The organism is Alteromonas sp. NFXS44, from assembly GCF_040148705.1.
GTDB lineage: Bacteria > Pseudomonadota > Gammaproteobacteria > Enterobacterales > Alteromonadaceae > Alteromonas.
On sequence record NZ_JAGDEA010000008.1, the window covers coordinates 288,358 to 403,700 of the forward strand.

Genomic DNA, 115,343 nt, shown 5'->3' on the forward strand with positions numbered 1-115,343 from the left:
AAATAATGTGGCAACTGTCGCAAAAAGCAGCCCGCCAATGACGGCTCTGCCCAGCGGCGCATTCTGTTCACCGCCCTCCCCCAGTCCCAGCGCCATGGGCAGCATGCCCACAATCATAGCAAGGGCCGTCATTAGTACAGGGCGAAGTCTTGCAAACCCAGCTTCCAGAGCTGCCTGCGTGGCATCTTTCACTTCTGCCAGACGCTCGCGGGCAAAACTGACGACCAGCACACTATTCGCAGTGGCCACACCCATACACATAATCGCGCCGGTCAGTGCCGGTACACTGAAGGTAGTGCCCGTGGTAAATAACATCCATACAATGCCGGCGATAGCAGCAGGCAATGCCATGATGATAATGAAAGGGTCCCGCCAGGACTGAAAATTGATCACAATAATGAAGTAGACCAGTCCGATAGCACCGAGTAATCCGGTAAGTAAGCCCTGATAGGCGCTTTGCATGGTACTTACCTGCCCTTTCATCTCAACCGTTGCACCACGGGGCTTCTCAGCGTCATACCGGTTAATGATTTGCTGAATATCTTCAGCTACAGCACCTAGATCCCGGCCCTGTGTGGTAGCAAAAATTTGCACCATGGGCTCGATATTGTACTCCGTAAACACGCCGTTCAACTGCGTGCGGCTGAACGTCGCCATGCCTCCAAGAACTGACGGCTCACTGGCATTACCGTTAACCGGAATATTGTTCAGCTCAGCCAGTGAATCAACTTTATATTGAGGTGTTTGCATAACAATGGGGTAAGACACACCATTGGCAGGATTTAACCAGAATGTAGGAGAGATCTGTGCTGAGCCGGCGAGGTTCACCACCAGACTATTACTGATATCCCGCTGTGTTATGCCGGACAGCGCGGCCTGCTCACGGTTGATATCTATCTTAATGGCCGGTGCCATCCTCGACTGATGAATACGGGCATCAACAACACCGGGCACTGCTCGAATATCTTTCAGCATATCGTTTGCAAAGTCGAAACTGGCATTCAGATCCCTGCCCCGTATCTGAATATCAATGGGTGACGGAGCACCAAAATTGAGGATCTGGCTGACAATGTCCGCAGGTAAAAATGAAAACGTCATATCAGGAAAGCGTTCCGGCAACACTTCCCTGAGTGTTTTGATGTACTGCGCGGTGGGCGCATGCTCCTGTGTCAGCGAAATATTGATATCGCCGTCTGAAGAACCAATCATGCCGGTATTGGCGTAAATGGTATTCATACTGGAAATATAGGTACCCACGTTATCAACCATGGCCGCCAGCTCTTCAGGCGGAATCACCTCTCGGATCACCTCCTGGATTTCAGCAAATCTGGCAGCGGTTTCTTCTACCCGCATACCAACCGGACCTCTTGCGTGCAGGGCTATTTGCCCGCTGTCCACATCAGGAAAGAAATTACGGCCGGTAAAAGGCAACAACGCAAACGACAGCATGACGACGAGCATGAACAAGGTAATGAACCGTTTTCTGCTTACGAGTGCGCGGTGCAGTGCAGACTGATAGCGGTGCCTGAACCGGTGAAAACCCCGCTCGAAACCTTGTTGAAACCTGGCAAAAAATGAAGACGACGAATTTGCATCATCGTGTGGCTTTAACATGTACTTTGCCAGTGTAGGCACCAGCGTGCGCGACAGCAGGAAAGAAAACAGCATGGACAACATCACCGCTTCTGCCATCGGCACAAACAGATACCGTGGTACACCTTCCAGGAAATACATAGGCACAAAAACCACGCAGATACACAACAGCGAAACAAACGCCGGCACAGCTATCTGCCCTGCACCGTCTAAAATCGCTTTTTCTACCGGCTTGCCCTGTTCCAGGTGGTAATTAATGCTTTCAATGGTCACCGTAGCCTCATCAACCAGGATCCCCACGGCAAGTGCCAATCCTCCTAAAGTCATGATATTCAGGGTGTGACCCAGTAAGGACATCACCAGAATCGCACCGAGAATCGACAGCGGAATGGACAACGTCACAATCAGTGTTGAGCGCCAGCTACCGAGGAAAAGCAAAATCATCAAACTGGTTAACAGCGCCGCAATCACGCCCTCCACGACTACGCCATGCACAGCATTCAGCACGAACATTGACTGATCGCCGATTTGCTTTACTTCTAACGCTTCAGGCAACGCATCTTTGACTTCTTCAATACGCTGCTTAATGCCATTGATCACATCCAGCGTTGAGGTATTACCGGATTTAAATATGCTCATTAACACCGAGCGTCCGCCATCCACATGCACGATATTCGTTTGTACCGCACTGCCGTCATAAACATGGGCAACATCGCGGATGTAAACAATGGTGTCATTAACGGTACGAATGGGTAAATCACCAATCTCTTCAATGGTGGCAGGCGCATTATTGATTTGAATGGCGTATTCATATTCGCCAATTTTTTGCGTGCCGGCAGGAATGATCACGTTCTGATCTGCCAGAGCATTGGCCACATCCTGACCTGAAAGCCCCCTGGCACGGAGTGCGTCGGGGTCGAGATCAATCTGAATTTGCCGTGACTTACCACCAAAGGGCCAGGGAATTGATGCGCCCTGAACGGTAACCAGCCGTGAGCGGAGTTGATTCATACCCAGATCGGCCAGTTGCTGTTCTGTGAGTCCTTTGCCCGACAACGCCAGCTGGAGCACTGGTACAGTAGAGGCATTGTAGTTCATGATCAGGGGCGGCGCGGTGCCCTGTGGCATCTGGCGCAGCAGCGTTTGCGCCACGCCTGTCACCTGAGCGTTGGCCATATTGATATCTACAGTATCGTGGAAGAATATTTTAACAATGCCGAATCCCGTATAAGACGTAGCTTCAATATGCTCCACATCATTCACAATACTGTTCAGCGCCCGCTCAAAAGGCGTAGTAATACGGCCGGCCATTTCATCAGGCGGCAAGCCCCGCCACTGCCAGGCAACCGCAATCACCGGAATATCCACATTCGGGAAAATATCCGTCGGCGTTCGCATGGCCGACAACGGCCCCAAAATAAGAATAAGCAACGCCAGCACCACGAAGGTGTAGGGTTTACTTAAGGCAATTCTAACCAGTGCAAGCATCATATCCAGCCACTCAATGTGAATAAAGACACTTTATCAGTGAGAACAATTCATGATTAGTAGGGTAAATCTGCATGTACTTATGAAGGTAATTAATGAATAGACAGCTTTACGGAAACTCTACCGAGGTGCGGTTGGTATGTTCCCTGATTCATATAGCATTAACCTGTTGTTCGCGATCAAGCATTCATTTATATTCATACTGAATATAAATGAATGCATAACGGAAATTCTGATGGCAAATACAAGTTTAACGTTGGGAAAACATTGGGAATTATTCATTAAGGAAGAAGTAAACAGTGGCAGATATGCGTCAGCCAGTGAGGTTGTCAGAGATGCTTTGCGTACATTGGAAGCGAAAAAAAATTATCAGCAGACCGTTCGGGAGCATCTCATTGAAGCTGAAAAAAGCGGTTTCAGTGAATTGGATCGCGATAGTCTCCTCAAAGAGATAAAACAAACATTACGACGGAATGACAAATTATAAGATTTCAAATAAAGCAGAAAAGGATATCCGGGGGATATATTTATACGGATTTCAGCGATTTGGTGAAGCCAGAGCCGATGCTTACTACAAAGCCTTGTTTGAACGCATAGAGCAAATTGCAACACATCCCTACCGGTATCCGAAGGCGACGGATATAAGGCAAGGCTATCGCAAGTCGGTTATTGCTATTGAAACCATCTATTACCGCATTGCCGGAAAAGATACAGTTGAAATTATGGCTGTGCTGAGGCGACAAAATATCCGGGATAATCTGGATGGACAGTAGAATTTGAATTTAAAGTTGGTGCCTGGATATTTGGTGCGTCTACCCTGATTCGAACAGGGGACCTCTACCATGTCAAGGTAGCGCTCTAACCAACTGAGCTATAGACGCATTTGAGGACGTTCCGCGATTGCTTGGAACGGCGCGTATAATAGCGATGCAGTCTGGCTGGCGCAAGTAGTTTTTTAAAGAAAAGCGCGGTCGCCGGTATTATGAGCGGTTGTTGTTCAATCTCTACGCACTTCTACTCTGCCCTGCAATCTTGTGCTAGTGTTTCCCTTTGATTCTTTTCATTTTTCAGCAACGTTACACACCTATGAATTCAGATATTATTGACAGCCTGCTTGCGGACTGGGCGAAACAAAAGCCGGATATGGCGGGAACGGGAATGGCAGCCAGTGCGCGCATCATTCACCTTGGCAACCGTTTTGAACAGAACGTAAACCAGTTTCTGAAAACACATGGCATCAATTATACCGACTTCGACATTCTCGCCACATTACGACGCAAAGGCAGCCCTTTTCAGTTATCACCCGGAGAACTGCAAAAATCCGTTATTTTAACCTCAGGCGCAATGACAGCCTGTCTGAAGCGGCTGGAAAATAAAGGGCTGGTGAAACGCACGGTGTCAGACGGCGATCGCAGAGGCGTAAAAGTCACGCTAACAACAAAAGGTAATACACTGATTGAAGAGTCTATTACCGGCCGGTTTGCGCTGGCAGATAAATCGGTCTGTGCGCTGGATGAATCAGAACTATCCACGTTAATTACCCTGCTCAGAAAAATATCCCTCAGTTCCGGTTAAGGTCTTCCCGCAGCACACTGTGCTGAATCGCTGATACAAATTGCGCACTTTTATCTTCACGCAAAGATAAATAGCTCGAATCACTTTTAATTTGTGCTTATGATAGAAAAAAAAGACAGAGGTTAAAGTGAATGAATATCGTAACTGAAAACGCACCATCTCCCGGCGGGCATTATGTACAGGCTTTCAGGTCCGGCAATATGCTGTTTATTTCCGGACAGCTCTCCTTTCCCCCGGCAGGTCCTGCGGCCATCGCACAGGATTTTAAAAGTCAGGCCATTCAGGCTTTTTGGAATGTTGAAGCCATTTTAAAAGAAGCTGCATTACCTCTCTCCTCACTGGTTCAACTGAGAGCATACATAACAGGCGTGGAAAACTGGCCTGTATTCGACGAAGTCTGTGAAGCCGTGCTGGGAGCGCATAAGTGTGCCCGTGCTGTTGTGCCTGTGCCGGAACTGCATTATGGCTGCCAGCTGGAAATAGAAGCGGTGGCGAGTTATGAAAATGCAACAGCGGAGGCTGCGCAATGACAGATAAGCGAACACTCAACACCATAGACACGCCGTCTCTGATCCTCGATATCAAAAAAGTTAACGCCAACATTAAAAGGCTGAAAGACCACCTGTCCCCTTTCAATGTTTCGTTCCGGCCACACCTGAAGACATCCAAGTGCATCGAAGTCGCGCGGATGATGATGTCAACGCCTTCAGGGCCGGCAACCGTCTCCACATTGAAAGAAGCGGAGCAATTTTCTGCCGGTGGTGTGACTGATATTTTGTACGCAGTGGGTATTGCGCCGGGTAAATATCAGCGTCTGGCTACCCTTGTAAAAAATGGCACGGGAATAACAGTGGTACTGGATTCAGTTGAACAGGCAAGAGATCTTGCAGCGTATTGTACCGCCAGTGAGTGTGAGTTTGGTGTACTGATTGAAATAGACTGCGACGGTCACCGTTCAGGCGTAAAACCTCTTGATTCAGCCACGTTAACCGCTATCGCCCGGGAACTGGCAGGAACGCCGGCAAAGCTTAAAGGGGTGATGACACATGCCGGTGCCAGTTACAGTGAGTCAACATCACAGGCGCTGATTGAATGTGCTGAACAGGAAAGAATAGCGGTAGCCGGGGCTGCTGATATCCTCAATGAGGCCGGTTATCCCTGCGAAATCGTCAGTGCCGGCTCCACACCGACCGCCCATTTTGCCCGTGATCTGAGCGGTGTCACAGAAATCCGCGCCGGCGTATTTGCGTTTTTTGATCTGGTCATGGCGGGGATCGGCGTATGCCAGCCTGAAGATATTGCTCTGTCTGTGCTGACAACAGTTATAGGCCACCAGAAAGAAAAGAATTGGATTCTGGTAGACGCTGGCTGGATGGCAATGTCACGGGATAAAGGCACATCAAAACAAAAAATGGATCAGGGATACGGCGTAGTATGCGATATCCACGGCCATATTTATGAAGACTTACTGATGGTCGATGCCAACCAGGAACACGGTATACTGTCCCTTCGCAGCAGCAAAGGCACCCTGCCGGATTTACCGGTAGGCACCAGACTGAGAATCTTACCCAATCACGCCTGCGCCACAGCAGCGCAACACCCTCACTATGAAGTCACAGAAGGTGAAAATTTAGCGGTAATTCATCAGTGGCAACGTTTTTATGGCTGGTAATAAGGAGCAGTAATATGACCACAATGACACAAGGCCCGGCTTTGGCGCCATCTAACCGGATCATGTCTATTGATGTGATGCGCGGGCTCATCATTATTTTCATGATGCTGGATCATGTACGGGAACGCTTTTTCCTTCACGTGCCGGTATCCGATCCTATGGATATTCACACCACGCCACCTGAGTTGTATTTTTCCAGATATCTGGCCCACCTTTGTGCGCCGGTGTTTGTTTTCCTTACCGGTTTGTCTGCATGGCTTTATGCCCATCCTGCGAACAAACCTTACCGCTCACCGTCAAAATTTTTGGTAACAAGGGGGCTATTTCTGATTTTTCTTGAGCTGACCGTTGTGTATCTCGTGTGGGCCAGTTCCTTTACCACCATATTTCTGCAGGTCATCTGGGCCATCGGGTTATGTATGCTTGCATTATCAGTACTCAGCAGAATGAATTACTGGCTGATTGGTGTGTTGGGTTTCACTATTGTCATCGGGCATAACCTGCTTTCACCGGTCTCGTTTACCCCCGATGAGTGGGGTTACAGCATCTGGACATTACTCCATGACAGGGGTTACTTAATTGCTGACGGTCCTGTGCCGGTAAAAGTGTCTTACCCCGTCCTTCCCTGGATCGGTGTCATTCTGGTGGGTTACTTTGCAGGACCAATTTATCAGCACTCCCGTTCACTGGCCGAGCGAAAAAAATGGCTACTTACGGCAGGACTGACCTGCTACGCAACCCTGCTGGTGCTGCGCGGCTTCAATCTCTATGGTGAAGCCGCAGACTGGCATACACAAACGTCTGCACTGTTGACCATCATGGACTTTTTTAACTTTACTAAATACCCGCCATCGCTGAACTTTCTGCTGATGACTATTGGTACTGGATTGCTACTGCTTTGCCTGTTTGAAACGGTAGATAATCCGCTGACTAAAGCCCTGAATGTCTTTGGTTCAGTCCCCATGTTTGTATATTTACTGCATCTGTATGCTCTGCTTGCACTGTATGGCGTGCTGTATGTTTTCTACGGAGACAATCAGGGAAGCCGTTTTGGTTTTGATTCCATTGTGATGGTCTGGGCAGTCACCGCGTTATTACCCGTGGTACTGTACAAGCCGGTGAAATGGTTTGCCGGTTACAAACACAGAGAAAAGCGTAACAAACCCTGGCTGACCTATTTCTGATGAAATGACCTTCAGCAATCAATATCAAGCGACTGAGCCTTCAGTCGCTTTTCGTTTTCAGATACTTTCAAGTTGTTTTGCCATTTTCAGATAGCGGATCCCGGATTTATAAAACACATCCCCGCTTACCGCGAATCCCGACTTTTCATAAAAATAGCGTGCAGTTTCCCTCGCATCAAACCAGAACTCGGTCACTTCTTTTTGCTTAAGCAGTTGTGTCATTTTTTTAAGCATGGCAGTGCCAATTCCTCTGCCCTGATATTCCGGCAAGGTCGCAAATTTTCTTAATCTGGCTGAAGCGCCGTCAATGAACAAGCTGCCGGCACTTACCACAAGGCCATTGTCCAGACAGCCCAGATGCAGCCCGCTTTCATCGTCTGGCAAAATAAGAGCAGAAAGAGGCTTATCCGGCCATAACACCTGTTGCCGGACGGGCAAACAATCTTCAGCGTTTATTTGTTTAATGACTAATTTTCCCGCGAGCATTTTTGCATCTTCTCCCATGTTAGCGACATCTGTATTGATTACAGAGTGTGAAGCAAAATAAAGAGCAGTTTACACTGCAAACATCCCGGAATTGCATGCCGTAACCATGATATTGCAATAATTCCGGCACCTTTTGCTTATCACACGGCGCTACACTAAGACTGTCACAATCAGAACATAAAAAGGAAAACTCATGTTGAAACGCGCAGCACTACTTACCGTCCTCTCTTTATTTTTCGCCACCAGTGCGCTGGCACATACTTCGCTGAAAACATCGGAACCTGAAGCCGGAGCAATGCTGATGTCATCGCCGGAAACACTTACTCTCAACTGGGGATCAGCAGTTAACCCGATAAGCGTCAAAGTGAAAGATGCCAGCGGTCAGCCTGTGGATTTTTCTTTTTCTCCGTCATCAGAAGCCAGTGAATCGTTCAGCTGGTCATTGCCGTCCTTAAAGCCCGGCGAATACACTGTATCCTGGGTTGCGATGGGAAAAGACGCCCACAAAATTCAGGGTGATTTTGGTTTCATGGTTCACTGAATCCGGACTAACTGATGACGGATAACTGGTTTATCGCCATTGTACTGGCAAAAAGTCTGCAGTATATCAGCACCACACTGGTTGCCGGTGAACGCTTTCACCAGCTACATACTCTGTCAGACAGTTTTCTTCCGTGACAACCGGCCGCCTCCGGGCGGTTATTTACGGCCATTGGTACAGGTCTTCTCAGCAGTGTGTTGTTATTCCTGTTTACCACCGGAGAGATGGCAGACAACGGTGTTGCAGGCATGTTCGATGGCACGATACTGAACATCATATGGTCAGCAGCCCCCGGCGACGCCCTCCTGTTCAGACTTAGCGGATTTCTGCTGGCCCTCTTAACGTTACTCCCCCTATTTTCAGCCCCCGCGCTGAACCGGCTTTTATTTTGGCTCAGTACCGGATGTTTATCGCTTTCTTTCATTGCAACCGGTCATATAGCCGGTGCACCGGTGTGGGAAAAGCTGGCGTTAGTTTTTCATATCAGTATTGCCTGGTGGTGGTTTGGTGCACTTTGCCCCATGCTGTCATTGTGCAAACAACAGCGGCCCTCTTCATTGCGGGAGGGACTGGAAAACTTCGGCTGTCAGGCAGGATATTTGCTCCCTGTGTTACTGTTCGCGGGAATAACAATGGCAATAACCCGTTTCCCCGACCCGGCAACGCTGTATACCACAGCCTACGGACAGCTATTTCTACTCAAAGTGGGGATTGTGGCGGTTATTTTACTGATAGCGCTGCGACACAAATATATCAGTGTGCCCGCACTATCGGGCAGTCAACACATCCAGTCATTTAAAACATCGCTGACAGCAGAAATTGTTGTGGCAATCAGTATTTTTATCTCAACCGCTATCCTGACCTCTTCCGCCAGTCCCGCCTGACAGCAATTTTCATTACATCCCGGGAGAATTATGACGTCCGGATGTCATAAACCGTAACTAATCGCCGTAATCAGACAATTCATCGACACCAGGTTCCGCAAAACTGATTTATTCATGCAAAAGCATAAAATGCCGCAACCTGTTTAGTGTTGATATTTTTAGCTGTTTCAGACGCTTTTTTCGACGCATTTCCAGCGACTACCTTCCCGTATACTGATTGTGGAAGGTTAATCCGGGTGACAACCAGACTGCATAAGCAGCGTAAAAACATAACACCGGAATCCTTTTGCCGTTGAATATAAATACATGGAGAACAACGCGTGATGAAGAAACCCGGAATTTTTATGGTGTCTGTGCTGACAGCCTCTGTCAGCATGGCACTGACGGCAAGTGTTAATGCCCAGGAAAAAAATGCGTCAGCAGATGATGTAGAAAAAATTGAAGTTGTCACCCAGCGTCAGCCTTATCGTGGCGACGTCCCGTTGAAATCGCTACCCCAAAATGTGGATATCGTATCCGGCGAGCTGTTAGAAGATACCGGAATTAATGATCTGCAAAATGCACTGGACTTTACCAGTGGTATCGCCCGCCAGAACAGTTTTGGTGGTTTGTGGGACAGTTTTGCCATTCGCGGATTTGCCGGCGATGAAAACTTACCTTCAGGCTATATCGTCAATGGTTTCAGTGCAGGTCGTGGTTACAGCGGTCGCCGCGACACCTCTAATATTCAGTCAATTGAGATACTGAAAGGCCCGGGTTCAGCCCTCTATGGCCGCAGTGAGCCCGGCGGTACGATTAATATCATTACCAAAAAACCTCAGTTCGATGAAGAAGGGTATGTTCAGGCGACGGTGGGTTCTTACGACCTATACCGGATTGAAGGTGATTATACGAATGCCATCAACAAAGACGCCGCTTTCCGCGTAAACGGCTCCTATGAAGATGCCGGCAGCTTCCGTGATACCGTGGAAAGCAAGAAACTCGCCCTGACTCCTTCTGTAACCTATAATTTTGACAGCGATACCAGTGTTACCTACGAACTGGAACTGTTGGATCAGGAAGCGCCGTTTGACCGCGGAATTCCGGTTCTCAACTACGAGTTTGGTGCTGTACCCATAGAAAACTTTTATGGTGAACCAAACGACGGTCCCATGCAAATTGAGGCACTGGGCCATCAGTTAACCATTCAGAACCGCATTAACAGCGACTGGAATTTACTGGTTGGTCTGAATTACCGTGAGTCTACCTTCGAAGGCTATTCCACAGATATCGAGCTTTCTGCCGGTCGTCAATTGTTGTACACAGACGGTGAAACGGTTTCCCGTCAGCGACGATACCGTAATTATGAAGCGGACGATCTCTCCGGTCGTTTTGAGTTCAGCGGCACAGTAGAAGCCGCAGGCCTGACCCACCACATTCTCTTTGGTGCTGATGCCTACGACTACCAGTTAGATCAAATCCAGCAGCGCTGGAGAACGGCCTGGGGCGCAGGCGACACTACCTACTCTGTGGATTTACAAAATCCTGTTTATGGACAGGAATTGCCGGAAACATCTCCCATGTGGGACAACCGCGAAGAACAGAGCGCGTACGGGGTTTACTTTCAGGATCAGATTGACTTAACAGAAAGCTGGAAGCTGTTGGGCGGCATACGTTTTGACGATTTCGAGCAAGCCTTTTACACATACCTGACTGACACAGTTGCAGAGCAATCGCAAACGGCCCTCAGCCCACGTGTAGGTCTGGTGTATGAAATGTCACCTCTTTATACTTTTTATGCCAGTTACTCTGAAGGGTTCAGACCAAACTCAGGTGCAGACATTAACGGTATGGCTTTCGAGCCGGAAGAAAGTAAATCTTATGAAACGGGCATGAAGTTCAACAACGCTGATGAAAGTATCAGTGGTACAGTTGCCATCTTCCGTGCAGAAAAAACCAATGTACTCACAGCGGACCCTGTGAACTCAGGCTATTCAGCCGCACTTGGTGCAGCGGAAAGTCAGGGTGTTGAAATCGACATTAATGCTTTTATAGGCGCTGATACTACACTGACGCTTGCTTACGCATACGTGGACGCAGAAACGTCGAATGATATTATCAACTTTGACTGGGGTGTTGAAATTCCCGCAGGCAGTCAGTTAATTAATATCCCCAAAAATAAAGCTAACCTCACTGCCATGCACTTTTTAAATCTGGCCGGACACGACGCTAAAATCGGCGCCAGTGTAACCTATGTCAGTGACAGATTAGGTGAGACTATCGATCCGGATTATGTGCTGCCCGCCTATACCACGGTGAAGCTGTTCGGCAGCATAAACTTCTCCGAGCAGCTGTCGGTTAACGCCGATATTGATAACCTGTTCGATAAGGAATACTACGCCAGTTCCTATTCCGCACTGTGGACCCAGCCGGGACCTCCCCGTACGGCAAGGATCAGTGTGAAATACGCGTTTTAAGTAGCAGAATCTGCTGGTAAGCGTTGCTTTACGTTACTTAATACAGGTAACGTAAAGCCAGTTAAGTAGTAAACGGAGTATTTTATGGCGGGTACAAAGCTGGATCGTATCGACATCAACATTCTGGCCGAATTGCAGAAGAACGGCCGTATCACCAACACAGACCTGGCTGATGCTGTGGCATTGTCTCCGAGTCCCTGTCTGGCGAGGGTCAAGCGGCTTGAGAAAGCCGGTTACATCACCAGTTACAATGCAAAAATCGCCCTGCACAAGTTAGGCGAAACGGCGACGGTATTTACCGAAGTAACACTGGCAGATCACCACATGGAAGATTTTGCCAAGTTCGAACGGAATATCCGTACTATTGACGAGGTGATTGAATGCCATCTGATCAGTGGTGGCTACGATTATTTACTTAAGTTTGTGACCCGGGGTATTTCTCATTACCAGTCACTGATGGAAGAAATACTGGAAGCCGACTTCGGAATATCCAAATATTTTAGTTACATCGTGCTGAAATCCCCCATCGAAAAATTGCATTATCCTCTGTCTACTTTATTCAAACCGGAAAAATAACGTGCCGCTGACGCTACTCTATAAAGGACCCGCCGCCCGCGGAGAATGCTGGCAAGCAGCAATGGCTGAGGCGTTACCGGAAGTAAACTGGCTGACCTGGCCGGATGTGCCCGATGATAGTGCCGTGGACGGTATTGTCACCTGGACGCTGCCGGAAAATGCGTTATCGCGGTTTACAAATTTGAAAGCGATTTTCTCCGTTGGTGCCGGGGTAGATCAGTTCTCTCCGGCATCACTTTCTTCTGATATAAAGTTGGTAAGAATGGTCGACCCGGCCATCGCTCAGCAAATGAAAACCTATGTTGCCTCTGCCGTATTAATGCTGCACAGGCAACATATGGACTATGCACAGGCGCAACAACGTAAAACCTGGTCTCCCCTGCCTGTGGCCCTGCCTCATGAATGTACAGTGGGTATTCTGGGCATGGGGAATCTGGGCAATCAAGTCGCCGCCATGCTTTCCGGGCTGGGCTTTACGGTAAGAGGCTGGAGCAGAAGCGCTAAAAACTTACCCGGGATTACGACATTTCACGGTGAAGAAAGTCTTCCGGCATTTCTTTCCGGCTGTCATGTGCTGGTTTGCTTACTGCCACTCACAGAGCAGACACGGGGCATTCTGAATCAAGACACGTTGTCGGCACTACCGGCCGGAGCGTCATTGATCAACACCGGACGGGGTGGCCATCTGGTTGAAAAGGATTTGCTGACCTTTCTGGACAACGGGCATTTGAGTTACGCCGTGCTGGATGTCTTTGAAAAAGAGCCGCTACCGGAATCACACCCGTTCTGGGCGCATCCGAAAATTCATATTACGCCGCATATCGCTTCATCGACACGCAATGAAACCGCAGCTTTGCAGCTTGTTGCTAACATAAAACGCTGGCTCAATGATGAAGCTATGGAAGGGGAAGTGGATTGCAGACAGGGCTATTAGCCCTGCCTGCATGTGACAATTTGAAAGGAGCAGAGCCCCCTCTTCAAACTAAGCGGAATTTTCAGGATTCCACGGCAGATTTAATCACATCTTTGGTAAGGGGCTTAACCAGGTGTTTTTCAAAACCGGCGTTTTTGGAGTCTTCCAGATAGCGGTCTGATCCCCAGCCACTTTGCGAATAAAACTTAACCTGATACGCCTCCGGCTGAATCTTCAGCACCTTACATAATTCATAGCCGTCAATGCCGGGCATGCCGATATCTAAAAACACACAGTTGGGCCTGAAAGCCCTGAATGTTTCCAGCGCTTTAGTCGGGTCTGACACGCCTTTGGTTTTGTAGCCCATGGACTCGGCCAGCATGCAATAGGTATCAACAAGGTCTGCATTGTCGTCGACAAACATTACCCTGGTTTCTAATGTGACCTCATCTTCGTCAGAACCCACGGTGGTTTCATCATAGGCAATACGCGAAATTGGAAGACGGATAAAGAAAGTACTCCCCTTACCCGTGCCTTCACTCTCCACGCGGATATCACCATGGTGCAGAGCCACAAGCTTGCTCACCAGAGTCAGGCCGATCCCCAGCCCGCCTTTAGTATGGGTAGAATGGGCTTCAATTTGCGTGAACATATTAAACACATCTCCCAGCCGTTCTTGTGGGATCCCCATGCCATTATCGGCAATTTCCACCACAACCAGTGAACCTTCGCCACGCACCAGAATACGAATATGTCCGCCGTCTTCTGTATATTTAGCAGCATTATGGATGATATTAGAGAATATCTGACTGAGCCTTGCTTTATCGCCGTAAACAGTGACATGCTCTTTCGGGTATTCCACATCAATGTGATGATTTTTCGCAGTAAGGTGTTCGTCGACCATTTCCAGTGACTGGGAAATCACTTCATGAATAAGCAGTTTTTCGAACTCTAACTTTACTTTACCCTGGGTGATCCGCGACACATCCATGAGGTCGTTCACCAACTTGGACATATAGGCAGCCTGCCGGCTGATAATGGCCGTCACACGCTTTCTGGTCGCTTCATCATCCACAGATTCCAGAATACTGGCACCGGACGTTATCGGCCCTAACGGGTTGCGCAATTCATGGGCCAGCGTGGCAAGGAATTCGTTCCGGTAGCGGTCCTGCCTTTCAAGCTCCTGGATACTGATATGCATTTTTTCCTGCACATCCAGTGCATACACCAGGAACATGCGGTTCAGCCGGTTGGCTGTTTCAATATCGGCTTTGTCAAAAGCATGAGAATACCCGGTAATACGACGTTCATTCACCGCAAAAGACGTTCTGGGTTTTAACCGCTCCTCTTTAGGTGCATCTTCGTCTTTTTCATTTTCAACGCCAACCCAACGCTGAATACGCGGCGTTTCTTTCCGGAACCATGCCGTAAAGTAGCGTTTCTTTTCGAATAATGGAATGATCATGATCCCCGCGATGCCATGCTCACGGGCTTCCGGCCACTCTTCATAGAGATGGTCATTGGTATAGGGAAAGCCGCAGCTGTGACTCACCTTAGTAAAAATAGATTTTACCAGTTCAATAGGCAGAACGTTACCTAAAGAGATGGTTTCGTACTGAGAGAAATACAAAAAACCATCTGAATTTAACGCATCGAGAAACGCTTTCTCACCGCTTTTCACTACCCTGCCAATAGGATTTGACGGGCCGATTTTGTCCAGCATTAAATCAACGGCTTTATCCGTTTCTTCTTTTTTAAACCGGGCAATCTCTTCTTCTTTCGCCCGCAAATGCCAGCTGAACAACTGACTTAAGTTTTCACATTGCAAGCGCACATCCTGAGGAATATAGCAGGGTTCACGGTGATGGCAGGATATCAGTCCGTACAGCTCGCCTTCGGTTACCAGAGAGACGGAAAAAGATGCCCGCAGCCCCTGATTACGGATGTACTGCAAATGAACGGGGGAAAAGCGGCGCAGCAGAGAACGGGTTAAATCCAGTGGTTCACGGCCGGTTTCTTCACGCGACGGGATGAGTTCAGAGGCGGGTAATTCTGTATCCGGTGTCAGACGAACCCAATTAGTTTTATACAGCTCCCTCGCCTGTTTAGGGATATCAGTAGCCGGAAAATAGAGGTCCTGATAGGAAGACATATCGTCCGCTTTTGCTTCTGCGATAACCTTACCGGAAAAATCGTCATTGAACTTGTACAGCACCACCCGGTCCATATTCGTGAGGTAGCGGATAGTTGATACCATTTCCGCCGCCATTTCGTTCAGTGTGGACATTTCTTTAAAACGGGGAGCCACAGACATGGAATACAGTTTTATAAACTGCTCAGCACTGTACGTATCACGGAATTCGGTAGCCGGTTCCAGTTCAACCACATAGTGATCGCCACTGTTATAAACTACCGCAAGATATTCAGCTTCCGCCCCTTCACACAGCAACTTTTCTTTTAACCGTATCTTAATGGGCAGCCTGATGTTGCTTTTTGAGACACGCTCAAATGTATCCGTCAGGAATGATTTACTGTCAGTTTCAGGCGAGAGCAAAGCCAGAAAGGCTTTACCGGTAATGGAGTCAATGAACAGGTTATTTATATTCTCACTGACTATCGATACATCTAACGTCTTTTTTCCGAACGCGATGAGAAAGCCGTAACTCTGAATAGTTTCAGGGATATGAATGGGTTCATCTTCACAACGTTGAAATGAAAATGACGAATTTTGTGTTTGCATCGATACCCCTCTGCAAAGAGATTTTATTAGACAAAAGTCTAATATGGGGAGTCACGCTAACACACCGACACACAAATAGATAAGAAAAAGGGAAATGAAAGCCTGCTTTATAGCCAGGCAACATGTATATACGATGACTTCCGGTTTCAAACAAAAGGAATGCTCATGTAGATGTTTCAGGGGGTATGAAATTGCTACCCTGAAAGGGATAACCATTTTGCTATTCAGTCTATAAAACATCTAATACCGGGCCACGTTTAAATACTCCCCCACCGCGCTGTCCGCATGCTGTATGGTCTTTGTATGTATTTTCTCTTCATGGTCTGGTCATTTTTACAAGAAGGAACAAAAGATGCTTTTGAGAGATGATTTTAAAGTCCCGTAAATTAATAAAGGAAATGCAAAATGTCAGAAAATAGTTATCCCGGGCTACAGGATCCGCACCATAAGATTGACTCAGGAAATACCAGGGGAAATACAGAGCAATCCTCAGAACTCGCTTCCATCTATGTTTATCTTGCCTCCGGTGAATCCAGCTACGTCACAGCAGAAATAATGGGCGTAACCGGTGGACAACATTTACCATAATGATGAGTGATACGTTACTTTTATTCCTTAATCTGGCAGGGATCGGATTTTTTGCCATCTCAGGAACGCTTCTGGGCGAAAGAAAAAATGTAAACGGTTTTGGTATTACTGTTCTTGCCACGTTGACGGCAACAGGTGGCGGAACAATCCGCGACCTGTTACTCAACAAACCTGTGTTCTGGGTAGAGGATTCCATCCATCTGCTTGCCAATTTTGTAGCAATAATGGTGAGTATTCTGTTTATCCGCCGCTTTCCTTCACCGGATAACCGGTATTTTCTTATTGTCGATGCAGCAGGCCTCGCTCTGTTCAATATTATCGGTATTTTTAAGGCCACTCAGGCTGGTGCAGATTTAGTGGTGGCATTGACAATGGGTGTTATCACCTCGGTGTTCGGGGGGATTTTGCGGGACGTAATTTGCAGAGAATTGCCGGTTACGCTGAAGAACCAGCTGTATGCCACAACCTGCATAGCCGGCGGGCTGACTTATGTCGTTACAACGAATTTAGGTTGGAACACTTATATTTGTGTAGGAATGGCTTTCAGCACCACGTTTGTTATGCGTTTATCGGCAATATATGAAGGATGGCGACTGCAAATTTTTAGTCAAAAGTCTAATGGCTGATTTAAATAGCTACTGCTAGATTCAATATGGGCCATAGTTCAGGTATCTTTATGAGCAGCAAGATTGAAAGTCCCGCAAGTAAGGAAAAAATGTCAGTATTAGATGGCGTCTCATTTTTTTGTAAAAGTAAACTTGTTCACATTAAAGAGTTTACCGGAGATGTGATTGGCAATAATCTCGAAGCCACATTGACTGATTCCGGCCGTGTCCGTTTTGTATCTGCAGGCCATAATATACTGGCTGTATCGATGATATCTAATTTTGTCAGTCAGCGATTTTTACTCAAGTTTGATGAGAACAAGTGGGTAATAGAGTCTGAAGAGGCTGCATAAATCACATGCAGCCTTTTATCTGTACAATCAGATAACTTCGTATTGGATGGGTTTATATTTGAAATTGTTCGACTCGCCGGCAGAACAGGCTGTCAGCCCTACTATCATATCCATTTTAGCTTCGAAAACTGTGTAATCGCCCATCCCGGATTTTGGTGGCAACACACTTAATTTTCCGTTTTTAGCAATTTCAACATTCATAAATGTGTTAAAAGTCGTTCCGATAAGATGAGCAGGAATACCGTATTCCCTGAATGCGTTTACGAGGTTACCGTGACAGCCGGGTACCGGCTCTTCATCGGGGTAAAAGTGTTTAAAAGTATCCACGCTGCATGGAGTAAGCAAAAAATCGTGATCTTCAACAGTGTCCTCACAAATTTCAAACATCACATGACTTTCATTTGAATATAAAAGCGATGACTTCCCGAAATTGACGCTTTCATTATAGTCGAGGGAACGCCCTGAAGATAAGTACTCATTATGATTGTCGCTGTTAAAAGCGTACAAGTCTGCAACCTGCTCACCTTCGGGATCAATCACCTTCAATTTCTGTCCTTTCTTAAGCTCAAACGCTACACCACTTCGCGGTGGAATCGTGTTAATCATAGTTTGTCCTTCCTGAAATGAAACGGGCATTGCCAGTTGCCCTCTAAAAGTCTTCCGCTGTATTGCCGGGCTTCTGAATCTGTACCATGATTACTGAGCATTGGATTAGGTTTGCCATTAAACTCTGCATCTTTTTTCCGGATGTGATCCCTGAAAGCTTTGAACTTTCCTTCATCCCGAAGCCGTTCAAATTGCTGGTGCAGGTTGAGAACAATCGCCGGCGAATGAAACCGGCGACTTTTTCGCTTACTTGCCGGATTTAAACAAATGACAAAAAACGCTTTCCCTCCCAGGCTGTAACCAAAATCTGGTTTTTCCGGGTTATAGCTCACGGAGTCATCCCAACTGTGCAACGCGATATCGATATCATGCAGTTGCTGTAATTTATTCCACAACATTTTCTCGTACTCTCTCTCACTGCAGTCGTCGGGTGTGTCGAAGGCGAGCACGAGGGATGAAAACATATGTTGCCGTATATCAAACTGCTCGATGAACCGGTAGATTTGATCAAGTATGTCGGGGTTTTCCCGTTCATCGGTGAGAGACGAAAATAACCGGACGGTAATTTGCTTTTTGTTAAGAGCTGTTCTGGCTCCGGCACAAGGAAAACCCTGTTGTAAGATGAAATCTTTTACTGAGTGGCGGGCATCAACACTATCAATCAACATTGCTGTCTTCTCCTGCAACTCTTATCAGCCGGCTGAGTTTGAGATATATCAGCCAGGCTGCAACGGTAGAAATTACAAAAAAGTAAAAAACATGTCTCAAGTTCCATTGTTAACCCCTGTCCCAGATAGTTGCGAAGGGCCCTGCAAATATTTAGCCGCTGAGAGAAAATTAAAAATTATAATTTAGAATCAACCACTTAAAAAATTAATTTAAAATAATACAAAATGAAGTTGTAGAAAATTTTTTCGCGGAACATGAATTTTTTTCAGTTTATTGCGGTTATCAATACAACCCAATTTTATTACAACTGAATAATAAACTTTTAAACATATATGAACGTAGAGGACAGGTTGGCTTAAAGAGAAAGAAGGATATTTACATGAAAAATGCGGATGTTATTCCTGCGACTTATGCTTTTCCGGGCTCTGCCGCAGAGCAAATTTTACAAATAAAGCAGGAGAGGATCTGGATTGAGAGTTTTCGCACTTGTTCTGCATGTAATAGTGTAGGAGAAACACTGACATTATACCGGTTTCATGACGGTAGTCAGATCCTCCTCGATTCAGCTTTTCCCTTTCCCCGCCCTGTTTTATCTGAACAGGACGATTAAACCTGAGATGCGGAACCCTCAGTGGTCCCGCGTTTCCCTGCAATGATTACATTTCTTATCGCAAACTTTCCATTTCACATTTTATGGTCAGTACCGTTAATTGAAAAAAAACCGATAATTCAAGAGCTTTTCTAGTGGTACACATATTGCTAATTGCTCACACAAGCAATTCATAGACAGGACTACACCCATGTTAAAAATTACAGCGATATATACAGAACAAGCATTGCAGGGAGAAGTTGATCAATCCGGTCTGTACGACTCTTTGCGAGCATTCTTGAACGCATTTCCCGGAGGGACTGCTGTTATAGTGAAAAATGCTGAATCGGGCAAAATGCAGGACAAACTGGCAAATCAACATTGGTGTAAAGACAGATGTTTTATTGTGCCTTATGCGGGTAAATGCCCGGCCCTGGCATTCTGTCATGGCCTTGCTTATTTTTCTGAAGGCTATTTCACCATCCCCCAACTTTCTGCTTCTGACTTTACTTATTCAGTACACAAAATCGCTGATGCATCTGGCCATTCACCTGTCATCACTCTGACCACAAGCGGACAGTCAAATCATAAACTCAGCACCCGGGAGTTTCTTTCTGGTCCTCTGGCATTCAGTTCTGCATTGCTGGCCAGTTATCCTATTCGACAGGCAACTCCGGAAGGACTTGAAAAATGGCTCAGCACCATTATTGAAAATGAGCCCGTAGCGGATGCCAGCCAGATGTCAGAAGCTCAGTCATTAAAGGTTGCGTAGACTTAACCGATAGATGGAACACAGGTGATGCCGGGATGAGTAGCCACACTAAAAAATTAGGTATTGTCGGAGCAGGACCTGCAACAGTATATTTATTGCACTATTTGAGCTCCCTGAATGAACAGTATTCTATTACCATACTGGAGCACCAGCCTGATGCAGGGCGCGGCCTGCCCTATTGTCAGGCAAACTCACCCTACTCGCTACTTTCAAATTTGTTGCCGGATGAAATTCCTCCTACTGTTAAAAGCTTCCGGGAATGGTGTTCGGGTAATAGCATCGTTTTAAAAGATGAGCCGGTTCCCCGCTATCTTATCGGACAATTCCTGCATTGGAGTCTTACCCGTCTGATAAACCAAAGACCCGGTGTTACGCTTATCAGTTCATGCCGTGTCAAATCAGTGAATCTCAATAATTGCAGTACCTTCACGGTTTTCACAGATACTTTTGAGCAATTTGAGTTTGATGATTTAGTTCTCAATACTGGTCATGGAATTACACCCACGGGAGCTGACGTGCAGTTTGCTTACCCTCTCAATGAATTGAAAATAAAAGAAGGTGTCAAACACGTAAACTTAATTGGTAGTTCTATGACGGCCATTGATTGCGCATTATTTCTTGCTCAAAAGTATGGCTCTTTTCAGTGTGAATCTGATAAGTGGGTTTATATACCTTCGAAGCCAGTCGAAATAACAATGCATTCTACGTCAGGACTATTTCCCTTACCTTTTTTCCGTAGCCGGAATCTCCAGCCAGAAATAAAAAAACTGATCGAAGCCAGTGACTTGAGAGGAACTTCCGGACGTTCACTGGACCGGTTATACCGGACTGTTCTGATGCGGTTGCTGAGAAAATATGCTCCCCGCATTTATCACCAAAGCAATACAAGAAATTTCCGGGAGTTTATACAAAAATGGCAAAGTTCTGTATTTCATCAGCGTGCTGATACTTCTTTAAAACTTGGAATGTTCATGAACAGCAGATGTGAGGAATTCTCTGTAGTGCTGGCGATATTCGAAGTATTTTTTGACAGTTTATGTGACTTGAAAATCACTTTCACTCCGGAAGACCAGGCGTTTATTTCAAGCGTTTGTATTCCGTTTCTGGCAAAAAATAATGGCGCTTTACCTTCCATTTCAGCAAATAAAATTCTGGCGCTGATGGAATCCGGCACTCTCTCTATTGAACGGGTTCAAAAAACGTCGTCTGAGCCGGAGCTACCGGGAGTTGATGGCAACACAGTGACCATCGATTGCAGGGCTGCAGGCAAAACACTAAGGGATCCTTTGATACAAAACCTTGCTGGTAATGGCCTCGTCAGGTTATCCGGACAAACAAGCTTCCGAAGTATAAAACGGATAGAAACAGATAATGAATATCGCGCCTACATATCGTCAGGGACTCAGGCCACTATATTTGTAAGCTCTGCTCCACTACTTCGTGCAACATCAAATACATTGCCGGGAATGTCAGTAACGGCAAACATAGCAAAGTCTATCGCAGATTCCTTAGCGGGGACCCATCAAAAAGAGTGCGCATGATTAATCAAGCGAACTGACGCGCAGTCATACCCGCCGGTACAACACCAACAATCTTTAGAACGTGAAACACGTGCGTCAAAAAATGTTAACTCTGCTCGTCGTTGTAAACACACACATACACTTTTTTATAAGTTTCTATCGTCCGCCACGAACCACGGTAACCGTCTTCCATGAAGAATGTATCGCCGGCAATGTATCGCTTCGGTTCACAACCGTCTTCAGTGAGTTCGATTTCACCTTCAATCATGTAGCAAAACTCAAGCATGCCATTTTTTGCCGAACGGTTAACTCCGGGTTCGCCGGACATCACACCAATCTTCACTTTTCTAGAAGCTGACAAGTAAGGCGCCCACAATTGTAAAAGCGGATTACCTTCCAAAAGGATGTCAGGATTCACAAAACGCTCTTCAGGACTCTCTGCAGGGGACTGCTCAACGGTATTCAGTAAAGTCATAATGATTCCATATAAATTGTTGGCAGAAATTCTATCCCGGTTCTTCCCGCAGATTAGGCTCTTCACTTCCGGTGTGAAGGCATAAAATAGTTAAATCCGTAGTCAAATCTGCTTATTTCGCTGAAAACCATGAAGGGATTCACACGCCTTGACGCAACAGGTGAAACCGGCAATGTTATCTGGAGGTGAACTAATCCTTACCCGGCACTGTACCCATCATCTGAAGGCTGTCTTTAAAGGCACGAAGATGCACTGTCATTGCTAAGGATAAGATATGAAAGAAAAGGCGACCCGCTCCACCATACTCATTCCGGTATTCTTGCCGGCTGTTACTATTATCTTGTTGCTGGTCGCCGGCACCATCAGTAATCCGGAATTAGCCGGAGAAGCCTTTGACAGCACGTTAGCGTGGATCACCAAAACCTTTGGTTGGTTTTACATGCTCTCTGTCGCCCTGTTTCTCATGTTCATTGTGGCGGTGGCTGCCTCGGGTTGGGGAAACATTAAACTCGGGCCGGATCATGCCGAACCGCAATACAGTTTTCCTGAATGGTTTGCCATGCTGTTTTCAGCCGGTTATGGCGTTGCCCTTCTCTACTTCGGCGTTGCTGAGCCGGTGTTGCATTATGCCTCGCCACCGGCCGGTGCACCGGAAACCATTGATGCCGCTAAACAGGCGATGCAAATTGCTTTCTTTCACTGGGGATTTCATATCTGGGCCATTTACGGCCTTGTAGGCCTGGTGCTGGCTTATTTCGCATTTCGCCACGGGCTGCCCCTGTCTATCCGCTCTGCCCTGTACCCGCTAATCGGGGATAAGATTTATGGTCCCCTGGGACATGCCGTGGACATTTTCGCGATTCTGGGTACGCTATTCGGCATTGCCACCACCCTTGGCCTTTCAGTAACGCAAATTAATGCCGGGCTGAACTATCTGTCATCCGACATTCCCATCAATGCCACAGTACAGGTCATTACCATTGCAGTAATTACACTGGCAGCAACAGTATCGGTTGTTGCCGGAATGGACAAAGGTGTGAAGCGCTTATCAATACTGAACATGGTGCTGGCGGTCTCTCTCATGAGTTTTGTTTTTGTGCTCGGCGAGACGGTTCATATCCTCGAGTCTTATTTACAAAATACCGGCAGTTACCTGAACGGCATTGTGGCCCGGACATTTAATATTCAGGCGTACAGCCGCAGTGACTGGATTGGCAACTGGACCTTGTTTATTTTCGGCTGGACGATTGCCTGGGCGCCTTTTGTGGGCATGTTTATCGCCAAAATTAGCCGTGGCCGTACTATCCGTCAGTTTGTTGTCGGTGTAATGCTTGTACCTACCCTGTTTACCTTTTTGTGGTTTTCGGTATTCGGAGATACAGCACTCAATGCCATTATGAACGAGGGTGTCACCAGCCTTATTTCCGAAGTGCAGGCTAACCACGCCATCGCATTGTTCAAGCTGTATGATCAGTTACCTTTATCGTCATTACTATCGGCGCTCACTGTGGTGCTTATTATTACCTTTTTTGTCACCTCATCAGATTCAGGTTCGCTGGTTATTGATTCGCTGGCCTCCGGCGGCAACCCTCACAGCCCGGTGTGGCAACGTGTATTCTGGGCCTTCCTGGAAGGAACTGTAGCAGCAGTGTTGTTGTTAGCCGGCGGTCTGAGTGCTCTGCAAACCATGACCATTGCCAGTGCCCTGCCTTTTGCTGTAATTATGCTGCTGGCAGCAACCGGCCTGTGGCGGGCACTGGTTATCGAGGGCTACAGAAATAACAGTCTGCAAGCGCACACATTGAACAAAAATAACCGTAGCGGTTCCCAGTGGCAACGCCGCCTGGCGTCTATGGTGGATTATCCTGATAAACAAACCGTGCATAATTTTATTAAGGATACCGTCGTACTTGCCATGAATGATGTCCGTGATGAGCTTAAATCGAAGGAATGGCATGCCGGTGTAACCTTTGATGAGGAATTAAGCCGTGCATGGTTGACCGTTGAACGTCACGACCACATGGATTTTGTGTACGATATCCGTATGACGGAACATCTTGTACCGGGCTTCAGTTACGCTGAACTCAAACCTGAAGAAGATGAGTCGGAGAAATATTACCGTGCGGAGGTATTTTTGCGCCGTGGTGGCTTGTCTTACGATATTTACGGGTACGCAAAAGACAACATCGTTAAAGATATCCTCGACCAGTTTGAAAACTATCTACACTTTCTGGACAACAGCCCGGGTGAATTGCCCTGGAACATGGAAGATCATGACGATATGTTGAAAAAGCCTGAGCAGTAAAAAGGACGAGAACCTGCTGCTTTGAAAAACACCGGTCTGCGCTTTGCACACCGGTGTTTTTATTTACCTGTCAGCGTCAGGATTCAGCTTTATTTTCACGGATAAACCAGGGATAGAAAACAGGCAGAACCACCAGCGTTAACAATGTGCTGGTGATAAGACCACCAACAATCACTGAAGCCAGCGGTTTCTGAATTTCAGCGCCAATACCGTTTGACAGCAGCATGGGCACCAGACCCAGCGCCGATGTTGCTGCCGTCATAAGAACCGGTCGCAATCTGGAAGCTGCACCGGCCAGTACACTTTGGTTGAGATCTGTACCGCTCTGCCTGCGCTGATTGATACTCTCCACCATGACCACACCATTAAGCACTGCAACCCCGAACAATGTGATAAAGCCAACTGAACTCGGCACAGACAAATAATGTCCGCTGATAAACAATGAAAGCACGCCCCCCACAGCCGCCAGCGGCACGTTCAGCATAATAAGCAGCACCTGATCCACACGCTTAAACGCAAAGAACAGTAGCAGCGCAATGAGTACCAGTGACAACGGCACCACCACCGACAAACGCTGCATGGCCCGTTGCTGGTTTTCAAACTGACCACCAATCTGCACTGTGTATCCGGCGGGTAACATCACTTTGCTGTCGATCTGCTGGCTCATATCAGCAACCACGCTGCCCATGTCACGGCCCTCTACGTTGGCCTGAATAACCACCCGCCGCTGAACATCATCCCGGCGGATTTGAGGCGGGCCTGATTCAATTTCGATACTTGCCACATCTTTCAGGCGTACCCTCGCCCCCTGAGCGGATAACAGGCGTAATTCCTCCAGAGCGGGAATGTTGTCACGATAGGGGCCGGCAAACCGCACCATAATATCGTAGCGCTCGTTACCGTTAATGATCTGCCCTGCTTCCTGACCGCCTAGTCCCTGCTGTACAAGCCCCATCACATCAGCCACGTTAAGACCATACTGACTGAGCGCCCGCCTGTCGGGACGGATAACCAGCTGGGCTTCGCCGGATATTTGCTCTAATGCTACATCCCGTGTTCCGGCAACCTGCGCAACCACATCATTGATTTGTTGCCCGTACCTGGCCAGTTCAGCGAGATCCGGCCCGAACAACTTAATAGCAAGCTGCGCTTTTACGCCGGATAACAGTTCGTCCACACGGGTAGCAATGGGTTGAGAGAAGTTAAAGAGTAAGCCCGGATGAATTTCCAGCTTTTCTTCCATGTGTTTTTGTAAACCGGTACGGGTGTCCGCTGTTGTCCAGGTCGATTGCGGCGTCAAGCCGATATAGATTTCAATATTGTTTACCGGCTCCGGGTCACCACCAATTTCAGCCCTGCCTATTTTACTCACCGCATAAGTGACTTCCGGAAATTCCAGCAATAAGGCTTCCAGTTTCGGGGCAACGTCCAGTGCGGTTTGCAAACTGGCAGACGGCGCCAGCGTCACCCGCAGATTAATTGTCCCCTCTTCCAGCTCCGGTGCGAATTCGGTGCCCAGGCGTGGAATAATGAACGCAGTGATCACCAGCAAGCCCGCCATACCGGCAACGAGTAGTTTCCGTCGATGCATGGCTTTTTCAAGCAATGCTTTGTAGCGTAATTCCAGACTGTTCAGAACCCGGTTTTCCCGCACACGTACGGGTCTGAACGACAACACGTAAGTCGCCAGAACGGGTACAAAGATCAATGCCACAATGACCGCGCAAATCAGTGCCAGCATAATGGCTACGGCCATGGGCTGGAACAGCTTGGCTTCCACCCCTTCAAAGCTGAATAATGGGGTAAACACCACCAGAATGATCAAGGTCGCGAAGAATACAGGCCGGGCGACTTCCTTGGTGGCCATAACCACTGAATCCGCCATGGATTTTCCGGGCTGTTCACGCAGCCGTTGATAAAGGTTTTCAACTACCACCACCGAACCGTCTACCAGCATACCGATGGCCACGGCAATACCGCCCAGCGACATTAAGTTTGCTGAAATGCCCAGCAAACTCAGTACACTGAGTGCGAAAGCAATGGAAACCGGAATCGACAGCAACACCAGGAAAGTAGCGCGGGCGCTGAGCAAGAATAACGCCAGCACGACAACAATGAAGCAGAATGCCAGAATTAATGCCTGAACCACCGTGCTGACCGCCTGATGGATAAGATCAGCCTGATCGTAATAAGGCTCAAAGGTGACCCCTTCCGGCAAGGCCTTTTCGATGACGGGCAACCGCGCATTAATTGCATTGATTGTCGCGTTGGTGTTGGCTCCCATCCTTTTCAGCACAACGCCTGAAACCACTTCACCGCGATTGATTATCCGGCCGTTGCCCTCTTTGACTGACATGGTTACCGCACCCTGACGGATCTCGGCGCCCATTTCGACACTTGCCACATCACCAACGGTGACCAGCGCCTGCCCCTCGTTTTTCAGCGGGATCTGGCGCATGGCGGCCAGTGCGTCTTCGCCACTGCCCAGCCAGCCGGTCCCTCTGATAACAAGCTGTTCCGGGCCCCTGTCCAGATACCAGCCGCCGGCGTTATTGTTATTTTTCTCCAGTGCGTTAATCACGTCCTGTTGAGTAAGGTTGTAAGACAGCAGCCGGTTTGGATACACGTTTACCTGGTATTGCCTCACTTCACCGCCGAAAGACAACACATCAGTGATCCCGTCAACCGGCATCAGCAACAGTTTCAGCAAGTAGTCGTTCAAACTGCGCAGTGCTTTACTGTCATAACCGGAGCCCGGCTCTGCAACCAGCAAATACTGATAGACCTGTCCTAACCCGGACGTATTCGGACCGATAACCGGTTCCCCCACACCTTCCGGAATCATTTGTGCCGCCAGTTGCAGGCGTTCAAACACCAGTTGTCTGGCAAAATAAATATCGGTGCCTTCTTTAAATACCACCGTAATACCGGACAAACCGGTTTTAGAAATGGACCGTACCTCTTCCACATCGGGCAACGCATACATCACGGCCTCAACCGGATACGTAATGAGTTGCTCAACCTCTTCCGCAGCGAGGCCGGGCGCTTCAGTATTAATTGCCACCTGAACATTGGTGACGTCCGGAAACGCATCAAGGTTTAATTGCGGAACCATGGTGGCGGCAAATCCGCACAGTGCAATGAGCGCAAGTAAAAACAGTGTGCGCAGACGCACCACATTATCAATCATGTTACTAAACACGGCGCTCTCCTAGTGATTATGCGGGTCAAAACCGCCTTTAGCGATTTCAGATGCCACAAAGAATGCGCCGGATGACACATAGGTAACACCGGGCTCAACACCGGAAATTTGCTGAAACTCGCCGAATCTTTTACCTAATGTGACGGTTTGTGCCTGCAACGTGCCGTCCTCACCGGTAACAAATATTTGCCACTCACCGTCTGCATCACGCATCAGCGCAGACTCAGGTACAGCGAGAACGTTTTCAGCAAAGGGTGACTGAAAATAGATATCGGCAAACATGCCGGCATGAAATTGATGGCGCAGGTTATTCAGATCCATCCTTACCACCCGTGTGCGGCTTTGCGGATCGATGGTATGCGCTTCCTGAGTGATAGTAGCAATGGCCCGCAGTCCGCCGGCCATGACCACCGCTTCCGTGCCTACTTTCAACGGCAGATCGTTGTGCGCAGGCAGCCGCGCTTCAACCCATAATCTTGCTTCATCTGAAATCAGCATCAGTGGCTGGCCGGCTTCGATACGCTGGCCCTGATTAAATTCGTCCTGCATCACCACACCGTCAGACAACGCTGAGAGCGTATATTCACCCAGCGGATAGTCGTCCTGTCCGGCAATGGCATCAATGATATCGTTACGCAGGCCAAATGCTTTCAAACGGCGGCTTGCCGCATTGAACTGCGTCCGCGCACTGACAAAGCGCTTCTCTCCCACCGCCTGCTGACCAAGCTGCTTTACCCGGAACCATTCGGTCGCCGCCTGTTGCAGTGCACTCTGGGCGGTTACCATCTCTTCACTGAACAGGCCCACCAGAGGCTGACCCGCTTTCACGTGCTCACCTAACGCAGCGTACCGCGTGGTAACCACTGAGCTTACCCGTGGCGACACGATGTAACTTTGATAACCGTTGGCTTTAATTTCTCCCGGCGCATAGGCAGAAGCACTTAACGTCTGCAGGTTTAACGTATCTAAACGGATCCCTGCCATTTGCCGTTGAGCCTCAGACAAAACAACTGCTGCTGACTCGCCATGCTCATCATGATGGTCTTCATCGTGCCCGTCTTCGTCATGACCATCTTCTTCATGAGCAGCGTGCCCATCTTCTTCATCATGCTTTTCAGCCTGATGCTCCCGCGCTTCTTCGTGAGAATGTTCTTCAGCGTGGCTGTGCTCCTGCGCCGTCGCGGTGAAAGAGAAAAGTATGACTGACAGAGAAAATACCGTGCGACGCAGCGATAAGCCCGTACAGCGGAATAAGTGACTTAATGTAATCATTATCGTGTTCCTTCTGCGCCCGGTTTATGTGCCGGCATTGCGGTAAGTAAAGAGGGTAATTTTGCAGTGACCTGCAACCAGGTGAGATGACTTTCTTTAAAAGCGGTTTCCAGCACCAGCGCGGCCCGTTTTCCCTGACGTAACTGCGTGATCTGATTCTGATAAGCCGCCATGCTTAAATCTCCCTGCGCATAACGGGATTGCAACACGCTGAATTGCTGATCAAGCTGACCCGCTGACAGCTGCTGCCAGCGCTGAAAACGCTGACGGTGCTGAAGTGCATTCCGGTACGCCAGAGACACGGCACTTTTTTGCGCCTGCAAGGTGTTTTTAAACATCAGCTCAGCCGACAGCGCCTGCTCATTCGCGGCGGCATTCGCATCACTGAAATCATTACGCCACTGCAGGGGCACAGACACATTCAGTGAAACCAGTCCTTCACCGGCTTGTTTGCCGGCGCCAAGACCAATAACCGGAACGGGCTTATTTCCCTGACGTTCGTTCGCGGCCAGTTGCTTCGCCACCAGCCAGCTGAACCGGGCAACCTGTGATTGCGGCAGAGCCATAATGTCACTTCCCGGCAGCAACGCCGGCTCATCTTGCCAGACAGCATCAGGAATGGCGGGAAAACCCATGTCCCTCACACCCAGTTGTTCCAGTGTTTGCTCTGCCTGCAACACCGCAAAGCTGGCTTCACCTTCCCACACCAGGCTGTCAGCCAGAATCGCCTTCGCAATGGCAACATCGGTTTGTGCAATCTCACCCGCAGCCAGTTGCCGCTCAGACAAAGACAACATGGCATAATCACGGCTCACCTGCTCCGATGCCAGCGCCAGCGCTTTGCGCGCCAGATAGCCGTTAAGCTGTGCATCAACCAGCCGGGCAAGCAACTGATTTGTCAAAGCGGAAAGCTCAGCCTCTGCGAGTAAAAACTGCGCCTCTGCTACATCAGTACGGGTTTGTTTTACATCCCACCAGTCAATCTGCGAGGACAGTCCGATTTGATAGTTGGTTTCTTCCCCTTCCCGCCCCACACTGGTTTGCAGTTCAGGGTTAAAAAGAGGCCGGGATGCGGCTTTACGCCCGTACCGGTTCGCTGACACCGCACGCTGTTGCGCCTGTAACTGCGGGTTTTCGTTGATGGTGCCCAGGGTCATACTGGCCCAGTCTGCAGATCCAGTGGCAGACGCGGACGGATAAACAATCATGAATGCACAGGCTGCGATAGCACGCGCAGCCGTAGTGACACGTTTTTGCATAGTTTTTCTCTTAATTCTGTGATTAACGGTGTCTGTTGACATCAACAGAGCTGTAAACAGGCGCTGTGATTGCGCCGGAATTAAGCAGAAATAGGAGGCCTTAACAGGTTGGAAAGGTAGCCGTCACCGGCTGAAGAAGGGTTGCCACGGGCCCGGTGTTTCATTGTATCTACATGCAATGATGATAACACCACGGGCAGGAAAACATGATGACCACCATGACAGTGGCAACAATGATGGCAGTCATACGCACCACCATCTTCATTAATATCAAAGGATTGAGAAAAACTCACATCATTGCCGGCATCGACGTCGTGACCATGCTCGAAAGTCAGGTGTTCAGTACCGGACTGATGGGCTTCGTGATTATCAAACGCCGACGCCATGCTCTGACAACAAAATGCCATAAGCAGAACGACTATCAACGATCTTAACCGGGTTGAAACCACACTGAGCCTTCTCATCAAATTTTTAGCCAAACGCCTGTGAGGCTAAAGCAAACACTTTACGGGAGCCGTCACCCTGTGACTTTTCACCTTTTTGCATTACGCACACATAATCGACTTGCTGAAGTCCTGCATCAATGAGCCAGGTTTTCACTGCTTCTGCACAGCCGGTTAAGTCGAAACGTACAAAGCCTTCTACGTTCTCAAGTAATGTGAGAATAAGGGCTTTTGCCACGTCTTCAGATGCCGCTACCACGGGTCCGATTGTCTGGCCACGACCACTGGTACGTAAAAAAGCAAAGCCTGTCAGAGCGTCACCATCTCTCGCTACCACACCCTGTGCCAGCGAGAAGAAACTTCCGAGCAGTTTACTGCGATCGCACTGATAAGCAAGGGCATCGAAAGAAAAAACATCTTGAATATCATTCTGTTGCATGGATGATATAACATCCGGCACATCGGGTTTCAGGGGTAACCCCGTTAATGTCCCCTGTACCTGAGTAACGTTATCTGTGACTGAAAATCCACACTGTTCGTACAGGCGCTTACCCGCTTCGGTTGCCACCAGCATTAATGTTCTGTCACCGGCCTTTGACATCACAGTGTTCATCAGCCGGCGGCCGAGACCTTGTCCCTGCATATGGTCCGGCACAACCACAAGACCCACGGTGGCGCAGTTGTCGTAATCCCACCACAGAATACATCCAACGATGTCATCATTCTCACCGGTTATTACACTGCCGTTACCGGTTTCATAATGCAATTGCCAGTCGATATCGCGGTGCGGCCACTTAACGGCCTGCGTAAATGATAAGCAAACCGGTAAATCCGTTGCCTGCATAGCTCTGACTGTGAATGGGGTTCCCGTCATAGTTACATCCTCTGCCTGATGGGGACAAACGCAAAAACTAAGTACCTGCGTTTTCAATCAACTTTCGTAAATGATAATACTTCTCAACAAGCATGTTATGTTGAAAACACTGCCTGTCACCGCAGATATTGCTCCGCCAGCGCGCAATGCAAAGAAACGCCGGTTGCCAGCACATCATCATTGAAGTCGAATTCAGGATGATGCAACGGAACATGCTTGTCAGCTTTACCCTGCCCTAACCAGATATATGCGCCTTCACAGGCTTGCAGCATGAAAGAAAAGTCTTCAGAAGTAAATGCAGCTTCCGGCGCTGCAAGGGCCTTACCTGTTGCACTGGCCGCCACCAGCGCATCTTCTGCTGCCTGCTGATGATTAATGGTTGCCGGGTAGTAGCGGTCATACTCAAGTTTAATGTCAGTACCGCTGGCCTTCGCTGTACCTTCTATGATTTGCAGCATCGCCTGTTCAATGGCGTTTTGTACCTCTGGATCAAACGTGCGTACGGTACCGGTAATACTGACTTTAGCCGGTAACACATTATGAGAATGCCCGCCCTCTATGCGGGTCACCGATACTACAGCCGTTGCTGTTGCAGGAATACGCCTGGCAACGATGGTGTTGAGCTGACTGACTAACTCACTGGCCGTAAGAATGGCATCAGGTGTCTGGTGAGGTAATGCGGCGTGGCCGCCTTTGCCTGATACCGTGATCTCAAATTTGTCTGCCGCCGCCATAATCGGGCCGGGGCGGGTAGCAATGGTGCCTGCGGGTAAATCCGGCCAGTTATGCAAAGCGTACACCCTGTCGCAGGGGAAACGTTCAAACAGCCCGTCTTTAATCATGGCTCTGGCACCGGCCTTGCCTTCTTCCGCAGGCTGAAAAATAAACCGGACAGTGCCGTCAAAATTGCCGGCGCGGCTGAGCTGCTGTGCCGCCCCGAGCAACATGGCGGTGTGTCCGTCATGGCCGCAACCGTGGAATACACCGTCGTGGCAACTCGCATAAGGTAAACCGGTATTTTCCTGAATTGGCAGTGCATCCATATCGGCGCGCAAACCCAACGTTTTCTTTCCGTCGCCTTTTGTCAGAGTCGCCACAATACCTGTTCCGCCGATATCTGTCGTCACGTCTAAACCCAGCGCGCGTAAAGCCTCAGCCACTTTTTCAGCGGTGCGGTACTCTTTATAAGCCAGTTCAGGATGCTGATGAATATCCCGTCTGAAAGTGACTAACGACGGTATCAAATCATCGATGGAATTGCTGGTGCCCATGGGTTACTCCACTGCGGTATACTTTGCTGTTTCACACAGTTTACCGTATCTCTTACAGCGCATTCGATGTGTTTAGTGAGTCTGCAGCAACATTTTTTGCTGTGACATAGTTATCTGCGGCAACCTATGCTTTTGTAAAACAGGTAGACTTTTCATCATCAGTATTCAGCCGGATTTCTTATGCAAGTGGCAACCTCCTCTCTTATTCAGGATTTACCTGTTTCACAAAGCTACATCAACGGAGCCTGGGTCGACACACAAGGCACAGCCTGTGTTGATGTTATCAACCCGTCTGATGAATCAGTGTTAACGTCTGTCCGGATGGGTAGTCAGCAGGATGTCGACAGCGCCGTCGCCGCAGCGCGGGCCGCCTTTGAGAGCTGGTCTGAAACAACCGCTGAACAACGCCTTGCTCTGCTGGACGGGCTGTTAGCACAATTTGATATGATGGCAGAATCTTTTGCCAGATTGATTTCTGCGGAAATGGGTGCCCCGCTCACCTATGCGCGGACTGCTCAGGTGCCTCTGGCCAAAGCCCATATTCAGACAGCGAGGGATAATTTACAGCGCTACCCGTTCACACAGTTACGCGGCACCACAGCCATCGTCAAAGAGCCCATTGGGGTAGCTGCACTTATCACGCCCTGGAACTGGCCGTTGTATCAAATTACTGCCAAAGTCGCCCCGGCGCTGGCTGCCGGTTGTACCGTGGTGTTAAAGCCCAGTGAACTGTCTCCTTTAAGCGCCCTTGCTTTTGCACAGGCGGTTCATGAAGCAGGGTTTCCGGCCGGGGTGTTTAATTTAGTGAATGGTGATGGTGCTGTGGTGGGTACAGCCCTGTCTGAACATAATGATGTGGACATGATTTCTATCACCGGCTCAACCCGTGCTGGCATTCTGGTGGCGCAAGCCGCGGCGAAAACAGTAAAACGTGTCGCACAGGAACTGGGCGGTAAGTCACCGAACCTGCTGTTACCCGATGCGGATTTTAATACTGCAGTAACAGCTGGTATTGCAGCTGGCATGCGAAACTGCGGACAGTCCTGCAGCGCACCAACCCGCATGCTGGTTCCCCGTGAACGCCTTGAGGAAGTAGAAGCATTAGCGGTTACTGCGGTGAACGGGTTTATTCTGGATGTGGCAGACAATGAGCATGCGACCCACGGCCCCCTTGCCAATAAAGCGCAGTTTGACCGGGTGCAGACAATGATTCAAAAAGGGTTAGACGAAGGAGCACGTTGCATTGTTGGCGGCACCGGAAAACCTGACCATTTGCCAACAGGCTATTTTGCCAGACCGACAGTATTCAGTGATGTCACCACCAACATGGCCGTTGCGCAGGAAGAAATTTTTGGTCCGGTGATTTGCTTAATCCCCTACGATTCACTGGAAGAAGCCGTTTTAATCGCAAACGACACCGTTTACGGGCTGGGCGCACATGTACAGTCACAGGATCTGACACTGGCCCGTAAGGTCGCAAGAAAAATCCGCAGCGGTCAGGTACATATCAACTATCCGGCCTGGGACCCGCAAGCACCTTTTGGTGGATACAAACAATCCGGTACAGGCCGTGAATACGGCATGGAAGGGTTAGAAGAATATCTGGAAACCAAAGCCATCGTCGGCTACGCACAACCCGAATAAAGTTATCACGTTAACCTGATAAAATTGGAAAAAGCATGTCTCCACAGTTAAAGCACATTGCCAGCGATGACACCTTACCTTCACACGCCGATGTGGTGATCATCGGTGGCGGTATTATTGGTTCGTCAGCCGCCTATTTTCTGGCTAAACAAGGCTACCGCGTTGCGCTGGTAGAAAAGGGACGGGTTGGCGCAGAACAATCCAGCCGTAACTGGGGCTGGTGCCGCCAGCAAAACCGTGATGCCCGGGAGTTGCCCACATCAGGTCTTTCCATGCGCCTGTGGGACGAAATGTCCCGTGATATTGGTGAAGACCTTGGTTTCAGGCGTTGCGGTTTGATGTATGCCACTGACGATCCTCAGCAACTGGCTGAATGGGATGCCTGGCGTGAAACGGCAAAGCAGTTTGATGTGAACACCCGTATGCTGAGTGCAGCAGAAGCCAATGAAAAAATGCCGGCCAATGGCAGAAGCTGGCTGGGCGGCGTGCATTCTGTTGACGACGGCAAAGGTGAGCCTGCCCTTGCTGCCCCCATGATAGCGGAAGGTGCACGGGCACTCGGTGCCACCATTCATCAGCATTGTGCAGCGCGTGGTTTAGATATCACCAGCGGTAAAGTGAGCGGTGTCATCACCGAAAAAGGTACCATTCAAACTCAGCGGGTACTGTGTGCTGCCGGTGCATGGGCTTCCATGTTCTGTCGTCATCACGGCATTATCTTTCCCCAGGCCAGTGTGAGACAAACCGCGTTCCGTTCCAAACCCATTAAGAACATCGGTGAAGCTATTTACACGTCCGGCGTGGCGTTAACCCGTCGCCTGGACGGCACGTACACCGTCGCGCTCAGCGGCACGGCACTGCTTGAATTTACTCCTCAGGGCATACGTTTTGCCAAACCCTTTATGCCCATGTTTATTAAGCGTTTAAAAGCGGTTCAGGCCGGGATCGGCAGTTCGTTTTTCTCCGGCCCTGAAGCAATTAACCGTTGGAAAAACTCGCAGATGTCTCCCATGGAAAAACACCGGATTCTGGACCCGGCACCCGTTAAAAGTAATCTGGAAAAGACCTTACATGCGGTCAGAACCATTTTTCCTGAACTGGCAGATATGGAAATCGGCGAAAGTTGGGGTGGTTATGTAGACTGCACACCGGATGCCATTCCGGTGATGTCTGAAGTAGATGGCCTGGAAGGTTTTTATCTCGCAGCAGGCTGTTCAGGGCATGGTTTCGGCCTCGGGCCCGGACTGGCGAAAGTTGCCGCCGATTTGGTAGTGAACAATACCCCTGAGGTAGATGCTACCGCATATCGTTTATCACGGTTAACTGACGGCTCCAAAATTGAAGTAGGTGCGATTTAGCCGCCCGTAGACGGGCATGACTTACCGGACTTATCAGAGAATGGTGCAGCTTTTGCACCGTTTACCGGCAAAAGCAGTAAACAAACCTGTTCTGCAATTGCCGGAAGTCCTCCGTTATGACGATACCTGCATTTTTTAAGACCCAGGAAGCAATGACCCTGGGCGCACTGTTGTGTGTCATTGCACTACTTTTCATCGCCAAACGCATTATCCTGGTGCGGCTAACCCGAAAAGCCCGCTCTCAGGACAGCTCCATGGCAGGCATTTACCGCATTCTTGTGCTGTCTCTGGATGCGCCTCTTACCCTGTTTATCTTCCTTGTTATTATTGTACTCGGCCGGTTTCTGCTCATTTGGCCTGGTATCATAGACAAAGACATTGCAGCCATTGTGGATCACGTGGTGAAGGCCGGTCTGATCCTCACGTTGTTTCTGTTTTTTGAGCGCTTTTTTACCTATTCGTTACGGCGGTATCAGAATCAGTCCACGCTGGTTAAAAATACCAGCGGCATTGCCGGCGGCGCCATCCGCGCCATACTCGCGTCACTGGCCCTGCTGATAATTTTAAGCACTATGGGCGTGTCTATTACTCCGGTCATTGCGTCACTGGGGATCACTTCTCTGGCAGTGGCTCTGGCCCTTCAGCCTACCCTGGAAAACTTCTTCTCCGGCTTGCAACTGGTCGTGGATAAACCCATCCGCATCGGTGACTTTATTGAGCTGGATTCAGGTGAACAGGGCTTTGTGGAAAAAATTGGCTGGCGTTCCACCTGGGTGCGCATGCTGCCAAATAACATTGTGATCATGCCAAACAGCAAACTGTCGAATTCAAAACTGATTAACTATTACTATCCCGAGCGGGAATTGTCAGTGCCCGTGGAAGTGGGCGTACACTATAATTCTGACCTGGATAAGGTGGAAGATATTTGTCTGGAGGTAGCGAAGTACACGTTAAAACACCACGAATACGGCGTAGAAACCTACGAGCCGTTTGTACTATTTCACACCTTTGATAATTCCAGTATTAACCTGACAGTGATGCTCAGAACAAAGGAATACTTTAACCGCTTCTTTATCAAAAGTGCATTCATCAAGATGCTGAAAAAGCGCTTTGATGAAGAAGGCATTGTAATCCCCTTTCCTATTACAGCCCTTAATGTGGATCAGGAGAATGCGGCAGCAATACTGGCTGCAGCGAAATCTCCGGAGGCAACAATACCACCGGAGAAATCATCATAAATCAACCGCAGCTTGGATTGGGGTTGGTACAAACAGGCCGGGGTTGCTGTTTCTGACGCATTTGCATATAGCTCAGTGCCCACATTACCAGGCCGCCCAGGAACAATAAGGCAGAAGCATAGCCAGTTTCATTGAAGGTAGCGCCCGTAGCCAGCAGAGTACCGCCGATCATGGGGCCGATGGCGTTGGCCGTGTTAAATGCGCACTGTACCAGTGCACCAATCATGGCATGACCGGTTGGGGATACATCCAGCAACATGGACTGAATAACCGCCGCCAGGCCCACACTGGCACCGAGGCAAAATACGGTCACATATAACCAGTAAATGTTTGACGCCGCGAAAACATACATCACAGCAATCCCCACGCTGCAAAGCAGTGCGATGCCAGTGGTAGCAATGGGCGATTTGTCTGCAAGCCGTCCGCACACCCAGTTGCCGATAGTCGTACCGATACCGAACATCATCATGGCAATAGAAATGGTCACTTCAGGGGCTTCAGTTACATTAATAATCGTGTCTGCCAGATACGTGTAAATGCAGAATACGCCGCCGAAACCCACGAAGATAATGCCGGAAATTGACCATACTAATTTGTTCTTCAGCACGCCGAATTCTTCGCGTAACCGGGTTGGAGTTTTCACCGGACTGCCTGGCACAATAAAATAAATCAATACTGCAGTAATAAGGGCCAGTACAGCAACAATGCCCATACAAACCCGCCAGCTCATGGCCTGCCCCACCAGAGTAGCCATGGGTACACCCACAATCGTTGCAATGGTAAGGCCCATAAACACTTTAGACATGAAGCTGGCACGCTTGCCTTTTGGTGCCATGTCTGAGGCTACCAGTAATGCTGTACCAAAATACGCACCATGAGGTAAACCACTGAGTACGCGGTAGAACACCATTTCCGGTAAGGACGTTGCAATAGCACTAAGGCCGTTTGCCACAAACATCATCATCACGAATAAAATCAGCGATGTACGCCGGTTAGTTTTGTTTGTCAGCAACATGAAAAGCGGTGCACCGATCACCACGCCGATGGCGTAACCACTTATCACATTACCGGCCATCGACGGCGTTACGTCAAAAGAAGCTGCAATCAGCGGCAACATTGACATAGACGCAAATTCAGTCAGGCCGAGGGTAAACGTTCCCAGCGCCATAATAAGAATTGGCCAGAAATGAGACGTCTGCGATGTCCCGTTATTAAATGACATAGATACCTTCTATCTGGATAGTGTGTAAATAAAGCCGGCAAAGCCACTGCCTGTCATCGCTTTACATCGCTGATGATTTAGCAAGTCTTCCTACCGGATATAGAATGTGAAATACAGGTGTAAGGTGTATCTGCGATAATTCGGTTAAAACAGAATGTAGCCGGACTTCGCAGTATGATGTTTTAATGTTGATATTGTTCAGTGTTCAGGCCGATCCATCGGAACGACGTTATTATACCGCATGGTGATGGCTGTTGAACAACGTTGTTTGTCATACTATTTTGTTGATTCATCACTGCAACATGCGCTTTTTTCAATATAAATATAGATTACTAACAGCAACTTAAAAACTTTTACGAATAATTGATTTTCCTCTGTGCGGCGTTGTTCATAATGGTTATTATTACCTGCACATAGCGGATAAAAAATTGACATTTTTCCGTCTCTGGCTCGCTCAGGATGAACAGCACGGACGGAACTGCTTGCCGGCATCGCTTCTTTATAAAGCCGGTTTGATTAAAAAAAGAAAAAATAAATACCATGTACAGTAAATTACGCGCTCTGATGACAGCGCTCACGTTATTCGTGCTCTCCGTAATGCCGGCCTCTGCGGCAAACACAGTCGATGATGTCATCAATAAAGTACGGGCGCCGGCTTATGATTGCCCGGACTCTGCCCTGTTTGATGAACTGGAAACCACACTGAGTGATGAGTCTATAACCGCTGAGCAGCGTTTTTCCCTGCTCAGCGCGAAGGGCCAGTTTCTGATCTGCAGAGGCGATTACGAAAGTGCACTGACCATGCTCAAATCCCTGATCGCGCAGGAAGATGTGGATGACACCTCGTACGCTTACGTTTCAGCCATCAACCAAATTGGCTTTATCTACGATGCGCAGGAAAGTCCTGAACGTTGTCAGTATTACCGTCAGGCCAGATCACTGTCTTCACCGGAACGCCACAGCGATATTTTCACCTTCGCTTCATTATCAATCATTACCTATTGCTCAGAATCGTCTACAACCGGAGAGCGTCTTGGTAAGATGTTTACGGTACTGGAGCAGAATGCCGCATCAGGAAACCCCGGCGTACTGGCCCATATCCACAACGCCATCGGGCTGCTCTACGGCAGCCTGGGGCAACATGCTCTGGCGGCAGAGCAATACATCAAAGCTCATGAAATGGGCCTGAAGGTTTATGAAGGCAGCAATAAACTCAGTATTCTCATCAGTGCCATTGTGTCGCTGATAAGCAGCGGGCAAACCGAAGAAGCGTACCGGCGGATCATGGAATACGGCGCACTGAACCGTGAAATTAACACTCCGCTGACTAACTACCACTACCATTACGCCCTGTCGTATTACTATCGTAAAACCCGGGATTTTGACCAGCTTGCAGCCACGTTGCCGGATTTCAAAACGGCGATTTCAGCCGTTTCCAGTTCATTCGGCCTGCTGATGTACAATTGGCACGAAACGGAAGTCTGTTTGTACCATCATGATTTAACCTGTGTGCAGAATTACATAGACAGCTTTAACAAAGGTGATAATTACATTCCGCCCAGATTCAGAACCAATCTGGATTATCTGAGCTTCAACCTTGCCATGTATCTGGCACTGGGCGACATAGAAAAAGCCCGTATTGCCAATGAAGTGTTTGCCGCTGAAGCTGAAAATAAACGCATTCAACAGCAAAACTCAGCAAATATTCTGAGCGCGGCAAATTTGTACAACCGGATTTACGACCTGGAGGGCGAAATTATTGAAGCGAAACAGGAGCGCAAACAAATTCTCGCCATAGTGACCGGTATTTTCCTTATCACTGCTGCGCTGGCAGCCTATGTGCTGCGTAAGAAGTTCCTTGCTTCTAAAGCCATCGACCCGGTCACCCAGTTGTTAAATGCCGATACCGCCATCAGCCGCATAAACAGACTGAATGCCCCCGGTAAAAACCGCGCCATTGCCATCGCTATTTTTGATATCAGTAACCTCCGGGAAATCATCCGGCTGCTGGGCTCTACCAAAGCGGACAGTGTGCTGAGAAAACTCGCACAAACATTACAGCTCACCACCCGGGGGAATGACATTCTTGGACGCTTCGGTACGGAGCAATTCATCATGTGCCTTCACAATATTGAAGAACGCAGCGCCCGTTCTTATTTTGAGCGGGTACAGACCGCGCTGGACAATACGCTGGACAGTGGCACAAAGACCGGCAACGTTGCCGTTGAGTCAAGTATGAGCGTGTTTGTCTCGCACGAAAAGATTACCGATTTAAGTGATATTCTGGATGAAATGGTCATGTCTATTGATATGGAGAACCGGTAACCTTCCCCGCCTGTAGTCTGAAGTTTGCGGGGTACAGCAGTGAAATAAGGTTAGTTTGCAGCGTTTTCCCTGTTAACCGTGACATACTGGTTAGAATAATAAAGGGAACATAACATGAAAAAACTGGCACTACTCACCTTCACGGCAGCACTGACTGCCTGCTCGGGTCCGGCTGAACAGACCGGATCAAGCAGTCAGACAACAACTCAGAAAACAACGACCACTCATTTTGATATGTACCTTGGCGGTACAGACGTGGGTGATATGGATATCACCCGTACCGGCAATAAAATAGACATTGATTACGGCTTCTCAAACAACGGCCGCGGGGCCAGCAGCACTGAAACCATAATTTTGTCTGACAACGACATTCCTCTTTCCTGGTCTGTTGAAGGTAAAACTGTGTTCGGGAACGCCACGCAGGAGAATTTCTCAGTCTCAGGTAACACCGCCACGTGGCAATCTAAAGCCGAATCCGGTGAGGCCGGATTTGACGGTGAACCTGTGTACATTGCACAGAACGGCAGCCCGTTCAGTGAGTATCTTTATGCCCTGCCGTTGCTGAATAACAATCTGACACAGTATCCCGCCCTTCCCTCCGGAAATATTACGCTCAGCAAAAAGCAGGATCTCACGCTCTCCGCCACCGGCGGTGAAATGAAAGCCACACTCTATGCCATTGGCGGGATTTCCATGAACCCGTCTTATTTCATCATTGATGAAAACAAAGCGTTAGTGGGGCTGGTCAGCCCGCGCACAGCGATAGTTAAACCGGAGATTGCCGGGGATGAAGCACGCCTGCGGGAATTAACCGCACAGCTTAATGCACAGCGCTATAAAGATATCGCCAGCCGTTATCTGCACGACTACGAAAAGCCGGTACGCATCAATAATGTCCGTATTTTTGAGCCACAAAGTCTTTCTCTCAGCGAACCGAAGTCTGTAGTGATCACCGGTAACACAATCACGGCAATCGAAGCAGTCAGTGCTGCACCGTCAGACGACGAAGTGACCATTGAAGGTAACGGCGGCACGCTGGTAGCCGGACTTTACGAAATGCACGGTCACATGAGTGATAACGATGCGCTGTTAAACGTGCTTGCCGGTGTTACTTCCGTGCGAGACATGGGCAACGAAGTCGATATTCTGCAGGGTATTACAGACAATATCGCCAATGGCATACTGGTAGGCCCGCGCATTGCTAAAAGCGGCTTTATTGAAGGTAAAAGTCCCTTCAGTAACTCCACCGGTGAACTGGCCGCCAGCGAAGACGAAGCCGTAGAACTGGTCCGCAAATATGCCGGAATGGATGATTATATTCAGATAAAAATCTACAGTTCGGTGAACCCGGAATGGGTGCCGGCCATGGCAAAAGAAGCACATGAAAACGGCCTTCGGGTTGCCGGACACATTCCGGCTTTCGCCAAAGCAGATGAAATGATTGCTGCCGGTTATAACGAGATCACCCATATTAACCAGTTAATGCTGGGCTGGGTGCTCGACAGAAAAGAAGATACCCGCACGTTATTCCGCATTACCGGCATGAAACGCTTTACAGATTTGGATCTGAACAGCGATCAGGTTAATCACACACTTACGCTGATGAAGGAAAATAACATCGCGCTGGATCCCACAACGGTGATCCACGAACATGCCATGACCTCCCGCAACGGTACGGTAAGCCCCGGTGTGGTGGACTACATTGATCACATGCCTCTCAGCAGTCAGCGTGCCGCAAAGGTCGCTATGCTGAATGTGGCGGATGAAGCTGAAGATAAAGCTTACAAAGACGCCTACGCGAAGATTGTAACCACTCTGAAGAAAATGCACGAAAACGGCATTCTTCTGGTGCCCGGTACGGATATGGGCGGCGCTTTCCGTCTGCACCGTGAGCTGGAGTTGTTTCAACAATTTGGTATGACACCGGCAGAAGCTTTGAAACGAGGCTCCCGGGACATGGCCGTATACATGGGTCATGATGACAAACTGGGCAGCATTGAAACGGGCAAGCTGGCTGACTTCTTCCTTATTCCAGGCAACCCGGTGAAAGATTTAAAAGCCATCAAAACCATCGCCATGGTCGTCGCTGACGGGCGTATTCTGTTCCCTGATGAAGTGTATCCTGAGTTTGGCATTACGCCGTTCACCACCCTGCCGGAAGTAAAAGGCGAATAACCCCGCTATCTTAACAAATAAAACAACGCAGCCCCGTTAACGGGGCTGCTTAATCAGTTAACTGCTGCCGGCAATATTCAGGCGCCCTGAGGCATAAATGCCGGTGAACTCACCCTCTGTGCTTCCGGCTCCGGCGTAATATTAAACACAATAAACATTAAAAATGTGCAGTACATGCTTGCAGCGAGCAGCAAAAATGCGCTCCAGTCCTGTTTCAGCACAATCGCCAGCGGAACAAACAAAGCCACAGGCAGAAAGGCTGCCAGGGTTTTCCAGCGTAACATCAGCGACAACCAGATATGCTCTCCCTGTTTGCGGGACAGTGAGAAACTGTGACAAAAATGAGCCAGGATGTAGGGCATCAATTGGGCCACACACACCAGCGCACCGCCAAGAACAATCCCCGTCAACGTCATCCCGTCATAGGCCACCGCTGCATTTCCGGAGGCTGCCGGCATTAACCCTGACAGTAAATCAGCGGCAAAAAATGCCAGCCAGCTTAAAGCAGTTATCCCCAGAATAGCCGGCAATATCAGCCGCTGATGAAAGTTCAGTTCGGCGGCAAGTCGTCTGAGCGAACCATACCGGTACTGAATACTGACCACACATACCACAAGTGACACCAGCAACGCACACGCGCCCATACGTAACGGAAAGAAAGAGAACGGCACCACAGTAACAAGCAGAGCCAGCAGCAACATCACACCACAGATCACAGGTGACCGGGCAATGAAACGGCACATTTCCTTGTAGCCCCGAAGATAGTCCTGTACAGAAAGATTGGTATTGATTTGCATAAGAACACCTTTTGAAGATAAGCGTCTATTTTATGCGCAGCACTGAAGAATTGAAGTGTATGAACATTAAACCAGGTATCAGATTGTATGACAGGGTATGTTTTTTAATACGATGTGAAATATAACAGACATCCATTCTGCGTAAATAGGACAAAACTGCCGTCTCCGTAAAACTCAGCAGTTCACAATGGTGCGGATGGCTATTGGCATATTCTGAATCACAAAGGCAACACCAAATTGGTTAGACAAAAAGACCACAAAAAATTAACATCAAACTCCACCCAACCAACCAATTGGTAACAACTTGAACCAAAAACCTCACTTACCACATAAAATATCAACACGCCTCCTCCCGTTTCCTTGCAAAACCTTCTTTGCTGCGATGTTTCTTACAGCATGTGGGGGGAGTAACGACATAACAGCTACCAATCAAACTACCGAACCGGTTAATCAACCTACACCTGACAGTAACGCTTGTAACAAAAATACTCATCCGGTAATAGCTGTCAGCGCAAGCGACAACTTACCTGATTACCCGCCAGAACTCGCCAGTGATGGCGATACATCAGTGCAATCCCGTTGGGGATTTGCCGGAGACGACGGTCAGTTAGTACTTGATCTCGGCAGTGAAAAAACTGTTGGAGCGCTGGCAATTAAATGGTTTGAAAGTACCAAATACAGTAATCGTTTCCAGATTGACGCGGCCACCGCTACCAATACCTGGTTTCAGGTAAGTGACGCTTTATCATCAAGTACCCGACAAGGTGGCTACGAACTGTACCCGCTAAGCGTAAGTCAGGCCCGCTATGTACGGGTTTCAATTGACGGTGATAACAGCACCGCCGGTATAGTGGAAGTGAAAGTTTATGAATGTCAGACACAAACGGGTCAGTTCAATCAAACTCTTCCTTCTGAAAACGGCATAGAATTGGATGACTGGTATTTGAGTATCCCTGTGGACGAGGATGAAAATGGACGTTCAGACAGTATCTCAGAAACAGAACTGGCTAATGGCTACGCCCATTCTGATTTCTTTTACGCCGGTAAAGATGGCGGGATCGTTATGCGCTCACCGTCCTACGGATACAAGACATCTCAAAACACCCAATATGTACGCGTTGAACTCAGAGAAATGCTCAGGCGGGGCAATACCGCAATATCCACACAGGGAGTAAACAAAAACAACTGGGTCTTCGGTAGTACTACTGCACAGGCACAACAGCAGGCTGGCGGTGTCAACGGTGATCTTCATGTCTCCCTTGCGGTAAATGAAGTGACGACGAGCGGAGAAAAGTATCAAGTAGGACGCGTCATCATAGGTCAGATCCACGCTAATGATGATGAACCAATCCGACTTTACTACCGCAAATTACCTGCTAACAAAAATGGGGCTGTGTACTTTGTTCACGAGAGCCGGGAGACAGATAGTGACGGTAATAAAGTTGAGACTTTTGTAGAAATGATTGGAAGCCGTGCCAATGACGCACCGGACCCGTCCGACGGCATCGCACTGGACGAGCGCTTCGACTACCATATTTCGGTAGATGATAATTTACTTACGGTAACCATTAGCCGCCTTGATCACGAAGACATTGTTGCCCACTACGATATGGTTAACAGTGGATATGATGACAGCAGTCAGTACCAGTATTTTAAGGTCGGAGTCTATAATGTAAATAACTCAAGCGCTCCGGAGGAAGCGGTTCAAGCCACATTTTACACAATTCGTAACAGCCATACCGGGTACCTGTTCAGCGAATAGTAAGCTTAATAAAGCCTGCCTCAATGAGTGGCAGGCCCGATATTAAAATGTTTAGTGAATATAGTGAAGATGATAGAAAGTAGCCTGCACGTAATCTCCTTTCTCACCGCCATTATTCTGGTTATACACACCCGCCTTAAAATACATATACTGATCACCACCAAAGTAACCACTCGCGGTCATATCATAAGATTTAGTTATATTTACTTTACCTGCTCTTATTAAAGTGACATGCAATACATTGTTTTCGACAGTGATTTTATAACTGAACGGTTCATTCAACGCAATGCCTTCTTCAGGATCCGGCAATGTGTGCGAACGGGACCCAATCATATTTACCCAGACATCGTCCCCGCCATTAATTTCATGTGCGAAATAAACTGACCCTCTTTCATTGCCGGGTAATTTGCGATAGTAAAGTCGAACGGGTTCATCATTCGTGGCATGAATTTGCCCTATAATGACCCGCCCTATTTTCTTTTCATCGCCGGTGACAGATACCCTGTTTACTGCCAATGTGGCTTCTAAACTCCCTTCTACAGCGCCCGCTTCACGTCGTAATGAGCTATGTGCACCACTGAAAACCCAGTTGTTTTCTGTCACGCCCTGAGTTTTGATTCTGGTATTTCCCCGTCTGAGCATTTGTCTTAGCTCTGTTCTGGCATATTTAGTGTTCTTCGATGTTTTCGCACCCACATTGGGACAGGCGAAAACCATACCGCCATCACTGGAAGTGTAAAATAAAGGGTTCACTTCAAACTGTTCACTCAGCGACTGCTCATAGACCAGGTCTGCTTTTCCATCTTTGTTTACGTCTGTAGGCAACGTCAGACTCCATCCCAATAAATCAAAGTTCTCCCCGGGTGCTTTATCAGGACTTAAAGACCCAAAGTTACCCAATAGTACCCCGTCGGCCAGGCCCTGTTGAGACGATACCGGGCCGGGGAGAGTCTGCTCCCCTCCTTTACTATTGAGCGCGTATAAAATTGTCGCTATAAGAACAAAACGAATTGCGTAAGGTATCATTGCCTTCATTGGTCATCCAATTTGGTAAACTAAATTATCAAAATGTTTTAACCTATAATAAAGATTGGATCAACAACCCATTTACAAACAATCCACTTCAATTCTGTTTCATATTGTTATTTCCAGACAGCCCTGATCCTTACAGTTAAAAGCAATAACACATTGAGTCATGGTTAAAAATTGTGAATGATACAATACCAGACCGCACCAACGACCAATTCCTTTTAGTAGATCCATAAATAGAATACTACAGAAACTTGTGTTCATTACTGTCTCCACTGCACCCTCCATTCACCACCACCTAAAAAACATTGGTAACAACAACTGGTAAATTTGATACCAACAATTGGTTGCCAATTTGGTTTTACTTATTTATATTGAATACAACAACAAAATAACAACTAAATAACACCAGTGTCTTATTTACTCGCACTATGTAACATCGGAGAACTCAACATGTCGGTGATATCAGGGAAACACAGGGATTATAACTACCAAATAAAACCTTTCAGGCTTTCGCCCGTTGCAAAATTGGTAAAAGCAGCTGCCATCGCCTCGGTAGCCAGTTCAATTGCATTTACTGCATCCGCACAAGAAGGAGAAACAGACACAAGTGCAGATGAAAATGTAGAAGTCATTGACGTTGTCGGTACACGAAGAACAATTCAGGATCAGATTGCCATCAAGCGTGAATCTACTACAGTGCTGGATGGCCTGTCGGCTGAAGACATCGGCGACCTGCCAGCACTGTCAATTGGCGAAGCACTGGAATCTATTACCGGCGCTTCCTCGCACCGTGAAAATGGAGGTGCGACTGAAATCACTATACGTGGATTGGGCCCGTTTCTTAGTGCAACCCATATCAATGGGCGCGAGGCAACAAACGGAAGTGGTGACCGTTCAGTTAATTTCTCTCAGTTTCCCTCCGAGTTAATGAAAAAAGTAGGCATCTATAAAACCCAGGATGCATCAATGATAGAGGGTGGCGTGGCAGGAGTTATCACATTAGAGACGTTAAAACCGTTAGAGTTTGGTAAGCAACGTTTTCAAACCGAATTTAAGCTGAACGCTAATCCGGATGAGTTTAATGTCGATAACTCAATGCATAGTAATTTAGGTTATCGGGGTACCGTAAGTTATGTTGATCAATTTAAGTTCGATAGTGGTCAGGAACTTGGATTATCAATTGGTATTCAGCGTCAGGATATTAGTCAACCGGAAGCAGAATACCGGAGCTCGAGTCCGACCGGCGCTTCCCTGTGGGCCTGTTTGAATGATCCGACTAATAACAATGAAGGTTTCTTTCGCAGCTCCGCCGGAGATTGCGAAGATCAAGTAGCCGGCAGTAGTAACCAGGGTTATCAAACTGCCATAGACCCCGAAACCGGAAATGCTCAGGACGCCGGTACTCCCTATGCATGGACGGGTTCCAGCCGAAGCTTCCGTCAGAATGAAACATCAGACGAACGGGACGCGATATTCCTCGGGTTGCAATTCAGACCCGCAGATGACTGGGACATCAACATTGATGTCCAAATTTCAGATCGTGTTCAATCTGAGGCACGTCATGACTTACTTTTCTTACAGAAGCGCGTGACCCCGGGTGTAACGGGGGAAAACTTAATTACGAATTCAGTGGGCGGTATTCTGCATTGGGAAGGCGAAGAGCGTTTCGAATCAGCAGGCGAGCAATTCTCCCGTGAAGAGAATTATCGTGGCTACGGCCTGAACATAGAACACTCCCCCACCGACGAACTGTTAATAAGCGCGGACTTCAGCTACTCACAAACCAAGAGGGAAGAACTTCAAATATCCAACCGTGGCCGCACCAGTGGTCGTCCTTTTTTCTCCTGGGATATGGGGGAATATATTCCCAATCTGACCGTGACTGATTTTGATGTAACGGACATTTCGAATTTCACAGATAGTTTGCGTACCCGGTTAGACCGCGAAAATGTGCGGGAAAACGAAATAATGGGTGCAAGAGTCGATTTTGAGTACTTTTTAGCCGGAGACATATTTAGCAGTATTCAGGGTGGCATCAGAATGTCAGAACTTACATTCGTCCAGTTCGGCGGAAGTAACGGCAATGGTTCCCGGGTTGAATATAATTTGGATGAAAGTGTTACGTCTGCCCTTGATGTACTTGAGGGATGTCAAATAAGTTTCCCGGAAACTGACTTTTTATCAAACGTCTCGGATGGCGATCTTATTACTCATGTGGACAGTTCAGGAAATGTGGTTGCCAGTGGCACAGGGTCTTCATGGGCAACCTACGACAATGTTTGCTTCTCTGAAGCAGTAGCAATATCAGAAGGCGGTGAGTTCGCTTACCCGGAAGTGATATATGAGAATTCAGGCACGATAGATGTCACAGAAAAAACAACTGCAGCGTACCTGATGGCAAGTTATGACACTGAAATATATAGTAAATTCATTCGTGGCAATTTCGGTGTTCGCGTAGTAGATACAGAAGTAACCTCCATTGGCTTCAGGCAAGCCGTTGATATTATTGCTGATGAAAACGGCATACTCCAGTTGTTCAGAAGCCCGGACAACATCGAACGCGTTATAGGTGGTGGTGATTACACGGAAGTCTTACCTAGTTTTAACCTGGTAGTAGATTACACCGACGACATTTTGTTAAGAGCCGGAATTTATCGTGGGATGTCCCGCGCAAACCCGTCTGACATGGCTTACAGCCGCGACTTTATCGAAGATCCCGGGGCAGATCCGACGACTATCAGTGATCTTCTGGTAGGTGTTAACGGGTCAGGAAACCCCGATCTGCAGCCGCTAATGTCCTGGAACTATGATCTGGCCATTGAGTGGTATCCAAATGAAGATTCTATCTTCGCATTCGGTTTATACCACAAACAGTTCAATGGTGGTTTTCAGCAACAAACGCAACTGGAAAACTTTACTGTAAATGGTGAAGAAGTCGCACTACCGATTACAAATTCAGTCACAACTGAAGAGTCCAGCAGCCTTACAGGTATCGAAGTTTCTGTTGCATACCGCTGGGACACTGGTGTTGGCGTCAAATTTGGTTACAACTACGCTGACACTGATTTTGAGTTTGAAGACAGCAATTACGGTACTACCTTCGAGTCTGATTTAGACGGCGTCACTACACAGTTGACAGAAGGCATTGTACCTCCGGGGTCTGTCCCCGGATTCTCTGAACACGTGTTTAGCGGTCAGGTCTATTACCAGATTGGTGACTTCGATACTGCACTTATCTACAAATACCGTAGTGAATATTTCCAACCTTACACAAGTGATGGCACAAGGCTCCGCTTTGTCGATGATGTGGGTGTCTGGGAAGCCCGCGCTTCATACAAGATCAACAAACACGTTCGTGTAAAAGTCGAAGCCATTAACTTGTTTAGTGAGCCTCGTTCAGATGATTTCTATGTCATTGGCAACACCGGCCAGGTAAGTGATTACGGTCCGCGCATATTTGCCGGTATCAGCTACAAATACTAGGAATTTGTGATTGCGAATGTGTGCAATCCGGAAAAACAAAACAAAAAATTTAAATCATACAGTCATGTCAAAATCACAACGGCTTGTTTTGACATGACCTCTCAAGTGTGCCTGTTTTACGTAGGTACCATCGTATCTGAAAAGAAACACAACACTTGGGAACTGGCACTTTCAGGAGTAGAAAGCATGGTTAAAAAGTTACTTATTCCGGTCATGGCTGCTACAGCGTTAGCAGGATGTGGAGGCGATGATGAGGCGGAGTTGGACAAGAATAATCGTGGTAGTATTACACTATCAGGCGATGAGTTTATTGCAGGCGTAACACTCACTGCTACCGCAAATGATCCTGATGGCATTATCGCGGATACCCTAAAATACGCATGGTCTACCGGCGCAACAGGTACGACCTACACTATCACGGAAGCAGATGAGGGTTCGGTAATTACTGTATCTGCCAATTACACCGATGAAGCAGGTTTTACTGAAGGCGTCGGAGCATCAACTCCGGTTATACTTCCCACACTTGAAGTTACCGCAAACATTGTCAAAGGCCCTGTGAGTAGCGCAAGTTGTGAAATTTTTGCCATCGACGACAGTGGCGCTGCAATAACACCCGCGCAGGCGTCTGCAACTTCCGGTGAAACCGGAAACGTTACTTTTACCGACGTGCATTTTGAAGGCAACGGTCTGGTATCCTGTACTGGCGGAAACTACCTTGACGAAGCTACTGGCAATACGCTGGACGCACCAGCAATGCGTTCAGTAATCAATGTTGTTGAAGGCAATGAAGACACTCCTGCTCCCACCTACGTGGTGTCCCCGTTAACTGAAATAGCAGTGCAAGGCGCAGCTTCAAACTTAAATACCTACGCGGATGTCGCTGCAGCCTATCACCTACGTTTTGGTATTCGTTTTGACGCAACCGAGGTGTCGCCAACTGCTGTAGGTGTAACACCGTTAGGAGCAGACGGTGCTGAAAATGCCGACAGATATGGGTCCGTACTGGCGCTCTTATCTTCTCTTGATGCCAATGATGCCGGCAATGATATGGCAGCGCTGCTGGCTGAACTCGCTTCCGATTTGGCCGACGGGGCATTCACTCAGGACAACCTGGATGCTCTCGAATCGGCACAAGTTAGCTTACAAACATCATCTGCAGTTGCCGGGGATGTTGATGAATCAATGCTAAACATCGTAGGCGCAGCTATTGGCTACAACAATACGCCGGTTACAGCCATTATTGGTGGAACTTTGTCGGGGACTGTGGAAAATACGGCATCAGATCCCCTCACTGGCTTTGTTACTGTAGACGATCCTAACTTCTTAGAAGATGCCATAATACCTCAAACTGATGTAGCGCTTGATTATGGTTCATTCGGCATCACTGAAAATGGTGCATGGTCTTATACCGTTGACCTTGAGAATGAAACCGTGGCGAATCTGGAAGTGGGCAATTCAGTGCGTGATTACGTCAACATCGAATCGGTTGATGGCACCACTACCGAAATTGCAATTCGCGTTGCTGCATTGACGCAAGTTGTAAAAATCTCAGATACAGGTGGTGATACCGGTGAAATCAGATTCAGCGTTGATAACCTCCGTCAGGGCAAGCTAAAGGCATCTTTCTCGAAAGAAGAGGCCCTCGGTAGCGATGGCAACATCAAAGATGCCTATATCACTCTTTACGGTAGCTCAGGCAGTTCAAGTGAGTCGCTTATCGACTTACGTGTTCAGGGCAATCAAACTGATAGTGACGGCCTCCCCATTGAGCCCCGCTTCCTTGTTCGTAATACCGACAGCGATGCTTACCCGGGTTCAGTCGTCACCGCGCCATTTGTTGAAGAGCAGTTTTATGATGTAGAAATCACCTGGAACATGGACAGTGACGAACAGTTGACCGTGAGCATCAACGGAGAAGTCATCGGTGGCGGTTCGTTTTCAACAGCTGCTGTAGTTGATTCTGACTTTACAGATTTGGATCAGTGGTTTGCCGACGGCGTACAAACCGTACAATTCAGATTTGGTGACAACGACAGAACGATTCCATTTGGCTCGTTTTATGTAGACAACATTACCGTATATTCAGATGAAGCCGGCACAACAGCTGTATTTGAAGATAACTTCGAAAGTTACGCAACCGGTGAAACCCTGGACGGCGATTCCAGCTTATATAGCCTGGCAATATATTCTGAAGTCGTGGTATTTGATGTGGGTGATGGTGAAGCTGAACCAACCCCGGCAGTGTTCTTTAATTTGAACGGCGCCATAACAAGTGATGCCATTGAACCGTCAACGGGCATGGTCAGTGTGCTTGATCCGGATGATGGCGAAGCATTTGTTACTCCCGCATCCACCGTAAGTACTTACGGTATGTTCACCATCATGGAAGACGGTTCCTGGACCTACACCCTTGACACTGCCAATCCCACCATCGCAGCACTGGTGAGTGGCGAGCGGGTCTCAGATACCATTACTATATCCTCTGTAGACGGAACTACTGCAGAGGTGTTAATTACCATATCAGGAGTCGGCGGTGAAACTGGTGGCGCCAATCAAGTTGCCGTAATCAGAGATACGAGCGACAGTGACACTGGTGAATTGCGATATGCCCTTGGGGATAATGGACCGCTTGCTGCGGGCAGAGTGACGGCTTCTGTTATGCGTAAGGATGACGATTTCGGTGATGGCGATGCATTTATCACTTTGTTCAACTCAGCAACAAATAACGATGGCGCAATTGTAGATCTTCGTATCAAAGACGATGGTTTCAGTCTCCGGAGTCCCGGCGACGTCGATACCTCATCTGCAACAGTGAGACTTGATGAGTTCATGGATGTTGTTATTACGTGGGAATACCCGCAAGGTAACCTTGACGTAAATCCACTGGTGACCGTCGAAGTTGATGGTGTCAGTTTTGCTGCTGAAGGCTTTACACCGGATAACAGTTCCACGGGCGGTGTGACCCATGTAGCATTCAGATTTGGCGATAATAGCGGTGTAAGAGCAGACACTGGCACGTTTACCATTGATGACCTGGTTATTTACTCAGACACCGATGGCACTACTGAAGTCTTTTCAGATGATTTTGAATCTTTTGCAGATGGCGATTCACTGGATACTGACAACCCGGCTTCTCTCTATAATTCAAGCACTTCAGAAGCAACAGTAGAAACCATTGGAAATGCCGGTGGATTGGGTACAGACGGCAAAAAGTTCGCAGAAATCCGGGACACAGATGCCTCTGACACAGGTGAACTGAGATATGCATTGGGTGATGATGGCCCGCTGGCCCAGGGTCGGTTTGAAGTGGATATCAAACGTCTTGACGATGATTTGGGTGACGGTGATGCATTTATCACCCTGTTTAACTCAGCAACAAACAACGACGGCGCCATTTTAGATCTGCGTATCAAAGACGATGGCTTTGGCGTGCGCAGCCCGGGTGATGTCGACACATCTGCCGCTACAGTTGTCCCCGACCAGTTTATGAACGTGGTTGTGACCTGGGAATACCCTGAAAGCAATCTGGAAGTGACCCCTCTGGTAACCGTTGAGGTTGATGGTGTAAGAATGACCACTGACGGATTCACACCAGATAACAACTCTGTTGGTGGTGTTACACACATCGCAGTACGCTTCGGAGATAACAGCGGTACAAGACCCGACACCGGGGTGGTATCCGTGGATAACTTCACGATCTACTCAGATACCGCGGGCTCTGCGCAAATCTTTAAGGATGATTTCGAGTCATATCTTGAAGGTGACTCGTTAGATACTGACAATGCAGCATCACTCTACAACTCATCTACATCCGAAGCTGTGATTGGCGTAGAATAGGCTACATTGAACATCTGAGCCGCTGATGCGAAGCGGCACATATAGTTCCCAAACCCCTCTATTGCAGAGGGGTTTGTTGTTTATGACTACATAACCCCCATTTTTACCCCGACAATATTGATCAAATTCCAAACACCCGCTATTTTTACCCTGATAAAAATAAAGGGTACAAATATGTGGGTGACATCTACATCGCAATCCATAACAAAACTCTCATCGCGCAGGGTGAATTGCCGGCGGTTATTCGTGAAACAGTGAAACAGTTTCCTGACGCTGAGCCTTACTTATTTAAGTTAGATGACGGTAAACGCACTGATATCGACTGGCGCGGCGATGCTGAAGACGTAATCAGCCGTTTGCCTGTTTCATTAATGCCGCAGGTTAAAAAGCGGGGGCGCCCTAAGCTTGGCGTGAAATCAAAAGAAGTGACGCTGTTACCTGAACACTGGGAGTGGCTGTCCTTGCAGCGCGGGGGCGCATCGACAACTTTACGCAAGCTTATAGACGCAGTCATGGCTCAGATGACACCTGAGCAGGCACGTCGCATTAAGCAGGATCAGCTCTACAATATGATGCGGGTATTTGAAGATGAGGCTGGTTTTGAAGCGGCTTCAAGAGCACTGTACCGGTTGGATGAAACAGCTTTCACGCAGGCAATAGCAAACTGGCCTCAGGCGCTGCAGGCAATATACAAGGACAAGTTCATAAGCTTGACCTCTACAGGAAAAGACACAAATGACGGAACAAACTAATCAAAACCCGTATGTCACCCCGCCCCTTACGCGGGTATTTTTAAAAACTGCACTGCCCATCATTCTGATGATGGTCGTAAGCGGCTCACTGAATCTGGTAGACGCGTACTTTATTGGTGTATTTGTGGGGGCGGATGCGCTGGCAGCGGTCACAGCGATGTTTCCGTTGTTTATGGTTCTGATTGCCCTGTCCACCTGGATTGCCAGCGGTTTTGCCAGTGTAATGGCCCGTCTGCTGGGAGCAAACCGCTATGAAGAAGCCCGTAACGCCTATGCACAGGCACTTACACTTGCGCTGGTGATAAGCGTTCTGCTGATGATCGTATTCAGCCTGACTGGTCAGTCACTGGCGCTGGCCAGTAACAACGATAATCCTGCGCAGGCAGCTACCAGCTTTACCTATATGAGCATCATTATGTATGGGGCTCCGTTATTTTTCTGGCTGGCCATCGCTTCAGACAGCTTGCGCAGTGAAGGTCACATCGGCTTTATTGCACTGGTCTCGCTGATAACAACGGTGGGTAACGGCGTCATGAATTACGTCTTTATTGTCCTGTTGGAAATGGGTGTAGCCGGGTCTTCTTACGGTACGGTAGCCTCACAAATTATTGCCTTATGTGCTGCGTGGGCTTTTCGCCGCAGCCATAAAAACCGCACCGGTCTGCCGCTGTTCGCCATCACAGCGCTGCGGAACAGATGGCGTGAGTATTTGTCTCTGGGCGCACCATCCAGCCTCACCTACGTAGGCGTAGCACTGACTTCCGGAGCTATTTTGTTCAGCCTGCAACAATGGCTGCCGGACAACTATGAAGTAACCGTAAGTGCCTATGGCGTGATCACACGGGTTCTGACCTTCGTGTACTTACCACTGCTGGGGCTTGGCCTCGCGATGCAGAGTATTGTGGGCAATAACGTCGGCGCGCAGCAATATCAGCGGTCTAACCGCAGCTTGTGCATCGCTGTCGGCGTTGCGCTATTTTATGGCGTGGCCACCGAAGGGTTATTATGGTGGCTGCGGGCTGACGTTGGTCAGTTGTTTGTGGACGATCCCGCCGTCACAGATGAGATAGCCAGATTACTGCCTGTCGTCAGTCTCGCCTTATTCCTGATAGGTCCTTTAATGCTGATAAGCTTCTACTTTCAGAGTATTGGTGATGCCAGACGGGCAGGAATATTAACGATTGCCAAAACGTACCTGTTTGCCCTGCCGTTAATTTTTCTGTTGCCGCTCATGTGGGGAGAATGGGGAATCTGGTATGCAGGCCCGGCAGCTGAATTTCTCGGGCTGATGCTTACCGCAGGTATTTTGTATCACCGTGCAGGTAAGGGCAATCACCGCTTTGGTTTGCTGTATGCTGAGCGTCAGGCTGAGCCACAAGCCGGAGAATAGAAACAGAACGTTATGACCTCAGAATTTATTGATAGCCTGCATGATGTATTTTCAACGCTGCAACCGGTAACAACACGGCGGATGTTTGGCGGAACAGGTCTGTTCCACAGTGGCCTCATGTTCGCCATCGTCATTGATGATTTGCTGTATCTGAAAGCAGATAAAGAGACCAGCCAGCAATTTATTAATGAAGGCTGTGAGCCGTTTACTTATAGCAGGCAAGGCAAACAGGTCGCACTGCAATACTACAGTGCACCTGATTGTATTTATGATGATCCCGACGATGCTGCTCTGTGGGCACAGCTGGCCTTTTCCTGCGCCTTACGCAGCAGGCGGTCTTGAGTCCAGCCAGCCCGGATCTAACGTAGGAACACTGGCCACCAGCTTCTTCGTGTAATCATGGGAAGGCGCTGTACTTACCGCCTCACCGCTTGCGTACTCCACCGCATTACCTTTATAGAGAACCAGCACATCGTCACACAAAGTGCGTACAGTAGGTATATCGTGGCTGATAAACACTATGGCTATATTCAACTTCGCCTGCAGATCTTTCAGCAGTGCTAAAATAGCTGCGGCAACAACAGTATCAAGCGCTGATGTCACCTCGTCACATAAAATTACCGACGGTTCCGCAGCCAGCGCGCGGGACAGGTTAATACGTTGTTTTTGCCCGCCTGACAGCGCGCCGCATTTACGCTCAGCCAGTTCAGCGGGCAATTGCACCAGCGCTAACAGCTCTGCCACACGGGCACGTTGTTGCTCCCCTTTCATGCCATGGAAGAAAGCTAATGGCCTGCCAATAATATCCCCCACTTTCTGCGCCGGGTTCAGCGCAGTATCCGCATTCTGGAACACCATCTGCACGCGCTGACACTCACTTTTGCTGCGGGACGAAACAGACGCAGGCAGCTCCTTTCCATCCAGCAACATATAGCCTTTCGCTGCGGGAATTAAACCTGCGATAACACGCGCGAACGTTGATTTTCCGGAACCGGACTCACCGATAATGCCGACGGTTTTGCCCTTTTCCACTTTAATAGACACGTCATGCAAAACAGGAATTTGCGGTATACCTTCTGCGGTAATTTTACCGTAGCCAGCAACAATATTGCTGACCTCAAGGACTGTTTTTGCCGTTGGCCGGTTTAATCCGGACGCACCGTGAGACACCGCAGCCAGCAACTGACGGGTGTAGGGCTCTGCTGCGTGATTTAAGATTTCAGTAGTGGTGTTGTGCTCCACCATTTTGCCATGTTGCAGAACAAGGATCTGATCGGCCATCTGCGCAACCACAGCCAAATCATGAGATACATACACAGCCGTGGTATTCCTGGCTTTCACCGCCGCTTTAAACGCTTTGAGCACATCAACCTGAGTGGTGACATCCAGTGCAGTAGTCGGCTCGTCAAAAATAACCAGTTCAGGGTCACAAATAAGCGCCATCGCTGCCATCAACCGTTGCAACTGACCACCGGATACTTCGTGTGCATAACGGTTTCCAATAGTATCATAATGAGGTAACGACAACTGCCTGAACAGCTCTGTGGCCTTTTTCTGTGCTTCAGACCGGCTCATGGCGCCGTGAATTAACGCCCCTTCTATCACCTGCTCCATGATTTTCCGGGAGGGATTAAACGCTGCAGCCGCACTTTGTGCTACATATGCCACTTTCCACCCCCGCAATGACGCTAGCATAGTATCGCTCAGTCCGAGCATACTCTGCCCGCCCACCGCGACTTCACCACCGGTGATATAACAACCCGGCCGGGCATAGCCCAGTAACGACATGGCGATGGTTGTTTTACCCGAGCCGGATTCACCGATAAGGGCCAACACTTCTCCGCGCTTTAGGGTAAAGCTGACATCTTTTACAATAACTTTTTTGCTGTCGCCCTTCCCCACGGAGACTTCGAGTTTATTAACCGAAACATGAGATGACATATTATTTATCTCCTGCGGAATAGGTGGCACTGCCACGGAAACTGTCGATAAACAGATTCACTGCAATGGTAATGGTCGCTATGGCGAGTGCAGGAACGATGACTGCCGGCGCGCCTTCTGCCAGTCCGGAAATGTTTTCTCTGACCAGCGAACCCAAATCGGCTTCGGGCGGTTGTACGCCCAGCCCCAGAAAACTCAGGCTACTCAGCAACAGCACGACGAACACAAAGCGCAGACCAAAATCAGCCAGCATGGGGTGCACAATATTAGGCAGAATTTCCCTGGTAGCTAAATAGAAGCTGCCTTCGCCACGGGTACGGGCCACGGTAACAAAGTCCATATTGGCAACATTCACAGCCAGTGCTCTGGCGATCCTGAACGAACCGGGCATGTAACTGAAGGCTGTGATAGCCAGTAAGATAGTAACGGAAGAGCCGAATGCAGCAATCATCACCAGAGCAAAAATTTTGCTGGGAATGGATATCAATGCATCCATAAGACGGCTGATGATTTCATCGGTGCGTCGTGAACTGACAGATGAAAACAGGGCGACTAACGTACCGCTTGCGCAGGCCAGACCGGCAGCAACAAGGGGAATAAAAATCGTATAGCGGGCACCGTCCAGCATACGGCTCAGTACATCACGACCCAGATAGTCTGTACCCAGCCAGAATTCACTGTTCACCGGCTCAAACACTTCCCATGCAACAATGGCGTTTCCGCTGTGAGGCGCCATAAACGGACCCAATACGGCAATGAACAACCAGAAAATAATGACGGTAAAACCAATTTTTCCGGAAACCGGTAACTGATTCAGATTAATACGCATGATCAACCTCCATGCCGCAGTTTTGGATTAGCCACAATGGCGGCAACATCAGCAATCAGAACGAGGATCAGATAGCCGGTGCAAAACAACATGGCACAAGCCTGAAGCAACGGCATATCGCGGTTCGTCACAGCATCTACCATCAGGCTCGCAAGACCCGGGTAATTGAAAATCACTTCTACAATGACCACCCCGCCCAATAAGTAAGACAAACTGAGGGCAACCGCGTTGACGATGGGACCAATAGCGTTTGGCAGTGCGTGGCGCACCACTGCACGGGACAATGTTGACCCTTTCAGCAATGCCATCTCAACGTAAGGCTGGGAAAGCTGTTCAAGTACCGCAGCGCGGGTCAGCCTGGCCATCTGCGCCGACAACACCATACAAAGTGTCAGCACCGGCATCGCAAAAGCACGAAGGTAATCACTTAATGAGGCATCCGGCGCGATATAAGATAATGACGGTAACCAGTTTAGCTCTACAGCGAAAACCAGCACAAAAATCGTTGCCAGCAAAAACTCCGGCACAGCCACCATCGACAACGTAAACAGGTTGATAGTTTTATCAATACGGGAACCGCTGTACATAGCCGCAACAATGCCAAGGGTCAGAGCGAACGGCACCGCAATTAACGTTGTGAACGCTGCCAGCGTGAGTGATTTGCTGATGCGCTCACCAATCAGGGCACTTACCGGCCGCGCGTTTGCCAGTGACTGACCTGCATCTCCCTGAATCAGGCCGGTTAACCATTTGGCATACCGGGTTAAAGGAGGATCATTCAGACCATAGGCCTCCCGCAGTTCTGCAACAGCCTCAGGTGTCGCGCTCTGGCCCAACATTTCCTGTGCGGCGTCGCCGGGCAGCAAGTTAGCGATAGTAAAGACCACTGCAGAGACAATCAGTAATGTCACTAACGCCGAAGACAATCGTTTGAGCAACAACTGCGTAATACTTTTCATTGGCACAAACTCCTACGCATCCAGCCAGACATGTTCAGCAAAGGTATATCCCATCAGGCCACCTGTCGGAATGGGATAGAAACCTTTAATGCGTTTATCGAAACCGTCAATGAGGTTCATAAACACCGGAATACTTACGCCGCTTCCCTGACTGATAAGGGTTTGCATATCCTGATACATCTGTTTACGTTTACTTTCGTCCCCTTCCCCTCTGGCTACCAGAAGTAGCTGGTCGAACTGCTTATTTTGCCAGCCGGACTCATTCCACGGCGCATCAGACTTGTAGAACAGGGTGAACAGTTCATCCAGACTGGCTCTGGGATTAATGTTGCCGAAACCCATAGGATGCTTCATCCAGTGATTCGACCAGTAGCCGTCGGCAGGTACACGGTTAATACCGAGTTTCAAATCCACCTCAATACCGGATAACTGCAGCAACACGGCCATATCAACAGAACCTTCTGCCGCCGGAGTAGCAAATACCGGCAAGCGGGCTCCCTGCATACCTGCTTTTTTCAGGTGATAGCGGGCTTTATCGAGATCGTAGGGGCGCTGGGGCAAATCAGCATTAAAATATTTATGCGAAGGCGGCACAGGGTGATCGTTAGCAATCGTGGCGTAGCCGCGGAACAATGCCCGCTTAACAAGGGGACGGTCGAACATGTATTTAATTGCGGTGACAAAATCCGGATTATTCGTCGGGTACACATCCTGACGCATAATTAAATTAGTATATAAGCCAGACTCGGTTTGCATCACATCGCAGCGTTCTGAATTTCTTATCCGCTTTGTGGAACGGGGGTTTACTGCAACCATCATGTGGATGTCACCGGCCAGCAATGCATTTACCCGTGAAGATTCATCAGCAATACCCACCAGTTCTATCTCATCCAGATAAGGCTTACCGGGTTTCCAGAAATTTTGGTTTTTCTCAAATACCGTGCGTACGCCCGGAGAAAATGATTTCAGTTTGTACGGTCCGGTGCCATCTGCGCTGTCACGGAAATTTGTGGTGCCGTCGGCAACAATGCAAAAATTTGATGATGCCAGGATGACGGGTAAGTCAGCATTGGCAGAGGTCAGTTCAATGACAAGAGAATGCGATCCGGTAGCCTTCACACTTTCGAATTGAGCAGCAATGGGGGCTACTCGGGAAGTCACTGAAGGATCTTTATGGCGTAACAGTGAATACACCACATCAGCAGATGTCAGCGACTTTCCGCTGTGAAATGTCACCCCTTTTCTTAAGGTAATTCGCCAAATTTTCTGATCCTGACTTTCCATGGATTCAGCCAGTGCCAGGTCAGCTCCCATTTCACGGTTGAACTGCGTTAAACCGCTGTAGAGCGTATAGATTCTGGTGTAATCAGTGCCCAGTGATGCTTTGGCGGGATCGAGGGTATCTTTGGTCGACACCGAGGTACTAGCCACTCGGATACGGCCACCGTATACGGGCTTCTCACTAACCTGTGGCAGAGTGGTTTCAGCCAGTACATGGGCTGGCAACCATAGTCCGCTGGCCGCAGCAACACCCGCAGCGCCCAGCCCTTTTAATAATTTTCTTCTGTCGTGTTGCGACACAGAATGCAGAGAACGTCGTTCTTTCATGTTGTAACACCTTCTGTCATGACACGTAACGTTCTACGCTTAATGAAGTTTATCCTGAAGCTGGTAATACAAGCCGACAAAAGGCAAAAACCAGGGCTTTCCAAAATGCAGTGGCACCGCTGGCCAGTCGTTGGAAATCCAGGGACAGTGCGAAGGTTTGCCTTCCACTAAATCCGCCATGGTTTCGCCCATGTGCACAGCCATCTGGACACCATGCCCGCTGTAGCCCATGGCATAAAAAAGACCATCGTGCTGCCCGACTTTTGGTAAGCGGTCTACACTCATATCCACCGTTCCGCCCCAGCAATAGTCAATTTTTGTGCTGGCAAGCTGCGGGAACATCTCATCCAGAGACTGGCGCAATATCACACCGCTTTTGGCATCTGACTTCGGGTTGGATACGGCAAATCTGGCGCGGCCACCGAACAGCAAACGCTGATCCGGCGTTAAACGGAAATAATTACCGATATTTTTGCTGGTCACGTAGGAACGGTTGCCGGGGAACAATTCAGCTACCAGTTCATCTGACAACGGCGCGGTGGCAACAGCAAAGCTGCCCACCGGCACAATGCGGCGGCGAAACCAGCTAAACGGGCCGGGGCCACTGCCGCCGGTGGCAACTACAACCTGCTTTGCCTGTAGTGTTTGCACCGGCGTAGTCACCTGCCATGACTGATTATTCAGCTTACGGACCTGCGTGACTGGTTGATGCTGAAACAGCATGGCGCCTGCCTGCACACAAGCCTGTGCAAGGCCCGTGACCAGCTTGCCCACATGCAGTTGCACACCGTTGGGTGTCAGCAACCCGCCGTAAAACGAACCGGAACCGATTTCATTTTCCAGCGCGGATTTATCCAGTAATTTCGCATCAGGATCGACTGACTGAATCAGCGCAGCATGTGTTTTTTCCAGCTTTTCCATGTGTTCAGGTTTAGCAGCCAGTTTAATTTTTCCGGCCACTCTGAAATCACAGGCAATCTGATGTTCCTGCACAATGCGGGTAACAGATCCAACAGCATCATTATAAAACGTATAGAACGCGCGGGCTTTTTCTTCGCCATATGTTGCGACAAGCCCGGCATAATCCTGCGCCGTACCGTTATTACACTGCCCGCCATTACGGCCGGACGCTTCCGAACCGATAGTGCCGGCTTCAACCAGAGCCACTGTTGCGCCCCGTTTTGCTAAAGCCAGCGCTGTGGACAAGCCGGTAAAGCCGCCGCCTATCACCACGGTATCAACTGTGGCATTGGCCGGACTTTCCGGTAGTGAAAGCGTGGGTGCTGTATCTAACCAGTACGACGTATTTTTCATGTTTTACAGTCCGACTACGCCCGGTAATCCGCTGATGTCTTTAATTTCGGTGTAGCCATAGAACGGGTTAGCCGGCTCATGGCCACGGTTTACCCATACTTTATTTTTTATGCCGATATCATGCGCTGACATCAGGTCATAACGGAAGCTGGATGAAACATGAAGAATGTCTTCAGGATTACAGCCCAGGTTATCAATCATGTATTCGAAGGCTTGCAGGCGGGGCTTATAAGCCTGCGCCTGTTCTGCGGTGTATATAGCGTGGAAAGGTGCTTCAAGATTGGCCACATTGAAATTGATTTGCTCATTTGCCGCATTGGATAAAATGACCAGCGGGATCTCAGCAGCCACTTTCTTTAACGGTTCAACCACATCAGGGTGCGGTCCCCACGTAGGTACAGCCTTGTAAATTGTTACGCTGTCTTCGTCGCGATACTCAATGCCCCATTTCTTACATAAACGGGTAACGGCATTGCGGACCACTTCAGAGTAAGGCTTCCACGCGCCAAGCACTTCATCTAAACGGTAGGCTGAAAAATCTTTTACGAACTGAGGCATTTGCTCCGGTGTGATCCGGTCTGCAAACAGTCGCTGCGCAATGGGCGCCATTTCAAAGTAAATCAGGGTGCCGTAGCAGTCGAAAGAAATATATTTAGGTTTAAATGCACTCATTGTTGGTTCCAGCTATGTCATTTTTATGTCGAATCTATTACACCACGCGGTAACGGTATAAAAATACCAAAATGAAATGTTACCACGGGATGATGCGTCTGTTTTATTTGTACAATCAGCAGAGTATGCCGCATCGTTTCATTTGCTTTTCCACCGGCCAGAATGCCTGAAAATGGCCCGTTTCCCGTGACATCACTTGTACAGTGCCACGGTTTAAAACAATGCTGCTGTCACATCACTCTTGCTTAATCATCATGCCGCATAAATCGCAGCATATTTTGCTGAGAAGCTGACAAAAACAATATTTCCACACCTTTATCTCAAATCGTTCGAAAGATAAACGAACTGGTGCAGCGCTACTATTATCAAGCTGAATTTGCTCTGCGTTTTTTACCTCCGTCTTTTTTCTCGCCGGATAAATCACGCAGATGTCTTAAAGAATCATAAACATTAAGCGGCGCGCACACTTCGTTTAAAAAATACAAATATGGAATGTCATCATGCAAACCTCTGCCCTGAAAGAACTGGACAGCCAGTACCTGATCCATCCGGTATCTGATTTCCGTGGTCACCAGCAAAAAGGTGTCAAAATTTTACAATCCGGCAAAGGTCCCCGGGTGACCGACAGCGAGGGAGAAACCTATCTGGATGCATTTGCAGGCTTATGGTGTGTGAATGTAGGTTTCGGGGAACAACGCATTGTCGATGTGGCCAGCAAACAAATGTCGGTACTTCCTTATGCCACAGGCTATTTCGGATTCGGCAGCGAACCGGCAATCAAACTGGCTGAGAAACTGGTATCCATTACACCGGACTCATTACAGCATGTGTATTTCTCTCTGGGTGGTTCTGACGCTGTGGATGCCGCGCTGCGTTACATTACCTATTACTACAATGCTATTGGCAAACCTCAGAAAAAACACATTATTGCGCTGAAACGGGGCTACCACGGTTCTTCGTCGGTGGGCGCAGGGGTCACCGGCTTGCCGGCTTTTCATGCTAACTTCGATGTGCCGTTGCCGACACACCATCATATTGCCTGCCCGTATTTTTACCGAAGCGAATTCGACACCGAACAGGCACTCATCGACGCGTCCGTACAGGAACTGAAAGATAAAGTTGCAGCACTGGGCGCAGACAATGTGGCTGCGTTTTTCTGTGAACCGGTTGTGGGTTCCGGTGGCGTAATCGTGCCTCCAAAAGGCTGGTTAACCGCCATTGCCAAAGCGTGTAAATCACTGGGTATTTTATTTGTGGTCGATGAAGTCATCACCGGCTTTGGCCGCACGGGAAAAATGTTTGCCTGTGAACACGAAAATATTCAACCCGACATGATGACAATGGCAAAGGGTTTAACATCCGGCTACGTGCCGATGGGTGCTGTGATGATGTCAGATGAAATATTCAAAGGTATCGCCGACGGTCCGCACCGTTCTGCGGTAGTCGGCCACGGCCAGACGTATTCAGCCCATCCGGTCAGTGCCGCTGTTGCACTGGAAGTGATCAGTATTTACGAAGAAGGCCTGCTGGAGCATGCGCAGGCCATGACGCCGTATTTCGAAGACAAACTGCAATCGATACTCAGCCATCCTCTTGTGGGTGATGTACGAAATCAGGGCCTGCTGGCTGCTGTAGAACTGGTGGCAGATAAATCCAAGAAACGTCAATTTCCGGCAGAACTGGGCTTGCATGAGGTCATTGCTGATATTGCCTGGAAGAACAAACTGATTTTCCGTGCATTTGGCGACAATATTCTCGGCTTTGCCCCGGCGCTCTGTTATAGCAAAGAAGATTTTGATGAACTCTTTGACTTGTTGCAAAAAACCCTCGATGAAGTGTTGTCTTTAGATATGGTTAAGAAGGAAATGGCCCGCTAATGAAACCGTTTAATATTGCAGTAATTGCCGGTGATGGCATCGGAAAAGAAGTCATGCCTGAAGGGCTGAAAATTGTTAAAGCGGCTGCAAAGAAATTCGGCATCCCCCTTAACTTCCAGGAATTCAAATGGGGTGATTGCGACTACTACGCCGAATATGGTCGTATGATGCCGGAAAACTGGAAAGAGTTAGTGTCAGACATGGATGCCATTTATTTTGGTGCCGTTGGCTGGCCAGCGTCAGTGCCTGATCATATTTCACTGTGGGGCTCTATTCTTACTTTCCGCCGTGAATTCGATCAGTACATCAACATGCGTCCGGTGCGTACTTTCGAAGGGGTAAAATGTGCCCTGTCGACGCCCCGTGCTGATGAAATCGACTTTGTGGTTGTAAGGGAAAATACAGAAGGCGAGTACTCATCCATTGGCGGTATTATGTATGAAGGCACAGAGCGTGAAGTGGTATTGCAACAATCAGTGTTCAGCCGTCACGGTACCGACCGTGTTTTGAAATATGCTTTTGAAATGGCGCGTCAGCGTGATGCGAAGAAACTGACTGTTGCCACGAAAAGTAACGGTATGGCCATCAGTATGCCCTGGTGGGATTCCCGTGCCGAGGCCATCAGTCAAGACTACAACGATATTCAGTGGGACAAACAACACATCGACATTCTGTCTGCCCGTTTTGTCATGAATCCGGAGCGGTTTGATGTGGTGGTTGCCTCCAACCTGTTTGGTGATATTTTGTCTGACCTGGGGCCGGCCTGTACCGGCACCATTGGTCTTGCACCTTCTGCGAATTTAAACCCTGAAAGAAAATTCCCATCCCTGTTCGAGCCGGTACACGGTTCGGCGCCGGATATTTACGGTAAGAACATCGCCAACCCCATTGGTATGATCTGGTCCGGTGCTTTAATGTTGAAGTTCCTCACTGAAGATTCAGGCTCCGGTGCAGAGGCTCACGATGCTATCATCAAAGCCATAGAAACCGCTTTAAAAGGCGACATTACCACACCGGATCTGGGCGGCAATGCCAGCACACAGTCCATGGGTGACGCCATTCTTTCTCACCTTTAAGGGTTTAACAGCAACGTGACGACAGAAACAGGAATGACACTGAAAGATAAGACACTACTCAGCACGCAAAACTACATTAACGGAAAGTGGCAGAATGCAATTTCCGGCATGACGTATCCGGTTATCAATCCGGCCACAGGTGAACGGATTGCCAGTGCGCCCGACAGTGACGCCATTGATGCCGCCCATGCTGCCCGCTCTGCACAAAAAGCATTTCAGAGCTGGGGTAAAACCAGTCACCGTGAGCGGGCCACACTGCTTGAGAAATGGTACGAAGTCATCAACGAAAATATTGATGATCTTGCGCTTACCATGACCACAGAACAGGGTAAGCCGCTGGCGGAAGCAAAAGGCGAAATTGCCTATGGCGCTTCTTACGTAAAATGGTTTTCTCAGCAAATCATGCAGCTTCGGGGCGATATTTTACCTGAAGCTGGCAGCGGCAAAGTGCAAACTGTTGAAAAGCGGCCGGTGGGCGTTGTTGCGGTTATCACACCATGGAATTTCCCGTTTGCTATGCTGGCGAGGAAAATTGCGCCTGCATTGGCGGCCGGTTGCACGGTAGTGGTTAAGCCGGCAGAAGATACCCCGCTGACTGCACTGATGATGGCAAAACTTATCGATATGGCGGGCTTCCCGCCGGGTGTGGTGAATGTGGTCACAGCCAGTCGCGAACAAACGGCTATTGCCGTTGATGCCTGGCTTAAAGATCCGTTAGTGAAAAAACTCAGCTTCACAGGTTCAACGCAGGTAGGCCGCTATCTGGCGGAGCGCTGTGCCAGTACGCTGAAAAAGCTGTCTTTAGAATTAGGCGGCAATGCGCCCTTTATCGTGTTCGCTGATGCAGATTTAGATGCGGCGGTTGAAGGCTTAATGGCTGCAAAACTCAGAAATGGCGGGCAGACTTGCGTATGTCCTAACCGCATTTATGTAGAAGACAGTATTTATGATGAATTTGCCAGCCGGCTGACGGACAAAGTAGCGGCGTTAAAAGTGGGCTCCCCTCTGGACGAAGATACCCGTATCGGCCCGATGATAAATCAAAAGGCTGTGGACAAAATTAACGCCCATATTGCCGACGCGGTGGAACAAGGCGGCGTTGTACTGTGCGGGAATAAAGCGTCTGACGACACCCTGTTCGTCGAGCCCACCGTCATTGCCGACGCAAACAATGCCATGCGCCTGTTCTCTGAAGAAACGTTCGGACCGGTGCTTCCTCTGTTCCGTTTTCAGTCAGAAAGTGAAGCCATTGAAGAAGCTAACAATACCGAATATGGTCTGGCGGCATACTTCTACACCCGTGACCATTACCGGATCCACCGGTTGAAAGGTGCTCTGCAGGCTGGTGTCATTGGCGTCAATGAAGGTGCGGTTGCCAGCGAACAGGCACCATTCGGCGGTATCAAAGCATCAGGCTATGGCCGTGAAGGCTCTCACTACGGCCTGGATGACTTCTTATATATTGCTTACTTCTGTGAAGGCGGGTTTTAACACCCGCTTTTCCCTTGCTGATCAATCCTGCGCTGATAATTACGTCACTCAGCGCAGATAAGTCACTTCCAGAGTGGCTTTTCCTAATGCGTTCATGTTCACCATGTACCCTGTCAGTGCGCCTGACGGATTGTCCGGCAGTGACAATTTTTCCGGCAATGCGAATACCGTGAACTGATAGCGGTGCGCTTTATGTCCTTCAGGCGGACACGCTCCGCCAAAGCCGGCATAACCGAAATCATTCACTATCTGCATACTGCCTTCCGGTAATACCATACTCCCTGCACTGCCCGCGCCGGTGGGTAATTCAGTGGTACTAGCCGGAATATTGACTACCTGCCAGTGCCACCAGCCGCTTCCGGTAGGTGCATCCGGATCGTATACGAAGAGTGCGTAGAAATTTGTTCCTGCCGGTGCATCATGCCATGAAAGCTGTGGGGACAAATTATCTCCGTCACACCCGAAACCTTTGAATTCCTGCTCTTTGGACATGGGTTCCCCTGCTGCCATGTCTTCGCTGGTTATTGTGAAGCTCGCAGCAGATGCGGCAGTGGTGAATGACAGCCCGACAAAGCAGGCCACACCTGCAACCGTTTTCAACGTCATGATCTGTTCCTTATCTTTATAGGTGTGGGAGTGCCGGTTGTAGCTGACCATAAGCAATTTCAGCTATCTGATACTTTGCTACGTGGCACCTTGCAGCTTAATTCAGCATTAAATTTATACTAACGGAAGGACCGGCGCTGACAACTGGTTTTTCACTCAGATGAATAGTGTTTCACCTTTTGAGGCAGGAAAGAGAACATTGGTTTTGCGGACTTCCCCCACGCAAAAACGCAGGGGAAATAAGGTGGTTACTACATCAGAAATATTTAACCAGCGGGTTCGTACTGTTGTGTTTAAAGCGTGAAAATGCTTTTGTGGGGAAATACAACACTACTGCCATAAAGGCCGCGACCAGCCATACCTGCCAGACATAATCAAAAGCAAATAAATCGCCATAGTTCGGACCGGCCAGATCAAGTACAAGGTTGTAACTGACCAGCAGCACAAACAGATGCACGATATAGAAAAACATGGGTGCTGAGCCAAATGACTCAATGACCTGTGTGAATTTATTGTTCACTGTATCTAATGCAAACAAAACTAAAAATGCCCCGCCCAGGGTGAGTAACACGAAATCCAGTGACGGCGGATATTTGGTAAAATTAATGAAATCCATCGCGGTCTGAATGGCCGTTGCCTGCGTTTCCCATGGCATGTCTTCTCCGTAGATATTGAAGCCCCGCAAGACCAGCAACACTTCCCACATGGATAAAGCCAGACCCAGCAATACTTTTTTACGCTGCGGCGAGGCAACATTGCGGGAAAATACCGGCCCCATGCTGTAACCCAGCAGTATCACACCTATCCACGGCAGTACGGGATAAGACGCTTTAATACGGAAGGCTTCTGAGGTAAATATAAATCCCCGGTCATGCAAAATAGCCCACAGGGTGTAGCCAGTTTCCCCCGGCGCAAAGCTGACTGGCGATAACAGGTTATGTCCGCACACAATCAACAGACCCAGTGCCAGAATCAGTTTTGCCGGTAAGTGACACAGCACAGAAAGTACAACCATACTCACGCCAATCGCCCACATTACCTGCAACCACAATGTATCGTAGGTGCCCATCCACAGCCAGTTGATCACTGCAATCTCAATGAAAACAATGAACAGACCCCGTTTAAATAAGAACGGTGTTGCAGAGCGTGCAGGCTTGTTCGCCGGATGGGAGTATAACCACGCAGACAATCCGGTAAGAAATACAAATACCGGTGCACAGAAATGGGCACTCATCCGGGTAAAAAATAATTGCGGGCTGGTAACGTCCACGTCCATGGGATCACCAACCTGCTGATGATAGAAATACCGTTCGCGAACATGATCCACCAGCATAAACAGCATCACTAGTCCCCGGAGGATATCAATAGACGCGATACGTTTTGCATGGTTCGCCGCAGAAGTTTGCATTGTTGTCATTTTTATCGTTCTCATGCTCAGGAATTGATTGCAGCACAGACACTTCAATCATTTCATTCGTTGTTTCAGGCAAGACTGCCATAGATAAAATACGGTCGACAGGTGTTTCTGACTGTGCAGGAGCTATTTGGCATATCTTGCTGAAGCCGTGCTAACTCATGAAAAGATCTGCCAGCAGGGAGCAGAAAGATGAGGAACCAAAGAGAGAATAGCAGCCCGCTTCTGTGAATAAAAAACGGGCTTTCTGTGTTAGCTTTTGTTAATCGTTCAGCATTGGAAAAGGCAGTGGCTTAATTTCATCCATGATTTTTCCGTTGGCAGTAATATCCATAAAATACTCGCCCAGCCTGTCGGTCTCGCTAAGTACGGTTTGCCAGTATTTGATGCGGGTTTGCGGGTCAAGGGCATCGAAATCTTTTCTGTCAGGGATTTTGCCGTAAGGTAAAGATGAAACAAATTCTGCCGACGGTACGAGCATCACCACATTATCGTAACTGCTGCGGTGTGGTACCCGTCTTTTCAGGCCTTTATCAAACCAGCCCGGTACCGGCTTGTCATAAAAATGCGGATAAAGCACCAGCCCTTCACGGGGACCGAAAGACAAGTCAAAATGATAGTCGGTGATACCGCCGTCCCTGTACACCCCTTCAGGTGCATCAACGATTTTCTCTACCCCTTCCAGCACCAGAGGAATAGAGCCGGATGCCAGTAACGCATCCCGGGTATTCACAATACTCAGTTCTGTCCGTTCAGTGTTCAGGTTGTACGGATCGTGAACAGTAAAATCGCTGTCCGGTGCGGAAAAAATATGACGGGTATAAAAGCGGTTAAGACCACGTCTTGAAACGGCGTTGGCAGCAGCACTCATGGCGAGGCCATGGAACTGGGTAATGCGCCCCCGCGATGCCATGGCCCGATGACAGCGTACGGCGAAGATATGCGCCTTAAAACGATGGTTCAGCAGAATATCGTCAATTCCCTCTTCACCCAGCACATGACTGATGAGTTCACGGGCTTTAACGGTAATTTCATTTGCTGACGGTTTGGGAGAATACACAGTGTGTGAATAATGGTGTGCCAGCCGGTTGATGGCCGCCAGTGGATCTCTCTGGACAGCACATGCAGCTCTGAATGCCCCGGCAGATGAGCCAATCACCTGCACCTGCCCTCCCCGTTCATCGAACCATTCCGGGAACAGCACCCGATCCAGACCCGCCAGAACGAACCATTTAGGTCCGCCGGACGCGCCGAGGAAGTAATTGAACAGCAGCGGATAGAAACCGTGCTCCTTTAATGTGGCCAGTGCGCCCGGGCCAGCGTAAATATTCAGTGGCGCAGTCAACGTGTTATCCCTTCACTTCTTTTTATTTGTGAGTACTTTAGCAGTTGATGGCGGTCATGTCATGACCGCAAAATCCTTTACTGAATCAGGACCCGCTGCCATCGCTGTAAAGTGCAAAACAGGCGCCGGAGGGATCTTTGATATACACAAACCTTGCCGTACCGTGTGTTCTTACGGCAGTCAGTTGCTCCCCGCCACATGCCGTAACCTGCGATAAAGCTTCATCAAACTCACCGGTGGTAAAGTACGGGATCCAACCTGCGGGCACGTCCTGATTCGGGCCTTTCCGGTGACAAATTCCACCTTTTACCTGTCCGTCTGCGTCTTTCATAACAAAGTCATTGTAGCCGCCCATGTCCAGCGGCTCTTTCTGCCATCCCAGTACCTTTTCATAAAAGGTGCTGGTTTCCACTGCATCTGCTACTGTTAAATCCCGCCAGTCACCTGCTGAGTCGCTCATGATTTGCTCCAGACTAAATATGAAGTGTCAATACACACAGCTTAAAGAAAACCCTGTTTTTTCCAATATTTTTTTCACACAAAGGTAGACACAGCTTGTGGAAAATGCTTGAACTATGGCAATAGTTATCCACTGACCATTGTTTGACCAGTATTTTTTATCAAGCAATTTCATGTAGTTACAATTCACACACATACTACTCAACAAACTTATCCACAGATAAAGTGGATAACACGTAGAAGTTATTCAAGTATGATGATTTAATAATATGACATGTTCCGGACGACATCAGAAAATGAAAAAGCAGACGTTAGCCGTCATTGACGGTGAATTTACTATCCATGCCTTCGATCCTAATTCCGCCATTCCGGCTCCGGTATTGAACAGTGATTTATTTTTCATTGGCAAGACGGAAGATACCTTGTCAGTTGTCGTGCCCTCCTCTGTTAATCTTGTGTCACTGGAATCTGATAAAGGCTGGCGGGCGCTTGAATTATTAGGCCCCCTTGAATTGTCCATGGTAGGGATCATGGCGAACCTGGGGACAGTGCTGGCAAAAGCCAAAGTCAGTATGTTTATAGTCTCTACATTCGACACAGATTTTTTTCTGGTCAAAGCGGACAAACTGCATGACGCCGTTACTGCACTGCAGGAGGATGGCTACACCATCGTCGGACAATAGCGGCATCCCTGCATGAATTTTACTTCTGAAAAACCGGCCTCGTTCAATCGCGAAATTATTCTGGGTGCGCCGCTTAACGGCACCCGTACAGAGTTGGCGTCGATTAATGCACCGCTTTATGCCGCCGGTATGTGGGGCCCGTCACTGGCATTTACCTACGCAGGGCATACTTTGTACGCACCGGCAGATTGCCTGATAGAAAGTATTCCCGAAACCGGCTATGCGGTCACCATTAAAACCCGTCACGGGCTCAGACTACACATTAACCTCCTGCCGGCTGGTCACGCTTTGATGGGCGAGCGTTGCATGCGTCTGGTAAAAGCCGGTGAGAAAGTTCAAGCCGGACAACCGCTGATGTCTTTTCAACCGCAATGGCTTAAACAACAGGGCCTGCCGCTTAACGGTGTGTGCTGTGTGATGAACGGCGAAAAATGTAAAGCCGTGGTACATAGTCATAACCGTCAGTTCATGGCCCCCGAAGATCCGTTGATCTACGTTTACATTTAATCTGTCTCAAACAGGAATTATTTCATAGCCGTGCAATCTTTATTCGCGTAAACATGCTATACATTTTATACAGCTCGTTTAGTCAGGTTTAACCGTGAAGAACTACCAGTGCGAATGTGGCAACACTCTGTATTTCGCCAACTCAACTTGTTTGTCCTGCCAGCGGCCGGTGGGCTTCATCAGTCAGGAAATGACGTTATCTGCCTGTGAAATTGATGACAACGGTCACTGGATAAGTTGTCTGAACGGTAAAGCGTACCGCCCCTGTACCAACTACAGTGAGTATCAGGTATGTAACTGGCTGATTCCAGCAGAAGAGGACCATTCGCTGTGCGAGTCCTGTCAGTTAACGGAAACCATTCCGGATCTGTCCAAACCGGACAACCTGTCATTATGGTTCCGTATGGAGAAGGCCAAGCGCCAGTTAATTTACACCTTAAGTAAACTGGGGCTGGACGTGTGGAAACACGGTGTTGAAAACGCAAACGAACTTCGCTTCCGCTTTCTTGAGGATGAAACGGAGGAAGACGAATATGGCGAAGAGCTCACTGTAAAATCAACGGTCATCACCGGGCATTGTAACGGCGTTATCACCTTAAACCTCAAAGAGGCTGAAGACGCTTCACGTCTTAAAATGCGTGAACAGATGAATGAGCGCTACCGGACACTTATCGGTCATTTCCGTCATGAGTCCGGGCACTATTACTGGGATACGCTGGTCCAGAATTCCCCTCATCTGGAAAAATTCAGAAGCCTGTTCGGCGATGAACGACAGGATTACACCAAATCAATGCAGATCTATTACGCCAACGGGCCGGTTCAGGGCTGGCAGTCGTCATGGATAAGCGCCTATGCCAGCATGCACCCCTGGGAAGACTGGGCTGAGAGCTGGGCGCACTATCTGCACATTGTGGACACGCTGGAAACTGCTACCGAATACAGCATCAATATTTTGCAGAACCGCCTGGGTAACCCGCTGGCAGAAACTTACCGGCGTGCGAGTGAAACGGATTTCCAGCGAATATTTGAAGACTGGTGCAGGCTGACCACAGTGTTAAATGCCCTGAACCGCAGCATGGGGCAGGACGACGCATATCCGTTTGTCATATCCTACCCGGCGCTTGAAAAGTTGTCGTTCATACACGACTTATTGCATCAGCGGCTTTAAGATTACTTTTGTGCGGGCCCTGTTTCAGCTTTTTTTTCCCATTCAAAACGGGGTAAGCGGTTGAACGTGCGCTTCAGCCCCTGAGTCCATTGCTTTTGCATGGATTTATACATGGGGCTGTTCAGGGTAAACGTTTGATGATACGGCGCTTCCACCTGATTTGCTGTCAGCATAGCCAGCTCCACCGGCGGCCCTACCGAAATATTACTGCGGATGGTGGAATCCAGCGATACGATGGCACAGCGGGCAGCATCTTCCAGCGACGTGGCACCGGATAAAATTCTGTCCAGAATAGGCTTGCCATACTTGTTCTCACCAATTTGCAGATACGGCGTATCGTCTGACGCAGAAATGTAATTGCCCTGCGGATAAATCAGAAAAATCTCATGAGGCTGACCGGCGATTTGACCACCAATGATAAAATTAGACTCATTGCTGCTGCCTGATCTTTCCATGGCTTCGGCATGTTGCTTCTGCTCTGCCTGACTCAGCTTGCCAACATAATCCGCCAGTTCATGAAGATGTTTTCCGGCGCGCAAATTAAATTTGGCTTTCGGATTTTCCAGATCACGCTTGATGGCATTCACCACCGCCTGAGACGTTGCCAGACTTCCGGAAGTCAGTAACACAATAGAGCGTTCGCCGGGCCAGCAAAAACGCCACATTTTGCTGTACGTCGCAATGTAGTCCACACCCGCATTGGTACGGGAATCTGAAGCAAACACCAGTCCTTTGTTTACTTTTATAGCAAGACAATAAGTCACAATTCACCTTTCTCAAAAGTGATTATACATAATATAGCATGGGGCTAAGCATGCATGCCCGGCGCAAGATACGCAATCAAAATCTTGTCACTAAATTGACATATTAGCGATTGATTTTTGGTCAGAAACACGATTAGATGAGTATAAATAAAACACAAAAAAATGAAGGATCAGGCCATGGCAATCAGATGGGGAAATTATGCTACCGGCCCGTTTTATGACGAGCTGATTCAAGGCCGTAATAAGCCAAGAGAGGCGGCAAAATCACTATGCTCTTATTTAAGAGACTTATCAGATAAAGATATCGAGGAATATAAGGTGGCCGCCAGTACGGCAATCCACGTGATGGGGATCACCTTTACCGTTTATACCGAGGAGGAAGGCTCCATCGACAGGGCCTGGCCATTCGATATTATTCCCCGCATCATCGATAAAAAAGAATGGTCACAAATTGAGCTTGGCCTGAAACAGCGGGTAAAAGCGCTGAACATGTTTATCGACGATTTGTACAACGAGCAGAAAATTCTTGATGCCGGTATCGTTCCCGAAGACATTCTTACCCAGTCAAAGAACTTCCTCCCGGAATGCCTTGGCGTTAAACCTAAACACGGCGTGTGGGCACATATTTGCGGCTCAGATTTAGTCCGCGATCAGCACGGCACCGTTTACGTGCTGGAAGATAACCTGCGGGTCCCTTCCGGCGTCTCTTATATGCTGGAAAACCGTCATGTTATGAAACGGGTTTTTCCTGACATGTTTGAAAAGCACAACATCCTGCCGGTAGATGATTATCCGTCAGAACTTTACGACATGCTGTGCCAGCTTTCTCCCCGAAAGACGAAGCAACCGGAAATCGTTGTACTCACCCCGGGTATCTATAATTCTGCGTATTTTGAGCACGCCTATCTGGCTCAACAAATGGGTGCAGAACTGGTGGTAGGCAGCGATCTTGTAGTGGGCGACGACGATATAGTTTATATGCGCACAGTAGAAGGGCTGGCCAGGGTAGATGTCATTTACCGCCGTATCGACGATGCGTTTCTCGACCCTGAAGTATTCCGTGAAGACTCCATGCTTGGTGTGCCCGGGCTGATGCGCGCCTGGAAAGCTGGCAATGTGGGGCTGGCGAATGCGCCCGGCGCCGGTGTGGCAGACGACAAAGTGGTTTATGCCTTTGTGCCTGACATCATCCGCTTTTATCTGAATGAAGAACCCCTGCTGCCAAACGTGCCTACTTACAAATGCATTAACAAAGATGAGCGTGACTACGTCATCGAACACATTGATGAGATGGTGGTTAAGCCCGCTAACGAATCCGGCGGTTACGGCATGTTAATCGGCCCCCATGCAACTAAAGCAGAACGGGAAAAGTTTGTCAGGCTCATTCGCCGCGATCCCCGCAATTATGTTGCACAACCTATGCTGTTGCTGTCTACAGCGCCCACATTAATCGATAATAAAGCCGAAGCAAGGCACCTTGATTTGCGTCCGTTTATTTTATCAGGCAGCGATATTTCTGTTACCACAGGTGGTTTGACCCGGGTAGCAATGCGAAAAGGCTCTACTGTGGTCAATTCCTCCCAGGGCGGAGGAAGTAAAGATACCTGGATTGTTGACATGGAGGACGAATAAGATGCTGTCACGTGTTGCCAATCATCTTTACTGGATGGCCCGTTATCTTGAACGGGCTGAGAATACTGCGCGCCTGATTCAGGTGAATACTCACCTGTTACTGGATTTACCCAGAAGTGTCACCCTGGGCTGGGAACCGATTGTGGATATGCTTTCCATCCGCGAGAGTTTCTATGCAAACTATGAAACGGCTGATGAAAAAAGTGTTATCCGTTTTATGGTAACCGACACCAGTAATCCCGGGTCTATCATTAATTCGCTGGCAGAAGCACGGGAAAATGCGCGCATTGTGCGGGAAATCATTCCGTCTGAAGCCTGGGAGGAAATCAATAACGTCCATTTGCAGGCGAAGGCTGACAGCCAGAGCGTACTGACCCGTCGTCACCGTTTCACCTGTTTAAACAAAGTAATAAAAGGTAACCAGACAATCACCGGTCTTGTCGGCGGCACCATGAACCGCGATCAGGCTTATGCCTTCCTGCGACTTGGCAGGCATCTTGAGCGTTGTGATATGACCACCCGAATCATCGATGTACGGTCAGCGTCATTGCTCCCTGATGTGTCAGAAGAGCACTCTGCGTTTGAAAATATCCAGTGGATGGGTGTACTGAAGTCTTTATCGGCCTATCAGGTATACCGGCAGGAAATGCGCTTACGGGTTCAGCGGGCTGACATTCTGGAATTCCTGTTAAAGCGGAAGTCCTTTCCCCGTAGCATTAACCATTCTCTGGGCCAGGTGGAAAAATGTCTGTCGGAACTACCTGAACCGCAGGACATCACCAGCAAGGTCAAAGAAATATCTGCCATGCTCATGGAGCTTGAAACCAGAGATCTTAAACAGGATGCGCTGCATCAACTGATAGACGATATACAGGCGGCATTTATTGTCATTCATGACTCGGTAAAGAAAGCGTATTTCTGATCCGCACCGCTTTGTGCATTGATTGTTCGCGGTACAGACCACAGGGACTTACCGCGAACAATCGCTTATCTGACCATTTACGACCAGTTCCCGTCCCGCCCCTTCTGATGACCCGTTGAATAACACCGCATTTTGTACAGAAATGAAGTAAACTACGGCCAAATCCGGCTGAATGAAAGAATATCGTGGCGTTACACTGGTTCCCGGGGCACATGCACAAGGCCCTGAAAGAAATAAAAGAAACCTTATCTCAGGTTGATGTGCTGATTGAAGTACTGGATGCCCGCATCCCCTACTCCAGCGAAAATCCCGAAATCGCTAAAATTCGTGGCGATAAGCCCTGCCTGAAAATCCTCAATAAGTTTGATCTGGCCGATCCTGAACTGACCGCGGAATGGCAGGCTTACCTTGAAAGTGAACGGGGCGTGCGCACCATCACCACCAATACGGGAGAGCCGGGAAACACTAAGCACATTTTGAGTATGCTGAAAGACATGTTTCCTCAGAAAGCCGGCCCCGGTAAAGCCATTCACGCCATGATCACCGGTATCCCTAATGTGGGTAAATCGACGCTGATAAACATTCTGGCTGACAGAGTGATTGCTAAAACCGGTAATGAACCGGCGGTCACCAAAACCCAGCAACGGATCAATCTGGGCAGCGGCATTATTCTGTTCGATACTCCGGGGGTACTGTGGCCTAAGCAGGAAAACCCAAATTCCATTTACCGGCTGGCTGCATCCGGCGCGGTTAAGAACACCGCAATGGAGTTTGATGACGTGGGATTTTACGCCGCCGACTATCTGATCAAAGCTTATCCGGACGTACTGAAAGACCGCTTTAAGTTGGATGAAATAGCAGAGACAGAGATTGAATTTCTCGAAGATGCCGCCCGCAAGCGTGGTGCAATCATGACAGGTGGCCGTGTGAACCTGCATAAAATCAGTGAAATACTCCTCACCGAATTGCAAGCCGGAAAACTGGGCCGGATCACACTTGAAACGCCCGCTATGCTGGAAAAAGAGAAGATAGAAATCGCAGAAGCCGAAGCGAAAAAAGCGGCGAAGAAAGCCGCCCGGAAACAACGCTTTAAGGATGGCTCAGCGACCCCTGACAAACACGACAGAAAAGAAAAGCGTAACGAAAAGCGCGCTGCACAAAGCAAGCGGATGCGTAAGTCTTAATTAAATTGCCGGGGCCTGACAGTTTGGATATCGTAGAATGTCTTCACTTTCTGCGGTTTCCCTGATGCCCGCTTAAATTAATCAGCTCACCGAATCAATGAAATTTCCCAGCCGGTTGGCACCGGTCTGAAGCTGGTTAGCAGCTCTGCCAGTTTGCTGTTCAAGCGCCTGTGAAGCTTCCTGTAAGTCTTGCGAAACCTGCTCATTGTCGCGGATGTTCTGCAACTGACGCAGCACGGCCACCTCGGCACGGAGCAACTGAATCGTTTCGTTAATTTCTTCCTGTGATGCCGGCTCATCCGCCTGCGAACTCTCAATATCAGCTTGCTCTGACGCTTCCTGTTGCCGCGTCTGCGACTGTTGCTGCAGCTGTAAACGTTGCTCTCTGAGTTGAACTTGTTCTTCCTGCAATGAGGCCAGGCGCTCTTCCTGAAGCAACGCTTCCTGCCTTCTTTCTTCACGACGGGCTTCTATTTCACGCAACAACGCTTCCCGGTCCTCTTCCCGCCGGAGCTGACGTTCTTCAATCACTGCCGTACGCTCTTCGCGCCTGAATGCTTCACGCTGACGTTCCTCCTGCAGCGCTTCCTGACGATACTCCTGTTCCAGTCGCTCTTCGCGACGTATTTCCTGCTGACGTTCATCCGCCTCGCGCTCACTGTTCCGGACCTCTTCAGCCCGCTCAGCCGGAGAGACAACTGACGACGACTCACTCACGCCCCGCTCTTCAGCCCGTCTTCTGGCCTCAAGCTCTTCGAGTGCTGTAGCTGGTAACTGATTGATCGTCATAATGACCTCCGCTGACTGAACATAAAGTACACTGCTTACACAGTGCATATTTAAGAGATGCATGGTAAATGCCAAATGGGGAAATAGCGGACAGCCCTATCTGAGCATGTCATTAAAGCTAATACTTACAATGTGTTAAAAAACATTAAAGAAAAGAATCAGGTAATAAGACGACGACTGCATTAATGATGAACAGTGGAAATTGTGTAACTTTTACGCGACAGGAATAAACCGGGGAATGACTCCCCCGGTTGAAGGTTTTGAGGTTATAACACCTTATAAGGCAGCGTTATCAAAACTGCTTTTCGATACTGGCATAGAAGTAACGTTTGTAAGGCAGATACAGGTTAGCCAGATAATTGCCCGATGAGTTTAACGGCGGATTTTTATCAAACAGGTTTTTCACACCGGCTTCCACGATAAGTCCGCCAAAGGTGGATTCATCCAGCTCGTACTGGAACGACGTATTCCACAACGTTGTTGATGGTACAACGAAATCATCACCGTTGGCGTAACGGCCATCTACCACACTGTCGGTGTATATGGCTGAAATACGGTATGCAAAATCTTCGTAATTCCAGCTAAAACGTGTGGTTGCCCGCCACTCAGGCTTCATGCCGTCCTGACCCACTTCATCAGAAGATGTAATCGAGATGAAAGAGTCCAGCAAACCCGCTTCCTGTGCTGCTTTGGCTGTTTGCATTTGCGGTGTCAGTTCCTGCTGGAAGCTGCGCAGCTGCGATGCACTGAAGTTCAGGTTAAACCGGCCAAAGTCTGTCGCCACACTTCGCCAGTCAAACGTAAAGTCCATCCCTTTAGCTTTCAATGAGTTCAGGTTGGAGTAGTTGGTATTCATGTAAAGCACTTCGCCGACAGGATCCAGCCCTGTCCCCTCGAAGCGGGCCACATCGTCCAGCGTCGGGTCAGCACGGATAATCCGCGGATCAGATGTGCCTTCAACGGTACGTAAGTAAAGATCGTAAATCAATACGTCCTGAGAGTGGGCGACACCGATTTGGTCATCCAGTTGAATTTCCCAGAAATCCAGTGTGATACGGAAGTTACCCCAGTCTTCTGGCAGGAACTGCGGAATTAACTGGAAACCAAATGACTGGTTTGTTGATGTTTCCGGTTTCAGTTCACTGTTACCAGCCATATGCCAGGTCACCGCATAGCTGTCAGTACAGGCAGAATAATTTTCGATGGCACCTTGTCTCAGCGCAGCTTCACAGTAAATGTAGTCAGTACGGGTGTTATATCTCGCCATTTCAGAAGCGTTCAGTACTTCCAGGTTCGGTGCTTTAAACCCTTCTGACCACGAACCCCGTAGAGTGAGGTTTTCATCGACGCCCCAGGCCAGCGCAATTTTAGGGGTAGAAATATCGCCTACGTCACTGTAGCTCTCATAGCGTCCGGCTAACTGCATATCAAGGGTTTGCATAAGCGGAATACCGAAATCAGGCCCGACGATGGGAACCGCCAGTTCAACATAGGCCGATTTTACATTACGGCTTCCGTAAGAATCCGGCGTAGGGCTTGAGCCCCCAAGATTACTGTTGAAGGACTCGCCGGTATACCAGTTAATATAAGGGTCTGTGCCATCAACCAGAGGATCGCGGTCATCTTTCAATGATTCGTAACGCACTTCTATACCGACGGCAAATCCGAGATCACCTGCAGGTAAACTCATCAGTTCAGAGTTATTGATTTTAAAATCCCAGGATGCCAGTTGAGAGGTGCTCTCCCGCACAGAGATATCGATAAATGAGTTAATGACTTCTTCGCTGTTAAATCCGCTGTGGCCGTAGTTCACGTGGGAAGTGTTACCGCCGGAGAAAATGTTGTAGGCATCTGCTGTTGTACCTGAAATGGCAGTCACCATATCATTCACATTGATCACTTCAGATTCATCACGGGCTTTACCCTGCGAATAAAGAACGGCAGATTCCCACTCGAAGTTGCTGCCAAACCATCCTCGCAAACCGGAAAGCAGGCGGTACTGACGATTCTCCACATTAACTTCCATATTGCCGATGTCGGTGAACCGGTAAGCCAGAATGCGTAAATCGAGACCTTCTTCCGGCACGTTATCCAGGCCGGCAACACGGTTTGGATTCAGTGTACCATCTTCCAGGTAAGTCGCACCAAGCGGGTTGTAATACGCGTTGGCAGGAATATAAACCACCTGGGAACTTGAAAACACAGACGGTCCGCTCATGTATTTACTTTCCGCGGCATAGATCCCGGCTTCGCCGAAGAATTCAAGATCAGGATTGATAAAGTAATTAAAGGTTGAGAACAGGTTCATCCGTGTGACCTGAGGGGTCACATAACTGTCTTCACGTGCACTGTCGGAACGGTAATCTGTGGGAACAGTGCCGGAGGCATAACAGGTTTCACTGGTGCTGCCTTCTGTCAGACAGTCAGAGGATGAGGCGAGTTCTGAGTGAAAATAACCTGAAGCTGTGGTGATCGCTTCGCCATTTTGATAAATCTGATAGGGAGCCAGATAATTACCCCATGGCGTATAGGAACTGCGGCCATCCAGCGCAGCCGTGCCGGCGAGATCGGTACCCGGCAGAAAATCCCGCCGGTCAGAGGTTTCAGTAAACCACATATCGGAAGCTTTCTGTGCCGTTCTGTGAAAGGCATTAAACATCAACGAGAAATTACCTTTGCCGTTGTCGATATCTGTGCCGTAGTAACCGGTTAAATCCAGATCCGAACGATTAGAGCCCTGCGCCTGACCATATTTCAGTTTAACGGCCCCGCCCTGCAAATTATCTTTCGTCACAACGTTCACAACCCCTGCGATGGCGTCTGAACCATAAATCGCTGCGGCACCGTCGAGTAAAATTTCGATGCGATCCAAACCATACATGGGGATGGCGTTGGAGTTAAATGTGGTTGTCGACACACTGCCGTCAACCGTAGCGGTTGTGGGGTGAATAACAGAACGACGTCCGTTAACCAGCAATAATGTATTTGACGCCCCCATCCCTTTCAGGTTCATCGAGCCCATGTCGCCGCGAGCGGCGTTACTGCTTCCCGGAATAAAAGACTCGTTCCAGGTAATATCCCCCATTTGAGGCATACTTCTTATCAGTTCGTTACCGTCTACAGAGCCAAGTGCTTCGATGGCTTCCTGCCCGATAACCGCAACCGGTAATGCTGCCTCCGTTCTTTCACTGCCGATCTTGGAACCTACAACAGCTATTTTTTCCATCCGCTGCTCTTCAGCAATTTTCTCCTGCCCGTCGCCGGCAGGCGTTTCCTGAGCATAAGCCTGCACGCTCATCGCTGAAATTATCGCTGTTGACAGTGCCAGCTTTCTGAAACCTCTGAGTTCCTGTATCTGCATGATTAGTTCCCGTTGAATGATTTTATTGTCTTATCTGTGTGTGATATTGCGGGATTCACACTTCACTCACTAAGACGAACCACTTTGAATTAACGGAACTAACTTCTTTTAAAAAACACTAAAACTCACGAAATGCCTCCATTTGTTACGAAAACGTTTAATTTTAACATTTAAGCGGCAACACTTAGTCGTCCAGAACGTTCTTAAATATTTCACCATCTTTCATAATGAACTTAAGATTCTGGCTGTAATTCACAACAACCTGCTCATCAATTAACGGGTTACCACTGTAAATCAGAATATCTGCGTAAGCTCCGGGCTCAATGACACCCAGTTTTCCTTCTGTGTAAGGATTCAACTTACCGGACATGGCAAACAGGCGGGCATTCTCCGACGTGGCCTGTTTAAGCACTTCCAGTGGCGTAAACCATTTCACCCGTGATGTAAACTCATTGAGCGCCCTTTTCTCATTTCCTAAAGATCCGAAAACATCAGTGCCATAAGCCAGATTGACCTTGTATTTCTTTGCCAGCGTCATTTCTCTGTTTATGCCCTCTCTGACCATGAGCGATTTCTTTTCCCGGTCAGATAATTTTTTGCTTAAATCCGGAGCAGGCCTTAAACCCCAGTGGCTTTGCGGCACCAGCCAGGCATCTTTCTCTTTGACCAGTTTCATCGCTTCTTCTGAAATAAGCTGACCGTGATCGATACTTTTCACTCCGGCTTCCAGTGCACGGATGATGCTTTTTTCGGTATACGCATGCACAGCAACGTACGTGTCCCAGTCTTTGGCCGCTTCCACTGCAGCTTTTATTTCTTCCGGCGCAAATTGCACCGAATGAATAGGATCGTAATCAGAAGCGATGCCTCCGCCAGCCATCACTTTAAGCTGAGTCGCACCTTTTCTCAGGTTCTCTCTCGCTGCTTTACGAACCTCCGCCTTACCGTCCACCAGATAAAACCAGTCCTGCTGGTCCATTGGCATCACCGGACCACCGGCGATGACACGGTTAGGTTCATTGTAATTGCGGAAATCGCCATGGCCGGATGTTTGCGATATAAACGCACCGGAAGGATAAATGCGCGGACCGGGTATAAGCCCTTCATCAATAGCCTGCTTTACTCCAAAAGAGGGACCGCCGAGATCCCTGACAGTGGTGAAGCCCAGCATAAGAAATTGTTTAGCTGTAAGTGCAGATTTGATCCCCACGTACATCCAGTTCTCGTCGTTGCGCATCCCGGTAATTGACGGCGAGGTCTGGGCAAAATGGGTATGCGCATCAGACAAGCCGGGGATCAGCGTCTGGCCTTTGCCATCGATAATTACCGCATCCTGTGGTGTGTCGATTTCTTTTTCGACGGCAGTGATAAGATTACCGGTAATCAGCACACTGTAGCCTTGCTTAAGGGAATCACTGGTGCCGTCCCACACATTAACATGCCTGATGAGGGTCAGTTTTTCAGCACGTGCCGTGACAGGAGCAAGGACGGCTAAACACAGGCAAATTGAGTATATGAGCGTTTTGAAAGCGTTAAATTTTGAAGAGGCCGGGAGGTGTGAAGCGATGAAGGTTTGCATCTTTGTAGTCCGTGAAAGTGATGTCTCCTGCTATAACGGAAAACCTGACTTCTGCGGAACCTTAAAACATATCAAATCAGGAAAGAAAACCGGTGATGCCGGACGGCATCACCGGTTAAACACGGCTATTCTTCGTGATAAGTCATATCCAGCAACTGTTCCTGCGTGTAAACGCGGCCATTGGTGATAGCCGTGTTCACCTTTGATGCATTGTAAACATCTGCCAGCGGATCAGCGTCGAGCAGAATGATATCAGCCAAACTGCCCGCCTTTATCCTGCCGGCATTGAGACCCAGTACATCAGCCGGTACCGAGGTTGCAGATTTCAGTGCTTCATAAGGAGTGAAACCCGCTTCATTCACATAAAAACCCAGCTCGCCGTGCAGATTCATCGCAAGTACCAGATCTGTACCCGCTGTGATGGTTGCGCCCCGGTCATAGAGTGTTTTTAAGGTTTTAGCCTGCTCTTTCAGGCTGGCAAGATAGCTGGCAGGAAACACCATCGGGTTTTCTACACCTTTTTGCGTCCACAAAGGATAAAGCGACAACCTTTTATCCTTTTTCAGTTCAGGATGCTGTGCAATCAGCATATTTAATGACCCGAACATGGTGGGTGTGACTACCTTATTCATCAGTTGCAATGCATCGTCATAAGCCCTGCCACCTATTTGCTTGGGGCTGTACCCGCGGCGGCTTGTTGCGCCGAGATGTTCAAGGCGGTCAACGCCACTTTTCGCAGCAGGATAGATCTCATGGGTGGTCACTCCCACGCCCATCTCATCATGGGCAAAATCCGTTACCCGTTTTTGCTGGGCATCGGGTAGTCTGACGTAACTTTTAAGCAGATCGTACTTTAATGCTTTTGCCCGCTGCAGTTCTTTTTCCAGATGCGCCGGCCCGGCAATCGCAACACCCATTTTGTAGTAAACCCGTTGCCATTCCATCAAATGGCCGGTGGTATAAATTCTCGGGCCTACTCTCACACCGGCTTCACTGGCCTCACGATCTTCCACACCATGATAAGGCTGGTTACCCGGGTCCCTGAGCGTTGTAATCCCATAAGCCAGCCAGCCTCTGTGCGCCCCCTGTCCGAAGTCTTTCTGCGGATGCACATGACTTTCAATCAAACCGGGCATGGCATATTTACCTGTTCCGTCAATAATTTCATAGCCGGATGTGGATTTACTGTTGCGGGGGACAATATCTGTGATCGTATTGCCGCTGATAAAGATGTCCCTGTCTTTTTGCAAAGTATCCGTTTCGCCGTCAAACACATAAGAGACTTGTATAACTTTTTTGTTTGCCGGCTTTGCCAGCACGTACGTCATGTCGAAGGGTATCGTCTCAATGTTACCGGTGAAAAGATTCACCATTTTTAACTTATCATCTGACTGGTAGAGGATAGTTGCTGAGTCACCCGACCAGGTGGGATTGTGCGCAATTTCCGATGTATAACTTCTTGGCGGGCCCAGAGGTTCGCCTTTATCGTCAACAGGCCACACATTCAGTTCACCACCGTAGATACCCGCCATTTTTGTTCCGTCCGGCGACCATACTGGCCCGCCTCCCCCTCTGGTATCCACTGACAAATTCTCCACCGGCGTACTCCAGTATGGCTTTTCACCGTTTACCGGAAATATATAGGCCTGGTTAGTCCCTTCACGGAAGCTTGCAGAAAACTGATCAGGCAGAGCAACCATGATCCGGCTGCTGTCAGCAGACCATGACGGTTTTCCCGGCTGTTTAAGCGTCTGGCTCATCTGAAAAGCGGATTTTGCGTCGAGATCGTACATGCCAAGACTGGCTTCGCCCCACATTTTATCTACGCTCAGATAGGCAATTTTACTCCCGTCCGGTGACCATGCCGGTCCGAGAGGTTGAGTATCCAGTTCAGTTAGCTGCTCAGATTTATTAGTAGCAATGTCATGTACCCACAACTGCATTTTATCGCCACCGCGATCCGAAGAATAAACCAGTGACTTGCCGTCAGGAGACCAGGCAGGATCCGCTTCCATGTAGTGGTCTTGGGTAAGGTTTACGGGCTTTTCACCAATCTTCATGAGATACAGGTCTCCCACAGCGATGAAAGCGACGTATTTACCGTCCGGAGATAAAGACGGCCGCATGATCCCTAAAACAGGGCGCGGCTTGTCTGATGTAAAATCTCTTTCTGCTTTGGCATATTCCGGTGTGAAAACGGTCAGGTTTGCAGTAAACGGAATATCAGAAGCAGCACCGTCAGCGGCCAGTGTTTTTATCTTACCGCCGGCAACGTAAGTTATCTCACCGGAAGCTGAAAGACTGGCTTTGAACTCAAATACTTCTTCACCGGACGCAATTACCCTGTTTCCTCTTTTCATTACGGTTTGATTGTCACCACTTGCAGCAGCATAAAACAGCCCGGCCTTGTCCCAGAGCATAGGAGTAAGCGCATGTTCCGCTTCCTGTTCGATGGTTTCGTTGCCTTTGGCATCTATGGTGACCAGTAAATGACGTCCCTCCCGCATTGTAGTGTAAGTCAGCGCATCGCCGGACGATTTCCAGACTGGCATCCGGTTCTCGTACTTATCGTCCGTCAGTTGGGTGATGACACCGGAAGCAAGCTCCAGTTTGTATATGTCGTAACTGTTAAAGCTGTTTTTGCGGTCGGAAGCAAAAGCCACAAATTTTCCGTCAGACGACACAGCGGGCTCCCTGTCATCATAAGGCCCCCACGTCAGGGCGGTCATATTTTCGCCGCTTCTGTCTACCGACCAGAGATCATAACCGCCATCTTTAAAAGAGAAAAACACAATGGTCTGATTGTCAGGCATCCACACTGGTTGCCTTGCATCCTGATATTCGCCGGAAATACGCGTAGCTTCACCGCCGCTAACCGGTAAAGTCCATAGACTGCCCTGTAAATCCATCACGATGGTTTGCCCGTCAGGAGACACACTGGCAGCCATGGCGGTGCCTTCCGTCACGGTGATACTCTCAGATTGTCCGCTTGCTGCAGCAGCCGGCAGAGTCAGTCCCGCTGATACTAACAGGCAGCAAAGCAACGCGCTTTTCGCGATATTCATGTGTTCATCCTGTGAAAAATAGTAGAAGAAAAAAGTAGCGCATCAGAAACGTACCTCTGCGCTGGCGTAAAAGTAACGTGAAAAAGGTAAGTAGAGGTTTGCAAGATAATCGCCGGACGCATTAAGAGGCGGGGATTGACGGAACATATTCCGTACCCCTACTTCTGCATCAACAGCACCTGCAGGACTGTCATCAAAGGTATATTTGACGGACGCATTCCATGTCGTCATCGAAGGTACTTTAAAATCAGAGCCGTCGGCGTATCTCCCGTCATTAAGATGGTGGGTATATTGCGCTGATAATCTGCATATCAGTTTCCGGAATTGCCATGTAAATCTGGCAAGGCCTTTCCATTCAGGTTTTTTACCGTTCACACCTGTTTCATTGCCATTGCCAATTACAACAAACCCGTCGATAAGTCCGTTATCCTGTGCGGCCTTCACTTCTTCCATTTCTGCCGTCAGTGCCTGCTGATAACTGATCAGCTTCGATGCGGCCAGATGAAAAGAAAAGTCGCCCCACTCCAGTGATTTGTATGCGCCGTCCATCGCGAAATCGGCGCCTTTTACTGACAGTGAGTTTTGGTTTTGATAATCGGTCTGGATAAAGAGGATCTGTCCTGCCGCCTGCAAACCGGTATGAGTAAAAAGGCTTTGTTGTTCACTGTTCGCATCGTTTCGCACAATGCGGCTATCCTGCGACTGCATGGTAGTGCGCAGATACAAATCACGTGCAATGACGTCTTCCACGGGCGCCACGCCAACCCTGTCGGTAATGTCGATTTGCCAGATATCTGCTGAAAACGACATGTTCCCCTTGTCACTTTTCGTACCCGGGATCTTGTAAACCAGGCCGGCTGTGCGGTTTACCGAGCGCTCCGGCTTCAGGTTTTCATTCCCCGCAATATGCCAGGTCACTGCGTAAGTAGCTGAACAACCGGCGTAGCTTTCAATATATTGTTGACGCTCAGCCGCCTCACAGAAAATATAGTCGGTATGATTGTTGTACCTGGCCATTTCACTGGCATTGAGCACTTCCAGATTAGGCGCTTTGAATCCCTGAGACCACGAGCCGCGGATAAGTAAAGAATCATTGACCTGCCACACTGCCGCCACTTTCGGCGTAGCGATACTCCCGACATCACTGTAACGCTCATATCTGCCGGCAATTTGCAGATCCAGAGCGTTTATGAAGGGCAAATCAAATTCAGGTGAAACAAGCGGCATCGCCAGTTCACCATAGACAGACATCACCTGCCGGCTGCCTGCTGAATCCGGTGTTGGACTGGTTCCTGCCAGGTCACTGAGGTACTCATATCCGGTATACCAGTCGGTATAGGTTTGCGTCCCGTCCACCAGCGGATCTCTGTCGTCTTTCAGAGATTCATAGCGAAACTCAGCACCGGTAGCGAAACCCAGCTCCCCCGCAGGGAGTTTAATCAAATCAGGTGATGTTATTTTCACGTCCCATGACGCAATTTCAGACACGCTGTTGCGGTGTGCTTTTACTGCAAAATCAGAGCTGTCTGCCTGAACATTCAAACCGCCGGAAAAAGGATTATATGCATCGCTGCTGCGCCCTGAAATGGCTTCAGCAAATGCCGACACACTGTAGCCGTCTGACGTATCGGCTGCGTGGCCTTTTGAATAGAGGAGCGCAGACTCCCAGGCCAGACCGGCGGATGTCAGTCCTTTTAATCCGGCGAGAAACCGCGATTGTGTATTATGTACGTCAACAGTGCGCAAACCACCACCGGTAAACCGGTATTGCCTGATTTCAACAGGCACGCCATCATCAGGCACATTATCCAGCTCGCTTATCCGGTTTGGGTTAATGGTGCCGTCAGCGAGAGTCAATGCGCCGAGGGGGTTATAGTAGGCGTCAGCAGGCACATAAACCGGCGTATTCACTGAAAAAAAACCGTGACTGGTCACGTAATCTGATGCCGCTTTGTACAAGGCAATTTCGCCGAAGATTTCCGTGTCAGGCAGCCATTGCCAGTTGAATGTGGAAAAAAGATTAACCCGTTCTACACCGGGGGTAATGTAAGTACCTGCAGCGGCAAAGTCATACAAATAGTCACCTGCTGCACTACCGGACGCATAGCATGTGCCGCTGTAACCTTCAGCGATGCAGTTATTGCTGCTTTCTGCCTTAGTATGAAAATAACCGGCGGCACTGGTGAGTGGCTGACCATTAGCACTAACTTGCGCGGGAGCAATAAAGTTACCCCACGGGGTATAAACACTTCTACCATCCAGAGAAGCGGCATTTTCCAAATCGGTGTTAGCAAAAAAGTTGCGGTGGTCTGATGTTGCGGTGTACCACTGATCGGCGGCATATTGGGGAGTTCTTTTGACCACATTGAACATCAAAGACACATTTCCCTTTCCGTTGTCAAAATCCGTTCCGGCAAAGCCGGTAAGTTCTGAGTCTGTCCGGCCAGTGCCCTCTGCTTTGCCATAACGGAGCTTTAACCCCGCACCTTCAATATTTTTTCGGGTAACAATGTTTACCACTCCGGCAATGGCATCTGAACCGTAAATCGCAGAAGCACCGTCAAGAAGGATCTCCACTCTGTCCGAACCGTAAAGTGGAATGGCATTGGTATTAAATGTGGTAGTAGAAATACTGTCGTCCACGGTTGAGGTGGTGGGATGAATGACGGAACGCCTGCCGTTAATCAGCAATAACGTGTTGGACGCGCCAAGATTTTTCAGATTCAGCGAAGCGGTATCTCCCCTCGCTGCGTTACTGCTTCCCGGGATCCATGACTCATTCCAGGTAATGTCGCCCATCTGCGGGATCGCTCTGACCAGTTCGTTGCCGTCAGTCACTCCAGTGGCATCAAACGCATCCGTACCGTAAACAGCAACAGGCAAAGCGGACTTCAGACGGTGGCTGGCAATGGCGGTACCGACAACAGAAATCCTTTCAAACTGCGCCTCACCGTTTTCGTCTTCGCCGGTAATATCCGTCGTTTTTGAATCATGCTCATTTTTTGCTGACGCCCGCCGCTGAGAACGGTTAATAGCGGACGTCAGAGATGACTTTCCCACAGAAGAAGCCTTCTTGATAACAATGGTTTCCTCTCCGATTTTTTCGAATGTGAGGGCATTTTCACCCAGTAAATGTTCAATAGCGCCTGCACTTTCATACATACCTGACACTGACCGGCTTTTGATATTTTTGATGAGACTGGCATTCACCGCGACCTGTAATCCGGACTGCTCAGAAAATTCGATCAATGCAGCGTTCATAGGTTGCGACGGAATATCAAAGGCAATCCGCCTGTCTGCGGCATCGACGCTGTGACAGATCAGACCGGCTGACAACACTGGCAGTAAACCTGTCAGCCGGAATTTTCTTTTCCTCATCCGGTACCCCTTAAATGAACAGGGCAAAACGCGTCATGCATCCAGTTAACAGCGGGGAAAGTCACGTTATATCGCCCCGGCATGTACAGATAACACGATTTCCGAGTCACCGACATAAGACACACTGAGCGGAAAAGCATGGGGCAGCACTTCGACCCACTGCTCCAGATTGCCGGTAAAAACAGTACCTGAGTAAAGAAACTCCTTGGCTTCCTCACCGGCGAAACGGATTTTAATTTTCGAGTAACGGTTAATATCTTCAACCACATACATGAGCTTTTCTTCCATGTATTGAAGCTTGCCGTCTTTCCATGCCAGGGATGCATTCACAGGAGACACCGCAATATCAGAAAGGTATTCTTTGTCGTAATAGACCCGCTGCCCTGCCGTAAGGTAGGCATCGATGGTATTACCGGTTTTGGTTTCATCCTGCTCCGGTGCAATACTGATTTTGCCCTCAGCAACAATGACAACAACCCGCTCAGCCTGTTTGGAAATATTGAACTGCGTTCCCACAGCAGTAACAACCCGATTCCCGGTGACCACAGAAAATGGTCTGTCAGCATCTTTTGCCACATCGAAATAAGCCTCCCCTCTTTCCAGCACGATCTGACGGCGGCTCTTGCTGTATGCGACAGAAACCAGGCTTTGACCACCGAGGGTAATGACCGAACCGTCTTCCAGCAGCACTTCACGGTTTTGCCCGGTTGCAGATTCATAGACAGCAACGTCAACAGGATAGTTACCGCTGAAATCAGAAAGGTTGACGATAGCGATACAGAACAGTGCGGCATACACCACAGACAAGGTGGATACCTGAAACGGCCGCCAGTCATATAATTTTTCAAGACTGAAAACGCTGAACGGATTGAAGGCGCGTTTTTTTGCCGGTTTTTTCCAGCTTTCTATCTTTTCTTCTCCGTCGTAATCATCAGCCAGCAAATCTCTGTCGTCCGGCCACACAAGGCCTTCCATATCACCTGACAGGTTCAGCACCTCTTCAACCCGTTCGTATTCGCGAATATTTTCGGGCGATTCAGCCAGCCACTTTTGCCATTCCTGAATCTTTTCCACGGCAATATTCGGGTCCTGCAATTCATAAAACCATTCGGTAGCGATCTCAAAACGTGTCCTGTTTTCAAAATTCACTTCAAATATCTCCTTGATGGCTATCCAGTCTGTCACGGCAATATTCCGTGGCGCGGACAAGGTATTTTCTGACCATCCTGTCTGAAATGTTCATCAGACTGGCAATTTCACCGGATGACAGCCCGTGTAACCGGCTGAGCAAAAACGCTTTCCGGCATCTGGGAGGCAATTCATTGATAAATCCGGTCATCAGCTTGAGCTGTTCTTTTTTTAACGCATATTGCTCTTCGGACGGGTGGTTACTTTCAACAAACGTCAGTGGTTTGAAGACAGTGTTATGCTGCTTGGATCGCAGACGGTCGATAGCCAGATTAGATGCAATTTTAAACAAATAGGCTTTGAGGTAGCTGATTGCATCCGGTTTATCGAGATCCAGCAGTTTTACATAAGCTTCCTGAGCCACTTCGTGGGCATCGGCATCGGAGCGGAGCCTGGCTCTGAGAAACTTGATCAACGTATCATTATGCTGCCTGAACAAGTCAGCAATGATTTCTCTCTGACCTGTAATGGCTTTCTGACAAGGTAGCGCAGTCTCTTCCGGTTCGTGTTTTTCTATGGCTCTTCCCATAAGCGCCTTCTTCTCAGTTTATAACGGACAATGACTAAGACGGTGATGTCCCGGTCAGCGGAACTTTTTTTGTGAAAAAAGTGAAAATCCGTCAACACAGTTGCGGATATGTCCTGAAAAGAAAGTATGCCGGTACACAGAGACTGGCAGAGGATAAAACGGAAAATGATTATTATTCAGAAGCAGGCAAGTTTCTGATTACCTGATAACTTTTGCATGCAGGCCACTGCGGGGTCAAGGTCTTTCTGCATTCATAGCGGGTGATTTCTAAATGCTATAATGAATGAACAGATAATGCCCGACCTGCAAACACACATTTATTCACACTGAGTGGTTCCGGAATTACCGGCGCAGACGTTATAGCCATTTTCTCCAGTTAACCGGAACCTTCAACCATGACAGCCAGGCACAAACTGTTTTTATTGCGCTTTCCAAAACGCCAGCTCATCCGTACTTTGTCTCTCTCACTGGCAATCGGCTTAACCGGCACAGTCGTAGCTCCCGCGAACGCTCAGGAAGCGGCCTATCCGCTGCAGATGAGCAGTTCCCGCACCATCCACCGTCCGGAAGTGCCGGGACCAAACGGCCTGGTGACAGCGGGACACCCTCTGGCATCCATGTCAGGACTGAAAATTCTCATGGATGGCGGCAATGCGATTGATGCTTCTGTTGCGGTACTTGCTACATTAAATGTGGTGCGCCCGCAAATGTCAGGCGCCGGCGGCAACGGTTTTGCTACCTACTATAATGCAGCAACAGATAAAGTGTGGTCGCTAAGTGCCACGGGCGCAGCCCCCCTTGCACTGGACGCAGCTTCACTTGAACCGGAACAGTTAAATAAAGGGATCCACGCAGGGGCTGTTCCCGGCCTTTTTGGCGGATGGATCAGCATGCTGCAGAAATACGGCACAAAGAGCCTTGCTGAAGTGCTGGCGCCGGCTATTGAATATGCCGAAAAGGGGCATCCGCTGGAAGCATCAGTTTCCAAAGCAATCAGTTACGACGAAGAATTGTACCGCACCATGCCTACCAGTGCGGATATGTTGTTGCCGGGCGGTAAAGTGCCGGCAGCGGGCGAACTGTTCTACATGAAAGACCTCGCCGCCACATTCAAAAAAGTCACAGCAGCAGAAGCCACGGCACTGGCACAGGGAAAATCCAGAACCGAAGCACTTCAGGCCGCTTTTGACCGCTTTTACAAAGGCGATATAGCAAAGGAAATGACCCGTTTTTATCAGCAAAATGGCGGTGAGTTCACTGAAGAGGATTTCGCAGCCTATCAACCACAATGGGTAAACCCCGTGCATGTGAATTACCGTGGTTATGATATTTACACCTCCACTCCGACCTCACGGGGAGGTCTTGAAGTCGCCATGCAACTGAAACTGGTTGAAGCTTTTGACCTCAGTCAGTATGCCCCGGATGATCCCCGCGTCACCCACATTCTAGCTGAAGCCATTAAGCTGGCGAAAAGTGATGTGTATCATTTCGTGGCCGACCCGAAGAAATTTACGATTCCGCTGGAAGGCTTACTCTCTGATGAATATATCACCTCACGCGTCTCTTTACTGAAGCCTGCTGAAGCAATGACCTTTCCTGATCACGGTGAACCGCCGGGGAATGCCCAGTCATCAGCCTATCTGGCTTCTCTTGAAGGGCCGTTACTGGTAGATGCCAGCCGCGAAAAATCCTTTGCCGGAAGTACCACAAGTTTCTCGGTCATGGATAAAGCAGGCAACGTCGTTGCAATGACGCCTACCCACGGCGGTGCATTCGGAACGGGCGTTGTTGTAGGCTCTACAGGTTTAACATTTAACAACGGCACGCGGGTCGGCTCCACGTCACCCTACCCTGACGATATTAACTACGCCCGTGGTGGTCAGATCCCCATTCTGAATAACTCCCCGGTTATTGTCATGAAAGATGGAAAATTTCTGATGGCACTTGGCACACCGGGCGGTGAAACCATTGGTCAGACACAGTTTCAGGTGCTGGTAAATGTGCTGGATTTTGGTATGGGTGTTCAGAAAGCCATTGAAGCACCGCGATTCAGCATTTTTGCTGAACCTAATTTCTATAAAGCCGGTGCAAAAATTACCATGCGTATTGAAGACCGCATCCCTGTCGCTCAGTTTGAAGGCCTCAAAGAGCGGGGTCATGATGTCACTCTGGCGCCTTCATATTCACTAGGCAGCATTCAGGCAATTCTGCGTCACCAGACCTTTGGCACTGTGACGGCCGGTGCAGATCCGCGGCGTGCCGCATATGCAGTAGGCTGGTAAATCCCGCTTAACAGTATGAATTCTCCTAAAACAGTTTTATCAGGAACATAACTATGAAAATCATCAGAAGCGGACTTAATCTCAGGCATGTTATTTTATCAGCAATGGTTCAGACCAGTTTGTTCACCACATCCGCATATGCTGCAACTACAGAAATCCAGACATCAGAGAACGTGGTGTTACAGGAAATCCGGCCGGAAACCGGCGGCCTGCACGGTGCAGTGGTTTCTGAGCACCCGCTGGCTTCTCAGGTAGGCTACGACGTACTGAAAGCCGGTGGTAATGCCGTAGACGCCGCCGTATCAATGGCAGCGATGCTGTCGGTTGTCCGACCCCACATGAACAGCGTGGGCGGCGACACCTTCGCTTTGTTTTATGATGCTGAAACCGGTGAAATAACGGCACTGAACTCATCAGGCAAAGCCGCAGGACTGGCAGAACCCGGATTTTTCACATCGCAGGGGCTAGAAAGGCTACCGTTTACCGGTCCGCTCACAGTGACCGTGCCGGGTACCGTGGCGTCATGGGAAGCCTCGCTTAAACGTTACGGTACAATCAGCTTGAGTGACGCACTGCAACCGGCTATCGAAGTGGCACGGGACGGCTTTATGGTCAGCACAACGTTAGCTGCGGATCTCGCCAAAGCCGGCCCGCGACTGAATGAAGCGGGCAAAGCGGTATTTTATCCCGCCGCTGCACCTTTAGAAGCTGGTTCAATACTGAAAAACCCTGATTTAGCCGGCAGCCTTTCTGCGATAGCGAAAGATGGCGCCTCAGTGATGTACGAAGGTAACCTCGGACAAAAGATGGCAGCGTTTCTGGAAGCTGAAGGCAGTCCTTTACGCGCTTCAGATTTTGCCAGTTTCAAACCTGAATGGACAACCGCGGTGAGTATGCCTTTTCAGGGTAAAAACGTGCACACGGTAAAACCCAACTCCCAGGGCATTGTGCTTTTGCAAATGCTGACAATGGCCGGCAACATGCCACTTAAAGAGATGGGCCAGAATTCAGCCCCGCTGTTACACAATTTAATAGAAACCACCAAAATTGCTTTTGCTGACCGGGACCGCTGGGTGGCAGATCCGGCGTATGCTGACGTACCTGTTGGCGGGTTACTCGATCCTGCTTACCTGAAAAAACGGTATGCGCTTATCAGTAACAAAGCGAGCGCAGATTATATCTCAGGTCTATCTGTTCCCGATGATAAAGGAGCCTTACTGAACGAGGACGGCGATACCGTATTTTTGATGGTCGTGGATGAGAAAGGCAATGCTGTGAGTTGGGTTCAAAGCCTGTACTCCAGTTTTGGTTCAAACCTCATGGTGCCGGGAACAGGCATTGTACTGCACAACCGGGGTGCCGGTTTTTCACTGGAGGAAGGACATCCGAACCAGATTGCCCCGGGTAAGCGACCTTTCCACACGTTGATGGCTGCCATGGTAACTGATGACAATGGCAAGTTTGAAATGACCATAGGCACACCCGGTGGTTCAGGGCAGCCACAGTTTATTACACAGGCGATTATCAACAGCTATGTTTTTGATATGTCACCGCAACTGTCCATCGAATCCCCCCGCTACCGTATTGGCTCCGGTACTGCCGTGACTTTAGATGAACGCCTGCCTGACAGTGTGATCCGTTCCCTGACTGAACAGGGCCACGACATTACACTGAGTGAAAGCTGGGTGGCCAATTTTGGTAGTCTGCAAATTATCCGCCGTTTACCCAATGGCGTGTTGCGTACCGGTGCTGATATGCGCCGTGAAGCAACCGCGCTGGCGTGGTAACAAACATTAATCAATCACTGCCGGTGTGGTCTTTTCAGCCCGCCGGCAGAGTTATTGTGAAGCGGGTACCTTTAAAAGGTGTTTGTACTGTGCGTCCTGCTGGCGGCGATTCGGCGGTGATCTTTCCATCGAAACTCGTGACAAAGGTTTTCACAATATTCAGTCCGTAGCCAATGCCCAGCTCAGACTCTGTTCCCATAGAAGACACGTTCTTTTCCACGGTGAACAAGCGGGCAAGTTTTTCTCCCTCAATGCCGGTTCCTTCGTCTTCGAGAGTAATGGCAACGGTATCGCCATTCTCTTCTGCATCCAGCCTGATGGTGCCGTTGTGATAGGAGAATTTCACTGCGTTGGACAGCAAATTCGCCATCACCTGATGGGTAAACAAACCGGGATCCACGTTAATCCGGATTTTCGATAACTTCTCTTCGTCATAGGTAAACGTGAGGGATTTATGCTGCAGTTTCATCTCAAACAACGATGATAACAGGCCGACACAATCAGCCAGGCTGCAGGGCTGCTTTTTGATTTCAAGGGATTCATTGGCCAGCAAATACATTTGCTGAACACGCTTTGTCATATCGGTCAGTGACTGGCAGGCAATATCAATATTATCAATATAATGTTCCGGATCCCCCTGGCGGGTTTTCAGCGCCCAGCTGGCTGCATAGATACTGGCTACCGGCGTGCTCATATCGTGGGTCAGTACCTTTAATAACATACTGATGTTAGCGTTCTGTGCAGACAATTTCCGCTCGTATCGTTGCTGCATGATCAGATGGGCATACATCATGGTGGTGTTGATAAATATCCAGCCGAACACCATCAGCGACTGGAAAACAGGTGACATGATACCGTCACCACTGCCCGGGAAATTAAAGCCATTAATGTCCATAAGAAGCAGCGCCAGGCATACGCTGGTGGTGAGTGTTGCCCAAAGCACCAAGCCCCGCATACCGGAGATGATCCCTGCCAGACTTGGCAAAATTCCGAACCAGATCAAAATATGGCTGTTGAATCCCCCTGAATAAAACGCTGAAACCAGTTGATGGCTCATGCCTGCCAGCAACATGATGTTAGAAATTAAAAAGACGCGGTTAGAGAACCGGTAAAATAACGGGCTGATCAGGTGCACGATGGATGCAACAAGGCTGATAACCTTGGGGGCCGTGCTGCTCATAAAAATGAACGACACTGCGACATAAGCCCACATGAGGACACCGGTGCACAACACGGTGATAAGATGGGCATGGATGACTCTGGGATCGAGGTCGTTTTTTTTCAGCCTGACGGCGGCTATGTAATCAAAAATGTGCCAGTAGAGTTTACGCAGGACACCTTGAGACTCAGTTCGTTTTACAGACATCGTATTTCAGTTATGATTAACGAATAACCTAATTTACGGGTTTTGCCCCGTTAATTCCATAAATCCATGCCCTGAATGTGTACCTTCTACATTCACCCTGCCTTCATAGTAGGAAAAGCGTCCTTCGTTCCACTGTCCGGTTTTAAAGGGACTGATATTCAGATCAAGATTTTTTGACGGGATCTTCATGTTCCAGCGCACCTGAGCCGTGCGGCCATGAAAGGATTCGGCTCCGTCCGGAATCAGAGATAAATCATCCTGCGACAAGGTTTCAGAGCGTCCGTCAGCAAAAATATAGGTGCCGGTGACATAAGGAGGCAGTTTATTAACGTGCATTCTGAACGCCATTACTTTATCACCATTATCCAGGTGCAGTGAAAACCAGTCCCAGCCTAAGGCATCGTCACTGGCCAGCTGGCTGCTCCATTCATGATCGAACCAGCCAGCCCCTGTCACTTCCGTCTTTTCACCGTGACTGTTTATCACCCCGTTTGCCTGAATAAATGGCTGACTGTAGTAATAAGACCGGTATTGCTCACTGGCTGATTTGGTGCTGTAGCCCTGCTGTCCGTGAAGCACGTACGGACCATTTGCGGTCAGACTGAGGGTAATATCCGTATGCCGGTTTATGGTGAACTTAAGCTCAGACGGGGTAAGTGCATTCCCTTGTGCCTGCCAGCGCCAGTTGTCAATAAAGGCACTGAACGGTGCTGTTGTGACACCGGCCATACCGGTGCCACCGGCAGCGAATCGTTCTTCAAACTCATGACTGACAGCACTGTGCAAAGACGCATGCCCCATCCACCATTGGTTATCCGCCCAGTTATTTGGCTCATATCCGTCATTAATGAATCTGAAGAGTGTGAATTGCAGCCCGTATTCGTCCGGTCCGGAGCCGGCTTCAGGTTGTGTGTCTTCCAGTACAAACGTGAGATACCACCATTCGAGGCGAAATGCCGGATGACTGCCATGATCATCAGGCAGAACGACAGGCCTGTCAGCGCTGACTGTTGCACTTTGAGGAAGTTTCCGGCTTTCAGGCATATTCAGACCACTGAAAATGCCACCGGCTTTCGCTGTGTCACCGTCCTCCTCAGCACCTGAATCACCGGAACGGGTTATCAGCTGAAACGCCGGCAGGGTGACCAGAAACAACGCAAAACTGATTATCAGCACAAGTGCAGCCCGCTTTCTCACAGCCCTTCCTCCTGCCTGAGATCCACTTTTGCGTTCATTTTTCCCAGAGGCAATAACAGAATAATAAACACTACAGCCATGCTTAGCATAAGACCGGACAGCAAAACGTCCACCGACACATTCAGCGGATAAACCCAGTAGAACGCGTACCGGTTTACCTGAAAGATAAATACATGAGCCAGCACAATACCAGCCGGCAATGCCATTAACCCGGCCAGCAAGCACAGCAACATATATTGGAATATCAGTACCAGTCGTAATCGCCACTGACCAACCCCCATGGCCCTCAGCACATTCATTTCAGGACGGAGATCAAGAGTGAGCACACTGACAGAAATGGCAAAAGCGAGACCGGCCACCAGCAGGGTTGCCACGTTCAGCGCATCGGTAACGACAAAAGTACGGTCGAAAGTGGCCATAGAACGGGTGATCAGTTCACCGGTAAAATACAGCGATCCGGCATTGGCCAGTACGCTCAAATCCGGTTTCTGCCCGGAGAGTGCATGATGTTCATAATAAATCGCCGAAAGTCCGGCATAGCCTGACGGCGGTGAAAATGCCGTAAGGGGTAACAGAAGCTGCGCTTCAGGATTACCATAGTCCGGATAAATCCCGGCAATCAAAAAAACGTCACCGGATGTTTTGTCAGAGAGGCTGACCATGGTGCCATCATCCGTTTGAATGTCGCTTAATACCACACTGTCGCCGGGCTCCACATTTAGCCGGAATGCCAGTTGCTGATTAACAAAAATACCTTCCCGGGATCTAAACTGTGACCAGGCCTGCTCAGCGGATGAATATAATGCAAGGCTTTTACGGGCAATGTCGTCAACCGGGAAACTCTTCACTGAAACCGCCAGGCGTCTTTCAGTTGAAGGTACATTAAGACTAATAATGCCCCGCCCTTCATAGACTGAACGGGTTTGAATCTCATCATTAATTAACTCCGGAGGTGACGGAGCGTCTGAATAAAAGTATGCTGGTGCGGACAATCGCTGCATCAGCCAGTCTTCAGTGGCTTGCCTGAAACTGTCTGTCATCACATTCATGCCGGTATTCGCGGTGAGGGCAATAAAAAATGCACAAACTGCCAGTTTACTCTTTGCAGAAAGGCGGTGCGTGCCCGCTGCCACATAAGACAATACCGGCATTGAAGACGTCACCAGCCTGCAAACCATTGCTGTGAGTGCCGGCAACCACAGGATAACCAGCACACAGCCACTTAATAACACTGCGCCGGTGCTCACCAGCGCGGTCAGCGCACTGCCGGCATTAAAAACAAAACCTGCCGCAATGCCAGTGACTATTACTGTAGTAAACAGGCGTCCGGCAACAGACAGTGTTGTCTGACTCTCACTGAAACGGCGCAGAGACAGGGCACCGGATAGCTGTTTAACCGGAATAACAAAAAAAATCGCCAGCGCAATCACGCTGATGAGCCAGGCCAGCAGCACCATCTGCACAATAAAAGGTGAAGGCGAAATAAATACCCCGTCGAACAGGCCGGCAAACACAGACTGCAACACCGGAGTCAAACCTCTGGTAAGGCCGAGCCCGCACAACACCCCCGCCGGCGCGGCGATAAAACAATACAGAATAAGCTCTGCGAACAGCGCAATGAGTATTGTTTGCTTTGCTGTACCCAGTTGCCTCAGCCGTATAATCGTTGCCAGCCTGGCACGGTACATCAGCATGAGTGCATTTAAAATGATGAACAAAGCCACTACCGCCATAAGCATACCCATGGCCTGCAAATTTAATCTGAAGCTGGCTGACAACGTACCGGTTTCTGCCTGAACCGGCGGCGGTATAAAAGTAAGATGAGCAGGTAGTGCAGACTTTAGCTGTGCGATTTGTTGACCATCCGGGTCGCCTGCAACGATCAGCGCAGACAGAGGAGTGTTGTCAGGCGTAATCTCTTTCCGGTAAAAGTTTTGCAGACCAGTTACCAGTATACCCTCCGGCAGCCCCTGCACAGAGACAGGCTGCCGGACAGGCGTCCCATCGCCGTACAGTTCCTGATTGTCACAGGTAAAGCCTGTAATAACCCCCGGTGCAGCATAGCTGATTATGCCTGATGTATTTCCCCGGTTGCCGGGTTCAAATAATACAGAACCACCGGAAGCACTCTTGAACGTGCGGGACTGAACAGTCGTGTCAGGTAATGACATGAGGGCTGTTTCATCGATAGCGGTCAGGGTGACAGTTTTTGCGTTTTTACCTTGCTTTCTGTCGTTCCCGGTATCACCGCAGGAAAGTGTAATGTCCCGCTGACTGATACCAATCAGCCCGGTAAACCCCTGCTTTCTTAACCGGATATAGTCTTGTTTCGTTAATGACTCAACATCAGAGCGCGGCGACACCGTACCGGCAGCAAAGAACCCGGGAGTACCGGAAGCCAGCTCCCCCTGCCTTGCGCCTTCATTAATTAACCAGACGGCAGAGAGCCCGCCAGTGGCGACTAGTAATGCCATGAGAATAAGCAACGGCTGCCATGGCCGGGTCAGTGCCATTCTCAGAAAAACGTGCAGCACAGGAAACAAACCGTGCATGCCTCAGTCTTCCAGCTTTCCGTGACGTAACCAGCATTGCCGCTGCGCGAGAGCGGCTACTTCATTACTGTGTGTTACCACAACCAGCGTAGTATTCAGCTCACGGCACAATGCATATAAAGCAGAAGATACTTTCTCACTGTTGTCTTCATCCAGATTGCCGGTAGGTTCATCTGCCAGAATGAGGGAAGGTTTATGAACCAGAGCACGGGCAATGGCAACCCGTTGCTGTTCACCGCCTGAAAGTAAGGCGGCAGACTTACCGGCCAGCGCGCTGATCCCAAGCCGTTGCATTATGTGCTGCTGATAATCAGGATCCGCATTGCCTTTTAACCTGGCGGTAAAGGCAATGTTATCCTCAACAGATAAACAACCCAGCAGATTGAAACTTTGAAAAACCACTCCCAGATGTTCTCTGCGAAACCGGTCAGCCTGCTTCTCGCCCTTAAAAGGCAGAGTAACGTTGTGAACAGTAATGGAGCCGCTGTCCGGTTCATCAAAACCGGCAATCAGCGAGAGTAATGTAGACTTGCCGGAACCGGATGCGCCGCGGATACTGACAGACAGCCCGGTGTCCAGAGATAAATTGAGATCGTCAATAACAGGCTTGTCGCCGTCACCGAACCGCTTACTGAGGTGGCAAATTTTCAACATGGCGCTGTACTAACCCTGCATCTGTAAAGGTGTCCGGAAAGGTGAAGCACCGGAAAATCAGCGCCCGCCTTCATTGCTGTTTGCTGCAGCTACTTGCGCCTGCGTGCCCCACAGCGGCACAGTGGATAAACTATGTTTGAAACTACCGGAAGTCTCTTTCGTAGAATATGCCAGATACATCAGTGTCTGGTTTTCAGCGTCGAGAATGCGCCGGATTTTCATTGACTTAAACAATATGCTTTTAGACTTGGTAAACAGCACATCGCCGTCTTTTCCCTTGTCGATTTTATCTATCATCTCACGGGTTATCGGGCCGGTCTGACGGCAGGCAATGGAACTGTCTGACGGGTCGGAAAAATCCAGATTGGCTTCAATACTGGACACATGGCAAGTTACACCGGTGACCACAGGATCGGTAAAGGCGTCCAGCTTAATATCTTTGGTGGTGAAAACACCCAGCGACACATCGCCAACTTCATTTCTGTCACAGCCACTTAATAATAAAACGGCTATAATACTGACTATCACCCGCATACCTGCTCCCCCGGTTAAGTTCATAGTTTTCTTCATCTTAGTACTGTTAATTCAGATTGGCGGATTACACCGGCTATATTAAACCCTTTTCAGTTTGAACCAACCCTCATTTGTGCCGTATCAGAAGCAGCACTCAGGAGAATACCGTGAAACAACCTTTACCTATGCAATTATTTGAGCTGTGGACACTGGCACCTCAGGTTATCGCCACCCGGTTAATGCAGATGGCCACCACGTCATACCCGGCAAAGAAATCCGAAGTGCGTGAAATGAATGAGATGTGGACAGAAAAGGTACAGGCCGTGGTCAGTGCCTGTCAGGCTGTAACGGCAGAATCCATGCGTTTTCAGACGAAGATTTTTTCCGCAGTTGTCAGTAATGCCATGACCCCTGCACTCATTCCGCAAACCACAGCACAGGCAATGCTTCGCTACGGACCTGCAGCGGGAACAAAAATGACAGAGAAGCTGGTTCAGCCTTTTCACAAAAAAGTAAAGTCAAATGCCCAGCGTCTGCTGTAGCACCGGTCATCCGGTGCTTCAGCGTTGTAACATCGGATGTAAATAAAGAACGGTTTAGCCGGCTGCCAGCCAGATCCCCACACCGATCATCAGCGTGCCGGCAATCCGGTTCATCAACCTGACATTTCCGCTTTTCATCAACAGCGACCTCAACGAGCGGCCACCGGATGCATAAATCAGCAGGCAGGTGAATTCGAGCAGGAGAATAATCGCAATCAGGCTGACCAGCTGAGCTGCCAGCGGTGAGGCGGTATCAAGAAACGGTGGCAACAGCGCAACAAAAAATGCCCACCCTTTGGGGTTAGCAATGGCCGTGATAAAACCCTGCATAATTAACGCTTTTTCCGTGGCCTGTGCCGCACTGTCAGTGCTGATAGCCATTTTGCCCCGTGACATCCACATTTGTATGCCGGTATAGGCCAGATAAACCCCGCCGGCATATTTCAGTACGGTGAACACATCCGGATAATTTAATAACAGTGCTGCCACACCGGCGGCAGAAAGGGTTGCCACAAGACCGACGCCGGCCAGTTCTCCCAGCATCATCCACAGTGCCCGCTTAACGCCGATACTCATGCCCAGTGTCATCGCCAGCGTCATGCACATACCCGGCGTCACAGAGACAAAGAAAAAGGTGGGAATAAAAACAGACAATAAGCCGGTGTTCATAAAATAATGTCCGCAAAAAAAGAGCATGGGAAATTGCCAGAAACCTTGGCAAAACGCAACGACGAGCCGGCAAAAATGAGGCAAATATACGCTTTGTCATGACCGTTTGCCCCTGCGCCGGTTGCGCCGGCCAGCACAGTTAATTAGACTGACCGGCAACGTATTATCACGATGAACACTATGAGCACTACTCTTTACGGTATCAGTAACTGCGATACCATCAAAAAAGCCAGAATGTGGCTTGAACAGCAAAATATCCCTTTTACTTTTCACGATTACCGTAAAGACGGTCTGGACGAAGCCTGGCTTAAAGAAACAGAAAGTCATCTGGGCTGGGAAAACCTGCTGAATAAACGGGGCACTACTTTTCGTCAGTTACCGGAAGAAGATAAAACAGATTTAACCCGTGATAAGGCCCTGAGCCTGTTACTGGCAAATCCGTCGATGATTAAACGCCCTGTGCTTATTCACAACAACAGCTACCATCTTGCTTTTAAACCTGCTCAGTATGAGGAGATTTTCGCCTGATGAGTACTGTTATCGATGTTGCCAAAAATCTGATCAACCGCCACTCAGTCACACCTGAAGATGCCGGTTGTCAGGACTACATGAAGGCCTGGCTGGACGAGTCAGGTTTCAACCATGAAACCATGGTATTCGACGATACCACGAATTTATGGTCCCGACGGGGCATTGAAGCTCCCCTTTTGTGCTTTGCCGGTCATACCGACGTTGTCCCAAGCGGGCCGGAATCAGCCTGGCAAACCCCGCCGTTTATCGCCACTGAAAAAGACGGCTATCTGCATGGCCGCGGTGCAGCAGATATGAAAGGCAGTCTGGCAGCGATGATGGTCGCTACCCGCAGATTCGTTGCTGACTATCCAAATCACAAAGGCAGCATCGCCTACCTCATCACCAGTGATGAAGAAGGGCCCTTTATTAACGGCACCACCCGCGTTATCGACACGCTGGAAGCCCGGAACGAGAAAATTACCTGGTGCATCGTGGGCGAACCCTCCTCCACTTCACAGGTGGGAGATGTGGTGAAAAACGGCCGCCGTGGTTCTCTTACCGGCGATATGACAGTAAAAGGTATTCAGGGTCACGTGGCGTATCCGCATCTGGCTAAAAACCCGGTGCACGATGCCGCCCCTGCGCTGGCCAGCCTGAGTCAGGCACACTGGGACAACGGCAATGAATTCTTCCCGCCCACCAGTTTTCAAATCTCCAATATTCACGCAGGAACCGGTGCAGGCAATGTCATTCCCGGCACCTGTGAAGTGTGTTTTAACTTCCGCTTCTCAACAGAAGTCACCGACCGGGAATTAATTGAGCGGGTCACCACCATCCTGGATGGTCACGAACTGGATTACCATATCGACTGGACCTTTAACGGTCAGCCGTTCCTGACAGACTCCGGGGATCTGGTTGAGGCTACACAGGCTGCCATCAGTCACGTAACCGGCAGAGAAACGGAATTATCCACTGCCGGCGGTACCTCTGACGGCCGCTTTATAGCGCCAACCGGCGCACAGGTCATTGAACTGGGTCCGGTGAATGCCACTATCCATAAAATCGACGAATGCGTATCTATGGCCGATCTGGAAACACTGACTGATATTTATTACGACATCATGGTCAGGTTACTGGCATGAGCATGACGGCATGGCTGGGTATCGATAATCCGTTTCTGGTTCCTCTTGACGATAAGTTCTCTATACACCGTGATGTAAAAGAACCATGGCTTGCTTTGCAGCGGGCCGCACAGAAGGACGGGCTCGATTGTCAGCTGGTCAGCAGTCACCGCGACTTTACCCGCCAGCTGGCTATCTGGAACAGAAAATGGCGTGGTGAAGCCACCTTGTATGACGCGCAGGGAAAGGCCCTCAATCATAGTGCCCTGTCCGATGATGAAAAAATTGATGCCATCCTGACCTGGTCAGCATTGCCCGGCGGCAGCCGTCATCACTGGGGATCAGATATTGACGTATTTGATAAACAGGCAGTGAATAAATGGGGACAACCCTTCGAACTGGTGGACAGTGAATACCGTGAATCCGGTCCATGCTTCGGACTGGCTTGCTGGATGGATAAAAATCTGCACCGCTTCGGTTTTTCACGCCCGTTTCTGGAAGACAGAGGCGGCGTGGCTGTGGAATTATGGCATCTGACTCATACGTCAACAGCCAGCACATTTGAACAACAACGCCGCGCAGATGCGCTGGCAGACGCCCTGAAACAGGCAGACATGGAAGGCAAAGAAGCAGTGCTCAAACGCATTGATTCGCTGTTTGAGCGTTATGTACTGAATAAGGGGATAAGATGAGTACCGGATGGTTAATTCTCATCATTTTACTGGCCGCCGGCTTTATCATCGGCAACATTTTGCTGCTTAAGTCGTCGTCAAAGTTCAGAGTACCGAAAGACTTCACGCCGCGAAAATGGGATGACGAAGAAGACAAATAATCTTCTTCTTCTCATTATTACCCGTTAACCCGTACGGCAGTGCCACTGATACTGACCATCAGCATACTGCCTTTTTCGCCGATGACTTCATAGTCGATATCAATACCCACAACCGCATTTGCGCCCATGGCACGGGCTTCCTGCTCCAGCTCTGCGAAGGCCATTTTACGTGCTTTGGTGAGCTCGTCTTCATAGGAACCTGACCGCCCGCCGACGATATCGCGGATTGAAGCAAACAAATCTTTAAAAATGTTCGCGCCCATGACCGCCTCGCCGATGACGATACCGTGATATTGCGAAATGGTTTTACCTTCAATACCGGGTGTTGTTGTTAAAATCATCTTTTTTCCTCCGTTGAAAAAGCGTTTTTCAATGCCTCAATGCGTGCTGCCAGTTCACTGTCACCATAAGGTATAGCAGGCTGCCTTCCCCACACAGGCGCAGGCCAGGCGATATCCTCTTCATAACGGCAAAGGTGATGAATATGCAGTTGCCTGACCACATTACCCAGTGCAGCAATGTTCAGTTTGTAAGGCGCATACAATGAGGATAATACCTTACAACATAAGCGGGACTCCTGCACATACTGCTGCATTTGCCAGTCATCAAGCTCGTGTAACTCTGCCAGACCTTCGATACGGGGAACGAGAATAAGCCAGGGAAACTGACTGTCATTCATCAGCAGCACGCGGCAAAGTGGTAAATCGGTTACCAGCACCGTATCGTTTTGTAAGCGCTCGTCGAGTTTAAACATTAATGTACTCCAGTGAAGCCGGAACGACGGTGAGAATAGCACGCTGCCCGATAGCCACATTGGCGTTGGGAAACACCACTGCTTCACCGTCCTGTTCAGCTAAATATTCTGCGCCGGTTTCAGATGCCAGTTTATCGCCTTTTGCAAAATCCATGAAATTGGGTGTATCGTCTGCAAAATGCAGTACAAAATCGTCAGCCTGCTTATTGATCACCTGATTAACCCGGTAAATCACCATATCAGATAAATCGTCATTCAATGATATTTGCTGCTCACACACCAGCGAGATAAGCGCATCCCTCGCTTCTTCAAACCGCGCCATGTCGTTTTGACCAAATGGCTGCACTTTTCCAAGCTCAACGGTAAACGAATGGGCGCCGTGATTCAGTGACGAGTGATAGCTGTAGGTGGTGGTCGGAGACTCTGAAAGTAAAATCGTTTTTACACCACAGGCCTTCATAAACGACAGTTGCTCGCGGCTATAGGGTTTGCCATGGAGGAACGGATATACTGCGAATTTTTCGTTTTTAGATTCACGGATAGCGGTGTGCAAATCATAGTGCAGTTTCTCAGCGTTATCTCCGGCATCAGCGAAGAATGCCGCCATGGTATCTTCAAGTTTCTTCGCACGGATTCGCTCATCATTCACCAGCCCTTCTCCGGCTGAATGCGCGCCACAAAACAGCCGGTTCATATTTTCTTCGGTAAAGCGTTTCGCAATGGCCATAGCATCCAGGTTCCCGAATTGAAACAGCACCGCATGCGCAGGAACAAGAGAACCGGTGAACAGGCGTTTTACCATGTCATCACAGATTTCAATGGGGGCAGTTTCATTGCCATGAACGCCGGAGGAAAGCACAATGTATTTACTGTCAGCATTAAGCGTTTGAGGGTAAAAAGCGACAATGCCGGGCGCAATGATGTGAACACGCACACCGTTTTCAAGTTGCAATGTCTGAGGTTCAACAATATCAGAAGAAAAACGGGAGAGATTGAGAAAATCGCCGTGGGCGAGCAAGCGGGTACGCATGGATATCCTGTCGTTTATGCAATTAATACCGCAGGATTCTATCTATTGTGCAGCTAAAAAGCCAAACCTGACCGGTTTACACCAGCATCCTGCGTAAAGGAGAGTCACCAATCATAATATCCTGGTGGGCAAGACTGATAAATTCATTAAGTGGTACAGCGCGGGAAAACAGATACCCCTGCCCTGTCAGAATGCCTATTTCTCTTAAGGTATGCAGCTGTTCCGTTGTTTCCACCCCTTCTGCAATCACCTGGCAATTTTTAGCTTTGCCGATAATTTTAGCCGCTTCAATTATGGCCCGGTTCACCGGGTTGTCCCCGAGTTCCATCACAAAAGACTTATCAATCTTGAGAGCATCAATATTAAGTTCACGGATAAACGCCAGGTTGGAATAGCCTTTTCCGAAATCATCCACAGCAATGCCGATACCTAAAGCACCCAGCTCATGCAGTTGCTTTTTCACCATCAATGAGTTCGACAGGGCAACGTCTTCTGTCAATTCCAGTTCAAAACGACTGAGATCCAGTGCGTATTTATCTCTGAGACGGACCAGCGCGGGAATGAGTTTACTGTCGTACAGCTGTGTCGGCGAAATGTTCACCGACAATGAAACATTCAGACCCTGTGCATCCAGTTTCACCATATTCTGAAATGCCTGTTCGAACGTCCAGTAAGCCAGTTCATTCATCATGTTGTAGGATTCAGCTGCTTCAATCAGCGGACCCGGAAACAACACACCATCCAGCGGATGATTCCAGCGTAGTAAACATTCTGCACCGGTAATTTGCAGCGTATTCAGATCGACCTGAGGCTGGAAATACAGTTCCAGCTCATTTTGTTGCAGTGCCCGCTTGAGATCGGCTTTCAGTGCAAGACTGCGTCCTGTCTCCGCTTTTTCATCCATGGACATAACATGGAAATTTTCATACTTATTTTCTTTTGCCTGCTTGAGGGCAGCCTCCGCACGGGAAACAAACGCAGTAATATCGAACTTGTCCTGCTTACCACTGACCGCCCCGACATTAAAATCAGCAATAAAAGCATGATTGCCGTGATGCATGGGGGTTTTGAAGTGTTCGACGATATGCTCAAACGTATCACGAAGTTCTTTCTGTTTGATTTTGTCAGGAAAAACGATACCGAAAACATCACCGCTGATGCGGCCGAAACGCAGGGGTTCATCAAAGAGAAGAATGATCCGGTTCGCGATTTCCAGCAAAAACTGGTCTGCGACATTGATACCAAGACTGGTAGTCACGTCGGAAAAACGCACCACATCGATGAGCATCAGGGAGACATGCTTATGTTTTTCCGCACATTGCTCGATAGTATCGATAAAGGCATAGCGGTTTGGAATTGTCGCCAAACTTTGATGTAGACGGCTCATATAAGGAGGCAATCCGGTCACTAAAATTTTCTTTTATTATTATTTATCTATAAAAACATGCGGGAGCCAGTCCCGCAACCATTCTTTTGTATTAACGCATATATAAAAAAGTACATGAACATTTAATCAGACAAATGGTCTGTTTACCAAGTTAGATAGTCGTAAATATTTAAACTTTAGTATAAAGCACTCCTTCCGCCGTAATTGACTTGTTTTACTCTTTGGCTGAGTTTGCTTATTCAGACAATCGGGGGTTGTCCCAAAGCTGCAAGTTTTTGCTTCCTGCCCGCAAGCAGGCTGCCAATCGCATTGACTACGAGCGCAAGAAATATAATTGCCATACCTGTTAAAGCCATTGTATTTAACGACTCATTGAGCCACCAGGCACTGAGAATAGCTACCCAAACCGGTTCGAGGGTCATCACTATCGCTCCCTGCCCTTCCGGAGACATGCTCTGTGCTTTCAATAAAAAGAAAAAACGCAGGCAGGTAGCAAGCACAATGCTTAACACCAGCCACTGCCACACTTCTGAGACGGATTGTGTCGCACTCTGCTCTGTGACCAGATAGGTGACAAAGCAAATGGTGCCGGCTGAGATGAGTTGAAGGCACGTTTGTGTGACGGGTGGTATATCTGAGCAATATTTGCCATTAACGTTAAAATACAGCGCATAAAGTACAGCTGAAACCAGAAATAAAATATCAGAAGGCACGAGTACAAAGCCGTTTCTCAATGCAAGACAGACCAGCCCCGGCACCGCAATTGCTACTGAAATCCATGTGTGCCTTTTGGCACGGTAACCAAAAAATAATCCCGTCACCGGTATGAGAAGAAAACTCAGGCTAAGCAAAAATGCGCCTGCTCCCAATCCTTCAGACAATAACAAACCCGCTCCCCAAACTGCGGTTTGCACGCCCAGCAAACATCCTGTCATCAGTGCCCGCCGGCGCTTCCGCACGGAGGTACTCAACACTTGACGGGGCTTCAATCCTCCGACCATCAGACCCGAAATGACAAATCGTATAGCCAGGAAAAACATGGGTGTCATGGCAGAAATAACAAATTTTGAAAATAACCAGCCGGAGGCTGCTAATAGCGTGACGACAATAAGAAGTGTATGAGCATAAAGCTCTGTGTTAACCGGTTTATTTTGCAATTGACGAAAGTCCTTTATTAACCAGCCTGTCAGACTGGTGTTTGCATTCGATAAAACTGAAGGGGAATAATGGAATGGTTAGTTTACCGCACCGGGCGCGGCTAATGCACAGTCAATAAACGCAGAAATGGCGCTGGATGGATTGTCTTTTCTGTACACCAGATAGGTTGGTGCAAAGGCAATATCTTCATCTACCGTTTTCAACGTTAACCCTTCAGTTTGATGCAGTGCCAGTACAGAACGGGGCACCATGGCCAGTCCCATACCTGCGATAACACAACCAATCATGGTGAAATGACTGGGGATTTCCGTGACTCTTTCGCAAACATGATTGTGTCTGGCTAGCCACTTTTCTAACCGGTGGCGATACGAGCAACCGCGGCTGTAGCCGACCATAGTCAACGTTTCCGGCAGCGCAGTGTTATTTTCCCACTCACGGGGTAAGATGAGCACTAACTCTTCTTCAAAGCATTTCACCCGTTCCAGTCTTGGATCGTCTGGCGGATCCGATGCCATCACCAGGTCAAGTTCACCGCTGAGTACTTTCTCCACCAGCGGCATCGATGCATTGGCTTTCAACTCAAGTTGTACCGCATCATACTGGCGATGAAAGCGCGCAAGAATACCGGGTAAACGGGAAGCGGCACTGCTTTCCATTGAACCCAGCCGCAATAAACCGCCCGGTTCTGCGAGGGTTAATTCAGCGATGGCCTGTTTCTGAAGTTGTAATATCTTAACGGTGTAATCCAACAATCTGAGACCGGCAGAAGTTACGGTTAAACGGTTACCTTCCCGCAGAAACAAATCTACATTCAACTCCCCTTCCAGTTTTTTTAACCTTGCCGTGACGTTGGACGGCACCCGGTGAAGAGATTCTGCCGCCCTGCTGACGCCCTTGTGCTCCACAACAGCCTTAAACACCACCAGATCTGAAATGTCCATCCGCAAACCTTTTCATTCAATTTATATGAAAGAAATCTTCTCATTTATTCATTATTAATGAAATAAGTGATTCCTTATACTTTTGCACAAGGGTTGAGGCAATGATTGCCTGATACCGGAAAATTGCACCACGGAGAATCACCATGACAGCGCAAAACAGCGCCAGCCAGAACACACTGAAAGGGTTAGGTTATGCCCTTGCTGCCGTCCTCATATGGACAGGATTCATACTCATCAGTAAAGCAGGAGCCGTATCATCCATGGCAGTGCCGGATATGCTGATGGTGCGCTTCGGTACAGCTTGCCTGCTTTTTTCTCCATTCATTTACAAGCACCGCAAGGTAATATTCCAGTGGCGTATGTTTGTGCTCGGCGCGATTGGCGGCGTGGCATACGGCGTATCGGTTTTCACCGGTTTCGCCCTTGCACCGGCCACTCACGCTGCATTATTGCTACCGGGATTAATGCCTGTCATGATTGCAGTACTTGCCTATTTCATCGCAAATGAGAGACATCGTCTTTCATCACAAATCGGTATTGCACTAAGCAGCACAGGAATTATTGCCTTGCTGACTGAAACGTTGCTCGCTGACAGTCACTACTTGTCCGGCGATCTGAGTTTTGTCATTGCCTGTTTATTCTGGGGAATTTTTACCGTATTGCTAAGACGGTGGCAGTTTGCGCCCTGGCACGCCACGCTGGGTATTATTGCGACCACGACCATACTGTTCGTGCCGGTATACATTCTGTTTCTGCCACATAATATTGCGCAGCAAAGTTTTGAAATGCTGGGTCTGCAGGCTTTTTATCAGGGTGTCATGGCTACAACCGTTCAAATGGTTTTGTATGCCCGCGCCGTGCATATTCTCGGAGCAACCAAAATGGGTGGCTTAATGGCACTGGTACCGGTATTTGCCAGTACGCTGGCTGTGCCCATGTTCAATGAACAATGGACAACTGGCCTGTCTGTTGCTTTGGTGATGATATTAGCCGGCACACTGGTAAGTAACCTGCCCGCATCATTTTTCACCAGAAAGCGTAAGGCCGCAGCCGCCTGCTGAGCAGGCCAGACCCTTAAAGCAAAAAAGCCCGGCATCTTTTCAGATCCCGGGCTTTCGTTGTTCGTACTATAAATTTACTTTACAGAACAGGATGAAAGCTTCCAGATACGCTCAACATAATCATTGATTGAACGGTCTGAAGTGAATTTACCCATCTTCGCTGTATTGATAATGGCCATTTTCGCCCAGCGCTCTTTGTCACGGTACGCCTCATCCACCAGGATCTGCGCGTCGGAGTAAGCACGGAAATCAGCCAGTACCATGTACGGGTCGCCGTGATCCAGCAAGCTTTGTTTGATGGACACTAAGGCACCCGGCTTGCCAGGAGTAAAGTAGTCAGTCTCCAGCCAGTCCAGTACCGCTTTGATCTCAGGATCACGGTAATAGTAATCCAGCGGCTTGTAGCCTTTTTCTTTCAGCTCATGCACTTCATCAACGGTGAGACCAAAAATGAAGATATTGTCATCACCCACTTCTTCGGCGATCTCGATGTTAGCGCCGTCCAGCGTACCAATAGTCAGCGCACCGTTCAGAGCCAGCTTCATATTACCGGTACCGGATGCTTCTTTACCAGCAGTACTGATTTGCTCAGATAAGTCAGAAGCCGGAATCATTTTCTCAGCTAACGATACGCGGTAATTCGGCAGGAATACCACTTTGAGCTTACCGTTCACCCGCGGGTCGTTGTTGATCTTATCAGCCACTTTGTTGATAGCGTAGATGATGTCTTTCGCCAGTTTGTAACCGGGCGCAGCCTTCGCACCGAAAATAAATACACGCGGGTGCATGTCGTAATCCGGATTTTCCAGCAAACGACGGTACAGCGCCATGATATGCAGCAGATTCAGGTGCTGACGCTTGTACTCGTGCAGACGTTTAATTTGCACGTCGAAGATAGCATTCACATCAACATCGATGTCCAGCGATTGCTTGATTTCCTGAGCCAGCAGCTTCTTATTTTCCAGTTTCACTTTCATGAACTGTTTCTGGAATGTTTTGTTGTCAGCATACTTAGACAAACCATCCAGTTTTTTCAGATCCAGCGGCCAGTCTTCACCAATTTTTTTATCGATAAGGTTAGATAACGCAGGGTTACAGGCTTTCAACCAGCGACGTGGCGTAATACCGTTGGTCACATTAGTCAGTTTACCCGGCCACAGCGCATCAAACTCAGGGAACAGGTTCTTTTTCACCAGCTTAGAGTGGATTTCTGCTACACCGTTAACGGCGAAAGAGGCAATAACAGACAAATTACCCATGCGAACCATCTTCTCATTACCTTCTTCGATAATAGACAGTTTCGCTTTTTTCGCATTATCACCCGGCCACTTCTTGTCAACTTCAGCCATGAAGCGGTGGTTGATTTCGTAAATGATTTCAAGGTGACGGGGCAGGATCTTCTCGATCATGCGTGCAGGCCATTTTTCCAGCGCTTCCGGCAACAGGGTGTGGTTTGTATAGGCAAACACGTTAGTACAAATACCCCAGGCGGTATCCCAGTCAAGCTCTGCACGGTCAACTAAAATACGCATTAATTCAGGGATCGCGATAGCCGGATGGGTATCGTTAAGCTGAATAACGACCTGATCAACGAAACGGCTCCAGTCATCACCGTGGGCACGCTTGTAACGGCGGATGATGTCTTTTAATGAGCATGAGCAGAAGAAATACTGCTGGATAAGTCGCAGTTCTTTACCCGCTTCGGTTTCATCGTTAGGGTAAAGTACTTTAGAAATGGTTTCTGCCTGTACGTTCTCACGTTGGGCATCCACATATCCACCGGCATTAAATACGTCCCAGTTGAAGTAATGAGATGATTCACTCTTCCACAGACGCAGTACGTTAACGGTATTACCGCCGTAACCCACAACCGGGATATCCCACGGCACACCTTTTACAATTGAACCCGGGTGCCATTCTTTTTGAATGCGACCATTGTCACCGTACTTAGTTTCAACATAGCCATACAAAGACACTTGCTGAATCGATTCAGGACGACAGATTTCCCACGGGTTGCCGAAGTCGCGCCAGCTGTCCGGACGCTCAATCTGTGCGCCGTTTTGAATTTCCTGACGGAACAGGCCGTGCTCGTAATGAATGCCGTAACCGATTGCCGGTAATTCCATGGTCGCCAGAGAGTCGATAAAACAAGCAGCAAGACGGCCCAGGCCACCATTACCCAGTGCCATGTCAGGCTCTTCTTCCATCACATCAGCAAGTTCTACGCCTAACTCTTTCAGCGCTTCATTGGCAACATCATACAAACCAAAATTCTGCAGATTGTTGGAAAGTAAACGGCCCATCAGGAATTCTGCAGAGAAATAATGGACAGCACGTGTATCGTTTAAGTAATGGGTTTTCTGGGTTTTACGCAAACCCTCAAGCACCTGTTCCTGCATAGCAGCACAAGTCGCCTTCCACCAGGCGTGATTATTCGCTTTGTTTTCATCTGTTCCCAGCGTGCAATGCAGGTGACGGATAACAGCTGATTTAAATTCGTTTTTACTACCGGCGCTGACGGCCACAGGGGCAACCGTTTTCGCTTTAGTGGTTTTCGCGTTCATATCAGTTCTCACTTTACTATGGCGATGTAAACTGGCTACAAATTAGCCTTACACTGTAATTAAATTACACAATAAAATATCGATATGGCAGCAATATAGCAGCGTTAAAAACGATTTTTTGTAAAATTTTTGTTAATTTTCAAAAAAAATGGGC

Annotated in this window: 92 protein-coding genes, 1 tRNA gene and 1 pseudogene (1 of these 94 running past the window's edge); 47 read left to right on the forward strand and 47 right to left on the reverse strand. The window is 48.8% G+C overall.

The genetic code is table 11. The features are described 5' to 3' along the window. Positions 1–3,084 carry the 5' portion of an efflux RND transporter permease subunit gene (locus J3369_RS12310; RefSeq protein WP_349587231.1) on the reverse strand. The gene continues 75 nt to the left of window position 1, outside the view, so the window shows 3,084 of its 3,159 coding nt (coding positions 1–3,084); the start codon lies at positions 3,082–3,084; the stop codon falls past the left edge of the window. 232 nt (positions 3,085–3,316) lie between these two features. Here J3369_RS12310 and J3369_RS12315 point away from each other — a divergent pair, with 232 nt between their 5' ends. Both J3369_RS12315 and J3369_RS12320 read left to right on the forward strand, forming a co-directional pair. Continuing rightward, positions 3,317–3,568 carry a type II toxin-antitoxin system ParD family antitoxin gene (locus J3369_RS12315; RefSeq protein ID WP_349587233.1) on the forward strand — a complete coding sequence of 84 codons (252 nt, stop codon included), beginning with the start codon at positions 3,317–3,319 and terminating at the stop codon, positions 3,566–3,568. Next, positions 3,555–3,854, forward strand: a complete 300-nt coding sequence (locus J3369_RS12320; RefSeq protein WP_349587236.1) for a type II toxin-antitoxin system RelE/ParE family toxin — start codon at positions 3,555–3,557, stop codon at positions 3,852–3,854. The genes J3369_RS12315 and J3369_RS12320 overlap by 14 nt, the downstream gene beginning before the upstream one ends. Positions 3,855–3,885: 31 nt before the next feature. Here the strand turns inward: J3369_RS12320 and J3369_RS12325 are convergent. Then, positions 3,886–3,962: transfer RNA gene (locus J3369_RS12325), tRNA-Val, on the reverse strand. Between the two features lie 205 nt (positions 3,963–4,167). On the opposite strand from J3369_RS12325, the gene J3369_RS12330 reads away from it, so the two are divergent. The 4 genes from J3369_RS12330 to J3369_RS12345 all read left to right on the forward strand — a co-directional run bounded on the left by J3369_RS12330 (position 4,168) and on the right by J3369_RS12345 (position 7,512). After that, positions 4,168–4,656, forward strand: a complete 489-nt coding sequence (locus tag J3369_RS12330) for a MarR family winged helix-turn-helix transcriptional regulator (RefSeq protein ID WP_349587238.1) — start codon at positions 4,168–4,170, stop codon at positions 4,654–4,656. Between the two features lie 131 nt (positions 4,657–4,787). Beyond that, positions 4,788–5,186 (forward strand): RidA family protein, encoded by a 399-nt coding sequence (locus tag J3369_RS12335; RefSeq protein ID WP_349587240.1) that lies wholly within the window; start codon positions 4,788–4,790, stop codon positions 5,184–5,186. After that, a complete protein-coding gene (locus tag J3369_RS12340; protein ID WP_349587243.1) occupies positions 5,183–6,328 on the forward strand; it encodes a DSD1 family PLP-dependent enzyme in 1,146 nt (381 codons plus the stop codon). The genes J3369_RS12335 and J3369_RS12340 overlap by 4 nt, the downstream gene beginning before the upstream one ends. A 14-nt stretch (positions 6,329–6,342) precedes the next feature. After that, the gene (locus J3369_RS12345; RefSeq protein WP_349587245.1) at positions 6,343–7,512 is read left to right on the forward strand and encodes an acetyltransferase domain-containing protein; all 1,170 of its coding nucleotides are present in this window, start codon (positions 6,343–6,345) and stop codon (positions 7,510–7,512) included. Positions 7,513–7,569: 57 nt separating this feature from the next. Here J3369_RS12345 and J3369_RS12350 read toward each other — a convergent pair whose 3' ends face one another. Continuing rightward, positions 7,570–8,016 (reverse strand): GNAT family N-acetyltransferase, encoded by a 447-nt coding sequence (locus tag J3369_RS12350; protein ID WP_349587248.1) that lies wholly within the window; start codon positions 8,014–8,016, stop codon positions 7,570–7,572. Positions 8,017–8,191: 175 nt separating this feature from the next. On the opposite strand from J3369_RS12350, the gene J3369_RS12355 reads away from it, so the two are divergent. The 6 genes from J3369_RS12355 (at position 8,192) to J3369_RS12380 (ending at position 13,389) form a co-directional block, all read left to right on the forward strand. After that, on the forward strand, positions 8,192–8,539 hold the full coding sequence (locus J3369_RS12355; RefSeq protein WP_349587250.1) for a copper resistance CopC family protein: 348 nt from the start codon (positions 8,192–8,194) through the stop codon (positions 8,537–8,539). A gap of 14 nt (positions 8,540–8,553) precedes the next feature. Next, positions 8,554–8,676 (forward strand): hypothetical protein, encoded by a 123-nt coding sequence (locus J3369_RS12360; protein WP_349587252.1) that lies wholly within the window; start codon positions 8,554–8,556, stop codon positions 8,674–8,676. A gap of 57 nt (positions 8,677–8,733) precedes the next feature. Beyond that, entirely contained in the window at positions 8,734–9,423 is a 690-nt protein-coding gene (locus J3369_RS12365; protein WP_349587255.1) for a CopD family protein, read from the forward strand. A 323-nt stretch (positions 9,424–9,746) separates the two neighbouring features. Beyond that, positions 9,747–11,879 (forward strand): TonB-dependent siderophore receptor, encoded by a 2,133-nt coding sequence (locus J3369_RS12370; RefSeq protein ID WP_303574155.1) that lies wholly within the window; start codon positions 9,747–9,749, stop codon positions 11,877–11,879. Between the two features lie 84 nt (positions 11,880–11,963). Continuing rightward, complete coding sequence (locus J3369_RS12375; RefSeq protein ID WP_119501657.1) at positions 11,964–12,455, forward strand: Lrp/AsnC family transcriptional regulator; 492 nt, start codon at positions 11,964–11,966, stop codon at positions 12,453–12,455. A gap of 1 nt (position 12,456) precedes the next feature. Then, the gene (locus tag J3369_RS12380; RefSeq protein WP_349587256.1) at positions 12,457–13,389 is read left to right on the forward strand and encodes a 2-hydroxyacid dehydrogenase; all 933 of its coding nucleotides are present in this window, start codon (positions 12,457–12,459) and stop codon (positions 13,387–13,389) included. 61 nt (positions 13,390–13,450) lie between these two features. Here J3369_RS12380 and J3369_RS12385 read toward each other — a convergent pair whose 3' ends face one another. Continuing rightward, a complete protein-coding gene (locus J3369_RS12385; protein WP_349587259.1) occupies positions 13,451–16,108 on the reverse strand; it encodes an ATP-binding protein in 2,658 nt (885 codons plus the stop codon). Positions 16,109–16,591: 483 nt separating this feature from the next. On the opposite strand from J3369_RS12385, the pseudogene J3369_RS12390 reads away from it, so the two are divergent. From J3369_RS12390 to J3369_RS12400, 3 genes and pseudogenes are all read left to right on the forward strand, one after another. Further along, a pseudogene (locus J3369_RS12390) lies at positions 16,592–16,696 on the forward strand (NAD(P)-dependent dehydrogenase); the annotation flags it as partial. Next, a complete protein-coding gene (locus tag J3369_RS12395) occupies positions 16,696–17,322 on the forward strand; it encodes a trimeric intracellular cation channel family protein (RefSeq protein WP_349587260.1) in 627 nt (208 codons plus the stop codon). The pseudogene J3369_RS12390 and the gene J3369_RS12395, both read left to right, overlap by 1 nt. A 50-nt stretch (positions 17,323–17,372) precedes the next feature. Beyond that, positions 17,373–17,654 (forward strand): hypothetical protein, encoded by a 282-nt coding sequence (locus J3369_RS12400; protein ID WP_349587263.1) that lies wholly within the window; start codon positions 17,373–17,375, stop codon positions 17,652–17,654. 27 nt (positions 17,655–17,681) lie between these two features. Here the strand turns inward: J3369_RS12400 and J3369_RS12405 are convergent, their stop codons facing one another. After that, entirely contained in the window at positions 17,682–18,260 is a 579-nt protein-coding gene (locus tag J3369_RS12405) for a DUF1989 domain-containing protein (RefSeq protein ID WP_349587266.1), read from the reverse strand. Next, positions 18,257–18,928 (reverse strand): guanitoxin biosynthesis heme-dependent pre-guanitoxin N-hydroxylase GntA, encoded by a 672-nt coding sequence (gntA, locus tag J3369_RS12410; protein WP_349587268.1) that lies wholly within the window; start codon positions 18,926–18,928, stop codon positions 18,257–18,259. The genes J3369_RS12405 and gntA overlap by 4 nt, the downstream gene beginning before the upstream one ends. A gap of 380 nt (positions 18,929–19,308) precedes the next feature. Here gntA and J3369_RS12415 point away from each other — a divergent pair, with 380 nt between their 5' ends. The 3 genes from J3369_RS12415 to J3369_RS12425 all read left to right on the forward strand — a co-directional run bounded on the left by J3369_RS12415 (position 19,309) and on the right by J3369_RS12425 (position 21,831). Next, positions 19,309–19,539 carry a hypothetical protein gene (locus J3369_RS12415; protein ID WP_349587270.1) on the forward strand — a complete coding sequence of 77 codons (231 nt, stop codon included), beginning with the start codon at positions 19,309–19,311 and terminating at the stop codon, positions 19,537–19,539. A 190-nt stretch (positions 19,540–19,729) separates the two neighbouring features. Continuing rightward, the gene (locus tag J3369_RS12420) at positions 19,730–20,290 is read left to right on the forward strand and encodes a hypothetical protein (protein ID WP_349587272.1); all 561 of its coding nucleotides are present in this window, start codon (positions 19,730–19,732) and stop codon (positions 20,288–20,290) included. Between the two features lie 35 nt (positions 20,291–20,325). After that, positions 20,326–21,831 (forward strand): FAD/NAD(P)-binding protein, encoded by a 1,506-nt coding sequence (locus tag J3369_RS12425; RefSeq protein WP_349587274.1) that lies wholly within the window; start codon positions 20,326–20,328, stop codon positions 21,829–21,831. Positions 21,832–21,916: 85 nt separating this feature from the next. Here the strand turns inward: J3369_RS12425 and J3369_RS12430 are convergent, their stop codons facing one another. Then, positions 21,917–22,285, reverse strand: coding sequence for a cupin domain-containing protein (locus tag J3369_RS12430; protein ID WP_349587276.1), 369 nt, complete (start codon positions 22,283–22,285; stop codon positions 21,917–21,919). Between the two features lie 274 nt (positions 22,286–22,559). Here J3369_RS12430 and J3369_RS12435 point away from each other — a divergent pair, with 274 nt between their 5' ends. After that, positions 22,560–24,590: a BCCT family transporter gene (locus tag J3369_RS12435; protein WP_349587279.1), complete on the forward strand. Its 2,031-nt coding sequence runs from the start codon at positions 22,560–22,562 to the stop codon at positions 24,588–24,590. Between the two features lie 76 nt (positions 24,591–24,666). On the opposite strand, the gene J3369_RS12440 is transcribed toward J3369_RS12435, so the two are convergent. From J3369_RS12440 to J3369_RS12465, 6 genes are all read right to left on the reverse strand, one after another. Then, entirely contained in the window at positions 24,667–27,792 is a 3,126-nt protein-coding gene (locus J3369_RS12440) for an efflux RND transporter permease subunit (RefSeq protein ID WP_349587281.1), read from the reverse strand. 9 nt (positions 27,793–27,801) lie between these two features. Beyond that, a complete protein-coding gene (locus tag J3369_RS12445; protein WP_303574061.1) occupies positions 27,802–29,064 on the reverse strand; it encodes an efflux RND transporter periplasmic adaptor subunit in 1,263 nt (420 codons plus the stop codon). Then, positions 29,064–30,323 carry a TolC family protein gene (locus J3369_RS12450; protein WP_349587283.1) on the reverse strand — a complete coding sequence of 420 codons (1,260 nt, stop codon included), beginning with the start codon at positions 30,321–30,323 and terminating at the stop codon, positions 29,064–29,066. Before J3369_RS12450 ends, J3369_RS12445 begins: the two co-directional genes overlap by 1 nt. A gap of 80 nt (positions 30,324–30,403) precedes the next feature. Next, positions 30,404–30,748 carry a hypothetical protein gene (locus J3369_RS12455; RefSeq protein ID WP_349587285.1) on the reverse strand — a complete coding sequence of 115 codons (345 nt, stop codon included), beginning with the start codon at positions 30,746–30,748 and terminating at the stop codon, positions 30,404–30,406. A 46-nt stretch (positions 30,749–30,794) separates the two neighbouring features. Next, positions 30,795–31,640 (reverse strand): GNAT family N-acetyltransferase, encoded by an 846-nt coding sequence (locus J3369_RS12460; RefSeq protein ID WP_349587287.1) that lies wholly within the window; start codon positions 31,638–31,640, stop codon positions 30,795–30,797. Between the two features lie 116 nt (positions 31,641–31,756). Then, complete coding sequence (locus J3369_RS12465) at positions 31,757–32,911, reverse strand: M20 aminoacylase family protein (protein WP_349587290.1); 1,155 nt, start codon at positions 32,909–32,911, stop codon at positions 31,757–31,759. A 180-nt stretch (positions 32,912–33,091) separates the two neighbouring features. Here J3369_RS12465 and J3369_RS12470 point away from each other — a divergent pair, with 180 nt between their 5' ends. From J3369_RS12470 to J3369_RS12480, 3 genes are all read left to right on the forward strand, one after another. Next, positions 33,092–34,555: an aldehyde dehydrogenase family protein gene (locus J3369_RS12470; protein WP_349587292.1), complete on the forward strand. Its 1,464-nt coding sequence runs from the start codon at positions 33,092–33,094 to the stop codon at positions 34,553–34,555. A 35-nt stretch (positions 34,556–34,590) separates the two neighbouring features. Further along, positions 34,591–35,913 (forward strand): NAD(P)/FAD-dependent oxidoreductase, encoded by a 1,323-nt coding sequence (locus J3369_RS12475; RefSeq protein WP_349587295.1) that lies wholly within the window; start codon positions 34,591–34,593, stop codon positions 35,911–35,913. A gap of 152 nt (positions 35,914–36,065) precedes the next feature. Further along, entirely contained in the window at positions 36,066–37,151 is a 1,086-nt protein-coding gene (locus tag J3369_RS12480; protein WP_502877446.1) for a mechanosensitive ion channel family protein, read from the forward strand. Between the two features lies 1 nt (position 37,152). Here J3369_RS12480 and J3369_RS12485 read toward each other — a convergent pair whose 3' ends face one another. Continuing rightward, positions 37,153–38,373, reverse strand: a complete 1,221-nt coding sequence (locus J3369_RS12485) for an MFS transporter (RefSeq protein ID WP_349587301.1) — start codon at positions 38,371–38,373, stop codon at positions 37,153–37,155. Between the two features lie 540 nt (positions 38,374–38,913). Between J3369_RS12485 and J3369_RS12490 the strand changes: the two genes are divergently transcribed. Then, a complete protein-coding gene (locus tag J3369_RS12490) occupies positions 38,914–40,698 on the forward strand; it encodes a GGDEF domain-containing protein (RefSeq protein ID WP_349587304.1) in 1,785 nt (594 codons plus the stop codon). Positions 40,699–40,812: 114 nt separating this feature from the next. Next, entirely contained in the window at positions 40,813–42,873 is a 2,061-nt protein-coding gene (locus J3369_RS12495) for an amidohydrolase family protein (protein WP_349587306.1), read from the forward strand. A 77-nt stretch (positions 42,874–42,950) separates the two neighbouring features. Here J3369_RS12495 and J3369_RS12500 read toward each other — a convergent pair whose 3' ends face one another. Next, on the reverse strand, positions 42,951–43,670 hold the full coding sequence (locus tag J3369_RS12500; protein WP_349587308.1) for a hypothetical protein: 720 nt from the start codon (positions 43,668–43,670) through the stop codon (positions 42,951–42,953). Positions 43,671–44,052: 382 nt separating this feature from the next. Here J3369_RS12500 and J3369_RS12505 point away from each other — a divergent pair, with 382 nt between their 5' ends. After that, positions 44,053–45,432, forward strand: a complete 1,380-nt coding sequence (locus J3369_RS12505; protein WP_349587311.1) for a polysaccharide lyase family 7 protein — start codon at positions 44,053–44,055, stop codon at positions 45,430–45,432. Between the two features lie 51 nt (positions 45,433–45,483). Here J3369_RS12505 and J3369_RS12510 read toward each other — a convergent pair whose 3' ends face one another. Then, entirely contained in the window at positions 45,484–46,467 is a 984-nt protein-coding gene (locus J3369_RS12510; RefSeq protein ID WP_349587313.1) for a polysaccharide lyase family 7 protein, read from the reverse strand. A 447-nt stretch (positions 46,468–46,914) separates the two neighbouring features. Between J3369_RS12510 and J3369_RS12515 the strand changes: the two genes are divergently transcribed. The 5 genes from J3369_RS12515 to J3369_RS12535 all read left to right on the forward strand — a co-directional run bounded on the left by J3369_RS12515 (position 46,915) and on the right by J3369_RS12535 (position 56,268). Continuing rightward, positions 46,915–49,947, forward strand: coding sequence for a TonB-dependent receptor (locus J3369_RS12515; protein ID WP_349587316.1), 3,033 nt, complete (start codon positions 46,915–46,917; stop codon positions 49,945–49,947). A 186-nt stretch (positions 49,948–50,133) separates the two neighbouring features. Beyond that, positions 50,134–53,784 carry a VCBS domain-containing protein gene (locus J3369_RS12520; RefSeq protein ID WP_349587318.1) on the forward strand — a complete coding sequence of 1,217 codons (3,651 nt, stop codon included), beginning with the start codon at positions 50,134–50,136 and terminating at the stop codon, positions 53,782–53,784. Between the two features lie 176 nt (positions 53,785–53,960). Continuing rightward, the gene (locus tag J3369_RS12525) at positions 53,961–54,536 is read left to right on the forward strand and encodes a DUF2239 family protein (protein ID WP_349587321.1); all 576 of its coding nucleotides are present in this window, start codon (positions 53,961–53,963) and stop codon (positions 54,534–54,536) included. After that, positions 54,520–55,926 (forward strand): MATE family efflux transporter, encoded by a 1,407-nt coding sequence (locus J3369_RS12530; protein ID WP_349587324.1) that lies wholly within the window; start codon positions 54,520–54,522, stop codon positions 55,924–55,926. The genes J3369_RS12525 and J3369_RS12530 overlap by 17 nt, the downstream gene beginning before the upstream one ends. A 12-nt stretch (positions 55,927–55,938) precedes the next feature. After that, entirely contained in the window at positions 55,939–56,268 is a 330-nt protein-coding gene (locus tag J3369_RS12535) for a TfoX/Sxy family protein (RefSeq protein WP_349587326.1), read from the forward strand. On the opposite strand, the gene J3369_RS12540 is transcribed toward J3369_RS12535, so the two are convergent. From J3369_RS12540 to J3369_RS12570, 6 genes are read right to left on the reverse strand one after another with little or no spacing between them, the layout of a single operon-like run. Further along, positions 56,248–57,867: an ABC transporter ATP-binding protein gene (locus J3369_RS12540; RefSeq protein WP_349587329.1), complete on the reverse strand. Its 1,620-nt coding sequence runs from the start codon at positions 57,865–57,867 to the stop codon at positions 56,248–56,250. The two genes, J3369_RS12535 and J3369_RS12540, sit on opposite strands and share 21 nt — an antisense overlap. 1 nt (position 57,868) lies before the next feature. Next, positions 57,869–58,696 carry an ABC transporter permease gene (locus tag J3369_RS12545; protein ID WP_349587331.1) on the reverse strand — a complete coding sequence of 276 codons (828 nt, stop codon included), beginning with the start codon at positions 58,694–58,696 and terminating at the stop codon, positions 57,869–57,871. Positions 58,697–58,698: 2 nt separating this feature from the next. Next, on the reverse strand, positions 58,699–59,655 hold the full coding sequence (locus J3369_RS12550) for an ABC transporter permease (protein WP_349587334.1): 957 nt from the start codon (positions 59,653–59,655) through the stop codon (positions 58,699–58,701). Positions 59,656–59,667: 12 nt separating this feature from the next. Continuing rightward, positions 59,668–61,263, reverse strand: a complete 1,596-nt coding sequence (locus J3369_RS12555) for an ABC transporter substrate-binding protein (protein ID WP_502877440.1) — start codon at positions 61,261–61,263, stop codon at positions 59,668–59,670. Between the two features lie 39 nt (positions 61,264–61,302). Further along, positions 61,303–62,577, reverse strand: a complete 1,275-nt coding sequence (locus J3369_RS12565) for an NAD(P)/FAD-dependent oxidoreductase (RefSeq protein WP_349587337.1) — start codon at positions 62,575–62,577, stop codon at positions 61,303–61,305. A 3-nt stretch (positions 62,578–62,580) separates the two neighbouring features. Next, a complete protein-coding gene (locus tag J3369_RS12570) occupies positions 62,581–63,249 on the reverse strand; it encodes a haloacid dehalogenase type II (protein WP_349587340.1) in 669 nt (222 codons plus the stop codon). A 500-nt stretch (positions 63,250–63,749) separates the two neighbouring features. Between J3369_RS12570 and J3369_RS12575 the strand changes: the two genes are divergently transcribed. Genes J3369_RS12575 through J3369_RS12585 form a run of 3 tightly spaced genes read left to right on the forward strand, consistent with a single transcriptional unit; the run spans position 63,750 to position 67,693 of the window. Next, positions 63,750–65,126, forward strand: coding sequence for an aminotransferase class III-fold pyridoxal phosphate-dependent enzyme (locus J3369_RS12575; RefSeq protein WP_349587343.1), 1,377 nt, complete (start codon positions 63,750–63,752; stop codon positions 65,124–65,126). Continuing rightward, positions 65,126–66,202, forward strand: coding sequence for a tartrate dehydrogenase (locus tag J3369_RS12580; protein ID WP_349587346.1), 1,077 nt, complete (start codon positions 65,126–65,128; stop codon positions 66,200–66,202). Before J3369_RS12575 ends, J3369_RS12580 begins: the two co-directional genes overlap by 1 nt. A 33-nt stretch (positions 66,203–66,235) precedes the next feature. Continuing rightward, entirely contained in the window at positions 66,236–67,693 is a 1,458-nt protein-coding gene (locus J3369_RS12585; protein ID WP_303574157.1) for an NAD-dependent succinate-semialdehyde dehydrogenase, read from the forward strand. A gap of 48 nt (positions 67,694–67,741) precedes the next feature. Here J3369_RS12585 and J3369_RS12590 read toward each other — a convergent pair whose 3' ends face one another. The 4 genes from J3369_RS12590 to J3369_RS12605 all read right to left on the reverse strand — a co-directional run bounded on the left by J3369_RS12590 (position 67,742) and on the right by J3369_RS12605 (position 71,518). Beyond that, positions 67,742–68,299 carry a YbhB/YbcL family Raf kinase inhibitor-like protein gene (locus tag J3369_RS12590; RefSeq protein WP_349587350.1) on the reverse strand — a complete coding sequence of 186 codons (558 nt, stop codon included), beginning with the start codon at positions 68,297–68,299 and terminating at the stop codon, positions 67,742–67,744. Positions 68,300–68,555: 256 nt separating this feature from the next. Beyond that, the gene (locus tag J3369_RS12595; protein WP_349587353.1) at positions 68,556–69,716 is read right to left on the reverse strand and encodes an acetyltransferase domain-containing protein; all 1,161 of its coding nucleotides are present in this window, start codon (positions 69,714–69,716) and stop codon (positions 68,556–68,558) included. 259 nt (positions 69,717–69,975) lie between these two features. After that, positions 69,976–71,058 carry a patatin-like phospholipase family protein gene (locus J3369_RS12600; protein WP_349587356.1) on the reverse strand — a complete coding sequence of 361 codons (1,083 nt, stop codon included), beginning with the start codon at positions 71,056–71,058 and terminating at the stop codon, positions 69,976–69,978. 85 nt (positions 71,059–71,143) lie between these two features. Continuing rightward, positions 71,144–71,518: a VOC family protein gene (locus tag J3369_RS12605; RefSeq protein WP_119501700.1), complete on the reverse strand. Its 375-nt coding sequence runs from the start codon at positions 71,516–71,518 to the stop codon at positions 71,144–71,146. 295 nt (positions 71,519–71,813) lie between these two features. On the opposite strand from J3369_RS12605, the gene J3369_RS12610 reads away from it, so the two are divergent. The 3 genes from J3369_RS12610 to J3369_RS12620 all read left to right on the forward strand — a co-directional run bounded on the left by J3369_RS12610 (position 71,814) and on the right by J3369_RS12620 (position 73,875). After that, positions 71,814–72,200, forward strand: a complete 387-nt coding sequence (locus tag J3369_RS12610) for an ACT domain-containing protein (RefSeq protein WP_119501701.1) — start codon at positions 71,814–71,816, stop codon at positions 72,198–72,200. 12 nt (positions 72,201–72,212) lie between these two features. Further along, positions 72,213–72,707, forward strand: coding sequence for a PTS sugar transporter subunit IIA (locus J3369_RS12615; RefSeq protein ID WP_349587360.1), 495 nt, complete (start codon positions 72,213–72,215; stop codon positions 72,705–72,707). Between the two features lie 94 nt (positions 72,708–72,801). Continuing rightward, positions 72,802–73,875, forward strand: coding sequence for a zinc-binding metallopeptidase family protein (locus tag J3369_RS12620; RefSeq protein ID WP_349587363.1), 1,074 nt, complete (start codon positions 72,802–72,804; stop codon positions 73,873–73,875). A 2-nt stretch (positions 73,876–73,877) separates the two neighbouring features. Here the strand turns inward: J3369_RS12620 and J3369_RS12625 are convergent, their stop codons facing one another. Beyond that, positions 73,878–74,639, reverse strand: a complete 762-nt coding sequence (locus J3369_RS12625; protein WP_349587366.1) for a proteasome-type protease — start codon at positions 74,637–74,639, stop codon at positions 73,878–73,880. Positions 74,640–74,816: 177 nt separating this feature from the next. Here J3369_RS12625 and J3369_RS12630 point away from each other — a divergent pair, with 177 nt between their 5' ends. The 3 genes from J3369_RS12630 to ylqF all read left to right on the forward strand — a co-directional run bounded on the left by J3369_RS12630 (position 74,817) and on the right by ylqF (position 78,377). After that, on the forward strand, positions 74,817–76,271 hold the full coding sequence (locus tag J3369_RS12630; protein WP_349587368.1) for a circularly permuted type 2 ATP-grasp protein: 1,455 nt from the start codon (positions 74,817–74,819) through the stop codon (positions 76,269–76,271). Position 76,272: 1 nt separating this feature from the next. Beyond that, complete coding sequence (locus J3369_RS12635; RefSeq protein ID WP_303574092.1) at positions 76,273–77,193, forward strand: alpha-E domain-containing protein; 921 nt, start codon at positions 76,273–76,275, stop codon at positions 77,191–77,193. Positions 77,194–77,378: 185 nt separating this feature from the next. Next, on the forward strand, positions 77,379–78,377 hold the full coding sequence (gene ylqF / locus J3369_RS12640; RefSeq protein WP_349587370.1) for a ribosome biogenesis GTPase YlqF: 999 nt from the start codon (positions 77,379–77,381) through the stop codon (positions 78,375–78,377). Between the two features lie 81 nt (positions 78,378–78,458). Here the strand turns inward: ylqF and J3369_RS12645 are convergent, their stop codons facing one another. From J3369_RS12645 to J3369_RS12675, 7 genes are all read right to left on the reverse strand, one after another. Further along, the gene (locus J3369_RS12645) at positions 78,459–79,166 is read right to left on the reverse strand and encodes a coiled-coil domain-containing protein (protein ID WP_349587373.1); all 708 of its coding nucleotides are present in this window, start codon (positions 79,164–79,166) and stop codon (positions 78,459–78,461) included. A gap of 292 nt (positions 79,167–79,458) precedes the next feature. Then, complete coding sequence (locus J3369_RS12650) at positions 79,459–82,527, reverse strand: TonB-dependent receptor plug domain-containing protein (protein ID WP_349587376.1); 3,069 nt, start codon at positions 82,525–82,527, stop codon at positions 79,459–79,461. Between the two features lie 184 nt (positions 82,528–82,711). Beyond that, positions 82,712–84,106, reverse strand: a complete 1,395-nt coding sequence (locus tag J3369_RS12655; protein ID WP_349587379.1) for a metal-dependent hydrolase family protein — start codon at positions 84,104–84,106, stop codon at positions 82,712–82,714. A gap of 125 nt (positions 84,107–84,231) precedes the next feature. Continuing rightward, positions 84,232–87,171, reverse strand: coding sequence for an amidohydrolase family protein (locus J3369_RS12660; RefSeq protein ID WP_349587381.1), 2,940 nt, complete (start codon positions 87,169–87,171; stop codon positions 84,232–84,234). 42 nt (positions 87,172–87,213) lie between these two features. Then, entirely contained in the window at positions 87,214–90,549 is a 3,336-nt protein-coding gene (locus J3369_RS12665) for a TonB-dependent receptor domain-containing protein (protein WP_349587384.1), read from the reverse strand. 66 nt (positions 90,550–90,615) lie between these two features. After that, a complete protein-coding gene (locus J3369_RS12670; RefSeq protein WP_349587386.1) occupies positions 90,616–91,734 on the reverse strand; it encodes a FecR family protein in 1,119 nt (372 codons plus the stop codon). Beyond that, the gene (locus J3369_RS12675) at positions 91,700–92,266 is read right to left on the reverse strand and encodes an RNA polymerase sigma factor (RefSeq protein ID WP_349587389.1); all 567 of its coding nucleotides are present in this window, start codon (positions 92,264–92,266) and stop codon (positions 91,700–91,702) included. The genes J3369_RS12670 and J3369_RS12675 overlap by 35 nt, the downstream gene beginning before the upstream one ends. Before the next feature lie 395 nt (positions 92,267–92,661). On the opposite strand from J3369_RS12675, the gene J3369_RS12680 reads away from it, so the two are divergent. Beyond that, on the forward strand, positions 92,662–94,548 hold the full coding sequence (locus J3369_RS12680) for a gamma-glutamyltransferase family protein (RefSeq protein ID WP_349587391.1): 1,887 nt from the start codon (positions 92,662–92,664) through the stop codon (positions 94,546–94,548). A gap of 53 nt (positions 94,549–94,601) precedes the next feature. After that, on the forward strand, positions 94,602–96,335 hold the full coding sequence (gene ggt, locus J3369_RS12685) for a gamma-glutamyltransferase (protein ID WP_349587394.1): 1,734 nt from the start codon (positions 94,602–94,604) through the stop codon (positions 96,333–96,335). 34 nt (positions 96,336–96,369) lie between these two features. On the opposite strand, the gene J3369_RS12690 is transcribed toward ggt, so the two are convergent. Genes J3369_RS12690 through J3369_RS12710 form a run of 5 tightly spaced genes read right to left on the reverse strand, consistent with a single transcriptional unit; the run spans position 96,370 to position 102,638 of the window. Further along, entirely contained in the window at positions 96,370–97,701 is a 1,332-nt protein-coding gene (locus J3369_RS12690) for a sensor histidine kinase (protein ID WP_349587397.1), read from the reverse strand. A gap of 33 nt (positions 97,702–97,734) precedes the next feature. Then, positions 97,735–98,898 (reverse strand): lipocalin-like domain-containing protein, encoded by a 1,164-nt coding sequence (locus J3369_RS12695; RefSeq protein ID WP_349587400.1) that lies wholly within the window; start codon positions 98,896–98,898, stop codon positions 97,735–97,737. After that, the gene (locus J3369_RS12700) at positions 98,895–101,450 is read right to left on the reverse strand and encodes an FtsX-like permease family protein (protein ID WP_349587403.1); all 2,556 of its coding nucleotides are present in this window, start codon (positions 101,448–101,450) and stop codon (positions 98,895–98,897) included. The genes J3369_RS12695 and J3369_RS12700 overlap by 4 nt, the downstream gene beginning before the upstream one ends. Before the next feature lie 3 nt (positions 101,451–101,453). Continuing rightward, the gene (locus J3369_RS12705) at positions 101,454–102,104 is read right to left on the reverse strand and encodes an ABC transporter ATP-binding protein (protein WP_349587406.1); all 651 of its coding nucleotides are present in this window, start codon (positions 102,102–102,104) and stop codon (positions 101,454–101,456) included. 57 nt (positions 102,105–102,161) lie between these two features. Continuing rightward, positions 102,162–102,638 (reverse strand): CreA family protein, encoded by a 477-nt coding sequence (locus tag J3369_RS12710; RefSeq protein ID WP_349587658.1) that lies wholly within the window; start codon positions 102,636–102,638, stop codon positions 102,162–102,164. A gap of 146 nt (positions 102,639–102,784) precedes the next feature. Here J3369_RS12710 and J3369_RS12715 point away from each other — a divergent pair, with 146 nt between their 5' ends. Then, on the forward strand, positions 102,785–103,159 hold the full coding sequence (locus tag J3369_RS12715) for a hypothetical protein (RefSeq protein WP_349587408.1): 375 nt from the start codon (positions 102,785–102,787) through the stop codon (positions 103,157–103,159). A gap of 54 nt (positions 103,160–103,213) precedes the next feature. On the opposite strand, the gene J3369_RS12720 is transcribed toward J3369_RS12715, so the two are convergent. After that, positions 103,214–103,828, reverse strand: coding sequence for a LysE family translocator (locus J3369_RS12720; RefSeq protein ID WP_349587411.1), 615 nt, complete (start codon positions 103,826–103,828; stop codon positions 103,214–103,216). A 180-nt stretch (positions 103,829–104,008) separates the two neighbouring features. Between J3369_RS12720 and J3369_RS12725 the strand changes: the two genes are divergently transcribed. The 4 genes from J3369_RS12725 to J3369_RS12740 are packed head-to-tail and all read left to right on the forward strand — an operon-like array spanning position 104,009 to position 106,294. Next, positions 104,009–104,356, forward strand: coding sequence for an ArsC family reductase (locus tag J3369_RS12725; protein ID WP_349587414.1), 348 nt, complete (start codon positions 104,009–104,011; stop codon positions 104,354–104,356). Then, positions 104,356–105,483, forward strand: a complete 1,128-nt coding sequence (gene dapE / locus J3369_RS12730) for a succinyl-diaminopimelate desuccinylase (protein WP_349587417.1) — start codon at positions 104,356–104,358, stop codon at positions 105,481–105,483. Before J3369_RS12725 ends, dapE begins: the two co-directional genes overlap by 1 nt. Further along, positions 105,480–106,154: a M15 family metallopeptidase gene (locus J3369_RS12735; RefSeq protein ID WP_349587420.1), complete on the forward strand. Its 675-nt coding sequence runs from the start codon at positions 105,480–105,482 to the stop codon at positions 106,152–106,154. Before dapE ends, J3369_RS12735 begins: the two co-directional genes overlap by 4 nt. Then, entirely contained in the window at positions 106,151–106,294 is a 144-nt protein-coding gene (locus J3369_RS12740) for a DUF2897 family protein (RefSeq protein ID WP_119501727.1), read from the forward strand. The genes J3369_RS12735 and J3369_RS12740 overlap by 4 nt, the downstream gene beginning before the upstream one ends. A gap of 17 nt (positions 106,295–106,311) precedes the next feature. Here J3369_RS12740 and J3369_RS12745 read toward each other — a convergent pair whose 3' ends face one another. The 6 genes from J3369_RS12745 to J3369_RS12770 form a co-directional block, all read right to left on the reverse strand. Next, complete coding sequence (locus J3369_RS12745) at positions 106,312–106,635, reverse strand: heavy metal-binding domain-containing protein (protein WP_119501728.1); 324 nt, start codon at positions 106,633–106,635, stop codon at positions 106,312–106,314. Further along, entirely contained in the window at positions 106,632–107,048 is a 417-nt protein-coding gene (locus J3369_RS12750) for an HIT domain-containing protein (RefSeq protein WP_303574109.1), read from the reverse strand. Before J3369_RS12750 ends, J3369_RS12745 begins: the two co-directional genes overlap by 4 nt. Further along, positions 107,041–108,078 carry a succinylglutamate desuccinylase gene (gene astE, locus J3369_RS12755; RefSeq protein ID WP_349587424.1) on the reverse strand — a complete coding sequence of 346 codons (1,038 nt, stop codon included), beginning with the start codon at positions 108,076–108,078 and terminating at the stop codon, positions 107,041–107,043. The genes J3369_RS12750 and astE overlap by 8 nt, the downstream gene beginning before the upstream one ends. A gap of 76 nt (positions 108,079–108,154) precedes the next feature. After that, complete coding sequence (locus J3369_RS12760; RefSeq protein WP_349587426.1) at positions 108,155–109,465, reverse strand: putative bifunctional diguanylate cyclase/phosphodiesterase; 1,311 nt, start codon at positions 109,463–109,465, stop codon at positions 108,155–108,157. 239 nt (positions 109,466–109,704) lie between these two features. Next, positions 109,705–110,622, reverse strand: a complete 918-nt coding sequence (locus J3369_RS12765; protein WP_349587429.1) for a DMT family transporter — start codon at positions 110,620–110,622, stop codon at positions 109,705–109,707. A 78-nt stretch (positions 110,623–110,700) separates the two neighbouring features. Continuing rightward, positions 110,701–111,564, reverse strand: a complete 864-nt coding sequence (locus tag J3369_RS12770; protein WP_349587432.1) for a LysR substrate-binding domain-containing protein — start codon at positions 111,562–111,564, stop codon at positions 110,701–110,703. Positions 111,565–111,707: 143 nt separating this feature from the next. Between J3369_RS12770 and J3369_RS12775 the strand changes: the two genes are divergently transcribed. Then, a complete protein-coding gene (locus tag J3369_RS12775; RefSeq protein WP_349587435.1) occupies positions 111,708–112,625 on the forward strand; it encodes a DMT family transporter in 918 nt (305 codons plus the stop codon). Between the two features lie 74 nt (positions 112,626–112,699). Here the strand turns inward: J3369_RS12775 and J3369_RS12780 are convergent, their stop codons facing one another. Further along, complete coding sequence (locus J3369_RS12780) at positions 112,700–115,189, reverse strand: glycogen/starch/alpha-glucan phosphorylase (RefSeq protein ID WP_349587438.1); 2,490 nt, start codon at positions 115,187–115,189, stop codon at positions 112,700–112,702. Positions 115,190–115,343: the final 154 nt, after the last annotated feature.

Excerpts from the sequence above, each read along its gene's own strand:
- J3369_RS12780 (WP_349587438.1), bottom strand. The coding sequence starts at position 115,189 with ATGAACGCGAAAACCACTAAAGCGAAAACGGTTGCCCCTGTGGCCGTC.
- J3369_RS12355 (WP_349587250.1), top strand. The coding sequence starts at position 8,192 with ATGTTGAAACGCGCAGCACTACTTACCGTCCTCTCTTTATTTTTCGCC.
- J3369_RS12580 (WP_349587346.1), top strand. The coding sequence starts at position 65,126 with ATGAAACCGTTTAATATTGCAGTAATTGCCGGTGATGGCATCGGAAAA.
- J3369_RS12460 (WP_349587287.1), bottom strand. The coding sequence starts at position 31,640 with ATGACGGGAACCCCATTCACAGTCAGAGCTATGCAGGCAACGGATTTA.
- J3369_RS12665 (WP_349587384.1), bottom strand. The coding sequence starts at position 90,549 with ATGAGGAAAAGAAAATTCCGGCTGACAGGTTTACTGCCAGTGTTGTCA.
- J3369_RS12760 (WP_349587426.1), bottom strand. The coding sequence starts at position 109,465 with ATGAGCCGTCTACATCAAAGTTTGGCGACAATTCCAAACCGCTATGCC.
- J3369_RS12775 (WP_349587435.1), top strand. The coding sequence starts at position 111,708 with ATGACAGCGCAAAACAGCGCCAGCCAGAACACACTGAAAGGGTTAGGT.
- gntA (WP_349587268.1), bottom strand. The coding sequence starts at position 18,928 with ATGTTGATTGATAGTGTTGATGCCCGCCACTCAGTAAAAGATTTCATC.
- J3369_RS12360 (WP_349587252.1), top strand. The coding sequence starts at position 8,554 with ATGACGGATAACTGGTTTATCGCCATTGTACTGGCAAAAAGTCTGCAG.
- J3369_RS12565 (WP_349587337.1), bottom strand. The coding sequence starts at position 62,577 with ATGAAAAATACGTCGTACTGGTTAGATACAGCACCCACGCTTTCACTA.
- J3369_RS12595 (WP_349587353.1), bottom strand. The coding sequence starts at position 69,716 with ATGACAACAATGCAAACTTCTGCGGCGAACCATGCAAAACGTATCGCG.
- dapE (WP_349587417.1), top strand. The coding sequence starts at position 104,356 with ATGAGTACTGTTATCGATGTTGCCAAAAATCTGATCAACCGCCACTCA.
- J3369_RS12705 (WP_349587406.1), bottom strand. The coding sequence starts at position 102,104 with ATGTTGAAAATTTGCCACCTCAGTAAGCGGTTCGGTGACGGCGACAAG.
- J3369_RS12420 (WP_349587272.1), top strand. The coding sequence starts at position 19,730 with ATGTTAAAAATTACAGCGATATATACAGAACAAGCATTGCAGGGAGAA.
- J3369_RS12345 (WP_349587245.1), top strand. The coding sequence starts at position 6,343 with ATGACCACAATGACACAAGGCCCGGCTTTGGCGCCATCTAACCGGATC.
- J3369_RS12340 (WP_349587243.1), top strand. The coding sequence starts at position 5,183 with ATGACAGATAAGCGAACACTCAACACCATAGACACGCCGTCTCTGATC.
- J3369_RS12675 (WP_349587389.1), bottom strand. The coding sequence starts at position 92,266 with ATGGGAAGAGCCATAGAAAAACACGAACCGGAAGAGACTGCGCTACCT.
- J3369_RS12535 (WP_349587326.1), top strand. The coding sequence starts at position 55,939 with ATGACCTCAGAATTTATTGATAGCCTGCATGATGTATTTTCAACGCTG.
- J3369_RS12585 (WP_303574157.1), top strand. The coding sequence starts at position 66,236 with ATGACACTGAAAGATAAGACACTACTCAGCACGCAAAACTACATTAAC.
- J3369_RS12490 (WP_349587304.1), top strand. The coding sequence starts at position 38,914 with ATGTACAGTAAATTACGCGCTCTGATGACAGCGCTCACGTTATTCGTG.
- astE (WP_349587424.1), bottom strand. The coding sequence starts at position 108,078 with ATGCGTACCCGCTTGCTCGCCCACGGCGATTTTCTCAATCTCTCCCGT.
- J3369_RS12435 (WP_349587279.1), top strand. The coding sequence starts at position 22,560 with ATGAAAGAAAAGGCGACCCGCTCCACCATACTCATTCCGGTATTCTTG.
- J3369_RS12505 (WP_349587311.1), top strand. The coding sequence starts at position 44,053 with ATGTTTCTTACAGCATGTGGGGGGAGTAACGACATAACAGCTACCAAT.
- J3369_RS12630 (WP_349587368.1), top strand. The coding sequence starts at position 74,817 with ATGGCAATCAGATGGGGAAATTATGCTACCGGCCCGTTTTATGACGAG.
- J3369_RS12615 (WP_349587360.1), top strand. The coding sequence starts at position 72,213 with ATGAATTTTACTTCTGAAAAACCGGCCTCGTTCAATCGCGAAATTATT.
- J3369_RS12430 (WP_349587276.1), bottom strand. The coding sequence starts at position 22,285 with ATGACTTTACTGAATACCGTTGAGCAGTCCCCTGCAGAGAGTCCTGAA.
- J3369_RS12570 (WP_349587340.1), bottom strand. The coding sequence starts at position 63,249 with ATGAGTGCATTTAAACCTAAATATATTTCTTTCGACTGCTACGGCACC.
- J3369_RS12450 (WP_349587283.1), bottom strand. The coding sequence starts at position 30,323 with ATGCAAAAACGTGTCACTACGGCTGCGCGTGCTATCGCAGCCTGTGCA.
- J3369_RS12330 (WP_349587238.1), top strand. The coding sequence starts at position 4,168 with ATGAATTCAGATATTATTGACAGCCTGCTTGCGGACTGGGCGAAACAA.
- J3369_RS12720 (WP_349587411.1), bottom strand. The coding sequence starts at position 103,828 with ATGAACACCGGCTTATTGTCTGTTTTTATTCCCACCTTTTTCTTTGTC.
- J3369_RS12465 (WP_349587290.1), bottom strand. The coding sequence starts at position 32,911 with ATGGGCACCAGCAATTCCATCGATGATTTGATACCGTCGTTAGTCACT.
- J3369_RS12605 (WP_119501700.1), bottom strand. The coding sequence starts at position 71,518 with ATGAGCGACTCAGCAGGTGACTGGCGGGATTTAACAGTAGCAGATGCA.
- J3369_RS12690 (WP_349587397.1), bottom strand. The coding sequence starts at position 97,701 with ATGTCTGTAAAACGAACTGAGTCTCAAGGTGTCCTGCGTAAACTCTAC.
- J3369_RS12385 (WP_349587259.1), bottom strand. The coding sequence starts at position 16,108 with ATGCAAACACAAAATTCGTCATTTTCATTTCAACGTTGTGAAGATGAA.
- J3369_RS12710 (WP_349587658.1), bottom strand. The coding sequence starts at position 102,638 with ATGCGGGTGATAGTCAGTATTATAGCCGTTTTATTATTAAGTGGCTGT.
- J3369_RS12530 (WP_349587324.1), top strand. The coding sequence starts at position 54,520 with ATGACGGAACAAACTAATCAAAACCCGTATGTCACCCCGCCCCTTACG.
- J3369_RS12645 (WP_349587373.1), bottom strand. The coding sequence starts at position 79,166 with ATGACGATCAATCAGTTACCAGCTACAGCACTCGAAGAGCTTGAGGCC.
- J3369_RS12350 (WP_349587248.1), bottom strand. The coding sequence starts at position 8,016 with ATGGGAGAAGATGCAAAAATGCTCGCGGGAAAATTAGTCATTAAACAA.
- J3369_RS12405 (WP_349587266.1), bottom strand. The coding sequence starts at position 18,260 with ATGATTAACACGATTCCACCGCGAAGTGGTGTAGCGTTTGAGCTTAAG.
- J3369_RS12425 (WP_349587274.1), top strand. The coding sequence starts at position 20,326 with ATGAGTAGCCACACTAAAAAATTAGGTATTGTCGGAGCAGGACCTGCA.
- J3369_RS12660 (WP_349587381.1), bottom strand. The coding sequence starts at position 87,171 with ATGAATATCGCGAAAAGCGCGTTGCTTTGCTGCCTGTTAGTATCAGCG.
- J3369_RS12770 (WP_349587432.1), bottom strand. The coding sequence starts at position 111,564 with ATGGACATTTCAGATCTGGTGGTGTTTAAGGCTGTTGTGGAGCACAAG.
- J3369_RS12650 (WP_349587376.1), bottom strand. The coding sequence starts at position 82,527 with ATGCAGATACAGGAACTCAGAGGTTTCAGAAAGCTGGCACTGTCAACA.
- J3369_RS12470 (WP_349587292.1), top strand. The coding sequence starts at position 33,092 with ATGCAAGTGGCAACCTCCTCTCTTATTCAGGATTTACCTGTTTCACAA.
- J3369_RS12700 (WP_349587403.1), bottom strand. The coding sequence starts at position 101,450 with ATGCACGGTTTGTTTCCTGTGCTGCACGTTTTTCTGAGAATGGCACTG.
- J3369_RS12370 (WP_303574155.1), top strand. The coding sequence starts at position 9,747 with ATGAAGAAACCCGGAATTTTTATGGTGTCTGTGCTGACAGCCTCTGTC.
- J3369_RS12475 (WP_349587295.1), top strand. The coding sequence starts at position 34,591 with ATGTCTCCACAGTTAAAGCACATTGCCAGCGATGACACCTTACCTTCA.
- J3369_RS12315 (WP_349587233.1), top strand. The coding sequence starts at position 3,317 with ATGGCAAATACAAGTTTAACGTTGGGAAAACATTGGGAATTATTCATT.
- J3369_RS12400 (WP_349587263.1), top strand. The coding sequence starts at position 17,373 with ATGAGCAGCAAGATTGAAAGTCCCGCAAGTAAGGAAAAAATGTCAGTA.
- J3369_RS12655 (WP_349587379.1), bottom strand. The coding sequence starts at position 84,106 with ATGCAAACCTTCATCGCTTCACACCTCCCGGCCTCTTCAAAATTTAAC.
- J3369_RS12745 (WP_119501728.1), bottom strand. The coding sequence starts at position 106,635 with ATGATTTTAACAACAACACCCGGTATTGAAGGTAAAACCATTTCGCAA.
- J3369_RS12320 (WP_349587236.1), top strand. The coding sequence starts at position 3,555 with ATGACAAATTATAAGATTTCAAATAAAGCAGAAAAGGATATCCGGGGG.
- J3369_RS12510 (WP_349587313.1), bottom strand. The coding sequence starts at position 46,467 with ATGAAGGCAATGATACCTTACGCAATTCGTTTTGTTCTTATAGCGACA.
- J3369_RS12590 (WP_349587350.1), bottom strand. The coding sequence starts at position 68,299 with ATGACGTTGAAAACGGTTGCAGGTGTGGCCTGCTTTGTCGGGCTGTCA.
- J3369_RS12750 (WP_303574109.1), bottom strand. The coding sequence starts at position 107,048 with ATGTTTAAACTCGACGAGCGCTTACAAAACGATACGGTGCTGGTAACC.
- J3369_RS12575 (WP_349587343.1), top strand. The coding sequence starts at position 63,750 with ATGCAAACCTCTGCCCTGAAAGAACTGGACAGCCAGTACCTGATCCAT.
- J3369_RS12500 (WP_349587308.1), bottom strand. The coding sequence starts at position 43,670 with ATGCAAATCAATACCAATCTTTCTGTACAGGACTATCTTCGGGGCTAC.
- J3369_RS12740 (WP_119501727.1), top strand. The coding sequence starts at position 106,151 with ATGAGTACCGGATGGTTAATTCTCATCATTTTACTGGCCGCCGGCTTT.
- J3369_RS12610 (WP_119501701.1), top strand. The coding sequence starts at position 71,814 with ATGAAAAAGCAGACGTTAGCCGTCATTGACGGTGAATTTACTATCCAT.
- J3369_RS12415 (WP_349587270.1), top strand. The coding sequence starts at position 19,309 with ATGAAAAATGCGGATGTTATTCCTGCGACTTATGCTTTTCCGGGCTCT.
- J3369_RS12680 (WP_349587391.1), top strand. The coding sequence starts at position 92,662 with ATGACAGCCAGGCACAAACTGTTTTTATTGCGCTTTCCAAAACGCCAG.
- ggt (WP_349587394.1), top strand. The coding sequence starts at position 94,602 with ATGAAAATCATCAGAAGCGGACTTAATCTCAGGCATGTTATTTTATCA.
- J3369_RS12515 (WP_349587316.1), top strand. The coding sequence starts at position 46,915 with ATGTCGGTGATATCAGGGAAACACAGGGATTATAACTACCAAATAAAA.
- J3369_RS12725 (WP_349587414.1), top strand. The coding sequence starts at position 104,009 with ATGAGCACTACTCTTTACGGTATCAGTAACTGCGATACCATCAAAAAA.
- J3369_RS12540 (WP_349587329.1), bottom strand. The coding sequence starts at position 57,867 with ATGTCATCTCATGTTTCGGTTAATAAACTCGAAGTCTCCGTGGGGAAG.
- J3369_RS12735 (WP_349587420.1), top strand. The coding sequence starts at position 105,480 with ATGAGCATGACGGCATGGCTGGGTATCGATAATCCGTTTCTGGTTCCT.
- J3369_RS12550 (WP_349587334.1), bottom strand. The coding sequence starts at position 59,655 with ATGAAAAGTATTACGCAGTTGTTGCTCAAACGATTGTCTTCGGCGTTA.
- J3369_RS12545 (WP_349587331.1), bottom strand. The coding sequence starts at position 58,696 with ATGCGTATTAATCTGAATCAGTTACCGGTTTCCGGAAAAATTGGTTTT.
- J3369_RS12520 (WP_349587318.1), top strand. The coding sequence starts at position 50,134 with ATGGTTAAAAAGTTACTTATTCCGGTCATGGCTGCTACAGCGTTAGCA.
- J3369_RS12375 (WP_119501657.1), top strand. The coding sequence starts at position 11,964 with ATGGCGGGTACAAAGCTGGATCGTATCGACATCAACATTCTGGCCGAA.
- J3369_RS12635 (WP_303574092.1), top strand. The coding sequence starts at position 76,273 with ATGCTGTCACGTGTTGCCAATCATCTTTACTGGATGGCCCGTTATCTT.
- J3369_RS12335 (WP_349587240.1), top strand. The coding sequence starts at position 4,788 with ATGAATATCGTAACTGAAAACGCACCATCTCCCGGCGGGCATTATGTA.
- J3369_RS12445 (WP_303574061.1), bottom strand. The coding sequence starts at position 29,064 with ATGATTACATTAAGTCACTTATTCCGCTGTACGGGCTTATCGCTGCGT.
- J3369_RS12480 (WP_502877446.1), top strand. The coding sequence starts at position 36,066 with ATGACCCTGGGCGCACTGTTGTGTGTCATTGCACTACTTTTCATCGCC.
- J3369_RS12485 (WP_349587301.1), bottom strand. The coding sequence starts at position 38,373 with ATGTCATTTAATAACGGGACATCGCAGACGTCTCATTTCTGGCCAATT.
- J3369_RS12395 (WP_349587260.1), top strand. The coding sequence starts at position 16,696 with ATGATGAGTGATACGTTACTTTTATTCCTTAATCTGGCAGGGATCGGA.
- J3369_RS12495 (WP_349587306.1), top strand. The coding sequence starts at position 40,813 with ATGAAAAAACTGGCACTACTCACCTTCACGGCAGCACTGACTGCCTGC.
- J3369_RS12555 (WP_502877440.1), bottom strand. The coding sequence starts at position 61,263 with ATGAAAGAACGACGTTCTCTGCATTCTGTGTCGCAACACGACAGAAGA.